Below are 115,343 nucleotides of genomic sequence, written 5' to 3'. Positions count from 1 at the left end.
AGGAAGTGGCCTTTTCGCTGCGAGAAGACGGATGGGAGGCCGATGGGATTGACGAACGGGTAGCGGAGGTTCTGCGGCGATTTGGCCTAACCGGCTTGGAATCGCGCCATCCCTACCAGCTGTCGCTGGGACAGAAACGCCGCCTCAGCGTGGCCTCGGCGGTGGTGCGCGAGCAACGGCTGCTGCTGCTTGACGAGCCGACCTTCGGCCAGGATGCGGCGAACACGTTCGCCATCCTGCAGTTATGCGAGTCGTTGCGCCGGATGGGGACGGCCATCCTCATGGTGACGCACGAGGAACGGATCGCCGAGCAAATCGCTACCCAGCACTGGGAGGTACGGGACGGGCGGCTGACGTCCCAGCGGCTGACCCGGCGGACAGGGAACTTCAAGACGGATACGAATAAGGGTTCTCCGTCCGGATCTCCCCTGCCGTCTGAGTCGGAAGCCGCGTTCTCCGCGGAGAAGGAACGGCAGGGACAACCTGGCGCAGAGGCGGTGATGACGAAATGAGGAAGTTCTTAACGCCAAAACGGCAGACCTGGCTGCACCGGGCGAACCCGGCCGCCAAGCTGGGGTTGATGATCCTGCTGTTTTTGCTGACGTTATTTACGCATCGGCTGGACTTTATTTTTTATCAAGCGGTTTTGTTTACGGTGCTGCTCTTCCTGATGAGCGGTTACGAGCCGTGGAAAATCGCCCTGCTGGTCGTCCCTTTCGCGCTGATTTTCGCTTCTTCGGCAGCGACGATGATTCTGTTTGGTAAAGGCGAGGAGATTTGGTGGTCCTGGGGATTGTTCCGCATTTCCGAGGAGAGCTTCTTCCGGGGGATTCATATCGGGTTTAAGGCCGTGGCGTTTGCCGCAGAAGGGTTATTGTTCGTGTTAACTACGCCTTCGGTCGCCTTGTTTTACGCGCTGATGCAGCAGGCGAAGCTGCCGCCAAAATATGCTTACAGCTTTATGGCTTCGGTTCGGCTGCTCCCGATGGTCTGGGAGGAGCTGCTTGTCCGCCGCAATGCGCTGCTGATTCGCGGTGTCCGCCGTCCGCGCGGGCTGCCCGGGCTCGTCGCCCAAGCCAAGCTGTACGCCGTACCGATGCTGTCCCAGAGCATCCGCCGAGCGCATCGCGTCGCCGTCGCCATGGAGGCCAAGGCCTTTGACGGCAACCGCTCGCGTACTTATTATTACCGCACCACCTTTTCACGGTATGATGGTTTGGTGATGCTGATCTTAGGATTGGTTGCAGCAGCAGCTTATACGCTGGCGTTTATATACCCGCTGTTTGGCATCGCGGATGTCCGTTATCATTAACGGCGATCACATTCCCAGATCAGCATACGAAAGAGCATGATTCCCTCCAGGGTACGATTTTTACTCGTACCGAAGCTAAAGGGATCATGCCCTTTTTTTTGCTGCCCACGGCCCGTTTATTCAGCAGCCGGCTTCGGCGAATTACGCCGCCAGGCCGTCTGCTCATGCAAATAACGGGCGTAAGCCATCGGCTGGCGATACGAATCCTTCCAAGCTTCGGACATTCCGGCCTTCCGAAATCCGTAACGCTGGTCTCGCCCGTTGGATTCGATAAAGTAAGGCCGCCCACTGGCCGTTAGACCGATATCCAGCCCCAGGTCAGCGAGATGCGGCAGCCGGTTACCGAGATGGCGAGAGATCTCCAGGGCCAGGTTCTCGACATGAGCCAGCGCCGAAGGGACGATCTCCGCCGGTAGCGCTTTGGCCAGCAGCTCCTCGGCAGGTTGCGCTTCTCCGCCTTTGGCGATATTGCAGACGAAGCTGCCCGCGGCGGCGACTTTGGCAAACCGCCCCGTTACCCCCCACTGACCTCCGCTTCCTCGCTGGACGGTAATCCGCAGATCGATGGGACGTTGTTCGAACTCCGCCAGCGGGATGCGCTCCTGCACCAGATAAGGGGTGCTCCGGAGCATACGCCGAGTCCACGGCGGCAGTTCTCCCCGCTGCAGTCGCACCGTATGCCATGGTTGCTTACCTCTGGCTGAAGCATAGGTTAATTCCCACCCGGACGGCGGCGTGTACCGCAAACGCATCACGCCGTGGCCCACGGAGCCGCGAATCGGCTTTAAGATAAGGTCGGGATGGCGGGACATCATCCTCCGCAAGCTCTCGGAGTTCAGAGGCATCGCAGCGGGAAGGTACGCCCGCAGATGGGGAGTGTTCCAGAGGAGACGGTGGATATAGTCTTTCCCGTAACGGTTGTTGGCGTTAAAGATCGTAAACCCTCGGTCGTTCAGGGATTGGAGTTTTTTCTGGGCCGCCAGTTGGGGATACAGCGCACGGTTATGGATGACCGCCGGCAAGGGGAGCCGCTGCTCCACGTATTCGATGCCGTTATAGACATACGCGATGCAGCGGTCCCCCGCTGGACTGATGCCGCCGAGACGCAGGAAAACGGGGGATAATCCGTATTCCTGGGCCGCTTCTTCATATCCTGCGATCCACTCTTGGCCCGTTCTGCGCGTGGGGATCCCTCGGTACATGCTGGAGTTCAGCAAGATTCCGACAGTGTCCTGACTCAAGTGGGTTTCCTCCTTCCCGTGCTTCTTCCTCCAATGTATGTTGTCCCGGGTAAAAAGAGTGGACGACTGTGCTGCGACAGCCGCCTGTTTTCGGGCGATCACCGGGGAGCTTCACACCTATGAATGAATTGGGCTTATCTTCTCAGAAGCAGTCACATTTAGCGGGAAGGTTTCGTATATTTAGGATAACGAATACAAGCGAAACGGTAAGGAGGGAGACTTCCACATGGATCGGGAAAAAGTCGCGGTCATCGCCCCCGGCGCCCTTGCGGCGTCTTCAGGAAAACATCGGCCAGCGGAGAAGGTGTTAGAGCGGATGATCCCCCACGCGGCGGAGCGTCTGCAGATTCGCATCTTCGGCATCGCGGACGGACCTATGCCGTCGCAGGGATGGATCGGCAGCGTTCCCTTCTACCGCCTGCCCGGAGGACGACTCTACTTGGAGACGCTGCTGCGGCATTTGCGCAAATGGCGGCCGGATACGGTGGATGTTCATGGCCGACCGCTGCTGGCTTGCCAGCTGAAGGGGCGGCTCCCGTTATCCCGCGTACTGTTGACGCTGCCCTCCGCTCCGGTCTTCTCCCCTTCCTGTCATCCCAAGGCCTGCACACCGCATGTCCTGGAAAGCGTGGATGGCCTGATCGTCGCCAGCGAACGAGCCAAAGCCGAATTGCTGGAGCGGTTCCCTGCCCTGCTCACCCCGGTTTGGGTGAATCCGCCGGGATCCAGCCTGGAGGATGGCGTGCCGCGCTGGACGCTGGAAGGAGAACAGCAACGACGACGTCGACTGGCGGATCTCGGATGGGCCGACCGTAAAATCGTTCTGCTGTCCGGCCGCCTCCCGACGGCAGGAGAAACGAGCGGAATCGTCACCGCGCTCTCCGACGTTTTGGGCCGGGTGCCAGAGGCGCTGCTGTTGTTCCTGGCCGCCGACCTCCCCGGTTCGTTACGTGAATCGCCGGAGCACCGGGCGACGGATGGGCCCGCCGCCTTGGATCCCAAACGGATTGTCCGCCTGCCGGCCACCCCGAATGCTCCCCTATCGGACGGATATGCTTTGGCCGACTGTTTGGTTCTCCTGCCGGGTAATGACGCGGCTTCGATGCTAACCCGTATTGAAGCGATGGCCATGGGGGTGCCCATTCTGGACGCCAGTGATCCCCGCATCATCGAATTTGCTGTGGATGGCCTGCTTGCCGGAGGGAAGGAAGCGAGCTTGGCGGACCAAATCGTTCTGCTGCTGCAGGATGAAGAGCTTCGCCGGGTCTTTGGCAGCGCCGGCCGGGAAATCATCCGCCGTCATTACCGGTGGGAACACGCCGCGGACCGTTGGGTCGACATCGTACGTGCCGGCTGTGTCCTAACCGCCAGCCGCCGGAGCGCCAAAACCTAAACCGGTCTGAAGGGCCGCAATTCTATGGAAACGCCGAAAGGCGTTTTTTCTTTTTTTCGAGACTGGGCCGGGCTTCGGGGCCCTTGCCGCATTCGTGTGGACAGCTGTACGTTTGCCGTTACCACGCCCTCCGCATGACATACACTGTGGTATATGCTCCGGTATTATCACGTTTTGGGAGGAAATGAATGTGGTCAAAAAACGCAAGCCGCGCCCCCGACTGAACCGCAAACCGATTCAGCGCAAGCCGACGCTGCCGCGTTTGGTCAATCATCCGGACCCCCTGGTCTCCATCATCATCCCCGCGATGAATGAAAGAGCGACGCTGGCCGGTGTATTACGCGAAGCGGGCCGGGTACATCCGCTTAGCGAGACGATCGTCGTCGCGAACGGATCCACCGACGGGACCGCCGAGCTGGCGGAAGCGTGCGGCGCCCGCGTGATCCGTACACCGGAGCCGCTGGGGCATGATGTCGGCAGACGTGTTGGAGCGGAGGCGGCCCGCGGGCAAGCGCTGCTGTTCGTCGACGCGGATATGGTGATCCCGGCTCGGGAACTGCGTCCTTATGTCGAGGCGGTGTTATCCGGCGTAGACCTTGCGTTAAACGGCTACTCGGGTCCGGCGGGGCGGAAGGAAGCCCATCCGGTAGTTTTGGCTAAACATGTCCTAAACGGCTTGCTGCAGCGGTCCGACCTGCGGGGCGCTTCCTTGACGGCGGTCCCGCATGCGATAAGCCGGAAGGGGGCAGAGACCGTTGGACTGGAAGCCCTGGAGGTTCCGCCGTTGGCTTTGGCCCGGGCGGTGCTGCTTGGGCTAAACGTACAGGCGGTTCATACCGTGCCGGTCGGCAAGCTGAATCCTGCCCGGGGACGGGTGCGGGACAAGGGGAAACGCGTGGATCCGCTGACCGCCTTGGTGGCGGGGGACCACTTGGAGGCCATTCATTGGCTGCTCCGCCAGCAGGGTCCTCGCGGTGGGTATAGCGATCTGGGCCGGCAGCGCGGCAAGGTGAGGTGAAACTTTGATCATGGAAACAAAGCATTCAATTAAACCGCGGCGGAAACGGAACCGCAGACCCCCGGTCCGCTCGCGCGGAAGAACCGGCCGGATGAACAACGGCTTGGCTCGCAAAGGGCATCGTTTGGCAAGACCCATCGGGAGAAAAGGGACCGCCGGCAGCAGCTCGCTCCAGCGCCTGAAATCCAAGGCGTTGGCTGCAGGGGTCCGGGCAGCGGCGGAGAGTAAAGGGGCGGGCCAGGGTTCGCCTCACCTGCAGGAGTGCTTTCGGGAATGGGCGCAGGCGGAGCGCATCGACGGTATGCCATATGCGGCCATTCTCACGGCCGCCTTGGCTTATCGCCGTGGATACGCCGAAGCCGCGGGCCTGAGCTCAACTTGGATTCCGCTGCCGCTGAAGGGCAGCGCCTCGGCGATTGTAACGGCCAGCAATGAGGAGAAGACCTTGCCTGCGGTCATCGCGGAGCTGCGCAAGCTGCCGCTGAAGGAAATCATCGTGGTCCTGAACGGCTGCAACGACGGCAGCTTTACCGCGGTGGATCGGGATCCGCGTATCACGCGGCTGAGCTTCCCTGAACGCTTGGGCCACGATGTGGGCCGGGCGATTGGGGCAGCGACGGCCACCGGGGATATTCTGTTGTTCCTGGACGGCGATTTGAGTGTTGCCGCGGAGGATTTAGCGGCCTTCCTTCTCGCCGTGGACCGGGGAGAGGATTTGGCGCTAAACGATTTGTCGCCGTATCTCCCGCCGTTTTCGCAGCAGGATGAGGTGACGCGTTGCAAAGCCTTCCTTAATCTGGCGCTGGGGCGTGCGGATTTGAAGGCGAACTCGCTGACCGCTGTGCCCAACGCTATGTCCCGCCGCGCCCTGCGAACGATGGGAACCGCTGCACTGATCGTTCCTCCCAAGGCTCAGGCTCTCGCCTTGGCCCGTGGTCTGAAAGCAAGCGCCCCGATCTCCGTCGATGTCATTCGCAAGAACCGCATCCGCAACAGTAACAGCGGCGCGGGTAATGCGGTTGCAAAGATGATCATTGGCGATCATCTGGAAGCGCTCGGTGAGGTCATGAAAACGGAGGGCGTTCGGCTGCGATTCACAACCCTGGGGCGCAGCCAAATCGCAAAAATGAGGAATGCGCGATGAACGGAAACGGCGTAACGAGTATCATTATTCCGACCTATAACGGGCTGCACCTGCTTGCCCCTTGCGTAGCGGCGATCCGCCAATACACGGAAACTCCATACGAGATCATTGTGGTGGATAATGGCTCTGAGGACGATACCGCCGCGTTCTGCCTGAGGGAGCATCTGATCCTGGCGGCATTGCCGCGCAATGAGGGGTTTCCGATCGCGGTGAACCGAGGGTTATCCGTTGCTTCGGGGGATCAACTGCTCATCCTGAACAACGATGTTACGGTTTCCCCGCGATGGCTTTCTAACCTGCTGCTGGCGCTGAACAGCGCCCCCGATGTGGGGCTTGTTGGTCCGGTGACCAATTATGCCAGCGGACGGCAGCAGGTGGTTATAGACTGGGCCGAAGGTGAGGATTTCAGTCAAGCGGCGGACCGCCATAATCATGCGGACTCTGCGAAATGGCAGGAAGTTCAGCGGCTGGTTGGCATGTGCCTGCTGTTTAAGCGGGAAGTGCTGGAGCGAGCGGGAGGGTTCGACGAGCGGTTTTCGCCCGGCCATTACGAGGATGACGATTACTGCTACCGCGCGCGGCAGTTGGGCTACCGTCTGCTCATTTGCGGGGATACGCTGGTGTACCACGAAGGCAGCTCCAGCTTTCGAGCCCAGCATCCGGAGGGGTGGAACGAACTCCTGGAGCGGAATCGCCAGCGGTTTATCGAAAAGTGGGGAGAGGATCCCTGGAAATTCATCTGAGGAGCAAATCAAAGCTTTGGCACAAGGGAGGAGCGTTCATGAAAGGCGTGATTTTGGCGGGGGGCAGCGGCACGCGTCTATACCCGCTGACCCGATTGATCAACAAGCATCTGCTTCCGGTCGGGAATTATCCGATGGTCTGTTACGGCATAGAACGGCTGCGTCAAGCTGGAATCACCGACATACTCATCATAATCAGTAAGCAATCGGCAGGCTTGTATGCCGATTTCCTCGGCAGCGGGGAGAACTTTGGGGTGAACCTCACGTATCGCGTTCAGGAGTCGGCCGGGGGAATCGCCGAGGCGCTGGAGCTGGCCGAAGGGTTTATTCCACCGGGCGGCAAGTTCGTAGTTCTGCTGGGCGACAACTTGTTCTTGGACGATTTGACGCCTTATGTGGAGCGATTTAAACAGCAGCCGGCGGGCTGCGCCCGGGTGATGCTGAAGCCGGTGGAGGATCCGCGGCGCTACGGCGTACCGGTATTTGCTCCGGACGACCCGGACCATATTGCCTATATCGAGGAAAAGCCGAAAAAGCCGAAATCGACATATTCGGTCACCGGCATTTACATGTACGATGACGCCGTGTTTGGCATCATTCGCAGCATCGAACGGTCCGCCCGCGGCGAGCTGGAGATTACGGACGTAAACAACCGTTACGCGCGGGACGGCAGGCTGGAATTCGACGTGCTCCAGCTGTGGTGGGGAGACGCCGGCACGCTGGAATCGCTGCAGGAAGCCGGCATCCATATGAAAGGCGTACTCCCCTAAGCGATTGGGGGGGCGGAAAGGAGGGACGGGATGGCTTCACGCGACAATCCATCCGGCCGCGGCCGCACCGAGCGCCAACGGCGAGGTGCGATGGCGGATCTTGATTCAGAGGGGGGGTCGGCTCGTCCACCTGTTACCGCGGGCGGCGAATCCAAACAAGGTCGGGCCGGTTCGGGCACGCCCGTGAAACCAGAGCATGTGTCACTTCGACACATCAAGAGGTGAATAGGGGAGGACGGCTACCGCGAAGGCTTGTTTGAAGGCGGGGAAGCCAAGCTAGGCCGCTTGATTCCCCGCCATACGCTGCTGCCCGAGCTGCGGGTGGACGATGTCATCGCCGCGGGATTCCCCGCCGTTGCCGGCCGGCTCCATCCGCTGCTCCCCCCATCCGGCGTGTTTGCCGCCGCGGACGGGGCATTGCGGGAGGGCCGACCGCTGTCCGTCGTCCGCCTTGGCGACGGGGAGCTGATCACCTTGGCGCACGGTACGGTGATCTCCACCGAGGAAGCGCTCCGCTGGGGGGCTTTTTTGCCCTATGCGGGCGTGCAACTGCCAGACCCGGCCGCGCGCGAGGCGTTGGCGGCGGCTGTACGGGCCGCCGATATCATCGGAGTGCCGGAATCCCGGCATCCGTCCTACCAAGGTCTGTTGTTCCCCGTGCTGCGCCACTATGGGATCGATTACCGCGCGCTGCGAATGACCACGTCGACCGTGAACTACGAACTCAATGCCAGCGGTTTATTGACGAGGCTGATGTACGGCCGGCGCGTCCTGTTGATCGGCAACCAGGCGGAGGCCTTGGCTGGGTTTCTTGGGCAGCGCGGCGTCCACGTTGTCGGTTGGCTCGCTCCGGTGCAGGGCGTAGCCGATGCGCCGGCGGTCGCCATGCGCGTGCGGGAATGTCCCGACTTTGACCTGGCTCTGGTTTCGGCCGGTGTAGCGGCGGTGATGATCTGTGCATGGCTGTCCTTGGAGCTCGGCAAGGTGGCGCTGGATATGGGACATCTGGCCGACAAACTGATAAAAGGCGAGGCGGCATGGCCGCAACTCGGGGAGGTGCACACCGGTGCCAACGGAAATTGACGGAACTACCAATTCTCAGGCGAAGCGTCCTTCGGGAACCTACGGGCAAGGGTACGCCGCCGGATATGCGTACGGGGTCCGCGAAGGACTCCGTACGTTTGGTGTAAATGAGGCGATCACGAGCATCATCATTCCGACTTACGATCGCGTAGACCTGCTGTTGCAATGCTTGGATCATATTGAACAACATACGTCTTCCCCGCATGAGGTGATCGTTGTTGATAACGGCTCGACCGACGGTACGGCCGCGGCGGTCCGGCGGCGGCGCGGCCAGGTACGGCTTGCGGTGCATCCGCAAAATTTGGGATTCGCCCGCGCCGTAAATACCGGCCTGATGATGGCCAAGGGAAATACCATCGTGCTGCTGAACAACGACGTGCTGGTGACAGAGCGCTGGCTGGATCAACTGCAGGCATGCCTGCGGCAGTTTCCGGAAGCGGCCGCGGCAGGGCCTGTCACCAATTACATCAGCGGCGAACAGCAAATCGACGTTCCCTATGAAGATGTAGCGGATATGCCGGCTTTCGCCGCCCAGTACAACCGCCCCGATCCTTTGAAGTGGCGCGTGACCGACCGGCTGGTGGGCTTTTGCGTTGCATTTCCGCGTACGACCCTGGAGCAAATCGGTTATTTTGACGAGGGGTATGAGATCGGGAACTTCGAGGACGACGATTGGGTCGCCCGTCTGCGCCTGCAGGGGAAACGGATGGTGATCGCCGGGGACACCTTTGTTCATCATTATGGAAGCATGACGATGAAAGGCTTGGGTTCCCAAGGCTTTCAGGAAGTTAATACCCGCAATCATCATTTTTTCAACGAAAAATGGGGGGACCTGCACGCCTTGTATACACGGCTTCCGGCGTGGCGCGGCGACCGAGTGCTGCGGGCGGCGGATTTCTATCCGACCCACGTGCGGGTCCGGGACGTCAACGGGGGCGTCCATTGGCTGGAGCATGGCGTTCGCTATCGCTTGCCGCAGGCTGGCGCCCTCGAGCCGGAGCCGGCGCGGCTGTCCGTGCTGGAGCTGCTCCAGCTGCCGGCCGGGCCCGTCCGTTCGCCGGAGCAATTGCCTTGGCTTACCGGCGGCCCGCCGCCTGAAGCAGGCTTGGCGGACGGCGTTGTTGTCGTGGTCAGCGGTGGACGGTGCTATCAAATCGATCGCGGACAGCGGAGGGAGATTATCTCCGAATACACGCTGCGCGCCTGGGGGCTTGAACCCTTGGGGGCCGCCGTATCGGAAGAAATGCTGGCCGCTTATCCCGAGGGGGTCCCCATTCTGCCTCCGCCGCGAATCATCAGCGATGATTTATAGGCTGGAACGGGCCGTTTCCCCAGGAACACGCGTATTCGTAGCGGCATATGTTATTGCAGGGCACCTGAGGGGCCGCTGTCCGCTGTCCGCTTTCCCATGCGACAGCCGGCCTTAGGCGAGGAGGAATCAGGGTGGAGCAAAAAATAACCGAGATCATCTTGCACATGGCCCACTCTCATCAGCAGATGGCGCGGGTGATCGATGCCGATCGGCAGGTTGCCGTACGGATGGCGCAAATTGTGCACGCGATTCCCGATGCCGAGCCGGCGTTCGAAGGAGCGCCCGGCATTTTGGAGAATTCGGGCCGGATTAACAAAAGCGTGATCTCCTATTTAAATGCCATTGCCGATTTGCAGGAGGCGATGGCGGAGAATTTGGGTGTGGTGATGAAACAATTGAAAGGCCATGAGGAAGAGTGAGGTCAGAGAAGCGGGGTATGATGCCATGAGCAGGGAACAGGCCTATCTGAACATCCTGGATGCAGCCGCGAAAATCCAGTGGAACGTAGCGATGATTCTAGAAGCCAAAGCGGTCGAATCCGAAAAGGTACGCAACTGGATCTTGAATCATGTGCTGGATAGCAGTTTTGAGGACCACGAAAAGCAGCTGTCCGATCCGCTGGACGTCCACGATCAGCTCGTCGAGGTGATCGAGGGCTTAACCAAGCTGCAAAACGGGCTGTGCAGTAACTTGAAGACGGTATTGCCGCCTGAGGATGAGGATGGCGGCGGTGACGGCGGCCTAGACGGCAGCTTTAGCGGGATGTTCGGCGGTGACTTTGATCTGGAGGATTCCAGCAAATGACGATGCCCCCCCTTCAAGCCGGGGAGGAGGCCAAACTCCGGTTGATCGATGCGATCAGCCAGAGCCAGCTGGCGATGGCGCGGATTCTCGGCAGCCTCGCCGATGTGACCGAATTATCCCCGGATGCCGCCAGGCATATCGCCGGAAATATCGATAGATTGACGAAATATCAGGAAGCGATGGCCCGCACGGTCTGCGGGTTAACTTTTCATCGCGTCAAATACGGAACTCCTTCGTCGCCATGGATGATCGAAGCTTGTTATGCCGCATACGACGTTACCCGAGGAGAACAGGAGGAAGAATGATGGCAAAAACCAAACTCCGGCGCACCCGCCGTGTGAAACCGCGCGCGCTGAGAAAAGCTCGGCCCCGTAAAAAACGGAAGCTATCCCTGCGCCGGGGGAGCAAGCTGACCCATGCCCGCCGCAAGCGGCGCAAGCTGGTGCCTAAACTGCGTTCACGCCGCGGCAGAAGAAGATTAAGACGCCGGCGGCGTGCCGCATTGCCGGTACCGGCAGCTGTACTTCCGGTCGCCGAGCCGGAACCCGTAGCCGTTGCACCGGGTACGCCGGAGGATGCCGCGGTGTACGACCAGGCCTATAACGAGGCCTATCAAGAAGGATTCAACAGCGGGTTCGCCCAGGGATATGAGGATGGGCACAAGATGGCTTACAAAAATCAAATCTAGCAAAAACCGCTGCCGGTGCCGGCAGCGGTTTTTTTGTGTTTACGCCTCGAGAGGCGGCATTCGCCAATTTATCAGGCAGGCGGGTAGTCGTCCATGATGCACGTGTCCCCTCAGCATATATTTATTAAGACCCAGGAAACGCAAGAATGAATTCCACGAAGATAGGATGAAGAACCTTGGAAAACGTCAAGGAAAACCGGTACGGCGAAGCTCGTCAAGCCGGTTACCAGGAAGGGATCCGGTATGGCGGATGCCAGGCCGTGCTCGAACGAATTCCGCCGGTCATCCGGCCCAAAGTGGACCTGCGGGTGCTGTACGTGCCTCAGGGGTTCGATGCGATCGACGAAGGGGTGGAAGCCGCACTCAGAGAGCTGACGCGGGAGTGTGTCGTGGCCTCTGCGGAAATGATGCTGCAGGAGACGGAGCGCCTTCGTCCCGATCTGGTGCTGGTGATGAATTCGCTGCATGTGTTTCCTCCCGACCACGCCGCGCAAATGGAACGAATTCGGGAGATGGGGATTCGAACCGCCGTCTGGTTCGTCGACGACCCCTATTTTACCGATGATACGATCGCGTTGGCTTTAAGCTACGACTTGGTGTTTACACACGAGGTCGAATGCGTGCCGCTCTATCGTTCGCTGGGGGTTCGAAGCGTTCACCATCTTCCGCTGGCCGCCAATCCGCACCAATTCCGGCCGGTTCCGGCTCGCCCGGAATACCGCTACGACATCTGTTTCATCGGCAATGCTTTTTGGAACCGAGTCGCTTTGTTCGACCGTCTAAGTTCGTTCCTGCAGGACAAACGGGTGCTGATCGCCGGATTTCATTGGGATCGTCTGCCCCGTTACGAACTGTTGTCACGGTTTATCCGTCCCGGTTGGGTTCCTGTCGAGGAGACGGTTCGTTATTACAACGCCTCCAAAATCGTGCTGAACATCCACCGCCCAACGCAAGCGGGCCAGGATAACCGAAACGGTCGAGACACCCCGGGGGGATCGATCAACCCGCGAACCTATGAAATCGCCGGCTGCGGCGCTTTTCAAATCACGGACATCCGCAGTGATCTGGCCTCCTACTACCAACCCGGCTACGACATCGAGACGTTCCGAGATGAGGTGGAGCTGGAGGCGAAAATCCGTTACTACCTCGAGCATGAGGAGGAACGACGCCAGATCGCTTGGCGCTCGCTGTGGACGACAACGGCGGTCCATACGTATTCGGACCGAATTAGTCGTCTGTTAGCCGCAGTCGCTGAGAGCTAACTTTGAAAGAACCCATCCAAAAAGGAGTGACATTATGTTCACAGAGGAAGCGGCTGGTCCTATGATTCAGCCCGTGCTGAGCCCGGCCGAGAGCGGAAGAACCAATGGGCTTCGCGACGGCTATGCTGAGGGGTATTTGAGAGGGAGAGCCAGCTATATCATGAGTCAGCCACGGCCGGTTTTTCCGGTCCGTAAATTAAAAGTCCTATATGTCAGTTCGGGAAAAGGGTTCCCGTATTCTCCGCTCGACGAGGCCGTAACTTCAACGCTGCGCACCTTAACCACCGAGATGATCGCCGCCGTACCAGGGGACCCGATTCCGGATTTGGTTGCGCAGCATAAGCCCGACCTGCTGCTCGCGCTCGACGGGCTGGAGCTTCCCGTGGAGCATGTGAGCGCCGTACGGGCGATGGGCGTTCCGACGGCGGTTTGGTTTACGGATGATCCTTATTATACCGACTTGACGATCCCGTTGAGCGCTCACTACGACTATGTTTTTACCCTGGAGCGGAACTGTGTCGACTCCTATCGGGCGGCCGGTTGCAGCCAGGTCCACTATCTTCCGTTCGCCGCGTATCCCGAGCACTATCGGCCGACGCTGATCCCCTCCCCGCACCGCCGCAATCTCAGCTTTATCGGCTCGGCGTACTGGAACCGGGTGATCTATCTGCAACCGGTCCTTCCTGCTCTGATGGAGCAAGGCTTATTGATCAACGGCATCTGGTGGGACCGCCTGCCTGAGTTTCCGGCCTATGCAGACCGTATCGAGCTAGGGAAATGGATGGGGCCGGTGGAGACCTCCGAGGTCTACAGCGGATCAAAAATCGTCTTAAATCTGCACCGTTCCCCATTTGAGGAGGACGTCAACAACAACAAAGCCGGGATTCCGGCCGCCTCGCCCAATCCGCGGACCTTCGAAATCTCGGCCTGCGCTACGCTTCAATTGGTGGATGCACGCGATGATTTAGCTTCGTTTTACACTCCCGGCGTGGAGATCGAAACCTTTTCCACGCCGGAGGAATTGGTTGATAAAGTGCGTTTTTACCTGACTCATGAGGAAGAAAGACGGGAAATCGCGCTGCGCGCACTGGATCGGACCCTGCGGGATCATACGTATGCCAATCGGTTAGATCAGCTGCTGTCTGTGATTTTCGGGTGATATCTACGCATAAGGAGGGGCAATCGTGCCGGAAAAGAAGAAGCTGCTGCTGTTTTCGCATGTGTGCAATTCAAGAAACGTAACCGGTGCCGAGAAGCTGTTGTTGTTTAATGCGAGGCAGCTATCGGCTTCCTACGACTGTACGATTGTGGTTCCCCGGCAGGGCAGCTTGTCGGTATTGGCCAATCGTTACGGGATCCGGACCCTGCTGTGCGAAAACGGACTGCTTTACGGGATGTGTTCTCCGCATGCCAGCCTAAGCGGCGAGTTTCATGCGATCGCCTGGAGCGAACCCGTGCGGCGCACGATAGAGCTGCTGGAGGAAGAGCGTCCGGATGCCGTGCTTGTGAATACCAGCGTCAACGTGACGCCGGCCATCGCCGCCAAACAGCTGGGGATTCCCGTCATTTGGCAGATCACGGAGGTGATTGCGCCCAATGAGTTCACCGCGGAGGCAGTCCATCTGATCGACCGTTACAGCGACCTGATCATCGGGATATCCGACTCCGTGCTGGCTCCCTTCCAGGGAACCCTGGCGGCGGACAAAACCGCGCTGCTGTATCCCTCCTGGAATGCCGAGGATATTCACTCCGACCTCTGGCCAGCGCAGCGCTGGCACAAAAGAGCGATGTGGAAGGTCAAACCGTCGGAGGTGCTGGTGGGTTATATTTCGTCCTACCTGATCCCGGAGAAAGGGGCCGATCATTTTATCGCGGCGGCGCTGATTCTGGCCGAACGATTCGCCGAGGCGAAGTTCGTGGTGGTTGGCGCGGAGATCCATCAAGAGTATTTCCGGAATTTAAAACGGGCGGTTCAGGGTTCGCCGCATGCGAACCGCTTTGTGTTCATTAACTTTGAGGATCATGTGGAATCCGCTTTTAGCGCGATGGATATCGTGGTTGTTCCGGGGATTCTGCCTGAAGGGTTTGGGTTAACCGCGCTGGAAGCCATGGTCTTCGGCAAACCGGTGGTAGCCTATGCCTCGGGTGGGCTGCGCGAAATTTTGGAGGCGGCCGGCAGCGGGGCTTACCTGGTACCAACGCGGGAGATTGGCGGACTTGCGGACAAATGCGCAGAGCTGCTGTCCTCCATGGAACTGGCCCGCAGTGTCGGAGAGAGAAACCGGGCTCAAGCGGAGGCGGTGTTTGGTCCGGCAGCCTTTGCCTTACGGCTTCAAGGGCTGGTTCAGCGCATGCAGGAGCTATCGGGTGTGGTGGTGCCTCTGCCCGAACCGGCACCGGTGAATCCCCCGGCCGCCGGGGATTTTCGCTCCGGCTCAGAGGCTGTCGGGGAACCGGCGGCTAAGGGGCGCACCAAACCCGCCGTTCGCCGCAGAAGGGTGAAGCTGAAGCGCGCCAAGCGACTGCGCAGGAGAAGAGCCGGTGCCGGAAGAAGCTTGTCTGCTCGGCGCGGCGGGAAGGGGCGCGTCCGCAAGCCGGTCCGACGCCGGCGCAAATCCGGCCGAGGAGCGGCAAGAGCCCGTACGAAACGGATACGTAAACGCCATAAGTCTGCAAGGAGATGAGACCGTGAAGATCATGACCATATTGGGGACTCGGCCGGAGATCATCCGGCTTAGCCGGATCATCCCGCTGTTGGACCGGTGGGCCGACAAGCATGTGCTGGTGCATACGGGACAGAATTTTACGGCTAGTCTCAGTGATGTCTTTTTTCAGGAGCTGGGGTTGAGACAACCGGATTATATCTTTCAAGATCAGCAAACGACGCTGGGCAGCCAGCTGTCGGCAATGTTCGGCCAGATGGAGCGGATCCTCGATGCGGAGCGGCCCGATCGCGTGCTGCTGCTGGGAGATACGAACAGCGCCCTTTGTGCCCTATTGGCCGAGCGGCTGGGTTACCCGGCGATACACATGGAAGCGGGCAACCGCTGCTTTGACCTGGAGGTTCCCGAAGAGAAGAACCGGAAGGTCATCGATGCGGTATCGACCATCAATATGCCCTATACCCCTCAGAGCAAAGCCCATTTGCTCGCAGAGGGCGTTCCAAGCAAACGCATCGTGCTGACCGGCAATCCGATTTATGAAGTGATGAAGCACTACGAGCCGCAGATCGAAGCGAGCGACATCCTGCAGCGGCTGGGATTGAAAGAAGGAGAGTATTATCTCGTGACGGCCCATCGTGCCGAGAACGTCGACCGGCCGGCTTCCCTGCACGCCATTATGGAGGGGCTGAACCGGGTAGCGGAAGCCTCGTCCAAACGGTTGATTTGCAGCATCCACCCCCGTACAAAATCGCGGATCGAACGGGATTTGAAGCTCGAAATGCACCCTTTGGTTGAATTTCACGAGCCGTTTGGATTCTTCGATTTCGTGAAGCTGGAGAAGCATGCGTTATGCGCATTAACGGACAGCGGCACGGTCCAAGAGGAATGCTGCATCATGCAGGTGCCGACGGTCACGATTCGCCGAACAACGGAACGGCCGGAGACCGTCGATTGCGGCAGCAATGTCGTCTCCGGGGTGGATGCCCGCAGAATCGCCGAAGCGGCGGAGATGATGGCGGGGATGGAGCGTTCGTGGCCTTGTCCCGAGGGGTATCTGGAGGAGAAGGTTTCGCAAAAGGTGGTCAAATTCGTGCTTGGAGGGAAGTTGAATGTTTAAAGATCAAGTCATTCTCGTCACCGGGGGGACGGGTTCCTGGGGATATGAGCTCATCCGCCAGCTCCTCCCGCAGGAGCCGAAGGAGATCATTATCTACTCCCGGGGAGAGGCGGCCCAGGTTGCGATGAGCCGCGCCTTCGACGACAAGCGCCTGACGTTCCGTATCGGGGATATCCGCGATAAGGAGGCGCTGACGGCAGCCTGCCGGAATGTGGATATCGTCTATCACCTCGCCGCCCTGAAGCATGTGCCAATTTGCGAGGAGCAGCCCAGCGAAGCGCTGAAAACAAATGTGGTGGGTACGCAAAACGTCATCGAAGCCGCCATCGAAAACAAAGTCAAGAAAGTCCTCTATATCTCGACCGATAAAGCCTCCAACCCGTCCAATTTCTATGGCATGACCAAAGCGATCGGTGAGAAACTGGTTGTCTATGCCAACCTGCTCCAGGAGGAAACCCGGTTTGTGTGCATCCGGGGCGGGAACGTGCTAGGCACCAACGGCAGCGTCATCCATTTATTCAAACAGCAAATCCGCGAGAAAAGGGAGGTCCGAATCACCGATTTGGAAATGACCCGGTTCTTCCTGACGATGCCGGAAGCAATTCAGCTTCTGTTTAAGGCATCCCGGGAAAGCGTGGGCGGCGAAATCTTTGTGATGCTGATGCCGACCTGCCGGATCGTGGATCTGGCGGAGGTGCTGATCGAGGATTCGGGAGTATCGGATGTCACGATCGTAGAATCGGGGATTCGGCCCGGGGAACGGATTCATGAGCTACTGCTCAGCGAATACGAAAGCCGGACGACCGTGGTGTATGACAAGGAGTATCTGGTGATTATGCCCGCGCTGGAAATCGCAGGGTTGCAGGATCGGTACGGTCATCTGCCGCTTGTCACCTTCGGCGAACTGAGCTCGGAGCAGGAGCTGATGAATAAGGAAGACATCCGCAGCATGTTGACTAAAGGAGGATTTCTTTCATGAAAATACTGATCCTCGGCGGGCACGGCATGGCCGGTCATGTGCTGGTGCGGCATTTTCGCGAACGGGGAGAACACCAGGTGTTTTATACCTCGCGCGATCTCAAAGATCCGGGCTCGCTGATTTTGGATGCCGGCGATATCGTCGCCGTTGATCAGGCGGTGCAGCTGGTTCGTCCGGATGTGGTGATTAACGCGGTGGGGGTGCTGAACCAGTTCGCCGACCGCGATAAAATCATGGCCTACCATATCAATGGATTTCTGCCTCACCGGCTGCGGCATTTAGCGGATAAAGTGAACGCGCGATTGATTCACATCAGTACGGATTGCGTCTTTCGCGGCGACCGCGGCGGTTACCGGGAGGATGATCAGCCCGATGGGGTCTCCACTTACGCCTTAACCAAGGCGCTTGGAGAGGTGCATGACGAAGGGCATCTGACGATCCGCACCTCGATTATCGGACCGGAAATCCGCCAACAGGGCATCGGGTTGTTTCAGTGGTTTATGAGCCAAAAAGGTAAGGTATCCGGCTATCGGCGGGTCCCATGGAATGGCGTAACGACGGTGCAGCTCGCCAAAACCATCGAGCTGCTGCTGGATCGCCCGGTGTCCGGCTTGATTCATCTGGCTCATCCGGAAGTCGTCAGTAAATACGAAATGCTGCAGATGTTTCAAGAAATCTGGGGGAAAACCGACGTGGAGATCGAACCGGACGACGGTCCGGAGCTCGACCGGACGCTGGTGAGCACCCGCCCGGAAGCGGCGGTTCCCCTTCCCCCTTTCCGGCAAATGCTGGAGGAAATGGCGGAATGGATGAGACGGTATGGCTGATGGGGCGGCGGTCCTGATCACGGGGGCCGGTGGTTTTACCGGCCGCCACGCCAGCCGGCGATTTGCTGCCAGGGGCTACAAGGTGTTTGCCTTAGTCCGAAGCAAGGCCGGACTGCCCGCCATCGAAGGGGGAGAATACGTCTTCTGCGATTTGACCGATCAAGCAGGGATTCGGCGGCTGATCGACCGAATCCGGCCGCAGTTCGTGCTGCACTTAGGCGGCAAAAACTCGGTGCCGGATTCGTGGTCGAATCCGCTTCTTTATATCGAAAGCAACGTCATGACGACCCTGTACTTGCTGGATGCTCTGCAACGCTGCGGTCTGCGGGATACCCGTATCCTCGTTGCAGGCTCGCGGCTCAAATTCGGGCTGAAGAGGCCGCTTCTCCCCACTCATCCTTACGGATTAAGCAAATCGCTGCAAGAGGCCGCCGCCTTGTCTTGGGGGAAATTGTTTGACCTCGGCGTCATGATTGCCGAACCGGGCAACCTGGTCGGATCAGGTCCGTCTACAGGGATTTGCTCCCTGCTCGCCCGGCATATCGTCCGCTTGGAGCGAGGGGAGTCCCCTTCCCCCTTTCGGTTATCCTCCGCGGATGCCCGGCGCGATTTCCTCGACGTGCGTGACGCGGTCGACGCCTATGAAATGCTGCTGCGCCAAGGGGAAGTGGGGGAGGTGTATCCGGTTTGCTCGGGGCAGGAGCGGAGCTTGGCTGAACTGGTTCGAGATTTCTCCCACCTGACGGCGACTAAGGATTTGAACATCCAAATCGGCGCTTCGTCTGGAGCCGAAGTGCTCCCTCAAACCGATCCCCCCCTTCCCCAAGCGCTCTGGTCGATGGGTTGGCAGGCCGGCATGGCCTGGGAACAAACGCTACAGGATGTACTGGACTATTTTCGCAAGGAGGGGGCCGCATCGTCATGAATCCACGCGTCAGTATCATCATTCCGTTTTACAACTGCCCGTATATCGAACAGGCGGTGCAAAGCGCGCTGAATCAAACGTATCCGCATACGGAGATCATCGTTGTCGATGACGGTTCGACCGCTCATGCCGAGCGGCTCGCGCCTTACCGCGGTCATATTTATTATCTGGGCAAGGCCAACGGGGGAACGGCCTCCGCCCTTAACCACGGAATCCGTCACGCCTCCGGAGAGTATATCGCTTGGCTGAGCTCGGACGATCTGTTTGCACCGGAGAAAATCGCCATTCAATTGAATTTTATGCGCGAGTTAGGTGCGGAGATTTCCCATACCAACTTCCATTATATCGATGAATACGGCCGGATCACTCAATACAATGCCGGCATGCAGCCTCTGGGGATGCGCGAACTGGCGAACACGTTATACAGCGGCAATCCGATAAATGGTTGTACCGTCATGATGAGACGCAGTTTGATCGAACGCGTTGGCGTGTTTGATGAAGCCTTGCCGTACACCCACGACTACGATTTGTGGCATCGGGTCATGTTGTCTCGCGCTCCTTTTCCTTATTTAAATGTGCCGCTTCTATCCTACCGGCGTCATTCGGGGATGGGGACGCTGCGCCATCAGGCGGCGATTTCGGCGGAGATTGGTTTTCTCCAAAACCGTTACCGGGACGCCCTGACGCATCTCATTGCTACTTCCTAAAACGCAGCCGGCGACTTTGCCGGGAGAAGACAAAATAAGCGGGTATCTTGATCAAGTTGTCTATACCAAAATCGTTCTCTGATCATAACCTGTACTAGATTACAAGAAGGTGGTGATAAGAGATGGGTGTCTTTCTTGATGCCAGAAGCTCCGTGAACTCCAACCAACCCGGCTTCCCTGGAACTCCGCTCACCGATACTCCCGCATTGTTTGGGGTTATCGGTCTGCAAACGCAAAACGTTCCGAATCCAATCGTCATTCTGCAAGGGGTCGTCGGGATTCTGGGAGACGTTGGCGATACGTTTACGATCGAAATCGTTCGCGGTGCGACGTACGCTCCAGCCAATGTCATCTACACGCTTGACGGCGTTGTCAGCAACGCCGTATCGACAGAAGTCACGTCTTTCGTAGCCGCCGACCTCCTGGCTCCGGCCGCTCCGGAAACCGTCTATACGTCCTTTATTTCCGGGGCTACAACGGCAGTCCGTAACGGTCCTGAAGCTTTCACAGGCATTGCCCAACAGGGCTAGGTTATGCCCAGAAGACCTGCCTCGGGGTGACCCGGGCAGGTTTTCTGCTAAACGAATGATTCAACCTCGACAGTAAAGGATTTGAAGGAATGAAGCGGCTAAAAATCTTGTTCGTAACGAAGGACTTCAGTCAATATTTGGAACGGAATTTTCACTACATGCAGCTGGAACTGCGAAAATATGCCGATTTGGCCTTGGATCACAGGGGCGGAGAGGTACGGGCAATTCTCCGGCGAGCTCCCTTTCAGCCCGATTTTGTTCTGTTTAACGACATGTTTCATGCCTCTTACTGCCCTCCGGTTTCCGGACTTCACCATCTGAAATTACCTTGGGGCATGATCATGCATGATCTTCATGCCAAACCCGAGCAGCGTCGGGAGTTCCTGCGGCGTTTTCCGTCCGCAACCATCTTCGTGATGTATCAGCAAGCGTTCCGGGAGCGGTATCCCGAGTTCAAGGGCCGTCTGCTATGGCTCCCCCATTTTGTGGAGCCCACCGTGTTCAGGGATTATCGGCGCCGAAAGAACCTCAATGTGCTGCTCATGGGAGCAACCAACCCGAAGGTTTACCCGCTGCGCCATAAGATGAAATCGGCTTTGACCGGGCATCCCGGCTTTGTACTCCACCATCATCCCGGTTACGTGAACTTCCAATCCGATGCCCAGGCGCTCGTGGCTCGAGGTTTTGCGCTGGAAGTAAACCGAGCCAAGATCTTCCTGACTTGCGATTCCATATTCCATTACCCACTGCGCAAGTATTTTGAGGTGCTCGCCTGCAACACGCTGCTGCTCGCTCCCGAGAACACCGATTTACGCGCACTTGGGTTTAAGTCCGGCGTGCATTATGCGGCCGTTACGGAGCGGGATTTTCTAGCCAAAATTCATTTCTATCTGCACCCGAACAACGAAACGCTGCGGGCGAAAATCAGCCGTCAAGGCTATGAGTTCGTCCGGGAGAAACATACGACCTCCGTCCGAACCCTGCAGCTCCTCCAAATGATCAATTCCATCGTTGGTTAATTTTCCACGAAAGCGAAAGCGAAAGCGAGAGCGAGAGGCTCGTCCTGACGGGTCAAACTTCAAGCGAAAGGGGAGATGGATTTTGTCACGGATTATCGCCATCGTCGGTATGGGATATGTCGGTCTGCCATTGGCCGAAACGTACCTAGACCAGGGCTTTCGCGTCATCGGCATCGACAAGGACGAAGAGAAATTACGGCTGCTGCAATCGGGACATAGCTACATCGCTGACGTTCCCGAAGAGAAGATCAAACGATATGCCGAAGCGCAGCAACTGACGGTAACGACGGACTTCGCCGGAATTCAAAGCGCAGAAGCGGTCATTATTTGCGTGCCGACCCCGTTGACGGAACAACATGTGCCAGACATGACCTACCTCATCGATGCCGCGGATAACATCGGGGAGCATCTTCAGCCCGGGCAGCTGGTCGCATTGGAAAGCTCTACTTACCCCGGAACCACCCGGGAGGTGATTTTGCCGCTCCTGCAAAAAGGCGGGCTGCAGCCGGGAACGGATTTTTTTGTAGGGTTTTCCCCGGAACGAGTTAATCCCGGAAGCCGCCGTTACCCGCTTCGGGATATTCCTAAGATCGTCAGCGGGATCACCGCGGTCTGCGCGGATCGGATGGAGGAGCTTTATGGTGCGGCTTTCCGAACCGTGGTGCGAGTTACCTCGACCGAAACGGCGGAAATGGCCAAACTGCTGGAAAACACCTTCCGGTTCGTTAATATCTCTTTCATTAATGAATTTGCTTTGCTCTGTGATCAAATGGGAATCAATGTTTGGGAAGTGGTGGAGGCGGCTTCCTCTAAGCCGTTTGGCTTCAAAGCGTTTTACCCCGGTCCCGGCGTTGGCGGACATTGCATCCCGGTCGATCCGATCTACCTGCAATGGAAAGCCCAGCAGTTGGGGGCGGCCAGCTCGTTTATTGAGATCAGCACGCGGATTAACCGCGAAATGCCGGCTTACATCGTTTCCCGGCTGCAGGAGGAGATCAACGGCTCTTCTCTAGCCGGCAAGCGGATTTTGGTGATTGGAATTACGTTTAAAGAGGATGTTGCCGATATCCGCGAATCGAGCGTACTTGAGTTGATGCGGCTGCTCTTGGCGGCAGGTGCGAAGGTTGATTACCACGACCCGCTGATTCCGGAAGTGGAGGTCGGCGGTGTGAAGCTGCAATCAGTGGAGTTGAAGGAGGGAAGCTTGGCTTCCTCGGATGGCGTGGTGTTGGCCGTTCATCACCGCGGATTGCCGCTGGAGTTTGTCGTAGAGCATGCACCTTTTGTGTTCGACACGCGAAACGCCGCCGCCGGTATTCAAGGCAAAGCGCGGATCGTTACGCTGGGGGGCGGAAAATCAGGATCCGCACAAAACGGAATTTCGCGATGAATCTAGTTACGAAAGGAAGGTAGACAGATGTTCAAAGACAAGACCGTTTTAATTACCGGGGGGACCGGATCCTGGGGGAAAATGTTAACGCGGAGGTTGTTGCAAGAGGGCCCGCGAGAAATCCGCATCTTCTCGAGAAACGAGTACGCTCAGGTTTTGATGCAGCGGGAGTTTAACGGGCATGCCTCCTTGCGGTACTTGATCGGCGATGTCCGTGACTACACTGCGGTGGAGGCGGCTTGTAAGGGAGCCGACTACGTGTTTCATCTGGCTGCGCTAAAACATGTGCCGGTTTGCGAATTTCAGCCGGAAGAAGCGCTCAAGACGAACGTGCTCGGAACGGAAAACATCATTCGGGCGAGCATTGCGCAAAAGGTCATCAAGGTGATCGATGTGTCCACCGACAAAGCTGTGGATCCGACGAATACGTATGGGATGACCAAAGCGATCGGCGAGAAGCTGATGATTCGCGCCAATGATTTAAGCGAGCATACCCGGTTTACTTGTATTCGCGGAGGGAACGTCCTCGGGACGAACGGCAGCGTCGTACCCTTATTCATCAACCAGCTGCGGGACGGGAAGCCCCTGACCCTGACGGTTCGGGAGATGACGCGGTTCTTCCTAACCTTGTCTCAGGCGATCGATTTGCTTCTTAAAGCCGCTACAACCGCGATTGGCGGGGAAACGTTCGTGATGAAAATGAAAGCCTGCCGGATCATAGATGTCGCGGAGGTGCTTGCAGAGCATTACCTCGGTCATCAAGTGCCTGTGCAGGAAATCGGTATTCGGCCCGGAGAGAAGCTGCACGAGGTACTGGTTTCCCGGTACGAAGCGCCTTATACGTTAAAATACAGCGAGCAATATTACGTCATCCTTCCTCCCGGATCTAAGGAGCTGGCTGCCCATTATGCCAGCCTCGCTCGCGATCTATTCGGCGAATACCATTCCAACGCGTCGCTGCTCGATAAAGCAGAGGTTGCGGAGCTGTTGCGGGAGGGAGGGTTTCTGAACTGATCACCATCAGCTTATGCATGATCGTCAAAGACGAAGAAACCCGGTTACCGATATGCTTAGGTTCCGTCGCCGAGGTGGTTGACGAGATCGTGATCGTCGATACGGGATCGGCCGACCGGACCAAGGAGACGGCAGCGGAATTTGGGGCTAAGGTGTTTGATTTTGCCTGGCGGGAGGACTTTGCGGCGGCACGGAATTTCTCCTTTTCCAAGGCCACCTGCGATTATATCCTCTGGATGGATGCCGACGACGTTTTCACGGAATCCAACCGCGCCAAGCTGCTTCGATTAAAGCGAGAATTAACTTCCGATATCGACGCGGTCTTGATGAATTATGTGCTTCGCGAGCAGGAGCAGACGGGCGAACCCTTGGCCTTCACGCGGCGGAACCGGTTGGTTAAACGGAGCCGAAATTATCGTTGGATCGGTATCGTACACGAATATCTTGAAGTCGCGGACGGAAAACAGCTCCTGACGGATATCGCCGTGACCCATCGCGGAGCTGAGAGCCACTCGGGACGGAATCTGCGGATTATCGAGCAGCATTTGGCTTCCGGCGGCGAACTGGAAGGACGCTTGCGATTCCATTTCGCTTGCGAACTGGCGGATGCCGGGCGGTATGAGGAGGCGGTGCCGCAGTTTGCGGACTTCCTCCGCGATCCCCAGGCGAACCGGGATGACCTCGTGCTGGCTTCCGCCCGTTTAGCTGATTGCTTCGGGCATTTAGGCCGCGAACGAGAGAAGCTGGACGCCCTGCTGCAATCCTTCCGATACGATCTTCCGCAGCCGGAGATTTGCTGTGCCATCGGGAAATGGATGGAAGACCGTCAGGAGTGGGCCATGGCCGTTTATTGGTATGTTCAGGCGCTGCAGAACGCCGGTGGCGGCAGCTGGACGGCCATCGTTCATGCAGCCTCCCGGACCTGGCTCCCGCATAGCCGGTTATGTCTCTGTTATGCCCGGCTTGGCCATTTGCGCAAGGCCTATGAGCATAACCGCGAAGCGCTTCGCTTTATGCCAAACGATCCGGGTCTTCTTGAGAATGAGAAGAAACTAAAGTTAGCCTTGGAGACGGCGCCTCCCCAATAGTATATGTACTTTTCCTTGAAAATTGCCGAACAAAGAACCTCCAGCTCGCTGGAGGTTCTTTGATGTTTTCTTCACTTCACTCCTAATTGGTTCAGCATTTGGCGAAATGAATCCGCGTATTGCTGCGGCGACAACCACTGATGAATATGACGTTGTCCTGAACTGCGAATCTTCTCCCGCTGCGCATGATGGTCCATCAGCTCTATCGCGCCGGCAACCGCTTGGCCCACTTGCGGATAAGCGAAAAATTTTCCCGTTTCATTATGTTTAATAAACAGACGAACCCCATCGGAATCGGTGGTAAGGACGGGACAACGGCAAGCCAACGCCTCGGCCACCGCATAGCCAAAGCCCTCCAAGGTGGAGGTGGAGATCATCAGCCCCCCGGAATCACCTACACGCGACAGATAGTAGGGCATCTCCCAGTTAGGCGTATTCGGGTACAGCTTGAGGCTGGATTGAAGTCCTAAGCGATTGACGTACTGCCAAAAGGCGTTTTTGGTGTCTTCGGACGGCAGTTGATAATCGAGGAACATCCAGATTTCCATCTGCGGACGCTGATGGTGTAAGGCGGCGGCAATTTCCAGAAATAACTCCCAATTTTTGTTGGGCTCTAATCGTCCGACCCATGCGAGAATCGGCACCGGGTATTTTGGCTGAACCTTGTAATGGAAGTGCTGCGTATCCAGGGGATTCGGGTATACGAATTTGGGGAGTGTCGGGTAATAGGAGGAAGCCAGCTCGATGAGATGGGGGGTGGGCGGCATTAGCGAAGCTTGGCAATAACGAAGAATTTCTTCCTTTCCTTCCCGAAGTGTTTGCTCGGCTTGATCCCGCGTTCCCAATCCTTGGATCTCAAAAACAATCGGTTTCGTAAAACCAAGTCGGCGCAACCGTCCCGGCATCCAGTAATCCGAGGTCGCGACAACCGCATCATACTGCGGCAGACGATGAACCAATTCGGCATCCCCCGGCTCCACCATCACGGGAATGTTTGCCGACTGCGTATTCACGAGCCCGGACCCGTGACGTAAATACAGAATATGGCCCTCGATATCCCGGCTCTTCAAGGCAGCGCAACGTAAGCGATTTAAGGTCTCCACGCCTCCGCTCGGAACGTAAAACGTAAACAGCACTTTCATGGGCTAGCACCCCTTGGAGTTAATGAGCGTCTTTGCATTAGTTTACGCGTGGGAAGAATCGGACGTGTGGGTGGATTCCCCTCGGTTCTTCGGGTTCAGCGTTTATCCGACAGGCGTTAGGTGGGTCGTTCGGTTATGTTTACCTGTATGACGACAACGGGAAATGGCGCATGATAAGTCCTGTTTCATCATCACTTATTACGGATGGAGGATGAGTACATGCGAGGAGCGAAAGTCGTTAACTTATCGTTGTCCGCTGCGTTGCTTGCCGGGGTTGCTTTGGTGGCGGGTTGTGGTGACGCAAGCGACAACAATAATGTGCGTACGCAAAGCTTGCGGGGCAATAACCGCAATTATGACGTTAATTCTCTAAACGAAGGCAATCGCCTGTTCTCCCGCAGCGCTGGTAACGGACAGGATCAACGGATCCGTTCCCTGCGCTACAGCCCTGCACTGAGCAATAAAGTCGCACAGCTTCGCGACGTTCAAACGGCGCATGTCGTTGTTACCGACCGTGATGCTTATGTGGGGGTTACGCTCCACGGCAACAATACGACAGGCCGCACCACCGCATACGGGATGCAGCGTCCGAACGGCATCGGCCTGGGGACAACTAATGTTGGCGGGCCTTACGGCGCGGACTACGGGACTCGCGGTAACGGTGACAACGGATTGGCTCGCGGCACGGGCCGTACGGGCGGGCTTTTTGATCTTGGAGGCGGCGGGTTGTTTGGGGCGGATCGCGATGCGAACCGCACCGGCACCGGCACCGGCTCTATGCTGGGTACCGGTACAACCGGCAACCGCTTTGGGTCGATGTATCCCGGAGGCAATATGGGGATGTCCAGCGTGAATCGCGGTGCAGGAACGATGAATGGAGCCGGTACGAATAACGGGACGATGAACACCCCGTCGGGAGTCACGGCCGGGAACGGGGCCTTGGGAGCGGGCACTGACAACGTATCCCAAGATCTCAAAAACCGGATCGAGGCTGCCGTGAAGCAAACGGCGCCGCATATCCGCAACGTCTATGTATCCGGCGATTCGGACTTTGTCTCCCGCATCGGTGATTACGGGACGCAATCCCGGGGCGGCGGAACGCTGAACAATTTCATCAGTGATTTCGAAACGATGATTAATCGCGTGTTCCCAGGACGTGCGGGAACGATGACCGGTCCTAACGGTTATGCGCCTACCCGTCCGAATGCGGGTATGGGCAACGGAACGGGGACCATGGATACAAACGGTACCGGTGCTCGTGGTTCGAATGCCGGCTTCACTGGAGGGACGACCCGCTAACAGCAGCGGTTCATAGCGATAAACAAGAAGCGCGAGAAGCGGGAGCATATTGTCCCCGCGACTCGCGCTTTATTTTGTGAAGGCCTTGTTCCAATTATTCGCTTTCGTGAAATAAACGTCCTTTGACCCACACTTGTTGCAGCTCCAATTCGCGGTCGATCATCAGCAGGTCCGCCTGCTTGCCGGTTTCCACAGAGCCAGTCAGATGATCGATGCGGATCAGCTTAGCCGGATTGCCGCTGGCAGCTTCCGACGCGCGTTCCACTGATAAACCGACCTCGCGTACGAGATGGCGGAACCCGCGGATCATTGTCAGCGTGCTGCCGGCCAGCGTGCCTTCGCTGTCGCGCAGGGTGCAGACGTTATCCTTCACGACGACAGGCAGGTCCCCAAGCATGTAGTCCCCGTTGCCAAGTCCTGCAGCCGACATGGCGTCGGTAATCAGGATCAGGTTGCTGCCGGTCTTCACGCTGGCAAGCAGCCGGATCGCCGCATGATGCACATGGATGCCGTCGGCGATGATTTCCGCGCTGATGCCCGGCGTGCTCAGAATGGCCCCGGCGGTGCCCGGTTTGCGATGATGCAGCGGCGTCATGGCGTTAAACATGTGCACGGAGTGGTTTAATCCAACCTCGTAGGCGGCCATGATCTCTTCGTAAGTGGCGTCGGTATGGCCCGCGGCGGCAACGATTCCCCGCTCCCGCAGATAGCGAATGAGCTCATGCGCTCCTTCCCGTTCAGGCGCGAACGTCACCTGCTTGATCAATCCCGGATACTGACGTTCCCAAGCTTCGACCCATTCGCGATTCGGCGGGACGATGTGGTCGGGATTTTGCGCGCCCGGCCATTTCGGGCTGATGAACGGCCCCTCCAAATGGACGCCAACCAATTGGGCGTAAGGCATTTCGCCGTCCATATATCGATGGACTTCCGCCAGCACGTTTTCGATCATCGCTTTAGGAAGCGTCATCGTCGTAGCCAGCATCGAAGTGGTGCCTTGGCTGCAATGCAGCTTCGTAATGGCATCCAGACCTTGCTTGCTTGGCTGCGAGAAATCCTCCAGCATGCCTCCGTGCACGTGTACGTCAATAAATCCAGGTAGAACGTAACTGCCTCCTGCATCAATCGTCTCGACGTCCGCAGCTTGAGCAGGCAATCCGGCGGTCGTGCCAACGTAAGTGATAACGCCGTCTTGAACCGCAACCGCACCATCGCGGAACGTTCCGCGCGGCGTAACGACTTCGGCATGAACGACGCGGAAAGTTCGTCCGTTTCCGTTCATTACAGAAATCTCCCTGCGTCTTGATCCACGACAACAACCACGTTGGAATGGGTTTGTAGCAGCGAAGCTGGACATTGGGTCGTAATGGGGCCTTTTAATGCTTTGGCGATAATCTCCGCTTTGTCTTCCCCTCTGGCCATCAGCAGGATTTGCTTGGCCTGCAGGATCGAGCCGATCCCCATGGTCAGCGCATGTGTCGGCACTTCGTCAATGGAGTTAAAGAAGCGTGCATTGGCCAGCCGGGTTCGTTCTTCCAGCTTCACGACATGCGGCGGCCCCGTCAGTTCTTCGGCGGGCTCGTTAAAGCCGATGTGACCGTTATGGCCAAGGCCCAGTAACTGCAGATCGATTTGACCTGCATCGTCCAAGAGCTTCGCGTAATCCTTGGCGGCTTGCTCCGGATCCTCGGCGTTTCCGGATGGCACATGCGTATTTTCGGGCAAAATATCGATATGGTTAAACAGCTTCTCATCCATAAAGCGGCGATAGCTCTCCGGATGGTCTGCCGGCAGTCCAATATATTCGTCCAGGTTATAGCTGCTCGCTTGTTTAAAGCTGACGCTGCCTTCTTTATAGAGCTCGATCAGCTTCCCGTATACTCCAACCGGCGTGCTGCCCGTAGCCAGGCCCAAGATCGCCCGCGGATTGGATTGGAGGAGACTGGCGATAATGCCTGCCCCGGTTTCGTTGAACTGCTGCTCACTGCTAGTTTTGATAATATTCAGCATTCGTGTTGACCTCCTTGAATTTTTCGGTAAATTTGTACGTTCTGATACGAGCTTTCCAGCTTCGGAATGAAGTCCTGGAATTCCAGGCTGACCATGCCCGTAAATAAGATATCGATGACGTGCAGCTGCGCGATCCGCGAGGCCATATCCCCCCGGCGCATGCCTTCCTCGAGCGAGGACGAGAATAAAGAAATCTCCGCGAGCGAAGCGAGGGAGTTGCTGCTGAACTGTGTGAGCGACAGCGTGGTCGCGCCGCTGTCCTTGGCACATCGCAAGGCGTCGATCGTCTCCGGCGTTTCACCCGAATAGGAGATGGCCAGCGCCATGTCGCCTTCGCCTAACGAGGAAGCCGAAGTGATCTGCATATGCGAATCGGCGAAGGCGGTGCAATTCTTGCCGATGCGGACCAGCTTCTGGTAGAAGTCCTGGGCCACGATTGAGGAGGTAGCCACGCCGTACAGATCGATGCGCTTGGCGCGGCATAACGCCTCGACGGCGCGGGACAGTTGATTCATGTCCAGCAGCCGGGTGGTATCGGTAATGGAGGCCACATGGTTGGCTTCCATCGCTTCGACGATTTTTTGCAGGTCGTTGCCGGCGATAATGTCCTGGTAGTGGTTCTCCGCAGGCTTATGCGCGAGCTCGGAAGCCAGCTTCATCTTGAAATCGGGGAAACCTTTAAAGTGAAAGGTCTTGCAGAACCTCGTTACCGTCGAAGGGCTGATGCCGCACGCGTTCGCCAGCTCCGTAATTCCTTGATGGACGACGGAAGTTGGCGCCTCCAAAATGTATTCGCCCAGCTTGCGCTCCTGCGGCGGCAGGGTCTCCAGATGGCTGGAGACAGCATGCAGTATGGGTGTCATAGGTAGGATCCTCCCTTGGGAAGTACAGCCTTTTTGAAAGCTAATGAAAATTATTTTTATTAAACAACTGTTAAATGTGAAAATATTTTTGATTTACGGTTTCATCATAAAGGATTTGCAGGCCTTTTTCAAGTAGGTTAACCCGCCAAATGGCGACAGATTCCTTGAATTTTCGGGATGCGCATAATAAACTAAACAGTAGGTTATTTATCGGAGAGAGGAATGGTTTGGTTGTCCTTTGATCTCGACAATTACATAGATCGGTTTGAGCTGGTCTGGTCCCATACGTTTCGCAAAATGAAAAGTGAAATCATGCACCATCACGAGCTGGGCCTGACCGGCCCGCAGTTTCATATGCTGACGCTGATCGCCAGGAAGACCACCTGCAACGTCAGCTATTTGGCTGAGAAGCTGGAGGTTAAACCTAGCGCGATTACGGTAATGATCGACCGCCTTGTCCAAAGCGGGTACGTGGAACGTCGCCATGACGAGAAGGACCGGAGGGCCGTGTTGCTGTCGGTCACCGAGCGGGGGGCCGAGGTGCTGGCGGAAGCTCGAAAGAAATCGCGGGAAGTGCTGAAAAATCATTTCTCCGTGTTAAGCGAGCAGGAGCTGGAGATGATGATTACGATTTTGGAGAAGCTGTCCAAGAATCATAAGTCGTATCATAAGTCGTGAGGATGCGGTCAACCCGCACAGCAAGGAACCTCGGGGAATCCCTGGGGTTCCTTATTTATTTCACCGCCTCTTTTAGCGGAGCGGATAGCGTGCATGCGGCTTGCCGGGTTATGATAGGTATAAGATTGTAAGCGTTATTTCAACTACCGGAACGGGGGAATTCCATGGAAAAGTATATCTTGGCCTTGGATCAAGGCACGACGAGCTCGCGGGCGATCTTGTTTAATCGGCAGGGGGACATCGTTCACTCGGCGCAGCGGGAGTTTCCGCAATATTTTCCCGAACCCGGCTGGGTAGAGCAAAATCCGAACGAAATCTGGGGTTCGATCCTGTCGGTTATCGCTTCCTGCCTGTCGGAATCCGGTATCAAGCCAAGACAGATCGCCGGCATCGGCATTACGAATCAGCGGGAAACCACCATCGTATGGGAGAAGGAGAGCGGCACCCCGATTTATCCGGCGATCGTCTGGCAATCCCGGCAAACGGCTTCGATCTGCGAGGAGCTGCGCGAAGCGGGGCATGACGCCTTGTTTCGGGCCAAGACCGGCCTGTTGCTCGATCCTTATTTCTCCGGAACCAAGGTCAAGTGGATCCTCGATCATGTCGAAGGCTCGCGGGAGCGGGCGGCGAGCGGGGAACTGCTGTTTGGCACCGTTGATACGTGGCTCATCTGGAAGCTCTCCGGCGGTCGTCTGCATGTAACGGATTACTCCAACGCCTCGCGGACTCTGATGTACAACATCCACGAGCTGGCTTGGGATGAGGAGTTGCTGGCGCTGCTGGACATTCCGAAGGCGATGCTGCCTGAGGTAAAATCCTCCTCCGAGGTGTATGGGACAACGATACCGTACCATTTCTTCGGGGAGGAGGTACCGATCGCGGGGGCAGCCGGAGACCAGCAAGCGGCTTTGTTCGGGCAAGCCTGCTTTCAGCCGGGGATGGTCAAAACCACGTACGGAACCGGCTGTTTTATGCTGATGAACACCGGCAGCACCCCCGTCGTATCCGAGCATGGGTTGATCACCTCTTTGGCTTGGGGGTTAAACGGGAAGGTGGAGTATGCGCTGGAGGGCAGCATTTTCGTATCCGGTTCGGCGATCCAATGGCTGCGCGACGGACTGCGCATGTTCCGGGACGCGAAGGACAGCGAAGTCTACGCCTCCCGCGTCGACTCGACGGACGGCGTCTACGTCGTTCCGGCCTTTGTTGGACTCGGCAGTCCGTATTGGGACAGCGAGGTGCGCGGGGCCGTATTCGGCCTGACGCGGGGGACGACGAAGGAGCATTTCATCCGGGCGACGCTGGAGGCGCTCGCTTACCAGACCAAAGACGTTCTCGGTGCGATGGAGCAGGATTCCGGGTATGCCGTACGTTCTATGCAGGTCGACGGTGGAGCCGTCGCGAACGGATTCCTGATGCAGTTCCAAAGCGACATTCTTGGGGTTCCCGTAGAACGTCCAGCGATCGGCGAAACAACGGCGCTAGGCGCGGCCTTTTTGGCGGGGCTGGCGGTCGGCTACTGGAGCCATCTCGATGAAGTCGCAGGGTGTAAACGCCTGGAGCGCCGCTATTTACCGGCCATGCCGCAGACTCGGCGGGATACGCTCTACCAAGGCTGGCTGAAAGCGGTTCATGCCGCGATGGCCTTCAAATAACGGACCGCCCATTTCTTTCTGACACCGCACCATTAACCCTGTTCTTTCATAAGATGTGTTGACTGTATCCCTGAACCTTGTTAAACCACAAAACCCGAGCAAGGAGGGGTGACGCATTTTGAAGAGCAGCGATCGTAACAGCAAATTTCTGTTAACTCATCGTGAACGGGAGGTCTTCGAGCTTCTCGTGCAGGATAAAACGACGCGCGACATTGCCGGGCAACTATTTATTAGCGAGAAAACCGTCCGAAATCACATTTCTAACGTCATGCAAAAGTTGAATGTCAAAGGTCGCGCGCAGGCGGTTGTCGAGCTGATCAAGCTTGGGGAGCTGAAAATCTGACGGTCATCTACGCGTGCGTAGAAAGCCGCAAGCCTTCTTTTTCACCCCGTAAGGGGGAGAGAGGAGGTTTTTTTGTGTTAGGTGGGGCGGTGAATATTCGCTCGTTCACTTTTGCTTATCTCCTCCAGACAAGCAACAAAAAAACCGTCCCATGGAGGACGGTTTTATATAGATATGCCTTATAGCGACTTCAAATAATGGACGATCGTCAGCAGTCCTTTATCGAAGTTCTCCAGGTTGAAGTGTTCATTTGGTGCGTGCAGGTTCTCGTCCGGCAGCCCAAAGCCCATCATCACGGCCGGAGCCGACAGGACGCGGGACAAGGTTTCGACGATCGGGATCGAGCCGCCGTCCTTGGTGAACAGCGCCCGGGTGCCATATACGGCTTCGTAGGCATCGGCCGCTTTTTGCAGCATCGGATCTTCCGGGTTGCAGGTAAAGGCCCGAGCTTTCTCGGTCGCTCTAACCTTCAGGGTTGCCCCCGGCTGCAGATACTTGTGCAAGTGACGCTCGATGCGGTCGATCGTAGCCTGCGGATCCTGGTCGCCGACAAGGCGGCAGGTGATTTTGGCGTGGGCTTCCTTCGGAAGTACCGTTTTGGTTCCCTCCCCTTGGAATCCGCCGTAAACCCCGTTCAGCTCCAGCGTCGGACGGGCGCCGGTCCGCTCCACGAAGGAGTAACCTGCTTCGCCGTAAAGCTCGTTTAAGCCAAGATCACGCTTGAGCTTGTCCTCGTCGAATTGCTGCTTGACGAATTCCTCGCGCTCCAGCGCGGACAGCTCGTGAACGCCTTCGTAGAAGCCTTCAACTGTAACCCGGCCCTGTTCATCGTGCAGAGAAGCGAGCAGTGACACGAGTGCGTGCAGCGCGTTGGGTACACCGCCGCCAAATGTTCCGGAGTGCAAATCGGTGTTGGCGGTAAAGACCGAGACCTCCATCGCGCACAAGCCGCGAAGACCGATGCAGATCGCCGGTTTGCCCGGTGCCATCAGCGCTGTATCGGAGATCAGGATCACGTCGGCGGCCAGCTTCTCCTGGTTTGCTTCCAGGAAGGAAGGCAGGTTTGGACTGGTCACCTCCTCTTCCCCTTCGATACAGAATTTAATGTTGATCGGAAGCTCTTTCTCCTGCTTCAGGATCGCCTCAATGGCTTTGATATGCATAAACACTTGGCCTTTATCGTCCGTCGCTCCACGGGCGTACAGCTTGCCATCGCGAATGGATGGCTCAAAAGGCGGCGTTTCCCATAGATTCAGCGGGTCCACCGGCTGGACATCGTAGTGGCCGTACACCAGCACCGTTGGTTTTCCCGGAGCATGCAAATGCTCGGCATAAACGACCGGGTGTCCGGCAGTTGGATGGACCTCTACGGCCTCCATGCCGGCGCTGCGGAGGGACTCAGCGATCCATTCGGCGGCTTGCAGCACGTCGCCTTTGTGCTCGGACAGAGCGGAGATGCTGGGAATCCGAAGCAGTTCGCCAAGTTCTTTCAAGTGTTGTTCGCGGTTTGTTGAAAAATAAGCTTGATAATCCATCGTCAATTCGTTCCTCCCGAACTAGGTTTACCCGTATATTCTACACCTTTTTTGTCGAGAACACGAATGACGGGGTCACTCATGTCACCGAGGGTTGTAGTGTTTCCTTAAAATCATCTTAAAACGGGCTGCGTTTTTTTTAAGAATATTTAAGGTAAGGACAAGCGATTTCTGGTAAAGTCAAGAAAGTACGAAGGGATATAATTTGAATGCTGTATGAAGAAGGGAGTCGCAAAGACAAATGGACGAAAAGGACAAAAAAGAGCTAGAGACCAACGGAGGCGAAACCGGAGCCGCTGAGGGGGAAACGCAGACGCCGGATGGACAAGCCGAGCCGGCGGATGTTGGCGCGGACGAGCCAAAGGAAGCGGAATATGATCCGGCGGACGACGCGGATTATCTCGCCGAAGAGATCAAAGCCGATGCGGATTCGTCGCCGGTGCCGGTGATGGTTTCCCAGAATGGGGAGTCCGAAGCCGAAGCAGTCCAAGCTTCGAAATCCGGCAGCAAAGTTTGGCCGATTGTATCGCTGGTGTTGGCCATCCTGCTGATCGTTGTGTTGATCAAACCTCCGTTTGCTTCAAATAAAGCGGAAGCCGTGGCTACGGTCAACGGCGTGGAAATTACGAAGGACCGGCTGTTTGATGAATTGGCCGCGAACGGCGGGGAGCAGGCGTTGACGAACCTTATCAACCAAGAGCTCGTGAACCAAGAGGCCGCTAAGAAAAATATTACGGTCACCGATGCCGATATCGATGCCGAAATCGAAAGCTATCAAACCCAGTTTGGTTCGGAAGAAGCCTTGAACCAGGCATTGGTGCAGTACGGCATGACGATGGATGATTTGCGGAAGCAGGTGGTGATGGAGCTCAAGCTCACCAAGCTGCTGGAGCCGCAAATTAAGGTCACCGACGATCAAATCAAGGAAACGTTTGAGTCCTATAAGGATTCTTTTAATACGCCGGAGCAGGTTCGGACTTCCGTCATCTTGGTGGCTACCGAGCAGGAAGCGAAGGATGTTGTAAAGCAGCTGGACGAAGGCGCGGATTTCGCTGAGCTGGCTAAGAGCAAGTCGCTGGACCCAGCTACGAAGGAGCAAGGCGGCGACACCGACTTCTTCGCCCGCGGCGAGAAGGAAGAGGCAGTGGAAGAAGCGGCCTTCAAGCTGGCAAAAGGCGAGGTCAGCGAGCCTGTAAAAACCAGCGAAGGTTACCAGGTCATCAAAGTGACCGACAAGAAGGAAGCCCATGAGGCTACGCTGGAGGAGAAGAAGGAAGAGATCCGCAAAGGGCTCATCTCCCAACAGGTCTCCAGCATGTCGGGCACGTGGCTGGAGGATGTACGAAGCAAAGCGAAGATCACCAATACGTTAACGGATGCGGCCGCTGCCGAATAAGAGGGGCGTAGAGGCAGCCGCAGAGTACCGCCGGAGCAGGAAGCTCCGGCGGTTTTGTATTTTCCTTGCGGGTACGATTGAATGAGGCTTTGTATTTCCGGAAGACTGGCGGTACAATGAGGGTAAAATCGATGGATTCGTCACATGTCCGATCGGAATGGATGGTTTGGAGGAAGGCGAAGATGGCGGAATGGTATGAGCGAAGTTTCGGGGAAGACTATTTGCTGGTCTATAAGCACCGCGACGCACAGGGGGCCAAACAGGAAGTGCACCGGATGATCGGCTGGCTGCAGTTGGTTGCCGGAGCCAAGGTGCTGGATTTATGCTGCGGCATGGGACGCCATTCGCTGGCGTTGGCCGAAGTTGGCTACAAGGTGACCGGTGTGGATCTGTCAGAGGTGTTGCTTCGCGAAGCGAAACGCCTCGATGCCGAGGATCAAATCACCTGGCATCAGGCGGATATGCGCCGATTGCCGCTGCAGAACGGAGAGTTTGATGCGGTGGTGAACCTGTTTACTTCGTTCGGATATTTTCGGGAGGACGAGGAGCAGATTAAGGTGCTGCGAGAAGCATCGCGCGTGCTGAAGCCGGGCGGCCGTTTTCTCCTCGATTTTCTGAATCCCGCTTATACGGCGGCCCATCTCGTCCCGAATTCGGAACGGGAAGATGAGGGGCAGCGGATTGTGGAGCGGCGGCGGATTGAAGATGGCTATGTCGTTAAGGATATCGCCATTTCCACCCCCGGCGGGCAGCCGCGGCATTACATGGAGCGGATTAAGCTGTACGGGTTGGAGGATTTTCGGCACATGCTGAAGGAGGCCGGATTGGAATTGCAGAACGTTCATGGAAATTATGACGAAGAAACCTACGATCCGGATAAGTCCCGGCGTATGATCCTGGTGGGGGTGCGCCCATGACGCTGTTGCCGGGAATTCCGCTATGGGAGCGGGAGCTCGTTGCCCGTGTTCCCATTTCCATGGCCCCTCCGCTCCGCCGGGTGAACAGTTACGTGCTTCGGGGCGACGAGGGGATTACGATCATCGACCCTGGGCCACGGACGGACGAGACGGAAGCGGAGTGGCGGGCCGCTTGGCAGGAGCTCGGCATCGTGCCCCGCGATATCCGCCAAATCGTCCTGACCCACCACCATCCCGATCATTACGGTTTGGCGGGATATCTGCAGGAGGTCACGGGTGCGGACGTGTCGATGTCCCCGCGAGCTTATGAGGAGACACAGCTCATGTGGGGGGAAGGCAGCCAAATGAATGAAAAGCTGCCCGAATTGTTCCGCCAGCACGGGATGCCGGAATCTTGGTACAGCCAGCTGCCGGAACATCTGGACGGCTTCGTGGCTCAGGTTCGCCCGGCTCCCGAGGTGACGTTCCTCCGCGAGGGGGAACCCGTCTGGATGGGGGGACGAGCCTGGTTGCCGATCGAAACGGCGGGACATGCCCCGGGACACCTGTCATTTTACAATGCAGAGCAGAAGCTGATGTTTTGCGGGGATGCGGTGCTTCCGCAAATCTCCCCCAACGTCAGCTACCTGCCGGGCAGTGACCCACAGCCGCTCCAATCGTTCCTGGATTCGCTCGTGAAGCTTAGTGCGTACGAGGTGGAGACCGCGTATCCGGGACACCGCAATCCGTTTGATTATTTCGGGGAGCGGATTCGGCTGTTGCTTCAGCATCATGAGGAGCGGCTTCAGCGCATTGAGGGGATGTTAAGGGAGCGGCCGCAGACGGCATTTGACGTTTGCGTTGCCTTGTTTGGCACGGAGCTGGGCATCCATCAAATGCGCTTTGCGATGGCGGAGACGTTGGCGCATCTAGTGGAGCTGGTCCGGCAAGAGCGAGCCGCAGAGCAGGCGAACGCAGAAGCTGCAGACGATATCATACGGTTTGCACCGGTTAAATGAATATAGAAGAAGGGCGGCATCCGATGCCGCCCTTCTTTTTTACTCGTGGTCATGTTCACCGCTCGGCGTCCAGTGTTTCCTCGCCGCTTTCTTTTTCCCGCTCCGCTTGTTTGCGGTGAGCAATCCGGCTGCTGGCCGAGGCGGCGATGGCGCCAACGATATCGTCCAGGAACGTGTTGCACGGACCCAGAGATTTATCATTTAGCTGCTCCAAGATCCCCGGCTTCAGCTTGTCGACATAACCGTAGTTGGTAAATCCGATACTGCCGTACACGTTGACGATCGAGAAGGCCAAAATTTCGTCTACCCCGTACAATCCTTCGTCATTGGCAATCATGTCCTGCAGCTCAGGAATTAACATCCCCTGCTCTGCCATAATATCAAGCTGAATGCCGGTCAGCACCGCATTTTGCACCTCGCGTTTGGTCAGCACCTGCTCCACGTTATGTATACACTCTTCCATCGTCAGGTTCGGGTAGTATTTTTGCTGCAAAAACAAAACGAGTTCGGCGATTTGCTCCGTGGTGACGCCGCGTTTATGCAGCCACTCCTTGGTGGCGTCGGCGACCTTCTTACTGTTCAGGCTGTAAGGTGTTTTGGCTTTTGGTTGTTCCATCCCCATACAATCTACTCCTTGTGATTTAATCGGATCGACAAGATATGAAGCAGTTTGTCCAGTTCCCGGAAAAATATAGTTATTTTTCGGGACAGGGCTCGTATATATAGTAATACAAACCTTAGCCAAATGAAAAACTCAGGGAGGCACGAACAAAAATGAAATGGAACCGCCGAATTCGAAATACGGCTGCTGCCGGGGCCATCTCGCTTCCGCTGCTGCTGTCGGGATGCGGTATGTTTGGGGGGAGCTCCGCGCAAATCGATCCTCCGCCCACGGATATGGAAACCCGGATGCTGGACGGGCTTGAGGCCGTAGAACAGACAAGCTATAGCCAGGAGAAAGATCTTTCAACCGTTTATTTGGTGAACGAGCATGGCAAGCTGGCTCCGGTCGCCTTGCACTTGCCGGAAGGCGAGGCTTCGTTGAAGCTAAACCGCATGCTGGAGATGCTGGTGAAGGACGGCAAGTATGCCGGCCTGCTCCCGACCGGGTTTAGCGGTGTACTTCCGGCGGGCAGCGAGGTTAAGGCGGTTACCGTCAAAAAGGACGAGAAGTTGGCCGTCGTTGAGTTCAACAAAGCGTTTGCGGGTTATGAAGCCGCGGATGAACGAAAAATCCTCGAGGCGTTAACCTGGACGCTAACTGGGACGCCGGATGTGGAGAAGGTTCAGCTTTGGGTTGAGGGGGAAAAGCTCAACGAGATGCCGGTGAACGGCACACCGCTGGATCGTCCGCTCAGCCGCAGCTTTGGTATCAATCTCGAATTAAAAGCGGAATCCGGATTGTCTCAATTAAGTCCGGTCATCGTGTACTTCTCGGCGGCAACGCCGGATGGAGTCCAGTATTTCGTGCCGGTGACCCGGTTCGTGCAGGCTGACGGCGATCGCGTGCAATCAGCGCTCGGCGAGCTGCTCAAGGGACCGCAGCAAGGCGACGGGCTGGAACGAGTCGTGACGGACAACACGAAGCTGGACAGCATTGAGGTTTCCAAAGACGGCGTCGTCACGGTCGCGCTGACGGACGACATGTTCGAAGCCGGCGAGAAGCTGCCGGCGCAAATGCTGCAGTCGCTGGTGCTGACGGTCACGGAGAACAAGGATGACAGCAAGGTGCGCATTTGGCTGAACGGACAAAAGGAAGTCGTTGGCTTGGACAACCAGACCTACAGCGAGCCGGTGATGCGGCCGGAGACCATCAACGAAATTCCGCTGTAAACCGCGCTTTTGGCGGTGCGCCAACCTGCAAAATAACGGAACCCTGCGAGGTGCAGGGTTCTTTTTTTCGCCGAATGGAAAGATGCTTTTATGACCACACTTTGGTAGAATAGGGAAAGCTAAAAAGACAGCAAGAAAACGTAGGAGGCAGTAATGATGAGAAGCAACGGACGTCAGGCGGACGAGCGCCGGCCGATGAATTTAACCGTCAATATCAATAAATATGCGGAGGGTTCCGTTTATATCGAGGTAGGCGATACGAAGGTGATGTGTACCGCAACCATCGAGGAGAAGGTCCCGATGTTTATGAAAGGTCAAGGCAAAGGCTGGGTGACGGCCGAATATGCAATGCTCCCTCGCGCAACCCAAACGCGCAATCAGCGGGAATCCGCCCGCGGGAAGCTAAGCGGCCGGACGATGGAAATTCAGCGTCTGATCGGTCGCGCGTTGCGTTCGGTTGTTGATCTCCAGGCGCTCGGGGAACGATCGATTACGATCGACTGCGATGTGCTGCAGGCGGATGGCGGGACGCGGACAACGTCGATTACCGGAGCATTTGTGGCAATGGCGCTGGCTATGCACAAGATCGCTCAAAAGCACGCCTTGCCAAAATTTCCGATCACCGATTTTCTGGCTTCGGTCAGCGTAGGGATCGTTGGCGAGGATACGCTGCTGGACCTCAACTATGAGGAGGATTCCAAAGCGAAGGTCGATATGAATGTAGTGATGACCGGGCAGGGCCAATTCGTTGAGGTGCAAGGAACCGGTGAGGAAAGTCCGTTCTCCCGTGCAGAATTGGACGGCTTGCTGGCGATCGCGGAGAAGGGGATCCGGGAGATGATCGATCAGCAGCGCGAGGCGCTGGGGCCGATTGCGCTGCTGATCGGAAGCAGGCAGTCCGGATCGGCGGTGTAAGCATGATCGAAGGACCCGTGATTATCGTGGCGACCCGCAATGCCGGGAAGGTGCGGGAATTTGCGCATGCCTTGGCACCGCTGGGCAAAGAGGTTCAGAGCTTGGCCGATTACCCGGACGCGCCGGAGGTTGTGGAAGACGGGACAACGTTTGCGGAGAACGCCCGCAAGAAGGCCAAAACCGTCGGCGATGCGTTGGGCCGCCCCGTGCTGGCCGACGATTCGGGCCTTTGCGTCGACCAGCTGGATGGTGCCCCGGGCGTCTATTCAGCGCGTTATGCCGGGGAAGCCGCCAGCGACGAGGATAACAACGAGAAGCTGCTCGCCGAGCTGGAGAAGCGGCGGCTGGGCGAAGACACGGAACAGCCGTTGCTGAGCACGGCCCGGTTTGTCTGCCATTTGGCCCTGTACAACCCGGCGAATGGGCAGTTTATCGAAGCCTCCGGCGAAGTCGAGGGCTGGATCACCTCCGAGCCGGCGGGCGGCGGCGGGTTTGGGTACGACCCGCTGTTTTACCTGCCGGCGTACGACAAGACCCCGGCTCTCATACACATCATGCAGCGGGTATGGGACAGGCGTTTAACAGACCCACCATATGCCGGAGGAAGATTCTTCAATCGTGTATTTGTTGAATGAGGACGGCCAGCAGGGCACGGTCGCCTGTGCCCAAAGTGGGATGAGTCTGCGAACAAAGACGACAGCAACTAAACTCAACGGACCCGCGGTTGTAAATGCGGCGGGTATCCGGGATGAAAGTTCCGCGTCTTACCGTGGGAGGTCTCATGGACGTGAGGCTGTCGCTTATACAAATCTAGAGGTTTATAAGAGACAGGCCGTGAAGCCCGTGGGCCCCATGCGACCGAGCAGCCTATGTGCCATGGGGCCTGGCGTTGCGGCACATCTCCGTTTGTGGCGAATTACGGTAAAACCTTAATCCCCGAAATTAACGTCAGGAAATACCGTTAATGTGCTTGAAGCGGCAAGAGCGATAAAATTAACAGCAGATTTTCCAGTTAATTCCGCATAGAAACAGCGGAAAAAGCAAGCCACGGATCCATCGGGATCCCGGCTTGCTTTTTTACGCTTGAGATTAGCGTATTTTCACGTTGTAGGTACTCAACCAAAAGTTCACCTGCGACAAATAAGCGAACAGCTGCGGACCACTCATCAACTGGCCGAACCACGGCAGATTGGAGGACGATTCCTTGGACGCGGCGATGGCGCGGATTTTGTCCGCATCGATCAACGGCAGGATCGGCGAGGTTGGATCGTCGAGAATCTTCAACATCTGATCCCGCACGGCGGTCAGGTAGTTCGGGTTATGTGTTTTGGGATAAGGGCTTTTTTTGCGGTAGAGCACGTCTTCGGGAAGGATGCCTTCCAGCGCTTTGCGCAAAATCCCTTTTTCCCGGTTGCCAGTCGTTTTGATCTCCCACGGAATGTTCCAGACGTATTGCACCAGGCGGTGGTCGCAATAGGGAACGCGGACTTCCAGTCCGGCCGCCATACTCATGCGGTCCTTGCGGTCCAGCAACGTTGGCATAAACCGCGTGATGTTCAGGTACGACATCACCCGCATCCGTGCGCGCTCGCCCGTCTCCCCTTCCAGTTTTGGCGTCTCTCCTACCGCTTCGCTGTAACGATCGGCGATGTATTGTTCCGGCTTGATCCATTCGCGGATTTCCGGGGACAGCAAATCGGCGCGCAGCCCGGTCGCCACCGACCAAGGGAACGTTCCTGAATTTAGCAGCTCCTCGCGATGGAACCACGGGTAACCGCCAAACACTTCGTCCGCGGCTTCGCCGGAGATGGCGACGGTGGCCCCTTTTTTGATCTCCCGGCAAAATAACAGCAACGAAGCGTCCACATCCGCCATCCCCGGCAGGTCGCGGGCGATCGTTGAATCGGGCAGCGCCGAAACCAGCTCGGGCGTGTCAAACTTGATTGCGTGATGGGCGGTTTGCAGCTCCTCGACCATCCGCTGGATCCATGGGCCGTCCGCGCCGGGCTGATAGCTGTGGGCTTGGAAGTGCTTGTCGTTGTCGACGTAATCGATCGAATACGTATGCACTTGGCCTTGCCCGGTCCGCTTGTAGTAATCGACGGCCAGCGCCGTTAGCGCGCTGGAGTCCAGCCCGCCGGACAGCAAGGTGCACACCGGCACGTCGGAAATGAGCTGGCGATCCATCGTATCCTGCAGCAGCTTGCGAATCGTGGCAGCGGTCTCTTCCACATTGTCCGTATGGGGCTCGGCTTCCAGCTTCCAGTAGGCGTATTTGCGCAACCCGCTGCGGTTGAAGATCATCACGTGACCCGGGCGCAGCTCTTTTAGATCCTTGTATACGCCATGACCGGGAGTACGCGCCGGACCGATGACGAAAATTTCGGCAAGTCCTTCGGGTCCGACGACCGGTTCAACCTTCGGATGGCGCAGAATCGCCTTTGGTTCGGAGCCAAAAATCAAAGTGCCCTCAATCTCACTGTAGAACAACGGTTTTACTCCCAACCGGTCTCTTGCAAAAAAGACATGCTCCCGAACGCTATCCCAAATCGCAAACGCAAAAATCCCGTTAAGCCGGTACACACAATCGGGTCCCCACTCGATATACGATTGCAGCAGCACCTCCGTATCGCAGTTGGTACGGAACGTACGTCCCCTCCGCTGCAGCTCGGCTTTCAGCTCGAATGCGTTGTAAATCTCCCCATTATATACAATCGTAAACACCGCATCTTCTTCATGGATAATCATCGGCTGAGCCCCATTCTCGGGGTCCATGACGCTTAGGCGCCGATGTCCGAAAGCACACGGGCCGGAAATCCAAGTTCCCTGGGCATCGGGTCCTCGTTTTTCCAGACAGGACGTCATGGATAACACCAGATCCGATTCTTTAGTCAAGTCCCGGTTCCATTCAATAAAGCCGGTTATTCCGCACATTTTTGCTATCTCCTCTCCGCATTGCTTTACAGTCCCCGCTTGCCGACCGGGTGAAAAGTATTAACAAATTATGCCGAACGAGGGCATAAAATGTCTGTCCATTATGGAAAACTATGGCTTGGAGGCGGTATTGCACGAGGTAAGGCAAGCCATAAGAAGGAGGGATAGTCGTGGAAAAACGGACTTATTACGTCTCGGTTCAAGGGCGGTCGCTCCTTGAAGATCCCGGCGCTGCGGCGTACGAATGGGAGGTTGAAGCAACCCGGCAGGAGGCAGATACTCTGAGCCATATGCTTGAGCACTTGAGTGAGAAGGAGGAGAGCGGCTTTCTGGCTTTTACGTACCCGTGGCCGGATACACCGGAAGGCGAGGTGAACCGCAGCTACGAGAGCCATCTGAATACGCTGTACCGTGAAATTTACCGACTGGGCACGGCGGAGACCCGGACGCAAATGGAGCGCTCCGGTTTGGCGGCGCAGCTGTAGCCGTCTTGATTTGTATCGAAAGGAGTGACGCCTGTGACGTATTATATCAAGGATGCTGAAGTTCGGCGGATGGATGAGCATCAAGGGCGCCCCTGCGCCGTAATTCAGGTGTATCCGGGCGCGGTGGGCGACCCCGATCTTTTTGTGTATGTGGCGCGTGCTGCAGACGGGGAAGGGTATGAGATTATACGGATGATCCGCAGTGAAGCCGACTTGGAGATCGACTGGTACGACAATAGTCAGCATCAGGCGTTTGCCGAGGTGGCGGAAGAGCGGTTTGGAGACCGGGGGTGGCCGAAGGCGGAGGTTCAACGCAAGGAGTTCCTGCAAAACCTGCTCGCCAACGAGCAAATCACGGCCAAGCTGGAGGAGCTACCGTCTTGAAAAATGCGCGAATTTTCCGCTAAAAGCGCTTTGAAAAAACAAAAAGGATGCGCTATAATAATTAACGCATCCTTTTTTCATACCAAGGTGTCCCAGTAGCTCAGCTGGATAGAGCAACGGCCTTCTAAGCCGTCGGTCGGGGGTTCGAATCCCTCCTGGGACGTGATAGAGAAAGCACCCATCGGGGTGCTTTTTTTAGTGCGCCACGCATGGCGCGTAGCTAGGCGGTGAAAGTCCGCTATGGGGGCTGGCAGTTGCCAACCATTAGCCAAGAGCAAGGGTGTCCATCGTGAGGTGGAATCTGAAGGAAGCTGGAGGCAAAGTCCCGGCCTGAGGAACACGAATCGCATCAGGCATCCAAAGTGGGATGAGTCTGCTAAACAAGACGAAATCCAATAAACTGCACGGACACGCGGATGTAAATGCGGCGGGTATACGGGATGAAAGTTACGCGTCTTACCGTGGGAGGTCTCATGGACGTGAGGAGATGAATTTCAAATCATGGTTGAAACAAGATTTATCATGAGAAGTCAGCAGACGCCATAGTACCTCGGTTAGTCGACAACTTGAGGGAAGGGCTGAACCTAAGGAGGTGTGGGTTAATGAATGGTACCGAAACAGGAGTCAAGTGCAGCCAACTTCGAAGAGAAGGCTCGACGCAAAACGTACATGCGGAACATGGAGAATATGCGGGAGCGCACAGTCCTGAGCGGATACCTGAAACCGACAGCACCGACGCAACCGAGTCGAAGGACGAGTTGCTTGAGAAAATCGTTAGCAGAGACAACATGAACGAAGCGTTCAAGCGGGTCAAAACTAACAAAGGATCTCACGGAATCGACGGGATGGGAGTAGATGAACTTCTACAATATCTCCGAGAGAACGGAGAAACCATCAAGGAATCCATTCTGGACGGAACCTACCGTCCGAATCCTGTTCGAAGGGTAGAAATCCCGAAAGAGAACGGAAAGAAGAGAAACCTGGGAATTCCTACGGTTGTTGACCGAGTTATCCAACAGGCGATCGCTCAAGTGCTTACCCCGATCTACGAAAAACAGTTTTCGGAGAACAGTTTCGGATTCCGACCCAAGAGAAGCGCACATAACGCTATTCAGAGAAGCCAATCAAACATCGAAGAAGGGTACAAATACGTGGTCGATATGGACTTGGAGAAATTCTTTGACACCGTTAACCAAAGCAAATTGGTGGAAGTCTTATCCCGAACCATTAAAGACGGGCGGGTCATCTCGCTCATCCACAAGTACCTGAAAGCCGGCGTTGTCGTGAAGCACCGCTTCGAGGATACGGAAATCGGCGTACCGCAAGGGGGCAATCTGAGTCCAATTCTCAGCAACATTATGCTGAACGAACTGGACAAGGAACTGGAAAGCCGCGGGCACCGCTTCGTGCGCTATGCGGACGATCTCCTGATCTTCAGCAAAAGCAAAAGGAGCGCGGAACGGACACTGGAGAACATTCTTCCCTTCATTGAAAAGAAGTTGTTTCTCAAAGTGAACCGGGATAAGACAGTGGTGGACGAGGCGTGGAAGGTTAAATTTCTTGGGTTCTCCTTCTACAAAAGGAAAGGAGAGACACGAGTCCGCATTCATCCGAAATCCGCTGCCAAGATGAAAGCCAAAGTAAAGGAGCTCACGTCCAGAAGCAACGGGATGGGAAATGAAGAACGAGCCGAAAAGCTTAGACGCTACATCATGGGGTGGATCAACTACTACAAAATAGCGGATATGAAAAGTATGCTCCAATCCACGGATGAATGGATGAGAAGGCGGATTCGCATGATCTTCTGGAAGCAGTGGAAACGAGTGAGGACGAAATTCGAGAAACTGCAATCGCTCGGAATCCAAGGACAAAAAGCATGGGAATACGCAAACACGAGAAAGGGCTACTGGAGAATCTCCAATAGCCCCGTCCTCTCGAAGTCCCTCGGAAATAACACCCTCAAGGGCTTAGGATTTCTCTTCTTCTCGGATTATTATCGACAAGTAACTGCGAAAACTTAGGAACCGCCGTATACCGAACGGTACGTACGGTGGTGTGGGAGGTCGGCTACTCAATTAATGGGTAGCCTCCTACCCGATTGTGTCCCAGGTTGGGCTGAGAACCCCCGGCGGGGGGTTCGTCGGAGCGAACTCGCCCGCGCCAGCGGGGCGGTGGAGCGGAGTCTCGAGCATTGCGAGAGTACCTGCCACCTGATGGATCATGATGACGTTCCAATGATCATATCTTCTAGTGCTTTACCTTGAGGCACCATTGGGTAGACCAACTCGTCCCGGTCAACGACGAAATCGATCAGGACCGGTCCCGGGTGTTCTAAGGCTTCCATCCAGGCCTTTCGGGCCTCCTGCTTTGTCTCCGCCCGAAGTCCTCTCACGCCGTAGGCCTGGGCCAGCTTGACGAAGTCGGGGCTTCCCGACAGATCGATGTGACTATGCCTTCCATCATATACGAGCTCCTGCCATTGCTTGATCATGCCCAGCGTGCGATTGTTAATAACGGCAATCTTTACCGGGATGCCGTGGAGCGCGCAGACGGCGAGTTCTTGGGAGCACATCTGCATCCCCCCGTCGCCGTTGACCGAGATAACTGTCCGTCCGGGGTTGCCGATTTGCGCTCCGATGGCGGAAGGAAAGCCAAAGCCCATGGTGCCGAGTCCGCCAGAGGTGATCAGCGTGCGAGGCTGGTTAAACCAACCAAATTGGGCCGTCCACATTTGGTGCTGTCCGACGTCGGTCGTGACAATGGCTTCACCGCCGGTTAATTCAGCCATCTGCTCAATGACATATTGCGGTTTGAGCCCGTCCTCGGGGTTGTGGTAGCGAAGCGGGTAAATGCTGCGGATTTGCTCCAATTCATTTAACCAATCGCCTGTTGGCTTGTCATGCCTAGCCCCCGCTTCGCCTTCTTCTTCCCCACCCGTCAGTTCGAGCTCATGCAGCAAAGCCGTCAAAACGGCACGGGCATCGCCGACAACCGGCAACGAGCTGGGGACCAGCTTGTCGATTTCCGCAGCATCGATATCGATGTGGGCGATAACGGCTTGCCGGGCGAATCTGTCCGGGCGCATCGTCAACCGGTCATCAAAACGGGAGCCAACCGATATCAACAAATCGCAGCCAAGGATCGCCCGATTGGCGGCGACCGTTCCGTGCATGCCTGCCATGCCGAGGGCAAGGGGATCCCGGGTTGGGAAGGCGCCGATGCCTAGCAGCGTCGTGGTCACGGGGATGCCCGCCCCACGCGCCAGCCGCGCCAGCTCTGCTTCGGCCCCGGAATGAATAACGCCGGCGCCTGCAATGAGAAGCGGACGTTTCGCGCGACGGATTGCCGCGCCCAATTCCCTAACGGCAGACGGGGATACCTCCGGCGCTGGAGTATAACCCCGGACGGATACTTCCTCCGGGTAAATAAACTCGGCTGTCGCCGCGGACACATCCTTCGGGATATCCACCAGCACCGGGCCTTTCCGCCCGGAGCTCGCCAAGTAAAAAGCTTCCCGTAGGATTCGCGGCAAATCCCCCGGCCTTCGCGCCATATAGCTATGTTTGGTTACCGGTTGGGTCATCCCGAGGATATCGGCCTCCTGAAACGCATCGGTGCCCAGTAAGGAAGTCGCGACATTCCCGGTGATGACGACAAGCGGAACGCTGTCCGCGTAAGCGGTGGCAATTCCGGTGATCAAGTTGGTCGCCCCGGGACCGGAAGTCGCCAGGCAAACCCCGGTTTTTCCCGTCGCTCTGGCATAACCGTCAGCTGCATGAATTGCTCCTTGCTCGTGTCGGGTTAGTAGGTGGTTAAAGTCCGGATTCCCGTGCATGGCGTCGTAGATGTAAAGCACCGATCCCCCCGGGTAACCAAATACGCATTCCACCCCTTCCAGCAACAGTGTCCGCAGCAGGATTTCCGATCCGCTGATCACCTCGCGCCGTAGCAGCCTCTCGCGATCCTGTTTTTTCATATCAATCTCTCCCATTTTTTCAATAACGGTACCATGGCTGCCATGGGGAGGGCACTACCCATATCGTTACATTGGTAGTATACTTTTGGCTAAACTTGCGTTGAAACGGAGGTATTACGGATGGAGACATTCCGCGATGCGGTCGGCCGGCTCGCTGAGGAGGAGTTTATCGGCCGGGAGAAGGAGCTGGCCTCTTTTCAGGAACGTTTACGGCAAAATCAGGGTTCCCCCGGCGGTATTCTTAATGTGTACGGCACGGCAGGGATCGGCAAAACGGAGCTGCTCACCCGCTTCCGGGTCGAAGCTTTACAAGCCGGGGCGTTATTCCTGCGGATTGATTTGCGAGAGGCGATGGGGCAGACGACCTGGTTTCTGCAAACCGTAAGCAGCTTGTTAGCTATGAACCGGGAAGAAGCGCAGGCAGAACCGGATCCTCGGCGGTTGGCGGAAGAGCTAAATGCCACAGCCGGCAACGGGAAGCTGGTATTAGCGCTCGATCAATATGAAGCGGCCGGGAGCGTGGATCAATGGCTGCGTGAAGAGTTTTTTCCCATGCTCCGGGCGGATGCGATCCTTGTTATTGCGGGACGTCATCCGCTGGGCGGTTCATGGATGCTGTCTTCTATTTGGCGAAAATGGATCCAACCGCTTCCGCTAGAGTGCTTTACTCGGGAGGAAGCGATGCTCTACTTGGAACGCCGCGGTATTGTGGACGAGCGGAGAAGGGTCCGGTTATGGCTGACGACAGCCGGGCACCCGCTTTCGCTGGCGCTATTGGCGGAGGAAGGGGCACATCAAGAGGAGGGAGTTGCCCGAGGAGATATCCAGAGCTCCTTCGAGGAGCTGCTTCAGTCCTGGCTTCAGGAAGTTCCGGGGGAAACGCTGCGAGCCCTGGTATATGCCGCAGCCGTGCCGCGTTATTTTGATCAGGATTTGTTGCAGGGTATGCTGGGGGCTCCTTTCCCCGGTGAAGCCTTCGACGGGTTGCTAAAGCTGTCTTTCGTCAGACTGGCCGGACGGGGATGGGAAATGCATGAGCTGGCCCGAAGTTTGATTTGCCGGTCGTTGCGAGAGCGCCAGCCAGATACGTATAGCGATTATCGGTCCCGTGCGGCAGAAGTCCTCTCCACGCGGATTCGGACGAGAACGTCTGGGGGGAAGGATGCCGCCAGGGAGGTGCACGAACTAATTAGCTTGGCGGGAAACCCGATCCTGCGGGCGCATTTTCGATTCAGTCGAAATTCGAGAAATTATTGGGAGGCCGTCCGACCGCAAACGGTAGAGGAGGTAAAACAGTATTTGGGGCAGAGGAGAGCGGATGACCGGACGTACCAAATTTCCTGTTCGGATTTAGAAACGGGCGGTCTTTTCCAGTACGAGCTATCCGCGAAGGAGAGCGTCTACCGCTTGGAAGGCTGGGAGCCGGAATCGTTGCTCGCGTTGGATCAGGACGCTTTACGGCTGCTTCGAAATCCTGAGGGGGATGTGGTCGGGCTGGCCGCGATGCTGCCGATTCGTGCGGATACGGCGGAATACTTGCTTCGCCATCCGGTGTCGGGTCCTTATTTTAAGGCCCGGCCTGAAGAGCTTAGGAGCGGGATTAGTTATGAAAAATCAGGCGCGAAGTTCGTGTTTGCCATCGACGTCCTCGACCCGGAGCAAATCGAGCTGCGTTCCGATACCGTAAATTTAATGATGGAATATATTCATGCGGGAATGCTGTTGATCGCCTCGCCTCCGGCCTTGCCTTTTTATCTGGATTCCCATCGAAGTCTGGGGTTTACGCGCGTGCCGGATTTACCTGAAATATACCGCTTTGGCGGAAGAACGGAAGCAGCGTACTTCCGGCTGGATACCCGTGGCCGAAGATGGGCGGCTTATTTGGAGCAGATCGCGGACTACCGGACTCCGGCCGATCGTGGAGGTTCCGATGACGCACCAGACGAGGAGCAGCCGGATCGGGCCCGCTTCGGCTTTACACCGAGGGAGTGGGAGGTAGCGGATGTTCTGGCTACGGGGGCATCGAATAAAGAAATCGCCGCCCGTCTGTTTATCAGCGAGGCGGCGGTGAAGAAGCATATCAACGCAATGCTGCAAAAAACGGGCTTCCGTAATCGGACCCAAATCGTCATGGCCGTGCTGAGGTCCACACCTTCCGGATAAATCAAAAAAACCCTTTGGCATCAAAGGGCTTGGAGGTTAAAAAAGGTTATGGAGCGGGTGAAGGGAATCGAACCCTCGCCTCAAGCTTGGGAAGCTGGCGTTCTACCATTGAACTACACCCGCAAAAGCTAAGCAAGGAATATTATAACGCCAACGAAGATAAGAATCAAGCCCCGCCATAAATTACCGGTCGGGGCCTTTTCAAATTACTTCACGATGATTCGTCGGAATGCAGCCATCTCTCTCAACTCGACGTTTAGACCCTCCTTCTCCTCGTCGGTAAGTTCCAGATGTAACCCATAATGGTGGTGTGGGGGTTCAAGCTCTTCCTGCCAGCGAATTTCTCCGGAATAGGTGCGGGGCTCATCGTTTAGGCGTACATGCAAAAGGATGCGCATGGCATGGGTGGACGCGTGCAGATTGAGTTCGGTACGAACCCGGCAACCGGATTTGCTGATATCAATGAGATCGATCTGTGCAGGTTTCAAGGGCAGCGATTGACCGTTGACGGACAGGATTTCGAGCGACGCTGCGATTGGTGGATTCAGGGTATAACGAAAGGGTTCAGCTCTTCTAGTAGTTGTCATAAATAAGATTATAGCGAAATTTGTCGAGTTGAACACTGGTTTTTGTGCAGAGGCAGCAATCCAAAAAAAGCCGCCGGAGCATGTTGCTCACAGCGGCTGTTGACGGATCTGGGCGTATAAGCGTACTCTCAGCGGTTTGCCGCCGAATTGGACAGCAACTCCCGAAGGTCCGGCTCGATCTCAGCCGGTTCGGTGCGAGCTCCATAACGCTTAACGACCTCGCCGTCTCGCCCAATAAGGAACTTCACGAAGTTCCATTCGATGTCGCCCGTGTCATAAGGTTCTGGCGTATGCTCCCGCAGATAACGGTATAACGGATGGGCCTGCTCCCCGTTCACGTCGATTTTAGCGAAGAGCGGGAAGGTGACCTGATAATTTGTTTCGCAAAACGCCTTAATCTCCGCTTCGGTCCCGGGCTCTTGCTCGGCGAACTGGTTGCACGGAAACCCAAGGACGGAGAAGCCTTGATCCTTATATTCGTTGTACAGTCGCTGCAGCCCTGCATAGTGCGGCGTCAATCCGCAGGCGCTGGCGGTATTGACGATCAGCAGCACTTGGCCGCGGTATGGCGCTAGTGTCGTTGGATCGCCCGTAATCGTACGGACTTCGATATCGTAAAGGTTATTCATCGTTTTATACCAAATCGCAGGCATCCGCTGGCATCCAGTGGGCGTCCTGCCCTTCCCATTTTACGTTACATCCGATCGGATTCGTCAGCGGGATCGATACGGTGTTCCCAGACGTGAGTTCCTCCAAAGCGCGATCCAGATCGTTAACCGTCATTTTACTCGTATCGCGCGGGTTATCGACGCCGCGTCCCGTATATACAAGCTTGCGATCGGCATCAAAGACAAAGAAATGCGGTGTGCGGAGCGCCCCGTAGTCCTTGGCTGCCATTTGTTCCTTATCGCGGAGATACACCCACGGGAACCGGTGCTGCTCCATCCGTGTAACCATGTGTTCAAAGGAATCATCCGGGTGCGTGCTTTCGCTGTTTGAGTTGATGCCTACGAAAACGACACCGCGATCCTTGAATTTCTCGGCCGTTTGCCGGGTGACTTCATCGGAGCCGATCACGTAAGGACAGTGGTTGCAGGTAAAAAACACGACGAGCACCTTGGCCGAAGCAAAGGATTCCAGAGAGTAAGTCAGGCCGTCCGTGGCCGGCAGGTTAAAGTTCGGAGCTGGATTTCCCAGGGTCAACGTAAAACTCATAACATCACCTCTCGCAAGAATTGATAACGTTTACCTCCATTCTACTCCAAAAGTTCCCAATATCTCAAATTTAAATAGATCGCCCCAAGAATAGCTGTCATCAACGTAACATTAAGAAATTTTCTATTGTCTATCCTGTGAAAATGCTGTAAAGTAACTTATCAAATAAACATTTTTCTCGCTTGTGTCAGTTAACTTAACACCTCAATTGACCATAGTTCGATTAAATGTCACTTTTAGTAGAAAAACGGCAATAAAATTGTGATTTATCGTATATTGCTTAAATCTACGTTGTCGTTTAGGTTGTTGCTTTAGCTAGTTGAAGTGAAGAAGCGGGAATATACAACCGTCCGCCATGAAAAGACAATTCGACCGTATTCGAGTTTCGGGAATCAGGGCTGGAAGGCTCAATTATACCTTGTTGCTTTAGTAAATCACAGCAAGATAGAACGATTGCACATTTGTCTTTTATTGATGGACATTGTCGAAATTGCGATATTCCATTTTTTCAGGAAAAGAGGCTGTAACATGATTCAACCCATTTTGCAGATCAAGGATTTGCACACCCACTTTTTTACCGATCGAGGCGAAATCCCTGCGGTGGACGGCGTGAACCTGTACGTGAATCCCGGTGAGGTGCTTGGCGTCGTTGGCGAGTCCGGCTGCGGCAAAAGCGTAACCTCCTTGTCCATCTTAAAGCTGATCCCGCAGCCACCCGGGAAAATTACCGGCGGGTCGATTGAGTTTAAGGGGCAGGACATCGTTCCGATGAAGGAGCGGGAAATGCGGGCGATTCGCGGCAACTCCATCTCCATGATTTTTCAGGAGCCGATGACGTCGCTGAATCCTTTGTTTACGGTAGGCCAGCAAATCGGGGAGACGGTCCGACTGCACCGGGGGCTGAGTAAGAAGGAAGCGCGCGAGCACACGATCGACATGTTGAAAAAGGTGGGCATCCCAAGGCCGGAAGCCATCATCGATGAATATCCGCATCAGCTGTCCGGCGGGATGAGACAGCGGGTCATGATCGCGATGGCGATTTCCTGCAACCCTGAGCTGCTGATCGCCGACGAACCTACCACGGCGCTCGACGTAACGATCCAGGCGCAGATCCTCGATCTGATCCGGCGTTTGAACGAAGAGAACGGCACCGCCGTCATGATGATTACGCACGACCTTGGGGTCGTTGCCGAAATGTGCCACCGGGTCGCGGTCATGTATGCCGGTAAAGTCGTGGAGGAAGGCAGTGTGCGGGATATTTTCAAAAATCCGCTGCACCCCTACACGCAAGGATTGATCAAATCGGTGCCGCGCATGGATGAAGAGCGCAAGCGCCTGTTCTCCATTCCGGGGAACGTACCGATTTTGAATACGCAGATGAAGGGCTGTCGGTTTGCCGAACGTTGTCAGCACGCGATGCCGATTTGCCTGGAGCAGCTACCGGAACTCAAGGAATACGAAACAGCGCACAGCTGCCGGTGCTGGCTCCATGAATCACCACAGGAGGAAGTCGTATGAGTGAACCCTTACTGCAAGTCGAGCACTTGAAAAAATACTACCCCATCGATAGCGGATGGTTCGGCAAATCACAGCAATTTGTTAAAGCAGTCGACGATATCTCGTTTACGGTGCAGAAGGGCGAAACGTTTGGATTAGTGGGAGAAAGCGGCTGTGGCAAATCAACAACCGGCCGTTCCTTGCTCCGGCTGATCGAGCCGACCGGCGGGAAGGTGATGTTCGAAGGAGAGAATATCACGGCCTTGTCACCGGAAGCCCTGCGTCGGAAACGCAAGGATATGCAGATCGTGTTCCAGGATCCGTTCTCCTCGTTGGATCCGCGTCATACCGTGCAACGAATCCTCGAGGAACCGCTGATCGTTCACGGCGTCGGCAATGCCAAGGAGCGTAAAGCGATGATCGACCGATTGATCGATGTCGTTGGGCTGACGCAAAGCCATCTCCAGCGGTATCCGCATCAGTTCTCCGGCGGTCAACGGCAGCGGATCGGCATCGCCCGCGCGTTGTCGCTGCAGCCGAAGCTGATCGTCGCTGACGAGCCTGTTTCTGCACTGGACGTGTCGATTCAGTCGCAGGTGGTGAACCTGCTTCAGGATCTGCAGGAGGAATTCGGATTGACGTACATTTTTATCGCCCACGATTTGAGTGTCGTGAAGCATATCTGCGACCGGGTGGCGGTCATGTACCTCGGCCGGATCGTCGAGATTGCCGATAAGCACAAGCTGTACTCGGCGCCGCAACATCCTTACACGCAGGCGCTCCTGTCCGCGGTGCCGGAGCCGGACCCGGACAAGAAGAACGAGCGGATCATCCTGCAGGGCGAAGTGCCTAGCCCGGCCAATGCGCCGGTTGGTTGCGCGTTCCATACGCGGTGTCCGATGGCGATGGACGTCTGCCGAACGCACCGTCCTGAGTTGGCCGAAACGGATGCCGGCCATCTGACGGCTTGCCACCTGTTCACGGAAGCGAAATCCGCGGGAAGCGCGAGCTTGGCATAATTGATATTTTTAGACTACCGCTATGGTTTATAGCTCGGGTTATGTGCCCGGCTTCTTATAAACAAGAAATTATATATCGTGATTCAGAAGGGAGCCACAATATGAAAGCAAAGAGATGGAGTAGTGTCGTTTTAGTGCTGATGCTTAGCGCAGCCGTTGCCCTAACGGGTTGCGGAGGCAACAAAAATGCCGGTGGCAGCAACGCCGGTGGAACGAATGCGGGAACAAATGCGGAAGCGAATGCTCCGACAGGTACAGCCCAAGATACCTTGATCGTGGGCCGCGGCGGGGATTCCGCTTCGCTGGATCCGGCGATCGTCACTGACGGTGAATCGCTGAAAATCGCGCACCAAGTGTTTGACTCCTTGTTGGAGTATAAGGAAGGAACCACGGAGGTTCAGGGCTCGCTCGCCGAGAGCTGGACGGTTTCGGACGACGGCTTGACTTACACCTTTAAGCTGCGTCAAGGCGTGAAGTTCCATGATGGTACGGATTTTAATGCCGACGCTGTCGTGTTTAACTTCAACCGCTGGACGGATCCGAAGAGTGAATTCAAATTCGAAGGCGATTCCTTCGACTACTATGATTCCATGTTTGGCCCGGACGGCAAACGCGTCATTAAAGAAGTGAAAGCCGTTGATGCGAATACGGTAGAATTCACGTTGAATCAACCACAAGCGCCGTTCCTGCAAAACCTGGCTATGACCTCCTTCGGCATTGCCAGCCCAACGGCCATTCAAGAGAAGAAGGAAAACTTCAAAAACGAGCCGGTTGGTACAGGTCCATTTGTATTCAAAGAGTGGAAACGCAACGACTCGATCACGCTGGAAAAGAATGCGAGCTACTGGAAGGAAGGCCTTCCGAAACTGAATAAAGTCATCGTTCGCTCGATCCCTGATAACTCCGCACGCTTTAATGCTTTGCAAAGCGGGGAGATTGATTTGATGGAAGACTTGAGCCCGGACGATCTGGCGACATTGGAAGCGAACCCGGATCTGCAAAAGATCGAGCGTCCTTCCAACAACGTAGGTTATGTTGGTTTTAACCTCAAGAAAGAACCGTTTAACAACGTGAAAGTTAGACAAGCGCTGAACTATGCCGTTGATAAGCAAGCGATCATCGATGCTTTCTTCGCAGGCCAAGCGGAACCGGCTAAGAACCCGATGCCGCCGTCCCTGTGGGGTTACAACGACAGCATTACCGATTACGAATATGATCCGGAGAAAGCAAAAGCGTTGCTGGCGGAAGCGGGTTATTCGAACGGCCTGCCAGGCGAGTATGTCTTCTATGCAATGCCGGTATCTCGTCCTTATATGCCTGACGGCAAGAAAGTTGCCGAAGTTATCCAACAGAATTTCGAAGCCGTTGGCGTGAAGGTGGTAATCCAATCTCCGGAATGGGCTACTTATCTGGACGATGCTCAAGCCGGCGAGAAAGACGATCTGTTCATGCTCGGCTGGACCGGCGACAACGGGGACCCGGACAACTTCTTGTACACCCTGCTGGACAAAGACGCAATTCCGTCTAACAACTACAGCTACTATGCGAACGACGAGCTGCATGAATTGTTGATTGCGGCGCAAAAAGAAACCGAGCAACCGAAACGCGAAGAGTTGTATAAACAAGCGCAAGAGATCATCAAAGCCGATGCACCATGGATTCCGCTCGTGCATACGACGCCGCTCCTGGCAGCAAAAGCGAACCTGAAAGGGTATGTACCGGCGCCGACGGGTACGGAGTACTACAGCAACATCTATTTCGAATAACAGGCGGTATCTTAACGCCTCTGGCAGGTGAACCTCATCTTGAAAGCTTATGTAATGAAACGAATACTCATCATGGTTCCTGTCCTGATCGGCATGACGATTATCGTGTTTTCCATTATTCATGCAATTCCCGGGGATCCCGCGGAAACGATTCTGGGGCAGAAGGCGACCGAGCAGTCTAAAGAGGCGCTTCGCGAGCAGCTTGGCCTGAATAATCCGTGGTATCAGCAGTACTTCACGTACATGGGGGATTTGCTGAAAGGGGATCTGGGGCAATCGATCCGCACGAGAGTGCCGATTGCCCAGGAGATCACTCCGTATCTGGCGGCAACGGCGGAATTAACCGTGGCGGCCATGGCGTTTGCGATTTTCTTTGGCGTCAACGCCGGCATTATCAGCGCCTGGAAGCAGAACTCTTGGTTTGATTATATCTGCATGCTGATCGCCCTGATTGGGGTATCGATGCCGATCTTCTGGCTAGGCCTCATGGAGCAGTGGATCTTCTCGCTTAAGTTACATTGGTTGCCCTCCATCGGGCGAATGAATCAGCGGGATCCGGTCGAAGCGGTCACCAATCTGTATCTGATCGACAGCCTTATCGCGGGTCGATGGGATCAGTTGTGGACGGTGTGCAAGCATTTGATCCTGCCAAGTGTGGCGCTGGGCACAATTCCGATGGCGGTTATCGCCCGGATGACGCGGTCCAGCATGCTGGAAGTCATGAACTCAGATTTCGTGCGGACGGCCAAAGCCAAAGGGCTGTCACAGTTCATCGTCGTGTATAAACACGCGCTGAAAAATGCGTTTATCCCGGTGCTGACGGTGATCGGCCTTCAGACGGGCGCGCTGCTTGGCGGCGCGGTCTTAACCGAAACGATTTTCGCATGGCCTGGCGTAGGACGTTACATTTACGAGGCGATCAGCTCGCGCGATTATCCGGTCATTCAATCCGGAATTCTGATCATTGCCTTTTTGTTCGTCGTCATCAATTTGATCGTGGATTTGCTGTACGCAGCAGTTGATCCGCGCATCCGTTACCGGTAAAGGAGGGAAACCATGGCGCAAGCATCTACGGCAACAACTACAAACGGAAGTACCTCCATCCCGGCCGAGAAGGTTTCCGGACCTTGGCGCGATGCGTGGAGAGCGTTCCGCAAAAATAAAATCGCGATGGTCGGCCTCATCATGATCGGGTTCTTCATTCTGATCGCGCTGTTGGCCCCGGTCATCGCGCCGTATGAATACGACACGCAGGTATTGCGTGACCGTTTGAAAGCCCCGTCCTCGACCCATTGGTTCGGGACGGACGATCTCGGACGCGACCTGTTCACCCGCGTATTGTACGGAGCCCGCATTTCCTTGTGGGTGGGTACTTTTTCCGTGGTGGGGTCGATTATTCTGGGGACGCTCTTCGGGATACTGGCGGGATTCTACGGCAAATGGATCGACATGATCATCTCGCGTCTATTTGATATCTTGCTGGCGTTCCCAAGCATTTTGCTGGCGATTGCGATCGTGGCCATCCTGGGTCCGTCTCTGCAAAATGCGCTGCTCGCCATCGCGATCGTCAATATTCCGACGTATGGCCGGTTGGTTCGGGCGAAGGTGCTCAGCTTGAAGAACGAAGAGTATATTACCGCTGCCCGGGCGATCGGGATGAAAAATAGTGCGATTTTGCTGCGGCATATTTTGCCAAACAGCTTAACGCCGATTATTGTGCAGGGTACGCTGGGGATCGCTACGGCGATCATCGAAGCCGCCGCACTGGGCTTCCTCGGTCTCGGTGCACAGCCGCCAACCCCGGAATGGGGCAAAATGCTGTCCGACTCGCGGCAGTTTATCGCAACCGCTCCGTGGACGGTGGTATTCCCAGGGATCTCGATTATGTTGACCGTTTTGGCCTTCAACTTGATGGGCGACGGTTTGCGTGACGCGCTGGACCCGCGGATGAAGAGCTAATCCAATACCCGCAAAAACAAGGTACCCACATGCTGAATCCTTTAACAGGTATTTCGCGTGTGGGTACCTTTTTGCGTTATTTGGGTTTGTTTTTATGTTTGCTTCGGACCTTTTTCGTGTGCTGTGCCTAATATACGGGGTTGCGGTTTGCGGGTATAATTTAGGCGTAAGCTAAAGAGGATGGCAGGATGAGGAGGCGGCGGGATGGCCAAGAAAGCAAGAAAGGTGACGATCGTCGGGTCTGGTCTGGTCGGCACGGCTTGCGCCTATTCCATGATTAACCAATCGATTTGCGATGAAATTATGATGATCGATCGAACGTATGACCGTGCGGTCGCGCATGCGCTGGATTTATCGCATTGCATGGATTTTACGCAAGCTCGTACGAAGGTTTCAGCCGGCCGGCTGGAGGATTGCCGCGACATGGACGTCGTTGTGCTGACGGCGGGAGCCAATCCGAAGCCGGGGCAAACGCGGCTGGACTTATTGGAAGAGGCGGAGAAAATCACGCGGGACATCGTCAGTCGTATCGTGGCGGGCGGATTTGACGGCGTGTTTGTCGTAGCCGCCAATCCGGTTGATATCGTGACGTATATCGTGCGAGAGGTATCGGGGTTTCCGCGGAACCGGGTGATCGGCACCGGGACATCAATCGATTCGGCGCGGCTCAAAACGCTCCTGTCGGAGGTGTTTTCGATCGACCCGCGTAGTGTGAACGGGTATGCGATGGGCGAGCACGGCGAATCGCAGTTTGTCGCCTGGTCCCATGTCACGATTGGCGGGAAGCCGTTGCTGCACATTTTGGAGCAGCATCAGGAGCGTTTCCGTCACGTGAATTTGGATGAGATCGCGCAAAAGACGAAAGACGCGGGTTGGGAGATTTTTACGCGCAAGGGCAATACGCAGTTCGGGATCGGTAACGCGCTGGCGTACATCGTTCGTTCGATCTTAAACGACGAGCACAAAATCATCGCCGTCTCCGCAGTATTGGAGGGCGAATACGGGCAGGCGGGCGTCTGTGCCGGCGTGCCCGCCATCATCGGCGATGGAGGAATCGAAGAGGTGCTGGAACTGAACTTGACCTGGGAGGAGCAAGGCAAATTTACACGCTCCTGTGAAATTCTGAAGACGGCAATCGCCAATCTGCGTACCTAATTACAGAGCCGCTGCGATTGCGGTCGCAAGAGCATCGATCCGATGGATCGGTGCTTTTTTAGTGGGAAAATACGTTTCGGGTAGGAGCCTCCATTCCTTCTCTAGGCGGTTCTGAGAGAAATCCACTTCATTATATAGTAGAAAAAAAACGCAGGAGGGCTCGAGGTTGATGGGAGACTTCATGATCTTGAAGTTAGCAGAGTTGGGGGATGCGGAAGTCCGGCAGGCGGCTGGTGTTTTTGTGGAGGGATTTTACGATTCGTTGCGCGTAATCGCTGCGGATGCCGGTAAGCTGGCTAGGGCATTGGAGCACGCGTTGGTAAAGGAACAGTTCTTCGTTGCTTTGGAAGAGGGGAGGGTGATGGGGATCTTCGGTTATTCCGTGGGACAAAATCGCCCTTTCCGGTTTGACCGGGCGGTGCTCCGGCGTGAGCTTGGCTGGCTCAGGGGGACTCTATTCTATCACCTGGTTCGGCACGAGTTGGAGAAGCCGCTGAATTTGGCGAAGCACCAGTGCTATTTCGAGGCCGTCGCAACCGCGAAGGAGGCCCGGGGACGTGGGGTGGCCAGCCAACTGAACAATGAGCTCGTCACCCGGTTGGGGTATGCAGATTATTTTCTCGAGGTTGTCGACACCAATGTGAATGCGATTCGGCTGTACGAGAAATTGGGATACGTCGAATTTCGGCGAAAGCCGCAACGTTGGTTTCGGAAGCAGGCCGGATTTAACGCCAGAATCTATATGAGATGGATGCCAGTGAAGGACAACTTAGGTGGATGAAGTTGGATCAATTAGGCCTATACAGGAACATACATTCGGTTTATGATGGGAGAAGTAGACGCAAAGGAGAGTGGAAGTATGCCTTTTTGTAAAGTGAAGCAAGCGGAGCTTTATTATGAAGAGGTCGGTACGGGGCGGCCTATCGTGTTGATTCACGGGTTCACGCCCGATCACCGGCTGATGAGCGGCTGTATGGAACCGATATTTCAGGAGCGGACGGGATGGCGCCGAATTTACCTGGATTTGCCGGGGATGGGCCGCTCTCGCGATTATGCGGATATTGAGAGTACGGACGGGATGCTGGAAGCGGTGCTAGAGCTAATCGACAAGTTGGTGCCTGAATCGCGGTTTGCAGTAGCCGGAGAGTCGTACGGCGGGTACTTGACGCGGGGGATCCTTGCCCGTCATCCTGAACGTGTTGAGGGGGCGGCGTTCATTTGCCCGATGATCGTGCCGGAGTACGACCAACGGGAACTGCCGGTTCAAACGGTAATCCATGAAGACCCCGCATTGAAGGCTGAACTGAGCTCCGAGGAATACGAGGATTTTCGCACGATGGGGGTTGTCCTGAACCAACGTACTTGGGAGAGATATTCGGAGGAGATCGTAACCGGATTACGGATGGCGGATGGCGCTTTTTTGGACAAGATTCGGACGCGGTACGGGTTTTCTTTTCCACTGGAACAGGAGAAGTTTGGAAACCCCTCGCTATTTCTGCTCGGCAGGCAGGATACGGCGGTTGGTTATGCGGATGCGCTCCGTCTATTGGAACAATATCCGCGCGGGACGTTTGCCGTCATGGATCGGGCGGGGCACAACTTGCAGATTGAACAAGAAGAGGCGTTTCACACGTTGATCAACGAATGGCTGGATCGGGTTGAGGAAGCCAGGGATAAGGAATAATGAAATGAGATAGGCGTTAGGCTTGTGGTGGAGTTTGCTTGATGGGCGAAGCTTTGTGAATATTGAGGGGTGTTCTGGAATGTATGAGCTGAAGACCAAAGAAAACGACAATAGCGTCATCGCGTTTATTGAAGGTGTGGCCGATGCCAAGAAGAGGGAAGATGCCTACCGGTTACTGGACATTTTTACTGAGACTACGGGGTATTCAGCCAAAATGTGGGGCCCCAGCATCATCGGCTTTGGCTCCTATCACTACAAATACGCCTCCGGCCACGAAGGGGATGCGCCGCTGGTTGGTTTTTCGCCTCGGAAGGCGAAGATCAGTCTTTATCTCGCCCCGGACGATCCCGCTCGAGGCGCTTTGCTCGAATCCTTTGGGAAGCACACCCAAGGAAAAGGCTGCGTCTACATTAATAAAGTCGCCGATATCGATGTAGAAGTGCTGCGTACGTTGATTCGACAGTCGGTTGAGCTCCTCCAGAGGTTGTACCCGAACGAGGGGTAGGGGAGTTGGTAAGTGGGTAAGTAAGTAAGTAAGTGAGTGAGTGAGTGAGTAAGTGAGTAAGTGAGTAAGTGAGTAAGTGGGTAAGTGAGTAAGTGAGTAAGTGAGTGAGTAAGTGAGTGGGTGAGTGAGTGAGTGGGTGAGTGAGTAAGTAAGTAAGTAAGTAAGTAAGTAAGTAAGTAAGTAAGTAAGTGGGTAAGTTTACCCGTACGTGCGTGCGATAGTATTTGCCCTTTCTACTGGTGTCGGGAATAGTACGGGGACGGGGTTGGGGCACAGGGTGGCGTGGGGAACGGGGAATGTGAGCAGAGTGGTACTGATGGCGTCGCTCTTTCCGAAATGTATGCGAAAAATCCAATAGAATCTGTCGGAGTACGGTGGCTTTGGCGGATTATAGCTGATTTTTCATATATATTTGGCCCGGTGGAGGCCAAAAGCCCGAAATCTATATGAAATTTCGAATACAATTCGCGAAATGAGGCGTTTCGGCCTGAATATAACTGAAATTTCGAATAGATTTCGGCGACGCCGCTCGAGACTTCGCTCCGCCGCTCCGCCGAACCCCCTGTGGGGGTTCTCATCCCAACCTAAGGACACAACAATAAAGAGCACCCCAAGGGTGCTCTTTATTTACGTCCCAGGAGGGATTCGAACCCCCGACCGACGGCTTAGAAGGCCGTTGCTCTATCCAGCTGAGCTACTGGGACATCTCAAATATGAAAAACACAAGCAAAAAATATTATATCATAGGAGAGCTTGGGGATCAATAACTTCCAAGATAAAATTGGCAGGAGCGCCACAAACGAATAATTTCGGTGCCAGGGTTAGCCTCCCAGATCTGAGTTTTTTGCCTTCGCCGGGGACTATGCTATAATCTCAATTAATTGCTACTCGGAGGAAAGGAGGTGCCCTTATTCGCAGTTCAGGACCCGATGAGAAAGACAACATTGTCTTGTTTCCCAAAACGCTTGACTATTACCAGATCGAGCTCACCCGTATGCTGGAGACGGAAAGATACGGGGAGGCCGTTGAGTTACTGCAGTTCCTGCTTCAGTGCCAGGGAGAGGATCCTCGGCATTACGAGGAATGGCAAGCTTTGCTGGACTGGCTGATCGGCGCATTTCCCGCGTTAAAGAGCGGCATGTCGGATCCGCAAGGCTTCGAGGAGGAAGAGGAGACCGAGGAAATGCTGGCTCGCCGGCTTGCCGAAGCCAAATTGGCCGAGGATGCGGGTTATGCGGATAAACTGTTACATACGGTGAAGGACAAACCGCTGTCGGAGCAGACGTTTCTGGCTCTGGAACAGCTGGCTTACCTGGATCGCCCGGAAGTCGATGATGCGCTGATCGGATGGATTACCCGGGAGGAGCTTCATCCGCTGCTCCAATACCGAATCCTGCAAACGCTGCGGCGCCGCGGGACGACGGGAACGCTGGTCTTTTTTCGCGGCGGGGAGCGGGTGGAAGTGGAGATTGAAGACGTCCCGCTGAAGCCTGAGGATTTTCCTCCGGCGGTACAGGCCGTTTTAGATCGCGTAGGGGATCAGACACAAGTTCATGATCCAACTCTTTTTTATTTTGCCCAAGAGTTATGGTCGCAGTTCGTGATGGGGTTATACGGAACGGTGGATTATCGCTCGCTCTTAGCCGAGGACGACGCGGTGATCGATATCTGGGCAGCGGCCCTGCATCAGATGGTAGCGGACAGCTTGTCCGGCACTCAAACGGATGAGGAAATTCGCGCCATGTACGGGATAACCGACGGACTGCGGCTGAGATATGAGCAGATCTGCCGGTCCTTGGGCAAATTCGTGGCAACCGGACGCATTCGCGGCATGTAGTGAACAGCATCCGGACGGAAGATGAGGTTCATTTCTATGAAGCTTGCAATAGGCAATCGCTATCGCCAATACCTGGCTATAGATCGGCTCTTGTAAAAAGGTGTTTTGTTGTTTATAATATAATGGTTATTCTGATCGTGTTCATAGAGACAGCTATACTGGAACCCAAGTGCAAGACACCTCGAAATAGCTGCTTTAGTCGCGATTCGGTTTCAGTATTTAAAGTATATGTGAAATTTGGAGGGGAAGGCATAAAATGAAAGCAACTTGGGAAAAAATAGAGAAGAACCTCGGCGTACTCGAGGTTGAAGTGGAGGCGGACCGTGTAGCCGCCGCACTGGATAAAGCTTTTCAAAAAGTAGCAAAAAGAGCTAACGTACCTGGTTTCCGTAAAGGTAAAGTGCCTCGGCCGATTTTTGAAGCGCGTTTTGGCGTGGAGAGCTTGTATCAAGATGCCATCGACATCTTGCTGCCTGAAGTGTACAGCGAAGCTGTAGACCAAACGGATATTTTCCCAGTAGATCGCCCGGAAGTTGACGTTGAGCAATTTGCTAAGGGACAACCTTTCAAGTTCAAAGCGAAAATCACGGTTAAACCTGAAGTGAAGCTTGGCGATTACAAAGGCGTAGAAGTTCCTGCCGTAAGCGTTGAAGTGAGCGAAGAAGAACTGAACAGCGAGCTGGAGCGTCTGCAACAACGCCATGCTGAGCTGGTTGTCATCGACGAAGAACCGGCCCAAAACGGGGATACGGTTGTTATCGACTTTGACGGTTCCGTAGACGGCGAGCCTTTCGAAGGCGGCAAAGCGGAGCGTTATTCGCTGGAACTGGGAAGCAACACGTTTATTCCTGGCTTCGAGGAGCAAGTCGTAGGTCTCGCAACCGGCGACTTCAAAGACGTTACGGTGACTTTCCCAGACACGTACCATGCTGAAGAACTGGCTGGCAAAGAAGCCGTGTTCAAAGTGAAAGTGCATGAAATCAAGCGCAAACAACTGCCTGAACTGGACGACGAGTTCGCGAAAGACGTTAGCGAATTCGATACACTGGCCGAGTTCAAGGAAGATCTGACGAAACAGCTGAGCTCCCGCAAAGAGCAAGAAGCGAAAGCAACCCGTGAAGGTGCGCTCGTTGATAAAATCGGCGAAAACGCAGAAGTGGAAATTCCGGAAGCCATGATCAATGGCGAAGTGGAAAACATGGTTCGCGACTTCGACAACCGTCTTCGTTCGCAAGGCATGAACCTGGACATGTTCCTGGGCTTCTCCGGTCAAACGGTGGACGACCTCAGAGGACAAATGCGTGGTGACGCGGAGAAACGCGTTCGCAACAACCTGGTGCTTGAAGCGATTGCCAAAGCCGAGAAGATCGAAGTCACTCAAGACGAAATCAACAAAGAACTGAACGATATGGCGGAAGCTTACAAGCGCACGCCGGAAGAAATCCGCAACATTTTGGCGGCGAACGGTTCCTTGGGCAGCTTGAACGAGGAAATCTTGATCCGTAAGACGGTCGAGTTCCTGTTGGAGAACAGCAAAGAAGTTCCAGCTGAGCAAGCGGAATCGAAAGCCAAAGAAGCGAAGCCGGCTGCAAAGAAAACGACGAAAAAGTCGACCAAAGCGGAAGCGAAAGCAGACGCTGACAAAACAGAAGCCGAAGAAGCCCAAGGCGAGGAGTAATTCGCTCCAGCCTTGAATCCCGCTTCTTTGTATACATCAAGATAAGAGTTAGGGCACGTATGATAAAATGCGTGCCTTAATTTTTCATCTCCAAACGATACATTTATTTCCATTACGCACGGGACAAGCCTTAGGTTATATAATGTGTAAAAACGAACATAAACTGTACGGGACGAAAAATGACATGGGGCTTCGAACATGATAGAATGTTTTACGTAAGCGCAAGGGAAATTGAAAAGGAAAAGAGGTTGGTCGCATGAGTCTGGTACCTATGGTCGTAGAACAAACGAATCGGGGAGAGCGGTCGTACGACATCTATTCGAGACTTCTTAAAGATCGCATTATTTTTCTCAGCAACGCTATTGATGATGAAGTTGCCAATCTCGTGATTGCCCAACTGTTGTTTTTAGCGGCTGAAGATCCTGAGAAAGATATTCACCTGTACATCAATTCTCCGGGTGGTTCCGTTACCGCGGGGATGGGTATATATGATACAATGCAGTTTATCAAGCCCGATGTGTCCACCATCTGCGTGGGCATGGCGGCCAGCATGGGATCGCTGCTACTGACGGCAGGGGCCCCGGGCAAACGTTTCGCGCTTCCAAACAGTGAAGTGATGATTCACCAGCCGCTGGGCGGTGTTCGCGGTCAGGCAACGGATATCAAGATCCATGCCGACTGGATCATCAAGACGAGACAAAAGCTGAACCAGATCTATGTTGATCGGACGGGTCAACCCCTTGAAAAAATCGAGCGCGATACGGACCGCGACTTCTTTATGAGCGCGGAAGAGGCTAAGGCCTACGGGATTATCGACCAGGTTATCTCCAAGCCCACTAATCTATAAAGGGGTGTTTACATGTTTAAGTTTAACGATGAAAAAGGACAACTGAAATGTTCCTTCTGCGGCAAATCGCAAGAGCAGGTACGCAAGCTTGTTGCCGGACCCGGCGTTTATATATGCGACGAATGCATTGAACTGTGCACGGAAATCGTGGAAGAGGAGCTTGGCCACGAGGAAGAGCTGGATCTGAAGGAAATTCCGAAGCCAAAGGAAATCCGCGATATTTTGGACCAGTACGTCATCGGTCAAGAACAAGCGAAGAAATCGCTGTCCGTTGCGGTTTACAACCACTACAAGCGGGTGAATACGCAAAGCAAGATCGAGGATGTCGAGCTGCAGAAGAGTAATATCCTGCTGTTGGGTCCTACGGGCTCGGGTAAAACCCTCTTGGCGCAAACGATGGCTAAAATCTTGAACGTACCGTTTGCAATCGCTGATGCGACTTCCTTGACAGAAGCCGGCTACGTTGGTGAAGACGTGGAGAACATCCTGTTGAAGCTGATTCAAGCCGCTGATTATGACGTGGAAAAAGCGGAACGCGGCATCATTTACATCGACGAGATCGATAAAGTGGCGCGCAAATCGGAGAACCCTTCGATTACCCGTGACGTCTCTGGCGAAGGTGTGCAGCAAGCCTTGCTGAAAATTTTGGAGGGCACGGTCGCTTCCGTTCCTCCGCAAGGCGGACGCAAACATCCGCATCAGGAATTTATCCAAATCGATACGACGAACATTTTGTTCATCTGCGGCGGGGCATTTGACGGCCTGGAGCAAATGATCAAACGCCGGATCGGCAAGAAAGTTATCGGCTTTAACGCGGGCAGCGACGGGCAAAAAGAACTCAAACCGGGGGAATACCTGTCGATGGTATTGCCGGAAGACCTGCTGAAGTTCGGGTTGATCCCGGAATTCGTCGGCCGTTTGCCGGTGATCTCGACCCTCGAGCCGCTGGATGAGAAAACGTTGGTGCGCATTTTGTCCGAACCGAAGAACGCTTTGGTGAAGCAATACCAGAAGCTGCTCGAACTGGACAATGTCAACCTGCAGTTCGAACCAAAGGCGCTGGAAGCCATCGCTCAGGAAGCGATCAAACGCAATACCGGCGCTCGCGGTCTTCGCGCGATCATCGAGGGCATCATGCTCGACGTGATGTATGAAGTACCGTCCCGCGACGATATTTCGGACTGCGTGATTACCGAGAAGGTCGTTCAGGAAAAGACGGTTCCTGAATTGGCCGCCAAGCCGAACAAAAAACAAGAAGAAAGCGCGTAAGGCGGGAAGCCGCTTTTTCGCGGTAAAATAAAGGTCAAGGTTCTCCACCTTTGCGTTGTCGTGCCTCCCAAAAGGCGCATGCCTGCGGGGGTGGAGCTTTGATCGTTATGGGAGAGACCAGACATGACATTCTTGAGACAAGATACGCGGCCGGTCAAAGTCGGGAATCTGACGATCGGCGGCAGCAACGAAGTCATCATCCAAAGTATGTGTACGACGAAAACGGCAGATGTCGAGGCGACGGTCGCCGAGATCCTCCGGTTGGAGGAAGCGGGCTGCCAATTGGTACGCGTGACGGTGAACAACGAGGAAGCGGCTGCGGCGATCAAGGAAATCAAGAAACGGATTCACATCCCGCTGGTCGCGGACATTCACTTCAACTACAAGCTGGCGCTGATGGCGATCGAAAACGGCATCGATAAGGTCCGGATTAACCCGGGCAATATCGGCCGCCGGGAGAAGGTTGAGGCGGTTGTCAAAGCGTGCAAGGAACGCGGTATCCCGATTCGGATCGGCGTCAACGCTGGCTCGTTGGAGAACCATTTGCTGGAGAAATACGGGTATCCCACACCTGAAGCCATGGTGGAGAGCGCCTTGTACCATATCGGTATTCTGGAGGAGCTCGACTTTCATGACATTATCGTGTCGCTGAAAGCCTCGGACGTCCCGATGGCGATTGCGGCATACAGCAAAGCGGCGGAGGTGATTCCTTATCCGCTGCATTTGGGGATTACGGAAGCGGGTACGTTGTTCTCCGGTACGGTCAAGAGTGCAGCGGGCATCGGCGCCCTCCTGTCGATGGGGATCGGTTCAACGGTGCGGATTTCGCTAAGCGCCGACCCGGTGGAGGAAGTGAAGGTGGCGCGCGAGCTGCTGAAGACGTTTGGCTTGATCACCAATGCAGCAACACTGGTTTCCTGTCCGACCTGCGGTCGGCTGGATATCGACCTGTTTTCCATCGCTAACGAGGTAGAAGCTTACATCTCCAATCTGAAGGTGCCGATCAAGGTATCCGTGCTGGGTTGTGCTGTAAACGGCCCAGGGGAAGCGCGCGAAGCTGACATCGGGATCGCCGGGGCGCGCGGGGAAGGTTTGCTGTTCCGCTACGGGGAAATGATCCGTAAGGTTCCAGAAGCCGAGCTGCTGAACGAACTGAAGAAAGAAATCGATCATATCGTGGAGGTGTACGAAGCGACCGGAGAAATTCCGGGACGCAAGGAACACCGGGCCCACGCTCAGTCGTAATAAGTTAGAGCCGCAATCTGCTCCATGCAGATTGTGGCTTTTTTTGTATGGCGGTAAGGTGGAATACGGGGAGGACAGGACTTTAGATTCTCTTCACTCGAAAATCCTTGTTTTACCTTGGAGCGAAAAGGCTATACTACCAAGTATCAATCAATGAGTAGTCTAAGTGTGGGAGGCGTAACGCGTATGGATTTGAATGTGATCCTGATGGCGGTCCAAATGTTCTTTGCCGTAGTCATCGGGCTTTATTTCTGGAATCAGCTGCGCAGTCAAAAAGGGAATCGACTGGCGGTAGACCGGGAATCCCGCAAGGAAATGGAGAAATTGCGCAAGCTGAGGGCCGTCTCGCTGACCAAGCCGCTCGCGGAGCGTACCCGTCCGGCCTCGATGAACGACATCGTGGGGCAGAAGGACGGATTGCGTGCGCTTAAGGCGGCGTTATGCAGCGCCAACCCGCAGCATGTGATCATTTACGGCCCGCCGGGCGTAGGGAAAACGGCGGCAGCGCGTGTCGTCATGGAGGAAGCCAAGAAAAACCCGGTTTCCCCGTTTAAAACCGACGCCAAATTTATTGAGATCGATGCGACCATCGCCCGTTTTGATGAGCGGGGTATCGCCGATCCGCTGATCGGTTCGGTACACGATCCGATTTACCAGGGGGCGGGGGCCATGGGCGTTGCCGGCATTCCGCAACCGAAGCCCGGCGCCGTGACGAAGGCCCATGGCGGCATTTTGTTTATCGATGAAATCGGTGAATTGCATTCGATTCAAATGAATAAACTGTTGAAGGTCTTGGAGGATCGCAAGGTGTTTCTGGAGAGTGCCTATTATAACTCCGAAGACGCGAATACGCCGGCGTATATCCACGACATTTTCCAAAACGGCTTGCCTGCCGATTTCCGGTTAGTGGGCGCGACCACCCGCTCGCCGCAAGAGATCCCGGCCGCCTTGCGCTCACGGTGTATGGAGATTTATTTCCGGCCGCTGCTGCCGGAGGAAATCGCCCAAATCGCGGAGGATGCGGTGAAGCGGATTGGCTTCCAGCCTTGTCCGGAAGCGGTAGAGGTAATCATGAAATACGCAACGAACGGCCGCGAAGCCGTTAATATGGTACAATTGGCCGCCGGTCTGGCCCTTACCGAGAAACGCGACCACCTGCTGGCATCGGACCTGGAATGGGTGGCGACGAGCAGCCAGCTGGCCCCGCGCCCGGACCGCAAAATTCCGGCTCAGCCCGCAGTTGGCGTCGTCAATGGCCTGGCCGTATACGGCGCAAATATGGGGACGTTGCTGGAGATTGAGGCTACGGCTGTACCGGCCGAAAAAGGCAAAGGCAGCTACAACATCACCGGTGTCGTTGACGAAGAGGAAATCGGCGGGGGCAGTCGTACGTTGCGGCGCAAGAGCATGGCCAAAGGGTCGGTGGAGAACGTCCTGACCGTCCTGCAACGGATTGGTCTGAATCCGTCGAACTACCACCTGCACATCAACTTCCCGGGTGGAACTCCGATCGACGGTCCGTCCGCCGGGTTAGCCATCGCCACGGCGATTGCGTCGGCGATCAAGCAGGTGCCGGTGAACCATCAAATCGCCATGACCGGCGAGCTGGGGATTCACGGCAAGGTCAAACCGGTTGGCGGCGTCGTGGCTAAGGTCGAGGCTGCCTTTCAGGCCGGCGCAACAACGGTGCTGATTCCGAAGGATAACTGGCAAACGTTGTTCGAAGGTTTAGAGGGGCTGCGCGTGATTGCGGTCGAGACGTTAGGGGATGTCTTCCGCCACGTCTTTGGTCCCGAAGCCGAGAAGAACCTGGAGCTTCCGGTTGGCGGCGAACTGTTTGCTCCGGCAACCGCACCTGCGCCTTTCCTGCACGCGGAGTCTCCTTCGCAAGGCGGGGCCATGTAGCCGGGCAAGGAACGATTCACCAAACGTCCAGCTCGTTTGCTTTGCGGGGGGCGGCTGCCTGAAGCGGCCGCTCCTCGTTGGTGTTTTTATGTAACATTTGCTAAAATAGCAATGATATCAACAGAGAACGTTTGGAGGTGCATAAGCGATGGGACCCCATAAATCCAAAGGCCGGCGTTTTCCGCTGCTGCCGCTGCGCGGTCTGCTCGTCTATCCAAGCATGGTGCTTCACTTGGACGTAGGGCGGGAGAAATCCGTGAAGGCACTGGAAAAAGCCATGGTCGAAGATAATCTGATTCTCCTCTGTTCTCAATCGGAAGTGAACATTGAAGAACCAAGCCAGGAAGATATCTTTCGTATCGGCACCGTCGCAAAGGTGCGCCAGATGCTGAAACTGCCCAACGGCACCATTCGCGTGCTGGTAGAGGGCATGGAGCGCGCAGAAATTATCGAATATTTGGATAATGACGAATATTATGAGGTTATGGCCAAAGAACGCCCGGAGGAAGAGTCGGTGGATCCGGAAGTCGACGCGCTGATGCGCACGGTGTTAACCCAATTCGAACATTATATCAATTTATCCAAGAAGGTCACGCCGGAGACGCTGGCAGCGGTATCGGACATTGAAGAGGCCGGGCGCCTGGCGGACGTGATCACCAGCCATTTGTCTTTGAAAATCAAGGATAAGCAGGAAATTCTCGAAACCATCGATGTCCGGAAACGGCTGGAGAAGCTGCTCGACATCTTGAATAACGAGCGCGAAGTGCTTGAGCTCGAACGCAAAATCAACCAGCGCGTCAAGAAACAGATGGAGAAGACGCAGAAGGAATATTATTTGCGCGAGCAAATGAAAGCGATCCAGAAGGAGCTCGGCGAGAAGGAAGGGCGCGCCGGCGAAGCGGAAGAGCTGCGGACCCAGCTCGAAGAGAAGGGGCTCCCGGAGAACGTTCGGGAGAAAATCGAGAAGGAAATCGACCGCCTGGAGAAAATGCCGGCCAGCTCCGCGGAAGGTGGCGTCATCCGCAATTACGTGGATTGGCTGCTGAGCTTGCCATGGAGCAACAAAACCGAGGACGACCTCGATCTGGCCAAGGCCGAGCAGGTGCTGAACGAGGACCACTACGGCTTGGATAAACCGAAGGAACGGGTTCTGGAATATTTGGCCGTGCAGAAGCTGGTCAAAAAGCTGAAGGGACCGATTCTGTGTCTGGTTGGACCGCCAGGGGTCGGGAAAACCTCGCTGGCTCGCTCGATTGCCCGTTCGCTCGGGCGTCAATTCGTCCGCATCTCGCTGGGCGGCGTACGAGACGAAGCGGAGATCCGGGGACATCGCCGCACGTATGTCGGCGCTATGCCGGGACGGGTGATTCAAGGCATGAAAACGGCAGGTACCCTTAATCCGGTGTTCCTGCTGGACGAAATCGACAAGATGGCTTCGGATTTCCGCGGCGATCCTTCCTCGGCTTTGCTTGAGGTGCTGGATCCGGAGCAGAACAATACGTTCTCCGATCATTTTATCGAGGTGCCGTTCGATCTTTCGAACGTCATGTTTATCACGACCGCCAACGCGGTGCACAACATCCCGCGGCCGCTGCTTGACCGGATGGAGACGTTGTTTATCCCCGGATACACGGAGCTGGAGAAGCTGCAGATTGCGAACCGTTACTTGCTGCCGAAGCAAAAACGCGAGCACGGGCTGGAACCGGAGCAGTTGGAGATCGGCGAAGACGTGCTGCTGAAAGTGATCCGCGAGTATACCCGCGAATCCGGGGTTCGGAATCTTGAGCAGCAGGTGGCGGCATTATGCCGTAAAGCCGCGAAGCAAATTGTGTCCGAAAACAAGGAGCAGATCCTCATCACGCCGGACACGCTGAAGGATTACCTCGGCGCAGCAAAGTTCCGTTATGGTATGGTCGAGCTGGAGGATCAGATCGGCACGGTGACCGGGCTCGCCTGGACGGAGGTTGGCGGAGAGACGCTGGTGATCGAGGTGACGGTAGTGCCGGGAGCCGGGAAGCTCACGCTAACGGGGAAACTGGGCGACGTCATGAAGGAATCGGCGCAGGCCGCCTTCAGCTACACCCGCTCCAAAGCAGCGGAGCTGGGGATACCGCTCGATTTTCACGAGAAGAACGATATTCATATCCATATCCCCGAAGGAGCGATTCCAAAGGACGGCCCGTCGGCGGGGATTACGATCGCTACCGCGTTGATCTCGGCGCTGACGAATCGCCACGTGTCCAAGGACGTTGCCATGACCGGCGAGATTACGCTGCGCGGACGTGTGCTGCCGATCGGCGGGCTGAAGGAGAAATCGTTGGCCGCGCATCGGGCGGGGTATCGCAAAGTCCTGATGCCGAAGGACAACGAGCGGGATCTGCGCGACATTCCAGACAGCGTCAAGGAAGACTTGGAATTCGTACCGGTATCGCATATGGACCAGGTGCTTGAGCATGCGCTCGTGGAGCATCCCGAAGTGCATTAGCATGAAAGGCACGGCTTACCTCAAGCTGCTGCCAAGAGAGGAATTGAATGATGAAGGTAACCAAGGCTGAATTTATCATCAGCGCCGTCGGCCCCAATCAATATCCTGAGGACGCCTTGCCAGAGATCGCTCTGGCAGGGCGTTCCAATGTGGGCAAATCGTCGCTGATCAACCGAATGATCAATCGCAAAAACTTAGCGCGCACCAGCTCGACCCCCGGAAAAACCCAACATCTCAACTACTACCGGATCGATGACCGGGTCTATTTCGTGGACGTGCCAGGTTATGGATACGCCAAAGTATCCAAAACGCAACGCGAGGTCTGGGGGAAAATGATCGAGAAATACCTGCAGGAGCGGGAGACGCTTAAGCTGGTTCTGCAGATTATTGATCTCCGGCATCCGCCGACCAAGGACGACGAGCTGATGTACGATTGGCTGAAGGCGTACGACCTCCCCGTTTGCGTCGTTGCCACCAAAGCGGACAAGATTCCGAAATCGCGGTGGCAAAAGCACTTGAAGATCATCAAGGAAGGGCTGGTGCTGCGGGCGGGCGATCCCTTGATCCTCTTTTCTGCGGAAGAGGGGATTGGCAAGGACGAGCTGTGGGCACAGATTGCGCAGTACGCCGAGCTGGCGGAGGAAACCAAGGGCATCAGCCCGGACACCTCTGAGGGAGAAAATGGAATAAATTAAGAAATCGATGGATGCGGAAGGGATTTGGAGAAGTTTCAGCAGGAAAGTGAGCATGCAGCGGGATTGTTCAGGTTAAAAACGGCTTAATGCCGTTTTTTCTGGAAAATGGCAAGAATTCACGTTTTGGCGGCTGAGCGTACGGCTGGAATCGTAGTGTATAATTATGATAAAGCGATTTAAGAATTGAGGAGATTTGTATGGCTCAGCGGTTAGCCACAGAGTATGTCAATGCCAGTATGCGTTTAACGGAAGTCCAGATGTCCCAGTTTGTTCACAAAGTATACGACCCTCACGTTCGCCAACGGGTCAAGGTGCTGGATAATGGCGGGCAGGAGGTTGTGCTGGAGGATGACAGCGGAGAAGAAGTGCATCTGCCATTTGAACGTGTCGACGGATATTATGTCTGCGAAATGTCTTTCCGCTTGGAGAAACCCCATTTAACGAACGTGATGAGACTGTTGTTCGCGGCGTTTAAAGGCTCCGGCATGGTTACCCGAATTTATAACGGATTCATGATGATGTATTATTATCAGGAAGGCCGGGTCCGCAAAATCGTCGAATATTCCCGGGAATCCTATAAGCTCGTGTTTGAATACAAGGATCAGGTGGCAGAGCTGCAGCAGATTTACCGGAATAACGATGTTGAGTTGGAAATCGAGCGCATCCGCAAGGACATTAATGGCCTGCTGGATCAACGGTTTATCGCCAACGAAACGGATGTAGACCGGATCGATGATGAGCTGCGGAATTGCTCGCGCCGATTGTTTGTTTTGGAAGCTTGATCAATCATAAAAGCACCCCTGACTGGTGTCACCAGAGAGAGGGAGCCAACATAATGTACTAGTGATAAACTACCCTGATATCAGGGTAGTTTTTTATTAAGGGCATCTAAGGGCAGGAGCGGCCTTTACGCCAGAAAAAAGAGGTTGCATTTGTCCTCAAGAGATGTTATTTTTAATCTCGTTGAAAAGAATATAGGAACCAGGATTCACTCAGGACATGGAGATGTTGCGAGAGATTTTTCCCTCGGGAAGTGAATGACGTAGGTCCTAGCGGATGAAATTTTTTCAAACATTTTATTCCTAGGAAGGGGGAGCCGGAAGATGGAGTATTCAACTTTCGGAAGACACGTTGCGGTTGATGCTTGGGGAGTCGACTATGAGGTGCTGAACAACGCAGGGTTGTTGGAAGCCCACTTGGTGGAAGCGGCGGAAGCCTGCGGCGCCACGATTTTGTCGATTCAGTCCAGACAGTTCGAACCGCAAGGAGCCACCGTGCTTGTGATGTTGTCGGAAAGCCACCTCTCGATTCACACGTATCCTGAGAGAGGGTTTGCTGCAATTGATTGCTACACCTGCGGGGAAATGGTAGATCCGCAGCTGGCGATCGATTACCTGGTGTCCGTCTTGAATCCGGAGAAAACGTACGCGAAGAAGCTGATTCGGGGGTTGGGCGAGATGGAAGTCGCTGAGCCGGATTCGAATCGAGCTGAATTCGTCTAAACTTAGAGGTAGTTTTTTTGAAATATTGGGCAAAATAGGATAACCATGGAGCTTCCATGGTTATTTGTTTTGGCGATAGGAATTTCATAAATAATTCATAAAAAACTCATATAAATCGCCGGGGAGCCTAGGACTACTGTGATATAATTAACATAGTTTGTTTTCGAGAAATGCTATTGACATCTATCTCAAGGCAGGTGAACTTGCAATGCACATCGTCGTAGTTGGGTTAAACTATCGGACGGCGCCTGTGGAAGTTAGGGAACGTTTTTCTTTTGCCGACAAGGACATGCCGCAAGCGCTGCAGGAGCTCTTACGCACCAAGAGTGTATTGGAAGGCGTGATTATCGCCACCTGCAATCGTACGGAAATTTACGTCGTAGTCGATCGTCTGCACATGTGCGGGTACTTCATCCGCAGCTTCATGGAACGCTGGTTTGGGGTTCCGCGCGAAGAATTTACCCGCCATTTATATATGTATGAAGATGACCAAGCCATTCGCCATCTGTACCGGGTCGCTTGCGGTCTGGATTCCATGGTGCTGGGGGAAACGCAAATCCTTGGCCAAGTCAAAAATGCATTCTTGCTGTCGCAAAGCGAGAAGGGCACAGGCAAGTGGTTTAATATGTTGTTCAAGCAAGCGGTAACGCTGGGCAAACGGGCCCACTCCGAGACGGCGATCGGCGAGAGCGCCGTTTCGGTCAGCTACGCCGCCGTTGAGCTGGGCAAGCGGATCTTCGGCAGCTTTGAAGGCAAACGCGTTTTAATTCTTGGCGCCGGGAAAATGAGCGAGCTGACGGCGAAGCATCTGAGCGGCGCCGGCGCGGAAGAGGTGCTGGTAGCCAACCGGACGTACGCTCGTGCCCAGGAGCTCGCCGCGAAATGCGATGGCGTGCCTTGCACGATGCAGGAAGCGATGGAGCGGCTGGAAGAGGTGGATATTCTGATCAGCTCGACCGGCGCAGAAGGGTATGTCATCACTTCGGCTCAGGTTTCGCGAAGCATGAAGGGGCGCCAGGATCGTCCGTTGTTTATGATTGATATCGCCGTGCCGCGGGACATCGAGCCGGCCATCGGCGAACTGGAGCAAGTCTTCCTGTACGATATCGACGATCTCGAAGGCATCGTCGAGAGCAATATGGAGATGCGCCGCGCGGAAGCGGTCAAGATCGAAACGATGATTGAAGAGGAAATGGCGGTTTTCGCCACTTGGTTGCAAACACAAGGGGTGAAGCCGGTCATTCGCGCGCTGCAGGAGAAGGCTTCCGATATTCATGAGAGCACGCTGGACAGTCTCTTTAATAAGCTACCGGAGCTGGATGAACGGCAACGCAAGGTGATCCGGCGTCTAACCAAAAGCATCCTCAACCAAATGATGCATGATCCAATCAACCGGATCAAAGAGCTGGCCGGAGAAGGTCAAGGCACGGAAGCGTTGGAGCTGTTTACGCAAATCTTTGCGCTCGAGGATCGCCTGGAGTCACAAAACGATACGCCTTCCGGCAAGGAACTTTCCGTTTCCCAGGAATCCCAAGGGATGGTGTCATCCCGGGGGTCCGAAGAGTTGCCGGAACTCCAGGATGTGGTCCCGGACCGGGTCCCTTTTGAGCTCGAGCCTTCGCTTCCGCTGGCGAAGGTATCTGTATAACATGATAGGCTAGGCCGCGAGTACGCCCTGACTCCTCTGCCGGATGCGCCCGAATCGATGGCTGATTCGGGCGCTGACGCGGAGGGGGAAGGGCTTTTTTTGAAGGGATGGAATATGGAAAAATGCGGCAGGGTAGGGTATGCTATTAACGAGTTAAAGCGAAGGGTCGGGAGGGATGCGCCATGCCTTATTATGTGCCCGTCCTGTTGAATTTGGCCGGCCGCCGTTGTGTCGTGATCGGCGGAGGAACCGTGGCCGAGCGGAAGGCGACGATGCTGGCGGAAGCGGGAGCGGTAACGGTGGTGGTGAGCCCGGCCATTACGGAGGGCTTGCTACGGCTTCATCATGAGCGGGAACAGGTCGTTTGGATCGAACGGGAATACCGGCAAGGGGATTTGGCCGGCGCGTTTCTCGCTTTTGCTGCAACGGATCGCCCGGAAGTGAACGCGGCCGTTACTACCGAAGCGGAGGCGGAAGGCATTCCGTTGAACGACGCTGGTGAGGGCGCGCGAGGCAGCATGATTACGCCCGGCGTGTTACGCCGCGGCGATCTGGTGGTTGCGGTCTCCACCTCAGGAGCGGGACCTACGGCCGCACGTCAGTTGATTCGGGAGATTGACGAGCATTTTGGCGAAGATTACGAACAATATATTAATTATTTGAGCTCCGCGCGAGCTTTTATCAAAGAACGAATCACCGATCCCGGCAAACGAAAAAATCTGTTTCGGAGATTGGCCGAGACCGACATATTGACCTTGATCCGGGAAGGGAGCTTCCGCCCGTGGAGCGAAGCGGCGATGATCGCCTGGGTCGAGGAACAGACGGAGGAATAAGCATGACGAAGCGAACGATTGTGGTGGGTACGAGACAAAGCCAGCTGGCGCTAACGCAGACGGGACAGGTGATCGACGATTTGAAGGCGCTCTGCCTGAAGCATGACCTGCCGTTAGATTTTGAAATTCGCAAGATCGTGACCAAGGGAGACCGAATCCTGGACGTTACGTTATCTAAGGTTGGCGGCAAAGGGTTGTTCGTGAAGGAAATCGAGCAGGCGATGCTGGATAAGGAAATCGACTTGGCGGTACACAGTATGAAGGACATGCCGTCCGTGCTGCCGGACGGACTGATGAACGGCGCGGTCCCGCGGCGGGTTGACCCGCGGGATGCCTTGATATCCAGGAACGGGCTGAGCTTAGACGAGTTGCCGCAGGGCGCCAAGGTGGGGACCAGCAGCTTACGCCGCGCCAGCCAATTGCGCGCTTATCGCCCGGATTTGGTGCTGGAGCCGATTCGCGGCAACATCGATTCCCGCTTGCGCAAGCTGGAGGAGGAGGGCTTTGATGCGATTATTTTAGCAGCGGCCGGGTTGTACCGGATGGGCTGGGAACATCGGATTACGGCTTATCTGCCGGCGGAGGTTTGTCTTCCGGCGGTTGGCCAAGGCGCGCTTGGAATCGAATGCCGTGAAGACGATGCCGAGGTTCGCCATCTCTTATCCTTATACAATGATCCGGAGACCGCGGTGACGGTAGCTGCAGAACGCCGGTTCCTCGGCGTGCTGAATGGCGGCTGCCAGGTGCCGATTGGAGCTTACGCAACACTGCTGCCAGAAGAGGGAGCTTCCGATGCGAGCGGCGGCCCGCGTTTGCACTTAACCGGTATGGTCGGCTCGGCGGACGGAGCGACGATTTTGAAGGAAAGCGCGGAAGGGACGGATCCGGTCGAACTGGGCGAGCAGGTTGCCGGTCGGCTGATCTCCTTGGGAGCGGCTGCATTATTACAAGAAACCGGGGAGTGATCGAGGATGGCCGGTAAGGTTTATCTGGTTGGCGCGGGGCCTGGAGACGCGCGATTAATTACGCTGAAAGGGCTCGATTGCCTGGAGAAAGGCGATGTCATCGTGTATGATCGCCTGGCTAACCCCAGCCTGTTGAAGCGGACGAAACCCGGAGCGGAGAAGATCTACGTCGGTAAAAGAACCGACCGCCACACGATGAAGCAGGAGCATATCAACCAGTTGCTGGTCGATTTGGCGCTAGAGGGTAAGACGGTGGTTCGCCTCAAAGGCGGAGATCCTACCATCTTTGGCCGGGTCGGGGAAGAGGCTGAGCTGCTGCGGCAGCATGGCATTCCTTATGAAATCGTGCCGGGGATCACGGCGGCGATCTCGGTGCCGGCTTATGCTGGTATTCCCGTGACCCACCGGGACATGGCTTCGTCCGTTTCGATCATTACGGGGCATGAGAGCCCGGATAAGCTCGACTTATCGATTAATTGGGAAAAAGTGACCAACGCGACCGGCACCCTGGTGTTTATGATGGGTGTGGCGAATATCGGGCATATCAGCAAGCAGCTGATGCATTACGGACGTCCGCCTGAAACGCCGGTCGCCCTGATTCGCTGGGGGACGAGGGCGGAGCAGGAAACGCTGATCGGCACGTTGGCCGATATCGAGCAGAAGGTGCGCGAAGCCGACTTCAAGCCGCCGGCCGTTACGGTCGTTGGCGAGGTGGTGGCTCAGCGCGAGTTGCTCAAGTGGGCGGAATCGCTGCCGCTGTTCGGCAAGCGAATTCTCGTCACGCGCACGCGCTCGCAGGCGAGCGAGCTGGTGCACGGGATCGAGGAGCTCGGCGGCGAGCCGTATGAATTCCCGGTCATCGATATCGTGATGCCGGAGGGGCGTGAGCTGGAAAGCACCGATGAGGCGCTGATGCGGCTGGAGCAGTATGATTGGGTGTTTTTCACCAGCGTAAACGGGGTGGAGTATTTCTTCTCGCACCTGGAGAGACTGGGGACAGATGTGCGGAAGCTGCACAAGGCGAGAATCGCCGCCGTGGGGCCGGCGACGCAAGCAGCGCTGCGCCAGCGGGGGATCGCGGCGGAAGGTTTGCCGGGCAAGTTCCAGGCCGAGGGCCTGATGGAAACCTACGGCAGCGAACTGCAGCCGGGACAACACGTGCTGCTGCCGCGCGGTGATCTGGCCCGCGCTTGGCTGCCCGCAGCCTTGCGGGACCAAGGGCTGACCGTCACCGAGGCGGTCATGTACCGGACGGTCCCGGCTGGGGAGGCGGACGACGAGCTGCTGAAGATGCTCCAGAAAGGCCGCATCCATGCCGTGACCTTTACCAGCTCGTCCACGGTAACGAATCTATTGGCCGCGCTCACCGGCATGGGGGTGGCTGATCCGGTCGCGGCGCTGCAAGGCGTGGACATCGCCTGCATCGGCCCAGTCACGGCCAAAACAGCGGAGGACGCCGGCCTGAACGTATCGATCCTAGCGGAAGAAGCGACGATCGACAGCCTGATTCAAGCGCTATGCGCCTGGAAGGCGCGGACGTCGCCGGTGGAGTGAACTTTTTTAACGCGGTGGTTTGACCCCGTGCTGCATATTTAGGAGGGAATCAATCATGAATTTTCCGATTGTAAGACATCGCCGGCTACGTCAGTCGGCTGCCATTCGCGGGATGGTGCGCGAAACCGTGCTGACGGTGGACGACTTTATTCAACCGATCTTTGTGACTTATGGAAGCGGCGTAAAGAACGAGATTTCATCGATGCCGGGCGTATTTCATTTCTCGCTCGACACGCTGGAAGAGGAAGTCAAGGAGATCGTGGATCTGGGTATTCCGGCTGTGCTGCTGTTTGGAATTCCGGAAACCAAGGACAGCGTAGGGACTTCGGCATTTGCGGAGCACGGGATCGTGCAGGAAGCAACGCGGGTTATTAAATCGCGGTATCCGGATTTGCTGGTTGTTGCCGATACCTGCTTGTGTGAGTTCACCGATCACGGGCATTGCGGTAGGGTACATACGTTTGAACGCGACGGTCATGTCTGCGGTGACGTAATGAACGACGAGTCGCTGGAATTGCTGGTGAAAACCGCGGTTTCTCAAGCGCGTGCAGGCGCCGACATCATCGCGCCGTCCAACATGATGGACGGATTCGTGCAAGCGATCCGTTCCGGGCTGGACGCGGCAGGCTTCAGTCATGTGCCGATTATGTCTTATTCGGTGAAGTACGCTTCCGCTTTTTACGGACCGTTCCGCGAAGCGGCGGATTCGGCGCCGCAGTTCGGCGACCGGAAGACGTACCAGATGGACCCGGCCAACGCCCGCGAGGCGCTGCGGGAAGCGGAATCCGATGTGCTGGAAGGCGCGGATATGCTGATGGTGAAACCGGCGCTGGCCTTTATGGACATCCTGCGGATGCTGCGCGATCAATTTGATCTTCCATTGGTGGCTTACAACGTCAGCGGAGAGTATTCGATGGTGAAGGCGGCCGCTCAGCAAGGCTGGATCAACGAGCGGGCCATCGTCACCGAAATGCTGCTTGGCATGAAGCGGGCGGGGGCGGATATCATTATCACGTATTTCGCCAAGGATATGGCTCGCTGGCTGCGCGAGAAGTAATAAGCCTGTAGCTGAGGATCGGATCGGGGTTTGAACAGTTAAGGAGGGGTATCGATGAGCAAGGACACGATAGGCCGGCGGGGCGACGAGCGCTCGCGGCTGGCTTTCGAAGAAGCGAAGCAGGTCTTGCCCGGCGGCGTAAATAGCCCGGTGCGGGCGTTTAAATCCGTCGGGTTGACACCGATGTATATCGAACACGGGAGCGGCTCCCGGATTTATGATATCGACGGTAACAGCTTTATCGATTATGTGGGTTCCTGGGGCCCGCTGATTATGGGCCATGCTCATCCGGAGGTGGTTCGTGCGCTTCAGGAAACGGCGGCAAAAGGGACAAGCTTTGGTGCGCCCACACTGCTGGAAACCCAGATGGCTAAGCTGGTCGCCGAGCGGGTACCGTCGATCGACGTGGTGCGGATGGTGAATTCGGGGACGGAAGCAACGATGAGCGCGATCCGCCTGGCGCGGGGGTATACCGGCCGCAGCAAAATCATGAAATTCGAAGGCTCTTATCATGGTCATGCCGACAGTCTGCTGATTAAAGCCGGCTCCGGCGTGGCTACGCTGGGATTGCCGGACAGCCCCGGCGTGCCGGAGGGCGTTGCCGCGAATACGATTGCGGTGCCGTATAATGACTTGGCCTCCGTGGAGTTGGCATTCGAACGCTTTGGCGATGAGATCGCCGGCGTGATTGTCGAACCGGTGGCCGGAAATATGGGCGTTGTGCCGCCGCTGCCGGGATTCCTGGAAGGCCTGCGCCGGATCACCGAGCAGTACGGCAGCTTGTTGATTTTCGACGAAGTGATGACAGGCTTCCGGGTAGGTCTGAACTGTGCGCAGGGACGCTATGGCATTACACCGGATTTGACCTGCCTTGGCAAGGTCATTGGCGGCGGGCTGCCTGTTGGAGCGTACGGCGGAAAACGCGAGATCATGGAGCAAATCGCGCCAAGCGGGCCGATTTATCAAGCCGGGACGCTGAGCGGCAATCCGCTGGCGATGGTTGCAGGGTATACGACGCTGTCACTGCTGACTCCGGAGGTGTACGATCGCTTGGAGCGCTTGTCGGCCAAGCTCGAGGAAGGCTTTATGCGCAACGCCAAGGAACGAGGTATTCCGTGTACGATCAACCGCGTGGGCTCGATGGTGTGTCCGTTTTTTACCGAGGAGAAGGTCATCAACTACGACACGGCCAAAACGAGCGACCTCGACCTGTTCCGCCGTTATTTCGCCGCGCTGCTTGAGCAAGGGATCAACGTGGCCCCTTCGCAATTCGAGGGGATGTTCGTCTCGGGCATACATACCGACGAAGACATTGAGCTGACAATCGAAGCGCATCGTTTAGCGCTGCAAAAGCTGTGAGTGGCAAGCTAACCTGGGCGCGGCGCGGGGAGTGGCTTGAGCTGATGCCCGGCAAGCTAACTCTGCGCGAAGGGCAGGATCGTCTGGACGCGGTGGTGGCTTGGCTGGAGCAGGGGCTGCAGGCCCCTCCCAAGCTGCTTCGCCATTTGCGGGCCGAAGGCGGCATCAAGCTCGCCGGAGATCGCCTAAGGCTGCTGGTGTTTCCGCCGAGGGTATCGCAATATGCTCCGCTTGAGGCGGAGCTTCAGCTTTTATATGAGGACGATTTTTGCCTTGTCGTGCACAAGCCGGCAGGGCTTAAAGTCCATCCGGACGGCGCCGAGGGGCGAGTCTCCCAAGCGAGCCCGACTCCGCCGGACACGCTTGCCAACCGTGTCGCCGGATGGTTTGCTGGACGCGGCGAGCCGATGGCAGCAGCGCATATTCACCGGCTTGACGAATTCACGTCGGGGCCGGTATTGTTCGCCAAAAATGAATACGCCCATTTGAAACTGGATGAAGCGATGAGCCGCAAGGAAATCGGGCGGACGTACATCGCGTTTGTGCAAGGGGTCGTCAGCCCTGCGCTGAAGGTCATCGACCAGCCGATCGGCCGCGACCGCCATCATAACCAGCGGCGTAGAGTCTCGCCCGGGGGAAAACCGGCGGTAACGCATGTGGAGCGGGTGGAGGTTTTTCCGAAACACGACATCAGTCTCGTTCGGCTGACCCTGGAGACCGGGCGGACGCATCAAATCCGCGTCCACCTAAGTGCAGCGGGCCATCCGCTCGTAGGCGATGCGCTGTATGGCGGCAGCACGAAATGGATGTCCTACCAAGCACTGCATGGAGAGCGGCTGATGTTCCCGCATCCGCTCTCCGGAGAATGGGTGGAGGTCGACGATCCTTGGCCTCCGGCCTTGACTCGCTTACGCGATCGTTACAGTTAGGCAAAAAGCTGGCATGCACTCCTTTTTAAAGCATATAGATTAAACGAGGATGATTTGGATCATGATTCATCGATTTTAAATCAGGTTTGGATATGCTGAAAGGAGGTATCATGTTGGCTGATCAATCCTATGGTCTCAGGTTTGATATTTACGAGCGCATACATCTTTCTGAAGATGTGATCGGCATTGAAGAGTTGGAGGAGATTGAGCTTTATCCGAAAATTCAGGTAATTCCCGGGGAGGAGTATGCCGCATTGCGCGGCCATTTGCTGTTGTCGGGGTTATACCGGGGCGATGGGGAGACGCGGGAGCTGGAGCATTACATTCCCGTTGAAATCACGATACCGCTAAGCCGGGTGAACCGGTTGGAGGATATCACGGTCGAAATCGAAAATTTCGACGTCGATCTGCTCAGCTCACGCAGCTTAAACATTACAGGGGTATTATCGCTTCAAGGGGTGGAGACCTCCTCTTTGCTCTCCGAGCAGGATACCTGGAAGGATCGCGAGTTTACGACGGCTCATGTCGTACCGGCGATCCGTGTCGACGAAGCGGAATCCGATTCGGAAACCGACGCGCAGGGGCTGGTTACCTTTGATTCGGAAGAGGAGCTAGAGCCGGCAATCGCAGCGCCATTACTTGCGGACGAGGTGCGTCAAGAGCTGGCGTTCTCCTGGAATTCGCTAACCCGAGAAGAGTCGGACGCAGAGCTTGAGGCGAATCCCGAATCGGAACTGGAACTGGAGCTCCAAGATGCGGATGCGGAGGTCCCCCAGGTTCCGCAATTCGCTTCGTGGCAGGCGTTTCCGGATGATGTGCTGAACGCCCAAAAACGAGGTGCGGACGAGCCGCAGGAGGTCCTCACCTGGACCGAGGATGTTTCGGCATTCCAGGAGTCCAACCCTTGGGCGGACAAGGAATCCGGTGCGGATTTTGGTGCTGTGGTGGAAACCTTCGCGGATCACACGGAGTCGGACGCCAACGTTTGGTTTAAGGATGAGATTCGCCCGACAGCCGATATTCAGTCGACGGAACGGGCGAGTGAAGGCGGCGTGGCGTCGGAAGTTGCCGGTTCCGAGTCATCCCCGCATGAAGCAGGCGATATTAGCGCAGTTGAACCCAATGAATCGGTGAACGAAGCGGCCATCGAGCCGGAAGCTGCTGCCGAAGCCGAGCCTGAAGCGAATGCCCAGCCGGAAGAGAAGAAGGAAATGAAGATCGCCCTCGGCGCCAAGAAAGGCAATGACGAGGGGGGCAGAGAAAGCTTCGGATTAACGAAGCTGATCTCTTCTTCATCCCGAGTGGCTCAGGAAGCGTCAGAGGTTGATGCGGAGTTTTCAGGCGTGAACGATCGTGAGGAACAAGGAGAAGGCGAGGAGCTGCGGTGGAAAAACCTGTTCATCAGCAGTGAGGATCAAACGCCTTTCCGCAAAGTGCGGCTGGTTATCGTACAGCGCGAGGAGACGCTGGATGACATTGCCCAGCGCTACCACTTGAGCTCTCGGGAATTGCAGCTGTATAACCGGCTATCCGAGCACCAAGTTAATGAAGGGCAAATTTTGTACATTCCTTAATTAAGGTGATCGCGAAAAAAGGCGAATGATTGACTCCCGTTCCTTTCCAAGTTATGATAATATAGATTAAAGCTTTACGATCTATGGCAAAGACTTGGAACGGGAAGAGTAGGCAGCATACCCTTCAGAGAGTGGAATCCATGGCTGAGAGATTCCGCAGGACATGTAGCTCGCCGAAGTCGCCCGGGAGTTGTCCGTTTGAGCAGCTTAAACGTTGGGGTAGAACGGACCGGTAGCAGCCGTTATCTGCAGGAGTGTCGCATGTTGGTGCCGGTGGTTGTATGAACCGGAGGCGGATATGCGAAACAAAGGTGGTACCGCGAAAGTAAAGCCTTTCGTCCTTTGAGACGAAAGGCTTTTTTTGTTTTTCTCTGGCAGCATGAAAACGGCGTCCCGTACAAAAGAAGGGGCATTCAAGCCGGACGACTATCTTGGGTTTGCCAAGGCTATGCTTATTTGTAACGGAGGTTGAGTTAGGATGACAGAAAATCAAGGTCAACAAGCTTCGTCGGCGGAGATGCCGACGACATACGATCCGAAAGCAGCGGAGCAGAAATGGTACCGCTATTGGCTGGAGAGCGGCTTCTTTAAAGCGGGACAACGCCCGGACGCCAAACCATATACGATCGTGATTCCGCCGCCCAACGTAACTGGGATGCTGCACATCGGCCATGCGCTCGACTTTACGTTGCAGGATATATTGTCGCGCACGAAACGGATGCAGGGTTATGACGCCTTGTGGCTCCCGGGATCGGACCATGCGGGGATCGCTACCCAAACCAAAGTAGAGCAAAGACTGCGCGAGCAAGGCGTAACGCGGTATGACCTCGGTCGGGAGAAGTTCCTGGAGAAGGTGTGGGAATGGAAAGACCAATACGCCGCCACGATTCACGATCAATGGGCCAAAATGGGCTTCGCTCTCGATTATTCCCGGGAACGGTTTACCTTGGATGAGGGATTGTCTAAGGCGGTTCGCGAAGTGTTTGTGAAGCTGTATGAGAAAGGCTTGATTTACCGCGGTAAATACATCATCAACTGGGACCCGGTGGCGCGTACCGCACTCTCTGACATTGAGGTGGAATACAAAGAGGTTAACGGTCATCTGTATCATCTGCAGTATCCGTTGAGCGACGGAAGCGGCCATATTACCGTGGCAACAACACGTCCGGAAACGATGCTGGGAGATACGGCCGTGGCTGTACATCCGGAAGACGAGCGTTACCGCCAATTGGTCGGTAAGACTTTGCGGCTGCCGATCGTTGACCGTGAAATTCCGATCATTGCTGATGAATACGTTGAAAAGGAGTTTGGCAGCGGTGCGGTAAAAATCACCCCAGCGCATGACCCAAATGACTTTGAGGTGGGGTTACGTCATAACCTGCCGCAAATCAACGTCATGGACGAAACCGGCACGATGAACGGCGAAGCCGGCAAATATCAAGGTCTAGACCGCAGCGAGTGTCGCAAGCAGATCGTCAAGGATTTGCAAGAGATGGGCGTTCTGATCAAAATTGAAGATCATGTACATCAAGTGGGTCACAGCGAGCGGACCGGCGCGGTTGTTGAACCGTATTTGTCGACGCAGTGGTTCGTAAAGATGAAACCGTTGGCTGATGCAGCGATCGAAGCGCAGCAAGCGGGGAAAGGCGTCAATTTCGTACCGGAACGTTTTGAGAAAACTTATTTGCATTGGATTGAAAATGTACGTGATTGGTGTATTTCTCGTCAGCTCTGGTGGGGCCACCGGATTCCGGCTTGGTACTGCGAAGCGACGGGCGAGATGGTTGTTGCTCGCAGTGAAGAAGAAGCCCGCGCTAAGCTGGGACGCGACGACTTGAAACAAGATGAGGATGTACTGGATACCTGGTTTAGCTCCGCTTTGTGGCCGTTTTCCACGTTGGGTTGGCCGGATGAGAATAACGAAGACTTCCAACGTTATTTCCCAACGGACGTGCTTGTGACCGGATACGATATTATCTATTTCTGGGTCGCGCGGATGATCTTCCAATCGTTGGAGTTCACCGGCGAAATGCCGTTTAAGGATGTATTGATGCATGGTCTAGTCCGTGACAGCGAAGGGCGCAAAATGTCTAAGTCGCTTGGAAACGGTGTGGATCCGCTGGAGGTCATTGAGAAATACGGTACCGACGCGATGCGCTTTATGTTGTCTACCAGCAATACGCCGGGTCAGGACTTGCGCTTCCGCTGGGAACGCGTTGAACAAGCGCGCAACTTCGCCAATAAAATTTGGAACGCCTCTCGCTTTGCATTGATGAATCTGGAAGGCGTGACTTTCGAGGACATCGACATCAGCGGTGAACTGTCGACGGCAGATCGCTGGATTTTGCATCGGATGAACGAAACGGCGAAGGAAATTACCCGCCTGATCGATGCTTACGAATTCGGAGAAACCGGTCGGCTACTGTATAACTTCATTTGGGACGATCTGTGCGACTGGTATATCGAATTCGCCAAGCTGTCGCTGTACGGGGAAGATGCTGCGGCCAAGAAGAAAACCCAGTCCGTCCTGGCCTACGTGCTCGATCGCACGCTGCGTATGATCCATCCGTTTATGCCGTTTATTTCCGAGGAAATATGGCAGCATTTGCCGCATCATGGCGAAACGATTATGCTTGCCGCTTGGCCGGAATACGATGCTTCGCTGGAAGCGCCGGACGTCGTTCAGGAAATGAACCTGCTGATCGACGTCATTCGCGCGGTGCGGAACATCCGGGCCGAAGTGAACGTGCCGATGAGCAAAAAGATCGAACTAGTCATCAAACCGGGCAGCGCGGAAGTGCTGGAAGTGCTGGCCCGCAACGAACATTACGTTCGCCGGTTCTGCAACACTTCCGAGTACGAAGCCTCGCTGAATGCGGGCGTACCGGATAAAGCGATGACCGCCGTTGTGACGGGGGCAGAGCTGTACCTGCCGCTCTCGGGGTTGATTGATATCAGCCAAGAAATCGAGCGTCTTACCAAAGAGCTCGACAACCTGAACAAGGAAGTCGAACGCGTTGAGAAGAAGCTGGCTAACGAGGGCTTTGTGTCCAAAGCACCGGCCAAAGTGATCGAAGAAGAACGCGCCAAGATGGCCGATTATTCCGAGAAACGCGACAAGGTGCTGGCCCGGATTGCGGAGCTGAAAGGCTAAGTCAACTTGAGCATCGTGATCCGAAGATGACTTTTTGAACAACCAATTCAATAGAAGTTCAAAAGGCAGGTTTGGAGCACCGAGAAGGTTGGATGAAGCTAGGGAGTGAGTAGCGGAGCGTACGTATTGGGTAAGTGAGCAACGGAGTGACCGGGTGAATCCAAGATTCGATGCCGACTCTGCATCATTGACCTGCTTCGTGATCTGAAGATGACTTTTTGAACAACCACTAATTAATGAAGGTGAATGACATGGGGGATCGTACAGAGGAAGAAACACAGCTGCAACCGCTGAACAGCTATGCTGAAGCGGTCGACTGGATCAACGGGTTGCTGCCGTTTGGCATCCGGCCTGGCTTGGAACGGATCGAGCTGATGATGGATAAGTTGGGCCATCCCGAGCGGCGGCTGAAGTTTATTCATGTTGCGGGGACGAACGGCAAGGGCTCCTCCTGCGCTTTTCTAACCCGGACGCTGCGGGAATGCGGGTACCACGTGGGGACGTATACGTCCCCATACATCACGAAGTTCACCAACCGCTTCCAGTATGATGAGGAGGATATTCCCGAAACGGCGCTGCTGGAGCTGGCAAATCGCGTAGCTCCATTGGTTGATGAAATCGCCGGTACTGACCTGGGATCTCCAACCATGTTCGAAGTGAGCACGGCGATCGCAATTTTGTATTTTGCCGAAATGTGTTACCCCGACGTGGTGGTATGGGAGACCGGGCTTGGGGGAAGGATGGATGTGACCAATATCGTGACGCCGATCGTTTCTTTAATTACGAACATCGGCTACGATCATATGGACGTCCTTGGCGATACGATCGAACAAATCGCTCGGGAGAAGGCCGGCATCATCAAAGCGGGTGTACCCGTGGTCAGCTGCGTTGAGCAGCCCGAAGCGGTAACCGTGTTAAAGGAAACGGCCGCTTCCAAGCATGCTACCCTCTATTTGATGGGCGAGCAGTTCCGGTACGAGCGGCTTTCGGTAAATGCGAAGGAGCAGCAATTGCATTTCGTAGGTCCATTCCGGGAGATGGATTTTACGATCCGCATGCTTGGGGAGCATCAATGCAAAAATGCCTCCGGCGTCATGATGGTGCTGGAAGTGCTCCGGCAGTACATGGCTTTCCTTCTCGAAGATGAGCAGGTGCAGGACGGTTTTCGCACCGCCTTTTGGGCCGGTCGGCTGGAGGTGGTCCGGGAAGAACCACGTCTAGTGCTGGATGGCGCACATAATCCGGAAGGTGCCGCTTCGCTGGCGCAAAGCTTGCCCGAAGCCTTCCGCTACCGGAAACTGCATTTGATGATGGGGATGCTGGCCAATAAGCATCATCATGGCTACTTGAAGCATATATTACCAATAGTGGATACGCTTATTCTGACCGAGCCCGATTTTCGCCGAAAAATGGACGCCGATGCGTTATATGAACTCGTGGCCGAACTACAGGGGACGGAAGCGAAAGCGGATTTGGAAATCATCGTGGAACGTGACTGGAGAAAAGCCCTTTCGCTTTTGGAGTCACGGACGGAACGGGAAGATCTTGGGGTGGTGACCGGCACGTTGTATATGATCTCGGACGTGCGGGCGGCCCTTTTGCATCAAACCGATTCTGAAAAAGGCTGGTGACCATTTTGTTGAATACGACCGAACAACATGTACATTTTATCGGCATCGGCGGCTATGGTATGAGCGCCATCGCCCGCGTGATGCTGGAAATGGGCTATACCGTCACGGGATCGGACGTCGCCTCCCAAGAATTGACGGAGAAGCTCGCTGCAAAGGGAGCAAAAATTTACATCGGCCATACCGCGGAGCACGTGCATGGGGCAGACCTGGTCGTCTACTCGACGGCGCTGCCTCAGGACAACGTGGAACGGCTGGAAGCTCAGGAGCAAGGGATACCGGTGCTGCATCGTTCCCAGATGCTGGCGCGGCTGCTGAATGAACGGACCGGCGTCGCGGTGGCCGGAGCTCATGGGAAAACGACAACCTCGTCGATGATCGCGCTTGTGATGGAGCATTGCGGGACAGACCCGACCTATATTATCGGCGGGGAAATTATGGACATGGGCACCAATGCCAAAGCCGGACAAGGAAAATGCGTGGTTGCGGAGGCCGACGAAAGCGACGGCTCCTTCCTGCAATATCATCCTTCACTTGGCGTGGTGACCAACATCGAGGCCGACCATCTGGAGAACTACGGCGGCGATTTTGGCCGATTGAAGGAAGCCTATGTCCAATTCCTGAATCAGGTCAAGCCGGACGGTAAAGCGGTGGTTTGCGGCGACGATCGCAACGTACTGGAACTGTTGCCTCAGGTTCAGAGCAAGATCATAACGTATGGCATCGAAACCAACTGCGACTATACAGCCCATGAGATTGACCTTGGGGACCGTTGCGTGACCTTTAAAATGTACCAGGGCGATCGCGAGCTTGGTTCGGTGGAGTTGTCCGTACCCGGGCGACATAATGTTTATAATGCGATGGCGACCATCATCGTCTGCATGGAAGCGGGAATTCCTTTTCGCGAGGCTGCCGCGGCTTTGCGCCATTTCCATGGTGCCAAACGCCGCTTTCAAGTGCTGGGTGAGCTTAACGGCATCTTGATCATTGACGATTACGCTCACCATCCTACGGAGATTCAAGCGACGATCGCAGCTGCGAAAGCAACCGGCAAGCGGATTATTGCTGTATTCCAGCCGCAGCGCTATACGCGGACCTTCTTCCTGCTCGATGCATTCAGCCGGGCGTTTGGAGAAGCGGATGAGGTAATCATCACGGATATTTACTCCCCAGCCGGAGAAAAAGCGATTGAAGGGGTACATTCCTCCAAACTGGTCGAACTGATCAAGGAGAATAGCAATGGCGGTGCCCGGTACTTGCCGACAAAGCAGGATGTGCTTGCCGACTTGCAAAACCGGCTTAAGCCTGGAGATCTCGTGCTGACGATGGGTGCGGGAGACATCTATAAAGTGGGCTACGAGTTAGTAAAAGGTTTGTCCAACTAAAAACCCATAAATGACATACAAAACGGTCTCCGCCGGGTCCTGTGTACCCGGGGAGGCCTTTTTGTGTAGCGCTCAGGTGAACTTTGTTTGCTCGGTTGCAGGCTTGTCATATCAGGAGGTTCACACTCATATGGATAGGGTAGAAGAATGGACAAGGAGCGTGCGGACCGTGAACAAAGCCAAAATGACATTCCGGTTTGACGGGGATGGCCGGGAAATTCGGCCCGAGCAGCCGTTGGAAATCGCAGAGACGCCAAAAAGGGAGGCGGCCCCCCGTTATCGAGCGGTCGAGACGGCGGAGGAATGGGGGGATCCGTTTACAGACCATACTGGGATGGGATTAACTGTATTCCCGGGCGGAAGGGATCGCAATCCGCGCCAAGAAACGGGAGAGTTTTCCTGGGACGATCGCAGGGTGGAGCATACGGAGTTTACTGCCCCCATCGCTGATGATTGGGAAGAAATTTACGGCAATGACCCTTGGCAGTCTGAGTGGCAGGAGGATGCTCCTCCTTCCTATTCTCGACCTCACCGAACCTCATGGTGGAAGGTCGCCGGTTCTTTAACCGGGGCGATCGTTACGGGCGCGCTGTTTGGGTTTGTCGTGTTATCCTTATTTAACCAGGATATCGAGTTCCCGTTCCCGGGAATCGGCACGGCTCAACAAGACGATGCGGGAGAGGTGGCAAGTTTGCCGGCCTTGGGGGATCTTGAAGAAGAGCCCGCGGCTCCGGAAGAGAACGTCCCGCTCGTCAGCTTCGCATTGCCGGAGCAAACGTATTACTTCTTACAATACGGCGTGTTCAGCACGGCGCAGGGCGTGCAGCTAGCCCAGGAGGAGCTGCAGGCTTCGGGTATCGCCGCCGCGCGGGATACCGTCGACGAGAAACGGGTATATGCCGGGGTGTCGACAGACCGCGAGCAATCGAAGCTGCTCACCGGCCAACTGAAGGCGGCCGGCGTGAACTTGATTTTACATGAGATTTCGTTTCCGGCAGCAGCCAATGTCCCATTTGCCGGAGAACGCGAAGCCTTGGAAGGATTTATGGCGCAAAGCGCGGAGTTGGTTGAGCTGCTCGGCACCTCGTCCGCCGCGCTGTTAACCGAGGCGGATCCACAGCCGCAGCAGCATGCGGAGCTGGAGCAACTGGGCGCCAAACACCAAGCCTGGACGGAAAGCGCCTCGGCGATCCGCGGGAAATGGTCGATGTCAGCGGCACCCTTAGCCGGCGAAATGGAGAAAGCGATCAACGGGGCGGTTGAGGCGATGGGCGAATACCAAAAAAGCGGCGCCAAAACCCTGCTCTGGGAAGTTCAAAATGAGATGATGCGTTTCATCATGGCCGAGCAGTCGCTGGTTCATGCCGGAACCTAAATGTAAGCCGCTGAAGCATGCCCAAGACAGGGAACTGGAAAAAGTTGCCCCTGTCTTTTTTGTGTTTGCGCCCGGGGCTAAAATAATCTTATAATAGGTTAGTGTCAAAAAATGGCGGGGATGACAGCAATCCGCTGTCGAATTCTTGCCCATTTTTTACTAACTGATGCTTGTAACCATTTAGGACCTCAAATCGTTATTTCAAAGGAGAGTTTCCGCATTGGATACCGCAAATTTGCGCCGGATCATACTTGCCTCCACTTCACCTCGCAGGCGTGAATTAATCGCATCACTGGCGATCCCCTTTGAGGTTGTGCCCAGTCATACGGACGAATCTTATGAAGCGACGTTATCACCGAATCAAATCGTGATGGAACTGGCCGTACGTAAGGCGGATGCTGTCTACCAAGGGTTGGATCCGGCTGCGGACCGAAATGCGGTGATCGTTGGCAGCGACACGATCGTGGTTCGGGACGGCGACGTCTTGGGCAAACCGCAGGATGTGCAAGAGGCTGCAGACATGCTGCGAAGCCTGCAGGGGCGAGAGCATGTGGTGTATACCGGCGTAGCTTGTGTGGATGCCTTAACCGGTACACGGAAGGTTGATTACCGGGCAACAACCGTAACGATGAAGGCGTTGACCGAAGCGCAAATCCAGGCCTACGCCCGCAGCGGGGAAGGGCTGGATAAAGCGGGGGCATATGCCATCCAGGGCTTGGGTGCTACGATCGTGACCGGAATCGAAGGGTGTTATTTTAATGTCGTGGGCTTGCCCTTATCGCTGCTTGTCGACATGTTGAAGGATTTCGATATTCAGGTGTTGTAAAGAAGGCTAGACCTGCCGCGTGACGGCGGATTATCGGGAAGTGATAAAGCATATCCTTCCGAACTTAGGACGGGCATTCCGGCATTGCCGGGAGCGCTCGATACCATTCGGAAGCGGGGGATAACGATGGAACAAACTCCCTATATGCTGCGTGATCTACCTACCGAAGAGCGGCCAAGGGAACGAATGATCAAATACGGAGCCAGCGCGCTCAGTCAGGCCGAACTGTTGGCTATTCTGCTGCGTACGGGTACGCGCCAGGAATCGGCGGTCCATGTGGCACAGCGGCTGCTGACCGACGTTGGCGGACTCCGCGGCCTGGTGGATGTCAGTCTGGAGGAAATGACCCGGCTAAAGGGCATCGGTCCAGCCAAAGCGATTCAACTAAAGGCGGGGATCGAATTGGGTCAGCGTTTAGCCAAGACGCGGCTGCCGGAGCAAGGCACGATCCGCAGTCCGCAGGATGCAGCCGACTTGCTGATGGAGCAGATGCGCTATTTGCAGAAAGAGCATTTTGTTTGTCTTTTTTTGAATACGAAAAATCATATCATTGCTCAGGAGACGCTTTCCATCGGAAGCCTGAACGCTTCGATCGTACATCCGCGCGAGGTGTTCCGCGCCGCGATCAAATGCAGCAGCGCTTCCGTCGTATGCGCCCACAATCATCCCAGCGGCGATCCCAGCCCCAGTCCGGAGGATATCCGGATGACGCGGCGGCTGTGCGAGGCGGGGGAAATCGTAGGCATCGACGTGCTTGATCACATCGTGATCGGCGATGGGAAATTCGTCAGTTTGAAGGAGCGGGGTTTGATGTAACCGCGCGTGTTCTAATAGATGAAACGGCTTGGGTTGGATGAAGCCAGGGGCTGAGTAGCGGAGCGTAGACAGATCTACGTGAGCAACGGAAGACCCGGCTGAATGCAAGATTCGCCGTTGCGAATGCTTCACTGATTAAACTTCGTGATCGGAAGATGACTTTTTGAACAACCTCTAATATAATGGGTTAGATACAGAAGGAAAGGAAGAAGCAGCATGTTGGGTGGCTTTACGAAAGACTTGGGTATTGATTTAGGGACGGCAAATACGCTGGTATATACAAGAGGCAAGGGCATTATCGTCCGCGAGCCTTCGGTAGTAGCGATTCATACCGATACAAAGAACATTGTGGCCGTCGGTGAATCTGCCAAGAAGATGATTGGCAGAACCCCCGGCAACATTCGGGCGATCCGTCCAATGAAGGACGGCGTAATCGCCGATTTCGATACAACAGCAACGATGATTAAATATTTTATCAGCCAGGCACAGAAGCAGCGTTCGCTGTTCCAACGCCATCCGAACGTGATGGTTTGTGTTCCGTCCGGCATCACAGCTGTTGAGCAGCGGGCTGTAGAAGACGCGACGAAGCAAGCCGGTGCGCGTGAAGCTTATACGATCGAGGAGCCTTTCGCTGCGGCGATCGGTGCGGATTTGCCGGTATGGGAACCAACCGGCAGCATGGTCGTGGATATCGGCGGCGGGACGACGGAAGTTGCGGTGATCTCCCTTGGCGGGATCGTCACCAGCAAATCCGTCCGCGTCGCGGGCGATGAAATGGATGAAGCGATCATCCAATACATCAAACGCCAATACAATCTAATGATCGGCGAAAGAACCTCCGAGCAGCTCAAAATGGATATCGGTTCGGCGCTTGCGCTCGAGAAGGTCGAAACGATGGAAATTCGCGGACGTGATCTCGTGACGGGGCTGCCAAAGACGATTACGATCACCTCCGACGAAATTTCCGATGCGTTGAGCGATACGGTAGGTGCAATTGTTGACGCCGTGAAGGTCACCTTGGAGAAATGTCCGCCGGAATTGGCCGCGGACATTATGGACCGGGGCATCGTGTTGACCGGCGGCGGCGCACTGCTGCGCAACTTGGATAAATTGCTGGCCAGCGAAACCGGCATGCCGGTCATCGTAGCGGAGAACCCGCTGGATTGCGTGGCGATCGGCACGGGCCGCGCCTTGGATAATATCCATTTATTCAAATCGAAAAGTAGTTCAGCCCTTCGTTCCAAACGATAAATTCGCGTGGAAGAAGGCACCCCTGATATTAAAGCGGCGCCGTCCTGAAATGGACGGCCTATGCCGTTTTTCCAAGAAATTATGTATGGTTGGAGGGTGCGAAAACTGTTTAAGCTGCTTGGCAACAAAAGATTATTTATTTTGTTGATGGGACTTATTTTGTTTATTGCGGTGATGGGGTTTACGCTAGGACCAAGAACGAACTTGTCCTGGCCGGAGAAATTCGTCAAGGACACGGTTGGCTTCGTGCAATACGTGTTTTACAAGCCCGCTAGCTATGTAGCGGGCTTGTTTGAAGATATTTCGAACTTGCGTGCGTTGCAGGAGGAGAACGAACAACTCAAGATTGCTTTGGCTCACTATACACGCGACAAAGCAACGTATAACTGGATCGAGCAGGAAAATAAGCGATTGAAGGATGAACTTGACTTTACTGAGGCCCAGAAGAGAATGTATGACTACACCTGGAAGATTGCCCAGGTGATCAGTATCAACGACGATCCCGTCAATCGTACGATCGTTCTCAACCTTGGGGCCAGGGAAGGCGTTAAGGAGGGAATGGCCGTCTCGTCCGAGAAAGGATTGGTTGGCGTAATCAGTCATGTGAGTAACTTTACATCCACGGTTCGTCTCGCCACTTCGATGGATGCGAAAGACCCGAACTCCAACGGCATTGCCGTTACGGCGCAGGGGAAAGAGAACGATGTCTTCGGCATGATCGAAACGTTTGATCGGGAGCAGGACAAGTTCCTCATGACGCGCATCGAAGACGCCACTCCGCTGAAGGAAGGAGATGTCATCGTTTCCTCCGGGATCGGCGGCGTATTTCCGCGCGGGATGGTGATCGGGACTGTGAAGGACATTCAGGTAGGGGAATATGGACTGACGTATACCGCTACGGTGGAACCCGCCGCAAATTTCACAGACTGGAAGGAACTGTTTATCGTGTTTACGCCGGAAGGTGATGGCGAGTGAACAAGCGGAAGCTGATAATATACTTGCTGCTGTTCCTTTTGTTTATCCTGGAGGGCACTCTGGTCCCTTGGCTGGTCCCGTCGGCCTGGCAGTCACGGATAGCCCCGCACCTGGTTTACGTAGTGATCCTTTATTTTTCCGTTTATGAGAACCGGCATACGGGACTGATCCTTGGCCTGGTATTTGGGATGCTGCATGATATCGTTTTTTACGGCGCGCTGATCGGGGCATACTCCTTCGCCATGGGGCTGTCCGGCTATCTGCTGGGACTCTTGTCTCGCAACCAGCGGGCTCCTCTGCCTCTGATGATGATTGTCGTGTTGTTGGGCGGATTGTTGCTGGATTCAATCCTGTTCGGCACGTATTCGCTGTTTGAACTGATTCACCAGCCGTATACGTGGGCGCTGAAAAACCACATCATCCCGAACGTATTTGTGCAATTCGTGTTCGCTTTAGCGATTTACGTACCGCTCCGGCGGCAGCTCGAAATCATCACCCGCAGACGCTCTCCTGAGGAGAACGCTTGACTTCCCGCTTATTTTGCTTGCCGGAAGCAGGAACTTTTCCGCTTCGGCGCGAATTGATTAGGGGGGAGGGACAGGCTAATGACAGTAAAATCCAACCACGTGACGATTAAAGGCGTAAAAGATGGCCTGGTTTTCCTGCTGGACGACAAATGCGATTTTTCGAGTCTTCTGGAGGAACTGAAATATAAATTAGAGTTTAGCCATCAACATATTCTGACCGGGCCGATCATCCACGTCGATGTGAAGCTGGGGATGCGACTCGTCACCGAAGATCAGAAGGAAATGATTCTTGATATATTGAAGCAAAAAGGCAATCTGCTTGTCCGCTCCTTCGAGATGCCGGAAATCGTCCGTGCGGATGCACCGGATGCTTTAACGACGATGGCGGGTATCGTCCGCTCCGGACAGGTACTGCATCATGAGGGGAACCTGTTGTTTATCGGTGACGTGAACCCCGGGGGTACGATTCGCTGTACCGGTGACATTCTGATACTTGGTGCGCTGCGGGGCATGGCCCATGCAGGGTTCGAGGGCAATGAGGAATCGATTATCGCGGCTTCGTACCTGTCCCCGACGCAGCTTCGGATCGCGGAGACGATCAGCCGGCCTCCGGATGAGTGGGAGAACCGGGAGACAAGCATGGAGTTCGCCTTTCTGCGGGAAGGAAAGATGCAGATTGACAAAATTATCAATATGACCCGGGTGAGACCGGACCTTAACGTGTTTAAAGGGGTGTGAATCATGGGACAAGCTATCGTAATTACGTCCGGTAAAGGTGGGGTTGGCAAAACGACTACCTCGGCCAATATCGGAACGGCGCTTGCGCTGCTGGGGAAAAAAGTCTGCTTGGTGGATACGGATATCGGTTTGCGGAATTTGGACGTGGTTATGGGACTCGAGAATCGGATCATTTATGATTTGATCGACGTGGCCGAAGGTCGCTGCCGCTTGAATCAAGCGCTGGTGAAGGATAAGCGGTTCGATGAGCTTTATATGCTGCCGGCTGCGCAAACGAAAGACAAAAACGCCATTTCACCGGAACAGGTCAAGGATATCATTTTGGAGCTGAAGAAGGAGTTCGAATTTGTGATTATCGACTGCCCGGCCGGGATCGAGCAAGGCTTCAAGAACGCGATTGCCGGTGCGGACCAAGCGATTGTCGTCACCACACCGGAGCATGCCGCGGTGCGTGACGCGGATCGCATCATCGGTCTCTTGGAGAACTCGCATATCGCTTCGCCAAAGCTGGTCGTCAACCGGATCAAGATCAATATGATGAAAGCCGGGGACATGCTGGATATCGAAGGGATTTTGCAAGTCTTGAATATTGACTTGATCGGGATCGTCCCGGACGATGAGTTGGTCATTAAAGCCGCCAACAGCGGCGAACCGACGGTCATGAATCCGGAATCCTCGGCAGCTATCGCTTACCGCAACATCGCGCGGCGGATCCTGGGTGACACCGTGCCGCTGATGCTGCTGGATCAGAAGAAGGGCGTATTTACGCGCTTCAAGAAGTTTTTTGGAATGGGTGGATAACCGTTGTTTTTCAAATTAAGAAAAGTGGACTGGCTGATGGTAGGGATACTCGCTTTGTTTATGGTGTTTAGTACCCTCCTGGTGCGCAGTGCCATCGCGCCTTACGAAACGGAGTTTCACAACTACGATCTCAAGACGATCATTTTTTATATATTGGGATTTGTGGTCGTGTTCAGTATGGCCTTGGTGGATTACCGTACGCTGCTTCGATATAGCTGGTATGTCTACGGGGCGGGCTGTGTGCTGCTGGTGCTCGTCTATCTGTTTGCTCCAGAGATTAACGGGGCGCGCAGTTGGTTCAAGATCGCGGGGCTGCAATTTCAGCCGGCCGAACTGGTTAAGGTCATTCTCATCCTGACGACGGGGTATTTATTAGGCAAAAGAATGGGGCAACCGCTTCAATTCCGGCGCGACATTATTCCGATCACATTGGTGACGCTGCTGCCGTTTGTTTTGGTGCTGATTCAGCCGGACTTGGGAAATGCCATCATTTATCTGGTGGTGCTGGTGGGCATGCTGTGGATCGGCAATGCCAGATACAGCCACGTCTTGATCGCGTTGACCGCCGCTGTGGCGGCATTGATCCTGTTTGTTACGCTCTTTAACGCTTATAATACGCAGATTCAGGACTATTTGGAGAAGCACCAGAAGCTTCACTGGTATCAACGGATCAATACATTTATAAACCCGGATCAAGCGTCAAGCGACGATCGCCACCAATCGAACTACGCCAAGATCGCTATCGGCTCCGGGGGACTGCTCGGCGACGGTTACATGAAAGGCGACTTAAAGAACAAGAAATTCGTTCCGTATCCGTATTCGGACTCCATCTTTGTTGTCGTTGGCGAGGAGTTTGGGTTCATCGGGGCTTCGGTGCTATTGCTACTCTACTTCTTGTTTATTTATCGAATGATCCTAATTGCCCTGCATTGCATCGATAAACGGGGGGCCTACATCATCGTTGGAATCGTGGCGATGTTCCTGTTCCAGATCTTCGAGAACGTGGGGATGATGATCGGCCTGATGCCGATCACCGGGATTACACTGCCGTTTATCAGCTACGGGGGAACCTCGCTTTTGATCAATATGTTATGTATCGGACTGGTGTTCAGCATTATGCTGCATCAGGAGAAATATAAGGTGGAATAGCACAAACCGGTGCCGGAGGCATCGGTTTTTTTGTTTGTTGGGCCCGCGATCCACGCAATAGAGGTAAAAAATCACCTTATTCTCGCGATATCAAAGGATTGAGATGAAATAAGGTGATTTTTTACTCTTATTCGCGAGAGAACCAGGCCGTTTGGGGAGAAATCGCACAGATAAGACCAATAATTACCGCTATTTTGTAGGCTTGTAGGTGAACGGGCGCAAATAAGAACATAAAATACCTCTATTTACTTCTCAGCTCTTTAGCGGTTAGAGGGAATAGCCCGTGACGGAGCAAGGCTTGTTCATAATCCCTCCCCTCGGCTCATAAGTATAATGTACGAGCCCTGCCTAAAGGATAAGCAGCGGCAGAAACGGATGACGGATGTAACCGACACGAACCGTGGAACGGAGCGGAGGGATGAGAACATGGACGTGAAAACAAATGTCAAGAAACGGAGAGCAGAGCGGATACGCCAGTTGACGATGGAAGACGCTGTGGGGCCGCTGCCGCCCGAGCAGAGCTGGGGGTCCGCGCCGGGACGGGTAGCTGCGCCTCCAAGAGAGAAGCCTTGGCCCGTCAAGGCAGAGCATGAAGACGTGACCGACCCGGATCCCGAATTGTTATGGAAACGCGGGCAAGGCCGTTGGCAGGATCCCTACGGGAGTGCTTACGGAAGCCGCACCGAGGATCCCATTGTTCCCGGTTCGGGGAAACGGTCGACCTTTTGGACTGCAATGTTCATGCGGTTGGTAATCAGCGCCCTTGTGTTTGCAGCGGTCTGGGGCATGAATCGGGTGGAACCGTCCTGGGCGACGCCGGTCCGTGCGTTTATCGCCAAATCGCTTACCGTGGAAATGGATTATCAAGCGGTTCAAGCCTGGTACGAGCGTTATTTCGGCGGGGCGCCGTCGTTTATTCCGATATTCAAAACCAATGAGGATCGCGGGTTGCGGGTAGGTGCCGCCGCCGGATTCACGCCGCCGATCTCCGGCAGTCTGGCCAGCCCTTTCGCCTTGAGCTTGAAAGGCGTCGAAATGATCCCCGACACCGGCAGTGCACAGGTGAAAGCTATCGAGACCGGTCGGGTGCTTCGCGTTGCCCGGGATGCCGTGACCGGACAGACGGTAACGGTGCAGCACGCCGGAGGTTACGTTTCGGTGTATGGTCATTTGGAGCAGATCTCCGTTGAAAAAGGGGACTGGCTGGAAGGAGGCGATGTTCTGGGCAGCCTTCCGCCGCGTACGCAGTCGCCATTGCCGACGCTCTATTTTGCGATCCAAAAAGATGACCGGTATATCGATCCGGCGGATGTGATTCCATTTGATTAAATGGCGCGGCATCGCGATCTCTTTTCACCCTTTATTCGTCATGGTCATGCTGATGTCGGTGCTAACTGGTCACTTTCTGGAGCTGCTTGCTTTATTTGCGATCGTGTTTGTGCATGAGATGGGCCATGTGGTTGCCGCCCGCATGTACGGCATTAAGGTATTGTCCGTCCAAATGCTGCCCTTTGGAGGCGTGGCGGTTATGGAGGATGCAGGGGATATCACGGCCGGCCGGGAGATGGCCATCGCTTTGGCGGGGCCGCTGCAAAATCTGTTATTGATCGGCGCCTCCTTGCTGCTTCATGCCGCCGGATTGTGGGACGGGCCGTTTTTAAACTATTTTATCCAAAGCAATCTGCTGATCGCCTTGTTTAACCTGCTGCCCATCCTGCCTTTGGACGGAGGGAAAATCTCGCAGGCCATCTGCAGCCTGGCCCTGCCATACTACGCTACGCTGATCTGGTCCTACCGCATCAGCCTGCTGTTCAGCGCCTTGCTGCTGGCGTACTCCTTCCTTCCATTGCTGCTCGGTTTGGGAGGGATGCAGCTGAATCTATTGATGATCGGCCTTTTTTTGCTCTATTCCAATCTGACGGATTATCGTAATATCCCGTATCGATTTTTGCGTTTCCTGGTGAACCGGGATCGCAGCTTCTCCAGGCATCTGATGACCGGGACGTTGGCCCAGCCGATCGTAGCCGAGAAAACGAAACCTTTGGATCACATTTTGCGTCTATTTAAGAGAGAAAAATACCATTTCGTTTATGTGATGAACCACCAAGGGAACATCGTGGCGGTCGTGCCGGAACAGCGAGTGATTTCCTCATTCTTACAGGGGAGTTCCGGGGCTTGATGCGCAGAAGTCGTGATATAATGGTACGGGCATGTTACTTGATAATGCGAGTTCATGATCAATGGATGACGAACGTATGAAGGGTGAGATCATGAAAAGGATGATTGTTCACTGCGGACCCGGCTCTACAGAGATCGCGCTTTTGGAAAACGGCAAACTGGTGGAGTATGCGGCAGAGCGTTCTCAACATCGAGGACTGGTTGGCAGTTTCATTAAAGGTAAAGTGGTCAATGTCGTTCCGGGCATGCAGGCCGCTTTTGTGGATATCGGTCAAAAAAAGAATGCGTTTCTTTATATCGATGACGTGCTGCACCCTCATTTGGAAAAGCAGCCGAAGCAGAAGCCGTCGATCACGGAGCTTCTGAAGCATGGCCAAGAGCTGGTTGTGCAGGTTGTAAAGGAAGCGATCGGCAATAAAGGCGCACGGGTGACCACCCACTACTCCTTGCCGGGACGCTGGATCGTTTATATGCCGACGGCCGGTTATGTTGCCGTTTCCAAGAAGATCGGGCGCGAAGAGGAGAAAAACCGTCTCAAACAGCTGGGCGAGGAGCTGCGCAGTGAAGAGGAAGGGTTGATTCTGCGTACGGTTGCCGAGGAAGAAGACGGAGAGGCGATCGGTGAAGACCTCGCGCAGCTGCGGAAGCAGTGGAACGCTATTCTGGAGAAAGCCAAACATGCAGCGGCCCCGGTCTTGCTGCACCAGGATTTAAGCATGATCCAGCGCTTGATGCGCGACGTGTACAGCCCGGAAACGGACGAGCTGATTATGGATTGTCCGGAGCAAGCCGAGGAGGCGCTTGCCTTCCTGCAGGCGATGCTGCCGGGGGAGAAGCCGCGCATCATTGTATATGACGGCGCTGCGCCATTATTCGATTATTATGAGGTGAAGCCGCAGCTGGAGAAGGATTTTCAGCGGAAAATCTGGTTGCCGGGGGGCGGTTATCTGGTGTGGGACACCACCGAGGCATTGACCGTCATCGATGTGAATACCGGCAAGTTTACCGGGGGAGACAGCCTGGAGGACACGGTGTTCCGCACCAATCTGGAGGCTGCGCAGGAGATGGCTCGGCTGATCCGGCTGCGGGACACCGGCGGCATCATCATCGTGGATTTTATCGATATGGACCGGGACGAGCATCGGTCGGCCGTTTGCGAACGGCTGGAGCAGGCGCTTTCCGGCGACCGCACGCAGCATCATATTTTAGGCTGGACGAAGCTTGGTTTACTGGAAATGACGCGAAAAAGAATGCGGGAAGAGAATACGGTAATTAGTTGATTTTTTTAGGGGCACATGATAGTATATTAGGGTATGTGTCATGAGTGAGCTTGTGCACATGCTGCAACCGCTCCGATCGGGTTGACAAGTCCGCTGGATTTTACCGTCTAACGGCACCTGAATCAGGCGAGTCTGAGACATGAGGAGGTGCAAGCAAATGTACGCAATTATCGAAACCGGTGGTAAACAATACCGTGTTCAAGAAGGCGATGTGCTTTACATCGAGAAATTGAACGCAGAAGACGGTGCAAGCGTAACGTTCGACCGTGTATTGGCAGTATCCAAAGGTGAAGGATTGGTAACGGGAGCTCCATTGGTATCCGGCGCTAGTGTAACGGCGAAAGTCGAAAAACACGGCAAAGGCCAAAAAGTGATCGTTTACAAATACAAACCGAAAAAGAACTACCACAAGAAGCAAGGTCATCGTCAACCTTACACGAAAGTAACGATCGAGAAAATCCAAGCGTAAGAAGGTGCGGTAATTTGATTATCGTGTCCATATTGCGCCGGAAGGATAACGGCATCGCAGGCTTTGAAGTGGAAGGCCATGCCGGCTACGCTAAAGCCGGAGAGGACATCGTTTGTGCAGGCGTATCGGCCGTGACCGTAGGAACGGTGAATTCGATCGAGACGTTGACAGGCATTGTGATGGACTCCAGGATGAAGAACGGCTTTCTCAGCGCGAATCTTCCTGCAACGGTCCAGACGGAAGCTGGAGAACAAGCGCAATTGCTGCTTGCCTCGCTAGTCGTTATGCTAAAGAGTATCGAAGAATCATACGGGAAGTATATTCAGATACAGGACGTCATTATTTGAAGAAGGAGGTAGACTACAATGTTGAAATTGGATCTCCAGTTATTCGCTTCCAAGAAGGGCGTAGGCTCTACGAAGAACGGACGCGACAGCATCGCGAAACGCCTTGGCGTGAAACGTGCTGACGGTCAAGTGGTAACGGGCGGAAGCATTCTCGTTCGTCAACGCGGAACGAAAATCCACCCAGGCACGAACGTAGGCATCGGTTCGGACGATACGCTGTTCGCGAAAGTTGACGGCGTTGTGAAATTCGAACGTTGGGGTCGCGATCGCAAAAAAGTGAGCGTCTACCCTGTGGAAACCGCTCCTGTAGCGGCTACAGTCGAAGCTTAAGGACATAGAAGCAGAAGCCCTGGCACGTTGGTGTCGGGGCTTTACTTTTTTTACATACATAACGAGAGCGAACTTGGTTGAGGTATGTTATACTGGGTAGTGATGCCAGGGTGGGAATTTAGTTCCGCCCAATTTGTTAGAGGAACGGGGAAAATATGAAACATCGGTTCATGGTGAGGGCGATGTTCGTGCTGCTGACGGCCGTTAGCCTGACACTTGCTTATTTCCTGAAATCGCCGATCGGACAGGTTCTTCTGTGCGGGGCTCTTTTCGTGTTGTTTTGGCTTTATGTTCGGCATCTACGGAAAACGGCCGAAATCGAGCGGAAACATTTGCTGGAGTCGGTCCAACGAACGGCCTCAGCCACATTAGGTCATCATCGCCACGATTGGATGAACGACCTGCAGATTTTATACGGGTATATCCAGCTTCGGAAAATTGATAAACTAGCCGATTGCGTGGAAAGAATAAAAGGACGAATGGCCGTGGAGAGCAAAATCGCTAGGCTTGGCATTCCGGCTTTGGTCTTCTATTTGCAATCGTTTCGTGAGATGAACGGTTCGGTACAGCTCGAGGTTGATATTGAGGACGAACTGCAGCTGGACAGTTTGCTGACCGTGGATGAAGCGGAAGAGTTAACGGATGCCATCGTGGAAACGGTGCGCATATTTCAGTTTAGCGGCCGCTCTTCTTGGGGAGAGACGCTGCAGCTGAAAATGTCCATCTACCGCGAAGGCGGCGAGGTGATGGTTCGATTCGATCAGGTTGGCACAGCAGGGAATCCGGAAGCCCTGGCCCGTCATATCGGTGAGGGAATGACTGGAATACGGGTAAAGGCTGACCGAAGCGGTGCGGAGAATGGTTCGTTACGACTTCGGGTCCCTTGCGGAAAATTAAATGAGGTGAACGCATGTTTGTAGATAAAGCGAAAATTTATGTCAAAGGGGGCGACGGCGGCGACGGGCTCGTGGCTTTTCGCCGGGAGAAATACGTGCCCGAGGGCGGACCAGCCGGCGGTGACGGCGGCAAAGGCGGCGACGTGATCTTTCGCGTCGACGAAGGCCTAAGAACGCTGATGGATTTTCGTTATCAGCGGCATTTCAAAGCGCAGCGCGGGGAGAAAGGGCGGAACAAGAGCCAGCATGGGGCAAATGCGGAGAACATGATCGTACGGGTTCCCCCGGGAACGGTCGTCATCGACGATGATAGCCAAGAGGTGCTAGCCGATTTGACGCGCCATGGGCAGCAGGTTGTTGTAGCCCGCGGCGGACGGGGCGGACGCGGGAATATTCGATTCGCCACGCCGAATAACCCGGCTCCCGAACTGGCGGAGCATGGCGAAGAGGGCGAAGAGCGCTGGGTTGTGCTCGAGCTGAAGGTGATGGCCGATGTCGGACTGGTTGGGTTCCCGAGCGTTGGAAAATCAACGTTGCTGTCGGTTGTATCGGCAGCGAAGCCGAAAATCGGTGCCTATCATTTCACTACGATTACCCCCAATCTCGGGGTTGTTGAAGTGGGCGACGGACGCAGCTTCGTCATGGCGGATTTGCCAGGTCTGATCGAAGGTGCCCATGAAGGCGTTGGCCTGGGGCATGAGTTCCTGCGCCACGTAGAGCGGACGCGGTTAATTGTCCATGTCGTGGACATGGCTGGTTCGGAGGGACGCGACCCGTTTGAGGATTGGCAGAAGATTAATGACGAGCTGCGCCAATACAACGCGGATTTGGAGAAACGTCCGCAAATCGTAGCAGCCAACAAGATGGATATGCCCGAAGCGGCGGAGCATCTGACGAAATTCCGCGAAGAAGTCACCAAGGTGCGCGGGGATCTAGAAATACTGCCGATCTCCTCGCTGACCCGCCAGGGCATTCAGGAGCTGTTGTACCGCGTGTCCGACTTGCTGGAACAAATTCCGGAGGCGCCGGCCATTGAGGAAGTCACTGAGCTGGCGGAACGCAAAATATATAAATTGGACAAAACGGAAGACGAGGGCTTTACGATCCGCCGCGAGAACGAAACGTTTGTGGTGGAGAGCGTGAAGATCGAACGGATGATGAAACGGATGCAGCTGAATTCCCATGACGCGATCCTCAAGCTAGCCCGCACCCTGCGGCATATGGGGGTTGACGATGAATTGCGCAAACGCGGAGCGAAGGACGGGACCCCGGTTCGCATCGGCGACTTTGAGTTTGAATTCGTCGAGGGAAGCAGTTATTACTATTAATGGAAAAGAGCACCTTCGAGGTGCTTTTTTTACTATCGGACGGGACAAAAAAGCATTGCCACTCCCTCGGATTTCCGTTATAATGTCCACTATACGAAAACAATAGTCTCTAAGGAGAGGACGTTCGTGAAAGAGCACTATTACTTGGTACGTGAGGATATTTTGCCTGAGGCGGTGGTCAAGACTTTGCAGGTGAAGCAATTGCTGGCCTCCGGCGACGCAAAAACGGTGCATGAGGCTGTAGCTCAGGTGGGATTAAGCCGCAGCGCTTTTTATAAATATAAAGATGGCATTCATCAATTAAATCAAATCGAACGGGAGAGCATCGTCACCATCTCCTTTGACCTGGAGCACCGGTCGGGGATCTTGTCGAAGGTGCTTGCACTGATCGCAGGTTCCGGCGGCAACGTATTGACGATAAACCAAAGTATCCCGCTTCAAGGCAAAGCCAATGTTGTGATTTCCGTGGAAACCTCGCGGTTAACCGAGGAGCTGGATGAGATGCTGAATTCGCTGCAAAGCATCCCGGGGGTACGAAGAACACAGATTGTTGGGCAAGGATAAAAGAAGAGCCAAACGGGAACACCCGGATTTGGATAACGGGAGGGGACGGCTGTGAAGCCTGTGAAAGTAGGACTGCTTGGACTCGGCACGGTGGGAACCGGCGTTGTCCGCATCTTGGAAGGACATCAGGAGGATCTCAGCAGTCAGGTGGGTTCGCCAATCATCATTGAGAAAATCGCCGTTAAAAGCTTGGAGAAAACGCGAAATATCGAAGTGGATCCGCGAAAGCTGACGGAGGACCCTTGGTCAGTCATCCGCGACCCGGAGATCGATGTTATCGTGGAAGTGATGGGCGGCGTTGATCAGACCAAAGCTTATGTTCTGGAGGCGTTGGAACGCGGCAAGCATATTGTGACCGCAAACAAGGATTTGATGGCCCTGTGCGGCTCGGAGATTCTGGCCAAAGCGCTGGAGCATCAATGCGACGTATTTTACGAGGCCAGCGTAGCCGGCGGTATTCCGATCATCCGCACGTTAATTGAAGGTTTCTCTTCGGATCGGATCATGAAGATTATGGGGATCGTCAACGGGACGACCAATTATATCTTGAGCAAAATGAGTCAGGAAGGCGCCTCTTACGAGGATGTGCTGAAGGAAGCGCAGCAGCTTGGATACGCGGAGTCGGATCCGACCTCCGATGTGGAGGGGCTGGACGCGGCCCGGAAGATGGCCATTCTCGGCACGTTGGGCTTCCGTACGAATGTAGAGCTTGGAGATGTACATGTTCGAGGGATATCTTCGGTGTCGAAGGAGGATATTTTATATGCTAAGCGCCTGGGTTACGAGATGAAGCTGCTTGGCATCGCCGAACGGCAAGACGATGAGTTCAGCATTACGGTACAGCCAACGATGGTGAAGAAAACCCATCCGATCGCCGCCGTTAACGGCGTATACAATGCGGTTTACGTTTACGGAGAAGCGGTGGGCGAAACGATGTTTTATGGCGCGGGTGCGGGCGAAATGCCGACAGCGACCTCCGTGGTCGCCGACCTCGTTGCCGTCGTTAAGAACCTGAAGCTTGGCGTTAACGGCTTGAAGGCGATTGTCCCGTATAAACCGAAGAAGCTGAAAACGGACGATCAAATTGCCTACAAAAACTTCCTGCTGCTCCACGTCGACGATAAAGCCGGTGTCCTGGCGCAGATCACCCAGGTGTTCGCCGAATACGAGGTGAGTCTGGAGTCGGTCGTCCAATCGCCGAATACGAATTTGGACGGCGCGGAGATCATGATCGTGACGCATAACGCCAGCAAGGCGAGTATGAATAAGGTTCTGGCTCATTTTGAATCGCTGGATGTCATTCATCGCATCAAAAGCGTGTATCGCGTAGAGGGATAACCATACTAATCAGATAAAGGAGTTCTTTTTACATGAGATATCTCGGATTGCTGGAAACGTACAAGGAATATTTGCCGGTGAACGACAAGACGCCAAAGCTAACTTTACAGGAAGGGAATACCCCGCTGGTACGCGCAGAGAATCTGTCGAAGGAGCTGGGGCTTGACCTTTATTTTAAATATGAAGGGTTAAATCCTACCGGCTCGTTTAAGGACCGGGGGATGGTCATGGCTGTGGCCAAAGCGGTGGAGGAAGGCAGCCGGACGATTATGTGCGCTTCCACGGGGAATACCTCGGCAGCGGCAGCGGCATATGCCGCCCGGTTGGGAATCGACTGCATCGTACTGATCCCAAACAATAACATCGCCCTTGGCAAGCTGGCTCAAGCGATGATCTACGGCGCGAAAGTGATCGCAATCGAAGGGAACTTTGACCGGGCGCTTGAAATCGTCCGCGACATTACCGCCAAGCATCCGATTACGCTGGTGAATTCCGTAAATCCATATCGGATCGAAGGGCAGAAGACCGCGGCATTCGAGGTATGCGACCAACTGGGCAAAGCGCCGGACGTGCTGGCGATTCCGGTTGGCAATGCGGGGAATATCTCGGCCTATTGGAAAGGCTTTAAGGAATATCATGAGCGCGGGAAATCGTCTTCCCTGCCGCGGATGGTTGGTTTTGAAGCGGAAGGTGCGATGGCGATTGTTAAAGGCGAGCCGATTCGGGAGCCGGAGACGATTGCGACCGCGATCCGAATCGGGAATCCGGCCAGCTGGAAGACGGCCGTCGCCGCAGCGGAGGAATCCGGCGGTCAGATCAACTACGTTACGGACGATGAAATCCTTGATGCGTACCGTACGATCGCCGCCAAGGAAGGGATCTTCGCGGAGCCGGCTTCAGCGGCTTCCATCGCCGGCGTCTATAAATTACATCGGGAAGGTTATTTCAAGGGCGGCGAGACGGTGGTCTGCGTGCTGACCGGGCATGGTTTGAAGGACCCGAACATCGCGATCAAGAGCATTGGCGCCGAACCGCTGGTCGTACAGGACACGGAGGAAGCGGTGCTGGAAGCGATCGCCAAGCTGCAAGGAGCGCGGGCATGATTCGCCGGGAAGGCGTCCGGGTCAAGGTACCGGCAAGCACGGCGAATTTGGGTCCTGGCTTCGATACGCTGGGCATGGCGCTAAATCTTTATTCCTGGATTGAAATGAAACCGGCTGATTCCACGGTTTTCCGCCTGCATGGCGGGAACCTGGAAGGGCTGCCGACCGATAAAAGCAATCTGGTGTATCAAGTCGCGCAATCGGTGTTCGCGGAAGCCGGCGTGACCTTGCCGGAACTGGACATCTCGATGAAATCGGACATCCCGCTCACCCGCGGGCTTGGCAGCAGCGCTTCGGCGATCGTCGGGGCGCTGTTTGCCGCCAACCTGCTGATCGGCGAGCCTTTGAGCCAAGCCAAGCTGTTCGACATGGCCACCGCCTTGGAGAAGCATCCCGACAACGTGGGCGCTTCTCTGTTCGGCGGGATTATCACTGCCACCTGGGACGGGGCGCACGCCGACGTTCTACGCATCGAGCCTCCGGCTGAATTGGAGGTGCTCGTGGCTATCCCTGATTTTCAGCTGTCCACGTCCAAAGCGCGGGAGGCGCTGCCGAAGCAGATCAGCCTGCAGGACGCGGTGTATAACGTCAGCCGTACTTCGCTGCTCATCGCGGCGTTATCCGCCGGTCGGCTAGACTTGATCCCGAACGCCATGCGCGATCGGCTGCATCAGCCCTACCGGGCTTCGCTCGTGCCGGGCATGGCTCGGATCCTCGAGGAAGCAACGGCCCATGGCGCGTTGGGCGCCGCCTTGAGCGGGGCCGGCCCGACGCTGCTCTGCCTGACGGATCGCCGCCAGGGAATGGACGATCAGTTGGAAGCGTTCCTGTTGGAGGTGCTTGGCGAACAAGGCATCACCGCGCGAACGATGCGGCTGAAACCTTGCACATTAGGGGCCGTGGAGCTTACTATGGAGAGTGAAGGTTCATTTTTGGATTATATTCAGGCTTAAGGCTCACGGGCCGTGTAGTCCTTATTCACCACCTATATGAGGGGAAGTCAGGAGATGAAACGAATAGCATTGCTGCCGGAAGGTTCCGTATCTCATGAAGCGGCGCTGCATCTGTTTGGTGAGGAGCCGGTGGAGATGCTCCACTTCAAACAGATTTCCGACGTATTCTTGGCCACGGCCAGCGGCCACAGCGATTACAGCGTCATCCCGATGGAGAATACGATTGAAGGCTCCGTCAGCCTCCATATGGATTGGTTGATCCATGAGGTGGATATTCCGATGCAGATCGAATGGGTGTACCCTTCCGTGCAGAATTTGATCGGCAAGCGGGAGGAGTTTCTATCGGCGGAACAACCCGGCGAAATCGATTACGCCAAAGTAACGAAGGTGTTGTCCCATCCGGTTGCGATGGCCCAATGCCTGCAATTTATCCGCGAGCGGATGCCTAAGGCGGAACTGGAGCATGCCGGAAGCACCTCGGAAGCGGTGGAATTAGTGAAGAAAAATCCGGGACAAGGCTGGACCGCAATCGGTACGGCGCTGGGAGCCCAACGCCATGGACTGGATGTCTTGGCCCGACAAGTGACGGACCACGACAACAACTATACCCGGTTCGTTCTGATTGGCCCCCAGCCGTTGAAACCGGCGATCCCTGCCGTCCAGAATAAAACCAGCCTGCTGGTGACGTTGCCGGAGGATTTTCCTGGGGCCTTGCATCAGGTATTGTCCGCATTTGCGTGGCGTAAACTGAATTTGTCGCGTATTGAGTCGCGCCCAACCAAGAAGCGGCTTGGCAGTTACTATTTTATTATGGATGTGCTTGAATCGTTTGACGCCGTACTGCTTACCTCGGCAATTGGAGAAATTGAAGCGTTAGGCTGTCAAGTACGCGTGCTGGGCAGTTATCCCAGCTTATCGTTTGGAGAACAAAAAGCGGAGGTGCCAAAATAATGGCAGAACAATGGATTTATTTAGATGGACAATTCGTAACCAAGGATCAAGCAAAGGTTTCCGTATATGACCACGGTTTTTTGTACGGGGACGGCATTTTTGAGGGCATCCGCATCTATAACGGGAATATTTTCAAATGTAAAGAGCATCTAGACCGACTATATGATTCGGCTAAATCGATTATGCTGGAAATTCCGCTGTCGTATCAGGAAATGGAAGACGCGCTAGTTGAGACGCTACGCCGCAATGAGTTGCGCAACGGTTATATCCGTCTGGTGGTTTCTCGCGGCCCCGGTAACCTCGGCCTTGATCCGAACCGCTGCCCGAAAGCCTCGGTCATCATTATCGTAGAGCAGCTCGCGATCTATTCGGAAGAAGCCTACAAAACCGGGCTGAAAACCGTTTCCGTTTCGACGCGCCGCAATATTCCGGACGCCTTGAATCCGAAAATCAAATCACTGAACTATTTGAACAACATTTTGGTGAAAATTCAGTCGAACTTGTCCGGTGCGGGGGAAGCGATCATGCTGAACGCCCAAGGGTATGTGACCGAGGGTTCGGGCGACAATATTTTCATCGTTAAAAACGGGATGATCACCACTCCGCCATGTTACTTGGGGGCGCTGGACGGCATTACCCGCCAAGCGATCATTGAAATTTGCCGCAAAAAAGGCTACAGCATCCAAGAGCAGCCGTTTACGCTGCATGATGTTTACGTTGCGGATGAAGTGTTCCTGACGGGGACGGCTGCCGAGGTTATCGCTGTGCGCGAGGTCGACGGCCGGATAATCGGTGAGGGGCATGCCGGCCCGATTACGTTGAAGCTGCTGGAGGAATTCCGCGCGATCGTCGATCAGGACGGATTAAAGGTTTGGTAAACTTCGGCGGGGCCGACAAGAATCCTATTTTCCTTGACTTACGAGGGAGATAGGATTTTTTCTTTTCCAGGATGTCAAAAACCGGGCTCCTGCATAGGATGTAATAAATGGGCCCCGGGCGATCATCACGTACCGGAGAAGAAACCTAGGAGGTCTTTATCGCGTGAAAATCCATATTGTGAAAAAAGGCGATACTTTGTTTGAGCTCTCAAAAAAGTATAACGTGCCTCTGGAGAAATTGAAGGAGGCCAACCCGCAGATCACGAACCCGGATCAGTTAAACATCGGCGACAAGGTGAAGATTCCGGCCGTAGCCGTGCCGATCGGCGGTGAATCGGGCAATGTTTACAAGCACGTTGTGAAGCAGGGGGACACGTTGTGGAAACTGTCCAAAGCATGGGGGTTACCTTTGCAAACCCTGATCGCCGCGAACCCCCAACTGAGCGATCCGAACCAGTTAAAAGTAGGGGATATTGTGAATATTCCTACGGGTTCGGCAGCGCCGATGCCTTCCGGCGGGGCTAACAACCCGTCAGGGGCGAACACGGGATTGATGCCTGCGCAAACCGGCAAGAAAAACACAGCTCCCATTGCAGGGGCGGGAACGAAAGCTCCAACCGGTGTCAAACCGGAAATGGCGGCACCTAAGCCAGCGAAGGTGGAGCCGCCGAAGGTAGAGCCGATCAAAACGGAGAAACCGAAGGAAGAACCTGCGAAGGTAGAGCCGGTTAAGGTAGAGCCGCCGAAGCAACAACCGGTGAACGTGATGCCGCCAAAACAACAACCGGTGCATGTAGAGCCGCCTAAGGCGGTACCGATGGAAATTAAAGTGGAAGTGGAACAAATTCAGTATGAAACCACCAAGCTCCAACCGATTCACTACGAACCGCAAAAGCATCATGAACCAGTCAAGACTCAACCTTATCCATATGAACCGATGAATATCGCACCCGTAAATTACGGTCCGTTGAATGTTAGCCCGTATAACCAGGTACCGATGAAAGGCGAACCTATGGGAGTCAGCCCCTATAGCTATGAGCCGATGAAAGGTGAACCTGCGGGAGTTAGCCCCTATAGCTATGAGCCGATGAAGGGGGAACCTACGGGAGTTAGCCCCTATAGCTATGAGCCGATGAAAGGCGAACCTATGGGAGTCAGCCCCTATAGCTATGAACCGATGAAAGGTGAACCTGCGGGAGTCAGCCCCTATGGCTATGAACAGATGAAAGGTGAACCTGCGGGAGTCAGCCCCTATGGCTATGAGCCGATGAAAGGTGAACCTACGGGAGTTAGCCCCTATAGCTATGAGCCGATGAAAGGTGAACCTACGGGAGTCAGCCCCTATAGCTATGAGCCGATGAAAGGTGAACCTACGGGAGTTAGCCCTTATAGCTATGAGCCGATGAAAGGTGAACCTACGGGAGTCAGCCCTTACGCTTCTATGCCCAATATACAGCCAAACCAGTACATGCATCCTTCCTATCCTAGCCATCTTATGCCGCAGGCTTTTCCGGTTCAACCGTCTCCAAGTATCCTTCCAGCCATGGGTTACGCCCCGTCGCCTTGCGGATGCTCGGGAACGTCCCCATACCCTTATGCGGCCCCAGAAGCTTATCCTCCTTTCTATCAATATCCGATTGCGGCTGAACCCGTATCTGCTTATAATTACGACAATTCTTCAATGCCAACCCAGCCAACGGCGTTGTCGCCGACGGAAGGGGGATATCCGGGGATATCAAATGCTAACGCTCCTGCCTCTCTTATGCCTGACTTGGCTGGGATAAGTCCGTATGGAAATCAGGCTCCAAATTCAGGGATTGCGCCATATGGGGCATTTCCGCAAGCCGTATCCCCCGAATCGTACGGCAACGCTTTTAATCCTCAAGCGATGGACTGGGGACATCATCCTGGATATATGCCTTGCTACGGCCCGCCGGTTCCAGGCTATCCTGCATCGGTATTGCCTGCCGCCTATGCCGTTCCGCCGATGCATGGATACCCCATGGCTTACCCTGAAGCCAACAACATGGCCCCGCTTGCTAATGAACCATTAAAAGGCGAAGTCGGAGGCATCGAGAATATGAAGGGGCATTTCGGCCGGGAGTCGCAGGCTTCCTTATCCGGTGATGGAGCCGAAGATCTAGGGCAAAAAAAAACGGAATCCAAATCTAAAACCCAAGCTTCCTCCAAAAAGAACGTAAAAATATCGGGCAGCCCAGATTCGCAAGCAAACTCGAAAAAGCAAAGCAAATCCGGCGTCGGGACGGACGCCAAAAAAACGCGCCCACGTACCGGCAATTCAAGTGGGCGACGGAATCCATGGATCAACGCGTAACCGTTATGCGGAGCGGGGGGAGGTAGATCCCCCTGCTCTGATTTTTTGATAGCCTCCAAACATTTTTCTTGTGGAATGACTTGAGCCTATTCACTGAATGTGGTATATTAAATGTCCCCGAAAATTACTAGGTCATCTAACATAGGGGAGGCAATTGAGAGAAACGAGTGGACAAACACTTGGAACAAAATGTTTAATAAAAAAGTGCTTGCTATTCAGATCTCAATATGTTATATTATTTAAGTCGCCGCTGAAACGCAGCGATGAACGAAAGAACGAAGTTGATCTTTGAAAACTGAACAACGAGTGAGTAATAAATGAGATTTTAAATCTCGTCAGTTTTGAAATGAGCAAGTCAAACACTTTATTGGAGAGTTTGATCCTGGCTCAGGACGAACGCTGGCGGCGTGCCTAATACATGCAAGTCGAGCGGAGTTAATCGGG

General features: G+C 55.1%; 107 protein-coding genes, 3 tRNA genes, 1 rRNA gene and 2 other annotated features (1 of these 113 running past the window's edge). Of the genes, 96 read left to right on the top strand and 15 right to left on the bottom strand.

Features of this window, described 5'->3' with window-relative positions:
* Together BN3277_RS03905 and BN3277_RS03900 are read left to right on the top strand one after the other, a co-directional pair.
* Positions 1-512, top strand: partial view of an ABC transporter ATP-binding protein gene (locus tag BN3277_RS03905; RefSeq protein WP_059040989.1) — the 3' portion only. It extends 1,117 nt beyond the left edge of the window; the window shows 512 of its 1,629 coding nt (coding positions 1,118-1,629); its start codon lies off the left edge, out of view; the stop codon is at positions 510-512.
* Positions 509-1,312, top strand: a complete 804-nt coding sequence (locus BN3277_RS03900) for an energy-coupling factor transporter transmembrane component T family protein (protein WP_059040988.1) — start codon at positions 509-511, stop codon at positions 1,310-1,312. Before BN3277_RS03905 ends, BN3277_RS03900 begins: the two co-directional genes overlap by 4 nt.
* 116 nt (positions 1,313-1,428) lie before the next feature.
* Here BN3277_RS03900 and BN3277_RS03895 read toward each other — a convergent pair whose 3' ends face one another.
* Positions 1,429-2,553, bottom strand: a complete 1,125-nt coding sequence (locus BN3277_RS03895) for a YheC/YheD family endospore coat-associated protein (RefSeq protein WP_059040987.1) — start codon at positions 2,551-2,553, stop codon at positions 1,429-1,431.
* Positions 2,554-2,779: 226 nt separating this feature from the next.
* Between BN3277_RS03895 and BN3277_RS03890 the strand changes: the two genes are divergently transcribed.
* From BN3277_RS03890 to BN3277_RS03870, 5 genes are all read left to right on the top strand, one after another.
* Positions 2,780-3,946, top strand: a complete 1,167-nt coding sequence (locus BN3277_RS03890) for a glycosyltransferase family 4 protein (protein WP_059040986.1) — start codon at positions 2,780-2,782, stop codon at positions 3,944-3,946.
* 184 nt (positions 3,947-4,130) lie between these two features.
* Entirely contained in the window at positions 4,131-4,964 is an 834-nt protein-coding gene (locus tag BN3277_RS03885) for a glycosyltransferase family 2 protein (RefSeq protein ID WP_082691301.1), read from the top strand.
* 10 nt (positions 4,965-4,974) lie between these two features.
* The gene (locus BN3277_RS03880; protein ID WP_232436320.1) at positions 4,975-6,108 is read left to right on the top strand and encodes a glycosyltransferase family 2 protein; all 1,134 of its coding nucleotides are present in this window, start codon (positions 4,975-4,977) and stop codon (positions 6,106-6,108) included.
* The gene (locus BN3277_RS03875; RefSeq protein WP_059040985.1) at positions 6,105-6,851 is read left to right on the top strand and encodes a glycosyltransferase family 2 protein; all 747 of its coding nucleotides are present in this window, start codon (positions 6,105-6,107) and stop codon (positions 6,849-6,851) included. The genes BN3277_RS03880 and BN3277_RS03875 overlap by 4 nt, the downstream gene beginning before the upstream one ends.
* Before the next feature lie 38 nt (positions 6,852-6,889).
* Positions 6,890-7,621, top strand: a complete 732-nt coding sequence (locus BN3277_RS03870) for a sugar phosphate nucleotidyltransferase (RefSeq protein ID WP_059040984.1) — start codon at positions 6,890-6,892, stop codon at positions 7,619-7,621.
* Positions 7,622-7,897: 276 nt separating this feature from the next.
* On the opposite strand, the gene BN3277_RS25925 is transcribed toward BN3277_RS03870, so the two are convergent.
* Positions 7,898-8,104 (bottom strand): hypothetical protein, encoded by a 207-nt coding sequence (locus BN3277_RS25925; RefSeq protein WP_232436334.1) that lies wholly within the window; start codon positions 8,102-8,104, stop codon positions 7,898-7,900.
* On the opposite strand from BN3277_RS25925, the gene BN3277_RS03865 reads away from it, so the two are divergent.
* The 19 genes from BN3277_RS03865 (at position 8,015) to BN3277_RS03775 (ending at position 25,029) form a co-directional block, all read left to right on the top strand.
* A complete protein-coding gene (locus BN3277_RS03865; RefSeq protein WP_232436330.1) occupies positions 8,015-8,704 on the top strand; it encodes a GT-D fold domain-containing protein in 690 nt (229 codons plus the stop codon). The genes BN3277_RS25925 and BN3277_RS03865 overlap by 90 nt on opposite strands.
* Positions 8,688-10,016: a glycosyltransferase family 2 protein gene (locus tag BN3277_RS03860; protein ID WP_059040982.1), complete on the top strand. Its 1,329-nt coding sequence runs from the start codon at positions 8,688-8,690 to the stop codon at positions 10,014-10,016. Before BN3277_RS03865 ends, BN3277_RS03860 begins: the two co-directional genes overlap by 17 nt.
* Before the next feature lie 131 nt (positions 10,017-10,147).
* The gene (locus tag BN3277_RS03855) at positions 10,148-10,435 is read left to right on the top strand and encodes a protein kinase family protein (protein WP_082691300.1); all 288 of its coding nucleotides are present in this window, start codon (positions 10,148-10,150) and stop codon (positions 10,433-10,435) included.
* A 25-nt stretch (positions 10,436-10,460) separates the two neighbouring features.
* The gene (locus BN3277_RS03850) at positions 10,461-10,820 is read left to right on the top strand and encodes an alpha-helical endospore appendage domain-containing protein (RefSeq protein ID WP_059040981.1); all 360 of its coding nucleotides are present in this window, start codon (positions 10,461-10,463) and stop codon (positions 10,818-10,820) included.
* The gene (locus BN3277_RS03845) at positions 10,817-11,125 is read left to right on the top strand and encodes a hypothetical protein (RefSeq protein ID WP_059040980.1); all 309 of its coding nucleotides are present in this window, start codon (positions 10,817-10,819) and stop codon (positions 11,123-11,125) included. The genes BN3277_RS03850 and BN3277_RS03845 overlap by 4 nt, the downstream gene beginning before the upstream one ends.
* A complete protein-coding gene (locus BN3277_RS25275; protein WP_059040979.1) occupies positions 11,125-11,508 on the top strand; it encodes a FliH/SctL family protein in 384 nt (127 codons plus the stop codon). The genes BN3277_RS03845 and BN3277_RS25275 overlap by 1 nt, the downstream gene beginning before the upstream one ends.
* 176 nt (positions 11,509-11,684) lie before the next feature.
* Positions 11,685-12,770 carry a CgeB family protein gene (locus BN3277_RS03835; RefSeq protein ID WP_059040978.1) on the top strand — a complete coding sequence of 362 codons (1,086 nt, stop codon included), beginning with the start codon at positions 11,685-11,687 and terminating at the stop codon, positions 12,768-12,770.
* Positions 12,771-12,804: 34 nt separating this feature from the next.
* The gene (locus tag BN3277_RS03830; protein ID WP_059040977.1) at positions 12,805-13,929 is read left to right on the top strand and encodes a CgeB family protein; all 1,125 of its coding nucleotides are present in this window, start codon (positions 12,805-12,807) and stop codon (positions 13,927-13,929) included.
* A 25-nt stretch (positions 13,930-13,954) separates the two neighbouring features.
* Entirely contained in the window at positions 13,955-15,454 is a 1,500-nt protein-coding gene (locus tag BN3277_RS03825; RefSeq protein WP_232436319.1) for a glycosyltransferase family 4 protein, read from the top strand.
* Between the two features lie 4 nt (positions 15,455-15,458).
* Positions 15,459-16,550 carry a non-hydrolyzing UDP-N-acetylglucosamine 2-epimerase gene (gene wecB / locus BN3277_RS03820; protein WP_059040975.1) on the top strand — a complete coding sequence of 364 codons (1,092 nt, stop codon included), beginning with the start codon at positions 15,459-15,461 and terminating at the stop codon, positions 16,548-16,550.
* Complete coding sequence (locus BN3277_RS03815; RefSeq protein ID WP_059040974.1) at positions 16,543-17,529, top strand: polysaccharide biosynthesis protein; 987 nt, start codon at positions 16,543-16,545, stop codon at positions 17,527-17,529. Before wecB ends, BN3277_RS03815 begins: the two co-directional genes overlap by 8 nt.
* On the top strand, positions 17,526-18,356 hold the full coding sequence (locus BN3277_RS03810) for an SDR family oxidoreductase (RefSeq protein ID WP_059040973.1): 831 nt from the start codon (positions 17,526-17,528) through the stop codon (positions 18,354-18,356). Before BN3277_RS03815 ends, BN3277_RS03810 begins: the two co-directional genes overlap by 4 nt.
* Entirely contained in the window at positions 18,349-19,281 is a 933-nt protein-coding gene (locus BN3277_RS03805) for an NAD-dependent epimerase/dehydratase family protein (RefSeq protein ID WP_059040972.1), read from the top strand. Before BN3277_RS03810 ends, BN3277_RS03805 begins: the two co-directional genes overlap by 8 nt.
* Positions 19,278-19,988 carry a glycosyltransferase gene (locus BN3277_RS03800; RefSeq protein ID WP_059040971.1) on the top strand — a complete coding sequence of 237 codons (711 nt, stop codon included), beginning with the start codon at positions 19,278-19,280 and terminating at the stop codon, positions 19,986-19,988. Before BN3277_RS03805 ends, BN3277_RS03800 begins: the two co-directional genes overlap by 4 nt.
* 122 nt (positions 19,989-20,110) lie before the next feature.
* The gene (locus tag BN3277_RS03795; protein ID WP_059040970.1) at positions 20,111-20,518 is read left to right on the top strand and encodes a hypothetical protein; all 408 of its coding nucleotides are present in this window, start codon (positions 20,111-20,113) and stop codon (positions 20,516-20,518) included.
* A gap of 89 nt (positions 20,519-20,607) precedes the next feature.
* The gene (locus BN3277_RS03790) at positions 20,608-21,537 is read left to right on the top strand and encodes a glycosyltransferase (protein WP_059040969.1); all 930 of its coding nucleotides are present in this window, start codon (positions 20,608-20,610) and stop codon (positions 21,535-21,537) included.
* Between the two features lie 82 nt (positions 21,538-21,619).
* Positions 21,620-22,927 (top strand): nucleotide sugar dehydrogenase, encoded by a 1,308-nt coding sequence (locus BN3277_RS03785; RefSeq protein WP_059040968.1) that lies wholly within the window; start codon positions 21,620-21,622, stop codon positions 22,925-22,927.
* Positions 22,928-22,954: 27 nt separating this feature from the next.
* The gene (locus tag BN3277_RS03780; RefSeq protein ID WP_059040967.1) at positions 22,955-23,941 is read left to right on the top strand and encodes a polysaccharide biosynthesis protein; all 987 of its coding nucleotides are present in this window, start codon (positions 22,955-22,957) and stop codon (positions 23,939-23,941) included.
* A 17-nt stretch (positions 23,942-23,958) separates the two neighbouring features.
* Positions 23,959-25,029 (top strand): glycosyltransferase family 2 protein, encoded by a 1,071-nt coding sequence (locus BN3277_RS03775; protein ID WP_232436318.1) that lies wholly within the window; start codon positions 23,959-23,961, stop codon positions 25,027-25,029.
* Between the two features lie 71 nt (positions 25,030-25,100).
* Here BN3277_RS03775 and BN3277_RS03770 read toward each other — a convergent pair whose 3' ends face one another.
* Positions 25,101-26,171 (bottom strand): glycosyltransferase family 4 protein, encoded by a 1,071-nt coding sequence (locus BN3277_RS03770; RefSeq protein WP_059040965.1) that lies wholly within the window; start codon positions 26,169-26,171, stop codon positions 25,101-25,103.
* A gap of 219 nt (positions 26,172-26,390) precedes the next feature.
* Here BN3277_RS03770 and BN3277_RS03765 point away from each other — a divergent pair, with 219 nt between their 5' ends.
* Positions 26,391-27,470: a YhcN/YlaJ family sporulation lipoprotein gene (locus BN3277_RS03765; RefSeq protein WP_059040964.1), complete on the top strand. Its 1,080-nt coding sequence runs from the start codon at positions 26,391-26,393 to the stop codon at positions 27,468-27,470.
* Positions 27,471-27,564: 94 nt separating this feature from the next.
* Here BN3277_RS03765 and nagA read toward each other — a convergent pair whose 3' ends face one another.
* The 3 genes from nagA to BN3277_RS03750 are packed head-to-tail and all read right to left on the bottom strand — an operon-like array spanning position 27,565 to position 30,343.
* Positions 27,565-28,752, bottom strand: a complete 1,188-nt coding sequence (gene nagA, locus BN3277_RS03760; RefSeq protein ID WP_059040963.1) for an N-acetylglucosamine-6-phosphate deacetylase — start codon at positions 28,750-28,752, stop codon at positions 27,565-27,567.
* Positions 28,752-29,480, bottom strand: a complete 729-nt coding sequence (nagB, locus tag BN3277_RS03755; protein WP_059040962.1) for a glucosamine-6-phosphate deaminase — start codon at positions 29,478-29,480, stop codon at positions 28,752-28,754. The genes nagA and nagB overlap by 1 nt, the downstream gene beginning before the upstream one ends.
* Positions 29,474-30,343 carry a MurR/RpiR family transcriptional regulator gene (locus BN3277_RS03750; RefSeq protein WP_059040961.1) on the bottom strand — a complete coding sequence of 290 codons (870 nt, stop codon included), beginning with the start codon at positions 30,341-30,343 and terminating at the stop codon, positions 29,474-29,476. The genes nagB and BN3277_RS03750 overlap by 7 nt, the downstream gene beginning before the upstream one ends.
* Before the next feature lie 222 nt (positions 30,344-30,565).
* On the opposite strand from BN3277_RS03750, the gene BN3277_RS03745 reads away from it, so the two are divergent.
* The 3 genes from BN3277_RS03745 to BN3277_RS03735 all read left to right on the top strand — a co-directional run bounded on the left by BN3277_RS03745 (position 30,566) and on the right by BN3277_RS03735 (position 33,019).
* A complete protein-coding gene (locus BN3277_RS03745; protein ID WP_082691298.1) occupies positions 30,566-31,021 on the top strand; it encodes a MarR family winged helix-turn-helix transcriptional regulator in 456 nt (151 codons plus the stop codon).
* Positions 31,022-31,185: 164 nt separating this feature from the next.
* Positions 31,186-32,676, top strand: coding sequence for a glycerol kinase GlpK (glpK, locus tag BN3277_RS03740; RefSeq protein WP_059040960.1), 1,491 nt, complete (start codon positions 31,186-31,188; stop codon positions 32,674-32,676).
* Between the two features lie 118 nt (positions 32,677-32,794).
* On the top strand, positions 32,795-33,019 hold the full coding sequence (locus tag BN3277_RS03735) for a helix-turn-helix domain-containing protein (RefSeq protein ID WP_009225122.1): 225 nt from the start codon (positions 32,795-32,797) through the stop codon (positions 33,017-33,019).
* Positions 33,020-33,198: 179 nt separating this feature from the next.
* Here BN3277_RS03735 and BN3277_RS03730 read toward each other — a convergent pair whose 3' ends face one another.
* Complete coding sequence (locus tag BN3277_RS03730; RefSeq protein ID WP_059040959.1) at positions 33,199-34,554, bottom strand: dipeptidase; 1,356 nt, start codon at positions 34,552-34,554, stop codon at positions 33,199-33,201.
* Between the two features lie 241 nt (positions 34,555-34,795).
* On the opposite strand from BN3277_RS03730, the gene BN3277_RS03725 reads away from it, so the two are divergent.
* The 3 genes from BN3277_RS03725 (at position 34,796) to BN3277_RS03715 (ending at position 37,865) form a co-directional block, all read left to right on the top strand.
* Positions 34,796-35,950 (top strand): peptidylprolyl isomerase, encoded by a 1,155-nt coding sequence (locus tag BN3277_RS03725; protein ID WP_059040958.1) that lies wholly within the window; start codon positions 34,796-34,798, stop codon positions 35,948-35,950.
* A 182-nt stretch (positions 35,951-36,132) separates the two neighbouring features.
* Positions 36,133-36,867: a class I SAM-dependent methyltransferase gene (locus tag BN3277_RS03720; RefSeq protein WP_059040957.1), complete on the top strand. Its 735-nt coding sequence runs from the start codon at positions 36,133-36,135 to the stop codon at positions 36,865-36,867.
* Complete coding sequence (locus tag BN3277_RS03715) at positions 36,864-37,865, top strand: MBL fold metallo-hydrolase (RefSeq protein WP_059040956.1); 1,002 nt, start codon at positions 36,864-36,866, stop codon at positions 37,863-37,865. The genes BN3277_RS03720 and BN3277_RS03715 overlap by 4 nt, the downstream gene beginning before the upstream one ends.
* A gap of 55 nt (positions 37,866-37,920) precedes the next feature.
* On the opposite strand, the gene BN3277_RS03710 is transcribed toward BN3277_RS03715, so the two are convergent.
* On the bottom strand, positions 37,921-38,487 hold the full coding sequence (locus tag BN3277_RS03710; RefSeq protein ID WP_187380028.1) for a phosphatidylglycerophosphatase A family protein: 567 nt from the start codon (positions 38,485-38,487) through the stop codon (positions 37,921-37,923).
* Between the two features lie 152 nt (positions 38,488-38,639).
* Here BN3277_RS03710 and BN3277_RS03705 point away from each other — a divergent pair, with 152 nt between their 5' ends.
* From BN3277_RS03705 to BN3277_RS03695, 3 genes are all read left to right on the top strand, one after another.
* Complete coding sequence (locus BN3277_RS03705; protein WP_059040955.1) at positions 38,640-39,698, top strand: GerMN domain-containing protein; 1,059 nt, start codon at positions 38,640-38,642, stop codon at positions 39,696-39,698.
* 153 nt (positions 39,699-39,851) lie between these two features.
* Positions 39,852-40,613 (top strand): ribonuclease PH, encoded by a 762-nt coding sequence (gene rph / locus BN3277_RS03700; protein WP_082691297.1) that lies wholly within the window; start codon positions 39,852-39,854, stop codon positions 40,611-40,613.
* 2 nt (positions 40,614-40,615) lie between these two features.
* On the top strand, positions 40,616-41,248 hold the full coding sequence (locus BN3277_RS03695; RefSeq protein ID WP_059040953.1) for a non-canonical purine NTP pyrophosphatase: 633 nt from the start codon (positions 40,616-40,618) through the stop codon (positions 41,246-41,248).
* A gap of 454 nt (positions 41,249-41,702) precedes the next feature.
* On the opposite strand, the gene asnB is transcribed toward BN3277_RS03695, so the two are convergent.
* Positions 41,703-43,547 (bottom strand): asparagine synthase (glutamine-hydrolyzing), encoded by a 1,845-nt coding sequence (asnB, locus tag BN3277_RS03690; protein ID WP_059040952.1) that lies wholly within the window; start codon positions 43,545-43,547, stop codon positions 41,703-41,705.
* Between the two features lie 170 nt (positions 43,548-43,717).
* Between asnB and BN3277_RS03685 the strand changes: the two genes are divergently transcribed.
* From BN3277_RS03685 to ltrA, 4 genes are all read left to right on the top strand, one after another.
* Entirely contained in the window at positions 43,718-44,032 is a 315-nt protein-coding gene (locus BN3277_RS03685) for a hypothetical protein (RefSeq protein ID WP_059040951.1), read from the top strand.
* A 33-nt stretch (positions 44,033-44,065) separates the two neighbouring features.
* Positions 44,066-44,416, top strand: a complete 351-nt coding sequence (locus tag BN3277_RS03680; protein ID WP_232436317.1) for a hypothetical protein — start codon at positions 44,066-44,068, stop codon at positions 44,414-44,416.
* A gap of 89 nt (positions 44,417-44,505) precedes the next feature.
* A tRNA-Arg gene (locus BN3277_RS03675) sits at positions 44,506-44,579 on the top strand.
* A 439-nt stretch (positions 44,580-45,018) separates the two neighbouring features.
* Positions 45,019-46,437 (top strand): group II intron reverse transcriptase/maturase, encoded by a 1,419-nt coding sequence (gene ltrA, locus BN3277_RS03670; protein WP_059040950.1) that lies wholly within the window; start codon positions 45,019-45,021, stop codon positions 46,435-46,437.
* A gap of 197 nt (positions 46,438-46,634) precedes the next feature.
* Here the strand turns inward: ltrA and ilvB are convergent, their stop codons facing one another.
* Positions 46,635-48,392: a biosynthetic-type acetolactate synthase large subunit gene (gene ilvB / locus BN3277_RS03665; protein ID WP_232436316.1), complete on the bottom strand. Its 1,758-nt coding sequence runs from the start codon at positions 48,390-48,392 to the stop codon at positions 46,635-46,637.
* A gap of 120 nt (positions 48,393-48,512) precedes the next feature.
* Between ilvB and BN3277_RS03660 the strand changes: the two genes are divergently transcribed.
* Entirely contained in the window at positions 48,513-50,555 is a 2,043-nt protein-coding gene (locus BN3277_RS03660) for a LuxR C-terminal-related transcriptional regulator (protein WP_059040948.1), read from the top strand.
* A 49-nt stretch (positions 50,556-50,604) separates the two neighbouring features.
* On the opposite strand, the gene BN3277_RS03655 is transcribed toward BN3277_RS03660, so the two are convergent.
* From BN3277_RS03655 to BN3277_RS03640, 4 genes are all read right to left on the bottom strand, one after another.
* Positions 50,605-50,678 (bottom strand) — tRNA-Gly (locus BN3277_RS03655).
* An 83-nt stretch (positions 50,679-50,761) separates the two neighbouring features.
* On the bottom strand, positions 50,762-51,043 hold the full coding sequence (locus BN3277_RS03650) for a PilZ domain-containing protein (protein WP_157688679.1): 282 nt from the start codon (positions 51,041-51,043) through the stop codon (positions 50,762-50,764).
* Between the two features lie 227 nt (positions 51,044-51,270).
* On the bottom strand, positions 51,271-51,771 hold the full coding sequence (locus tag BN3277_RS03645) for a glutathione peroxidase (RefSeq protein WP_059041180.1): 501 nt from the start codon (positions 51,769-51,771) through the stop codon (positions 51,271-51,273).
* Between the two features lie 4 nt (positions 51,772-51,775).
* Positions 51,776-52,357 carry a thioredoxin family protein gene (locus BN3277_RS03640; RefSeq protein WP_059040946.1) on the bottom strand — a complete coding sequence of 194 codons (582 nt, stop codon included), beginning with the start codon at positions 52,355-52,357 and terminating at the stop codon, positions 51,776-51,778.
* Positions 52,358-52,885: 528 nt separating this feature from the next.
* On the opposite strand from BN3277_RS03640, the gene BN3277_RS03635 reads away from it, so the two are divergent.
* The 9 genes from BN3277_RS03635 to BN3277_RS03595 all read left to right on the top strand — a co-directional run bounded on the left by BN3277_RS03635 (position 52,886) and on the right by BN3277_RS03595 (position 61,942).
* On the top strand, positions 52,886-53,875 hold the full coding sequence (locus tag BN3277_RS03635) for an ABC transporter ATP-binding protein (RefSeq protein WP_059040945.1): 990 nt from the start codon (positions 52,886-52,888) through the stop codon (positions 53,873-53,875).
* Complete coding sequence (locus BN3277_RS03630) at positions 53,872-54,873, top strand: ABC transporter ATP-binding protein (protein ID WP_059040944.1); 1,002 nt, start codon at positions 53,872-53,874, stop codon at positions 54,871-54,873. The genes BN3277_RS03635 and BN3277_RS03630 overlap by 4 nt, the downstream gene beginning before the upstream one ends.
* Before the next feature lie 101 nt (positions 54,874-54,974).
* A complete protein-coding gene (locus tag BN3277_RS03625; protein ID WP_059040943.1) occupies positions 54,975-56,639 on the top strand; it encodes an ABC transporter substrate-binding protein in 1,665 nt (554 codons plus the stop codon).
* A gap of 54 nt (positions 56,640-56,693) precedes the next feature.
* Positions 56,694-57,683: an ABC transporter permease gene (locus BN3277_RS03620; protein ID WP_392396616.1), complete on the top strand. Its 990-nt coding sequence runs from the start codon at positions 56,694-56,696 to the stop codon at positions 57,681-57,683.
* Between the two features lie 12 nt (positions 57,684-57,695).
* Positions 57,696-58,598 carry a nickel transporter permease gene (gene nikC, locus BN3277_RS03615; RefSeq protein WP_059040941.1) on the top strand — a complete coding sequence of 301 codons (903 nt, stop codon included), beginning with the start codon at positions 57,696-57,698 and terminating at the stop codon, positions 58,596-58,598.
* A 204-nt stretch (positions 58,599-58,802) separates the two neighbouring features.
* Positions 58,803-59,753 (top strand): L-lactate dehydrogenase, encoded by a 951-nt coding sequence (locus BN3277_RS03610; RefSeq protein ID WP_059040940.1) that lies wholly within the window; start codon positions 58,803-58,805, stop codon positions 59,751-59,753.
* A gap of 169 nt (positions 59,754-59,922) precedes the next feature.
* On the top strand, positions 59,923-60,534 hold the full coding sequence (locus tag BN3277_RS03605; protein WP_059040939.1) for a GNAT family N-acetyltransferase: 612 nt from the start codon (positions 59,923-59,925) through the stop codon (positions 60,532-60,534).
* A gap of 78 nt (positions 60,535-60,612) precedes the next feature.
* The gene (locus BN3277_RS03600; protein ID WP_059040938.1) at positions 60,613-61,437 is read left to right on the top strand and encodes an alpha/beta fold hydrolase; all 825 of its coding nucleotides are present in this window, start codon (positions 60,613-60,615) and stop codon (positions 61,435-61,437) included.
* 79 nt (positions 61,438-61,516) lie between these two features.
* Positions 61,517-61,942, top strand: a complete 426-nt coding sequence (locus BN3277_RS03595; protein ID WP_059040937.1) for a DUF1801 domain-containing protein — start codon at positions 61,517-61,519, stop codon at positions 61,940-61,942.
* A gap of 630 nt (positions 61,943-62,572) precedes the next feature.
* Here the strand turns inward: BN3277_RS03595 and BN3277_RS03590 are convergent.
* A tRNA-Arg gene (locus BN3277_RS03590) sits at positions 62,573-62,646 on the bottom strand.
* 245 nt (positions 62,647-62,891) lie between these two features.
* On the opposite strand from BN3277_RS03590, the gene BN3277_RS03585 reads away from it, so the two are divergent.
* From BN3277_RS03585 to BN3277_RS03360, 46 genes are all read left to right on the top strand, one after another.
* Complete coding sequence (locus BN3277_RS03585) at positions 62,892-63,779, top strand: hypothetical protein (RefSeq protein WP_082691295.1); 888 nt, start codon at positions 62,892-62,894, stop codon at positions 63,777-63,779.
* A gap of 256 nt (positions 63,780-64,035) precedes the next feature.
* Positions 64,036-65,457 carry a trigger factor gene (tig, locus tag BN3277_RS03580; protein ID WP_059040935.1) on the top strand — a complete coding sequence of 474 codons (1,422 nt, stop codon included), beginning with the start codon at positions 64,036-64,038 and terminating at the stop codon, positions 65,455-65,457.
* A gap of 256 nt (positions 65,458-65,713) precedes the next feature.
* On the top strand, positions 65,714-66,304 hold the full coding sequence (gene clpP, locus BN3277_RS03575) for an ATP-dependent Clp endopeptidase proteolytic subunit ClpP (protein WP_059040934.1): 591 nt from the start codon (positions 65,714-65,716) through the stop codon (positions 66,302-66,304).
* A gap of 12 nt (positions 66,305-66,316) precedes the next feature.
* The gene (gene clpX / locus BN3277_RS03570) at positions 66,317-67,573 is read left to right on the top strand and encodes an ATP-dependent protease ATP-binding subunit ClpX (RefSeq protein WP_059040933.1); all 1,257 of its coding nucleotides are present in this window, start codon (positions 66,317-66,319) and stop codon (positions 67,571-67,573) included.
* A gap of 123 nt (positions 67,574-67,696) precedes the next feature.
* Positions 67,697-68,818, top strand: coding sequence for a flavodoxin-dependent (E)-4-hydroxy-3-methylbut-2-enyl-diphosphate synthase (gene ispG / locus BN3277_RS03565; RefSeq protein ID WP_059040932.1), 1,122 nt, complete (start codon positions 67,697-67,699; stop codon positions 68,816-68,818).
* Positions 68,819-69,004: 186 nt separating this feature from the next.
* Positions 69,005-70,723, top strand: coding sequence for an ATP-dependent protease LonB (gene lonB / locus BN3277_RS03560; protein WP_059040931.1), 1,719 nt, complete (start codon positions 69,005-69,007; stop codon positions 70,721-70,723).
* Positions 70,724-70,871: 148 nt separating this feature from the next.
* Entirely contained in the window at positions 70,872-73,208 is a 2,337-nt protein-coding gene (gene lon, locus BN3277_RS03555) for an endopeptidase La (protein WP_059040930.1), read from the top strand.
* Positions 73,209-73,258: 50 nt separating this feature from the next.
* Positions 73,259-73,903: a ribosome biogenesis GTP-binding protein YihA/YsxC gene (gene yihA, locus BN3277_RS03550; protein WP_059041179.1), complete on the top strand. Its 645-nt coding sequence runs from the start codon at positions 73,259-73,261 to the stop codon at positions 73,901-73,903.
* A gap of 197 nt (positions 73,904-74,100) precedes the next feature.
* Entirely contained in the window at positions 74,101-74,685 is a 585-nt protein-coding gene (locus BN3277_RS03545) for a hypothetical protein (RefSeq protein WP_059040929.1), read from the top strand.
* A 321-nt stretch (positions 74,686-75,006) separates the two neighbouring features.
* Positions 75,007-75,405: an adenosylmethionine decarboxylase gene (gene speD, locus BN3277_RS03540; protein ID WP_059040928.1), complete on the top strand. Its 399-nt coding sequence runs from the start codon at positions 75,007-75,009 to the stop codon at positions 75,403-75,405.
* Positions 75,406-75,613: 208 nt separating this feature from the next.
* Positions 75,614-77,053 carry a glutamyl-tRNA reductase gene (gene hemA, locus BN3277_RS03535; RefSeq protein ID WP_059040927.1) on the top strand — a complete coding sequence of 480 codons (1,440 nt, stop codon included), beginning with the start codon at positions 75,614-75,616 and terminating at the stop codon, positions 77,051-77,053.
* A 182-nt stretch (positions 77,054-77,235) separates the two neighbouring features.
* Positions 77,236-77,886 carry a precorrin-2 dehydrogenase/sirohydrochlorin ferrochelatase family protein gene (locus tag BN3277_RS03530; protein ID WP_059040926.1) on the top strand — a complete coding sequence of 217 codons (651 nt, stop codon included), beginning with the start codon at positions 77,236-77,238 and terminating at the stop codon, positions 77,884-77,886.
* Between the two features lie 2 nt (positions 77,887-77,888).
* Positions 77,889-78,851, top strand: coding sequence for a hydroxymethylbilane synthase (hemC, locus tag BN3277_RS03525; protein ID WP_059040925.1), 963 nt, complete (start codon positions 77,889-77,891; stop codon positions 78,849-78,851).
* 6 nt (positions 78,852-78,857) lie between these two features.
* Positions 78,858-80,405, top strand: a complete 1,548-nt coding sequence (gene cobA / locus BN3277_RS03520) for a uroporphyrinogen-III C-methyltransferase (RefSeq protein ID WP_059040924.1) — start codon at positions 78,858-78,860, stop codon at positions 80,403-80,405.
* A 55-nt stretch (positions 80,406-80,460) separates the two neighbouring features.
* Positions 80,461-81,462, top strand: a complete 1,002-nt coding sequence (gene hemB, locus BN3277_RS03515) for a porphobilinogen synthase (RefSeq protein WP_059040923.1) — start codon at positions 80,461-80,463, stop codon at positions 81,460-81,462.
* A 54-nt stretch (positions 81,463-81,516) separates the two neighbouring features.
* Complete coding sequence (gene hemL / locus BN3277_RS03510) at positions 81,517-82,821, top strand: glutamate-1-semialdehyde 2,1-aminomutase (protein WP_059040922.1); 1,305 nt, start codon at positions 81,517-81,519, stop codon at positions 82,819-82,821.
* A 44-nt stretch (positions 82,822-82,865) separates the two neighbouring features.
* Positions 82,866-83,750 (top strand): RluA family pseudouridine synthase, encoded by an 885-nt coding sequence (locus tag BN3277_RS03505; RefSeq protein WP_392396611.1) that lies wholly within the window; start codon positions 82,866-82,868, stop codon positions 83,748-83,750.
* Between the two features lie 110 nt (positions 83,751-83,860).
* Entirely contained in the window at positions 83,861-85,324 is a 1,464-nt protein-coding gene (locus BN3277_RS03500) for a LysM peptidoglycan-binding domain-containing protein (protein WP_232436315.1), read from the top strand.
* 86 nt (positions 85,325-85,410) lie between these two features.
* Positions 85,411-85,670: a binding site (T-box leader), on the top strand.
* 132 nt (positions 85,671-85,802) lie between these two features.
* Complete coding sequence (locus tag BN3277_RS03495; protein ID WP_059040920.1) at positions 85,803-88,478, top strand: valine--tRNA ligase; 2,676 nt, start codon at positions 85,803-85,805, stop codon at positions 88,476-88,478.
* A gap of 251 nt (positions 88,479-88,729) precedes the next feature.
* Positions 88,730-90,109, top strand: a complete 1,380-nt coding sequence (locus BN3277_RS03490; RefSeq protein WP_059040919.1) for a bifunctional folylpolyglutamate synthase/dihydrofolate synthase — start codon at positions 88,730-88,732, stop codon at positions 90,107-90,109.
* Between the two features lie 59 nt (positions 90,110-90,168).
* Positions 90,169-91,491 carry a UDP-N-acetylmuramate--L-alanine ligase gene (gene murC / locus BN3277_RS03485; protein WP_059041177.1) on the top strand — a complete coding sequence of 441 codons (1,323 nt, stop codon included), beginning with the start codon at positions 90,169-90,171 and terminating at the stop codon, positions 91,489-91,491.
* Positions 91,492-91,621: 130 nt separating this feature from the next.
* Complete coding sequence (locus BN3277_RS03480) at positions 91,622-92,866, top strand: SPOR domain-containing protein (protein WP_059040918.1); 1,245 nt, start codon at positions 91,622-91,624, stop codon at positions 92,864-92,866.
* A 220-nt stretch (positions 92,867-93,086) separates the two neighbouring features.
* Positions 93,087-93,692 carry a Maf family protein gene (locus tag BN3277_RS03475; RefSeq protein WP_059040917.1) on the top strand — a complete coding sequence of 202 codons (606 nt, stop codon included), beginning with the start codon at positions 93,087-93,089 and terminating at the stop codon, positions 93,690-93,692.
* A gap of 126 nt (positions 93,693-93,818) precedes the next feature.
* Entirely contained in the window at positions 93,819-94,508 is a 690-nt protein-coding gene (gene radC / locus BN3277_RS03470) for a RadC family protein (RefSeq protein WP_059040916.1), read from the top strand.
* A gap of 216 nt (positions 94,509-94,724) precedes the next feature.
* The gene (locus BN3277_RS03465) at positions 94,725-95,759 is read left to right on the top strand and encodes a rod shape-determining protein (RefSeq protein WP_059040915.1); all 1,035 of its coding nucleotides are present in this window, start codon (positions 94,725-94,727) and stop codon (positions 95,757-95,759) included.
* A 96-nt stretch (positions 95,760-95,855) separates the two neighbouring features.
* Positions 95,856-96,734: a rod shape-determining protein MreC gene (gene mreC / locus BN3277_RS03460; RefSeq protein WP_059040914.1), complete on the top strand. Its 879-nt coding sequence runs from the start codon at positions 95,856-95,858 to the stop codon at positions 96,732-96,734.
* On the top strand, positions 96,731-97,261 hold the full coding sequence (gene mreD / locus BN3277_RS03455; protein WP_059040913.1) for a rod shape-determining protein MreD: 531 nt from the start codon (positions 96,731-96,733) through the stop codon (positions 97,259-97,261). The genes mreC and mreD overlap by 4 nt, the downstream gene beginning before the upstream one ends.
* 78 nt (positions 97,262-97,339) lie before the next feature.
* Positions 97,340-97,999 (top strand): septum site-determining protein MinC, encoded by a 660-nt coding sequence (gene minC / locus BN3277_RS03450; RefSeq protein WP_059040912.1) that lies wholly within the window; start codon positions 97,340-97,342, stop codon positions 97,997-97,999.
* Positions 98,000-98,002: 3 nt separating this feature from the next.
* On the top strand, positions 98,003-98,800 hold the full coding sequence (minD, locus tag BN3277_RS03445; RefSeq protein ID WP_059040911.1) for a septum site-determining protein MinD: 798 nt from the start codon (positions 98,003-98,005) through the stop codon (positions 98,798-98,800).
* A gap of 3 nt (positions 98,801-98,803) precedes the next feature.
* Positions 98,804-99,949: an FtsW/RodA/SpoVE family cell cycle protein gene (locus tag BN3277_RS03440; RefSeq protein WP_082691294.1), complete on the top strand. Its 1,146-nt coding sequence runs from the start codon at positions 98,804-98,806 to the stop codon at positions 99,947-99,949.
* 426 nt (positions 99,950-100,375) lie between these two features.
* Positions 100,376-101,278 carry a M23 family metallopeptidase gene (locus BN3277_RS03435; RefSeq protein ID WP_232436314.1) on the top strand — a complete coding sequence of 301 codons (903 nt, stop codon included), beginning with the start codon at positions 100,376-100,378 and terminating at the stop codon, positions 101,276-101,278.
* A complete protein-coding gene (locus BN3277_RS03430; RefSeq protein ID WP_059040909.1) occupies positions 101,271-102,128 on the top strand; it encodes a site-2 protease family protein in 858 nt (285 codons plus the stop codon). The genes BN3277_RS03435 and BN3277_RS03430 overlap by 8 nt, the downstream gene beginning before the upstream one ends.
* 91 nt (positions 102,129-102,219) lie before the next feature.
* On the top strand, positions 102,220-103,407 hold the full coding sequence (locus BN3277_RS03425; RefSeq protein ID WP_059041175.1) for an Rne/Rng family ribonuclease: 1,188 nt from the start codon (positions 102,220-102,222) through the stop codon (positions 103,405-103,407).
* A gap of 55 nt (positions 103,408-103,462) precedes the next feature.
* Positions 103,463-103,551 (top strand) — a sequence feature (ribosomal protein L21 leader region).
* 13 nt (positions 103,552-103,564) lie between these two features.
* On the top strand, positions 103,565-103,876 hold the full coding sequence (rplU, locus tag BN3277_RS03420) for a 50S ribosomal protein L21 (RefSeq protein WP_059040908.1): 312 nt from the start codon (positions 103,565-103,567) through the stop codon (positions 103,874-103,876).
* A 14-nt stretch (positions 103,877-103,890) separates the two neighbouring features.
* Positions 103,891-104,223, top strand: a complete 333-nt coding sequence (locus BN3277_RS03415) for a ribosomal-processing cysteine protease Prp (protein WP_059040907.1) — start codon at positions 103,891-103,893, stop codon at positions 104,221-104,223.
* Between the two features lie 18 nt (positions 104,224-104,241).
* On the top strand, positions 104,242-104,553 hold the full coding sequence (gene rpmA / locus BN3277_RS03410; protein ID WP_036620517.1) for a 50S ribosomal protein L27: 312 nt from the start codon (positions 104,242-104,244) through the stop codon (positions 104,551-104,553).
* A 155-nt stretch (positions 104,554-104,708) separates the two neighbouring features.
* Positions 104,709-105,473 carry a Spo0B domain-containing protein gene (locus tag BN3277_RS03405; RefSeq protein WP_059040906.1) on the top strand — a complete coding sequence of 255 codons (765 nt, stop codon included), beginning with the start codon at positions 104,709-104,711 and terminating at the stop codon, positions 105,471-105,473.
* A complete protein-coding gene (gene obgE / locus BN3277_RS03400) occupies positions 105,464-106,777 on the top strand; it encodes a GTPase ObgE (protein ID WP_059040905.1) in 1,314 nt (437 codons plus the stop codon). The genes BN3277_RS03405 and obgE overlap by 10 nt, the downstream gene beginning before the upstream one ends.
* Before the next feature lie 126 nt (positions 106,778-106,903).
* Entirely contained in the window at positions 106,904-107,341 is a 438-nt protein-coding gene (locus BN3277_RS03395; protein WP_059040904.1) for an ACT domain-containing protein, read from the top strand.
* 51 nt (positions 107,342-107,392) lie between these two features.
* The gene (locus BN3277_RS03390) at positions 107,393-108,679 is read left to right on the top strand and encodes a homoserine dehydrogenase (RefSeq protein WP_059040903.1); all 1,287 of its coding nucleotides are present in this window, start codon (positions 107,393-107,395) and stop codon (positions 108,677-108,679) included.
* Between the two features lie 32 nt (positions 108,680-108,711).
* The gene (thrC, locus tag BN3277_RS03385) at positions 108,712-109,782 is read left to right on the top strand and encodes a threonine synthase (protein WP_059040902.1); all 1,071 of its coding nucleotides are present in this window, start codon (positions 108,712-108,714) and stop codon (positions 109,780-109,782) included.
* Entirely contained in the window at positions 109,779-110,735 is a 957-nt protein-coding gene (thrB, locus tag BN3277_RS03380) for a homoserine kinase (protein WP_059040901.1), read from the top strand. Before thrC ends, thrB begins: the two co-directional genes overlap by 4 nt.
* 54 nt (positions 110,736-110,789) lie before the next feature.
* Entirely contained in the window at positions 110,790-111,686 is an 897-nt protein-coding gene (gene pheA / locus BN3277_RS03375; RefSeq protein WP_059040900.1) for a prephenate dehydratase, read from the top strand.
* A complete protein-coding gene (gene ilvE / locus BN3277_RS03370) occupies positions 111,686-112,564 on the top strand; it encodes a branched-chain-amino-acid transaminase (protein ID WP_059040899.1) in 879 nt (292 codons plus the stop codon). Before pheA ends, ilvE begins: the two co-directional genes overlap by 1 nt.
* Before the next feature lie 163 nt (positions 112,565-112,727).
* Positions 112,728-114,899: a LysM peptidoglycan-binding domain-containing protein gene (locus BN3277_RS03365; RefSeq protein ID WP_059040898.1), complete on the top strand. Its 2,172-nt coding sequence runs from the start codon at positions 112,728-112,730 to the stop codon at positions 114,897-114,899.
* A gap of 364 nt (positions 114,900-115,263) precedes the next feature.
* Positions 115,264-115,343: ribosomal RNA gene (locus BN3277_RS03360) — 16S ribosomal RNA — on the top strand; the annotation flags it as partial.

The sequence above is a fragment of the Paenibacillus rubinfantis genome (genome assembly GCF_001486505.1).
In the GTDB taxonomy this organism is placed as follows: Bacteria; Bacillota; Bacilli; order Paenibacillales; family Paenibacillaceae; genus Fontibacillus; species Fontibacillus rubinfantis.
This window is presented reverse-complemented; position numbering and strand designations above follow the sequence as displayed.

Bases quoted from the DNA above. Each gene is read 5' to 3' on its own strand.
- ltrA (WP_059040950.1), top strand. From the start codon at position 45,019: ATGAATGGTACCGAAACAGGAGTCAAGTGCAGCCAACTTCGAAGAGAA.
- BN3277_RS03715 (WP_059040956.1), top strand. From the start codon at position 36,864: ATGACGCTGTTGCCGGGAATTCCGCTATGGGAGCGGGAGCTCGTTGCC.
- tig (WP_059040935.1), top strand. From the start codon at position 64,036: ATGAAAGCAACTTGGGAAAAAATAGAGAAGAACCTCGGCGTACTCGAG.
- BN3277_RS03405 (WP_059040906.1), top strand. From the start codon at position 104,709: ATGAAACATCGGTTCATGGTGAGGGCGATGTTCGTGCTGCTGACGGCC.
- BN3277_RS03635 (WP_059040945.1), top strand. From the start codon at position 52,886: ATGATTCAACCCATTTTGCAGATCAAGGATTTGCACACCCACTTTTTT.
- rpmA (WP_036620517.1), top strand. From the start codon at position 104,242: ATGTTGAAATTGGATCTCCAGTTATTCGCTTCCAAGAAGGGCGTAGGC.
- BN3277_RS03610 (WP_059040940.1), top strand. From the start codon at position 58,803: ATGGCCAAGAAAGCAAGAAAGGTGACGATCGTCGGGTCTGGTCTGGTC.
- cobA (WP_059040924.1), top strand. From the start codon at position 78,858: ATGGCCGGTAAGGTTTATCTGGTTGGCGCGGGGCCTGGAGACGCGCGA.
- asnB (WP_059040952.1), bottom strand. From the start codon at position 43,547: ATGTGCGGAATAACCGGCTTTATTGAATGGAACCGGGACTTGACTAAA.
- obgE (WP_059040905.1), top strand. From the start codon at position 105,464: ATGTTTGTAGATAAAGCGAAAATTTATGTCAAAGGGGGCGACGGCGGC.
- BN3277_RS03810 (WP_059040973.1), top strand. From the start codon at position 17,526: ATGAAAATACTGATCCTCGGCGGGCACGGCATGGCCGGTCATGTGCTG.
- nagA (WP_059040963.1), bottom strand. From the start codon at position 28,752: ATGAACGGAAACGGACGAACTTTCCGCGTCGTTCATGCCGAAGTCGTT.
- rph (WP_082691297.1), top strand. From the start codon at position 39,852: ATGATGAGAAGCAACGGACGTCAGGCGGACGAGCGCCGGCCGATGAAT.
- rplU (WP_059040908.1), top strand. From the start codon at position 103,565: ATGTACGCAATTATCGAAACCGGTGGTAAACAATACCGTGTTCAAGAA.
- BN3277_RS03660 (WP_059040948.1), top strand. From the start codon at position 48,513: ATGGAGACATTCCGCGATGCGGTCGGCCGGCTCGCTGAGGAGGAGTTT.
- BN3277_RS03425 (WP_059041175.1), top strand. From the start codon at position 102,220: ATGAAAAGGATGATTGTTCACTGCGGACCCGGCTCTACAGAGATCGCG.
- nikC (WP_059040941.1), top strand. From the start codon at position 57,696: ATGGCGCAAGCATCTACGGCAACAACTACAAACGGAAGTACCTCCATC.
- BN3277_RS03710 (WP_187380028.1), bottom strand. From the start codon at position 38,487: ATGGGGATGGAACAACCAAAAGCCAAAACACCTTACAGCCTGAACAGT.
- BN3277_RS03805 (WP_059040972.1), top strand. From the start codon at position 18,349: ATGGCTGATGGGGCGGCGGTCCTGATCACGGGGGCCGGTGGTTTTACC.
- BN3277_RS03775 (WP_232436318.1), top strand. From the start codon at position 23,959: ATGATCGTCAAAGACGAAGAAACCCGGTTACCGATATGCTTAGGTTCC.
- glpK (WP_059040960.1), top strand. From the start codon at position 31,186: ATGGAAAAGTATATCTTGGCCTTGGATCAAGGCACGACGAGCTCGCGG.
- radC (WP_059040916.1), top strand. From the start codon at position 93,819: ATGGAACAAACTCCCTATATGCTGCGTGATCTACCTACCGAAGAGCGG.
- BN3277_RS03480 (WP_059040918.1), top strand. From the start codon at position 91,622: ATGGATAGGGTAGAAGAATGGACAAGGAGCGTGCGGACCGTGAACAAA.
- BN3277_RS03770 (WP_059040965.1), bottom strand. From the start codon at position 26,171: ATGAAAGTGCTGTTTACGTTTTACGTTCCGAGCGGAGGCGTGGAGACC.
- BN3277_RS03530 (WP_059040926.1), top strand. From the start codon at position 77,236: ATGCCTTATTATGTGCCCGTCCTGTTGAATTTGGCCGGCCGCCGTTGT.
- hemL (WP_059040922.1), top strand. From the start codon at position 81,517: ATGAGCAAGGACACGATAGGCCGGCGGGGCGACGAGCGCTCGCGGCTG.
- yihA (WP_059041179.1), top strand. From the start codon at position 73,259: ATGAAGGTAACCAAGGCTGAATTTATCATCAGCGCCGTCGGCCCCAAT.
- BN3277_RS03730 (WP_059040959.1), bottom strand. From the start codon at position 34,554: ATGGATTATCAAGCTTATTTTTCAACAAACCGCGAACAACACTTGAAA.
- pheA (WP_059040900.1), top strand. From the start codon at position 110,790: ATGAAACGAATAGCATTGCTGCCGGAAGGTTCCGTATCTCATGAAGCG.
- BN3277_RS03645 (WP_059041180.1), bottom strand. From the start codon at position 51,771: ATGAATAACCTTTACGATATCGAAGTCCGTACGATTACGGGCGATCCA.
- BN3277_RS03780 (WP_059040967.1), top strand. From the start codon at position 22,955: ATGTTCAAAGACAAGACCGTTTTAATTACCGGGGGGACCGGATCCTGG.
- BN3277_RS03845 (WP_059040980.1), top strand. From the start codon at position 10,817: ATGACGATGCCCCCCCTTCAAGCCGGGGAGGAGGCCAAACTCCGGTTG.
- BN3277_RS25275 (WP_059040979.1), top strand. From the start codon at position 11,125: ATGGCAAAAACCAAACTCCGGCGCACCCGCCGTGTGAAACCGCGCGCG.
- BN3277_RS03880 (WP_232436320.1), top strand. From the start codon at position 4,975: ATGGAAACAAAGCATTCAATTAAACCGCGGCGGAAACGGAACCGCAGA.
- BN3277_RS03465 (WP_059040915.1), top strand. From the start codon at position 94,725: ATGTTGGGTGGCTTTACGAAAGACTTGGGTATTGATTTAGGGACGGCA.
- BN3277_RS03695 (WP_059040953.1), top strand. From the start codon at position 40,616: ATGATCGAAGGACCCGTGATTATCGTGGCGACCCGCAATGCCGGGAAG.
- BN3277_RS03800 (WP_059040971.1), top strand. From the start codon at position 19,278: ATGAATCCACGCGTCAGTATCATCATTCCGTTTTACAACTGCCCGTAT.
- BN3277_RS03600 (WP_059040938.1), top strand. From the start codon at position 60,613: ATGCCTTTTTGTAAAGTGAAGCAAGCGGAGCTTTATTATGAAGAGGTC.
- minD (WP_059040911.1), top strand. From the start codon at position 98,003: ATGGGACAAGCTATCGTAATTACGTCCGGTAAAGGTGGGGTTGGCAAA.
- clpX (WP_059040933.1), top strand. From the start codon at position 66,317: ATGTTTAAGTTTAACGATGAAAAAGGACAACTGAAATGTTCCTTCTGC.
- BN3277_RS03790 (WP_059040969.1), top strand. From the start codon at position 20,608: ATGAAGCGGCTAAAAATCTTGTTCGTAACGAAGGACTTCAGTCAATAT.
- BN3277_RS03890 (WP_059040986.1), top strand. From the start codon at position 2,780: ATGGATCGGGAAAAAGTCGCGGTCATCGCCCCCGGCGCCCTTGCGGCG.
- BN3277_RS03630 (WP_059040944.1), top strand. From the start codon at position 53,872: ATGAGTGAACCCTTACTGCAAGTCGAGCACTTGAAAAAATACTACCCC.
- BN3277_RS03705 (WP_059040955.1), top strand. From the start codon at position 38,640: ATGAAATGGAACCGCCGAATTCGAAATACGGCTGCTGCCGGGGCCATC.
- ispG (WP_059040932.1), top strand. From the start codon at position 67,697: ATGACATTCTTGAGACAAGATACGCGGCCGGTCAAAGTCGGGAATCTG.
- BN3277_RS03490 (WP_059040919.1), top strand. From the start codon at position 88,730: ATGGGGGATCGTACAGAGGAAGAAACACAGCTGCAACCGCTGAACAGC.
- BN3277_RS03495 (WP_059040920.1), top strand. From the start codon at position 85,803: ATGACAGAAAATCAAGGTCAACAAGCTTCGTCGGCGGAGATGCCGACG.
- BN3277_RS03720 (WP_059040957.1), top strand. From the start codon at position 36,133: ATGGCGGAATGGTATGAGCGAAGTTTCGGGGAAGACTATTTGCTGGTC.
- BN3277_RS03625 (WP_059040943.1), top strand. From the start codon at position 54,975: ATGAAAGCAAAGAGATGGAGTAGTGTCGTTTTAGTGCTGATGCTTAGC.
- clpP (WP_059040934.1), top strand. From the start codon at position 65,714: ATGAGTCTGGTACCTATGGTCGTAGAACAAACGAATCGGGGAGAGCGG.
- murC (WP_059041177.1), top strand. From the start codon at position 90,169: ATGAGCGCCATCGCCCGCGTGATGCTGGAAATGGGCTATACCGTCACG.
- BN3277_RS03885 (WP_082691301.1), top strand. From the start codon at position 4,131: ATGAATGTGGTCAAAAAACGCAAGCCGCGCCCCCGACTGAACCGCAAA.
- hemC (WP_059040925.1), top strand. From the start codon at position 77,889: ATGACGAAGCGAACGATTGTGGTGGGTACGAGACAAAGCCAGCTGGCG.
- BN3277_RS03815 (WP_059040974.1), top strand. From the start codon at position 16,543: ATGTTTAAAGATCAAGTCATTCTCGTCACCGGGGGGACGGGTTCCTGG.
- BN3277_RS03620 (WP_392396616.1), top strand. From the start codon at position 56,694: ATGAAACGAATACTCATCATGGTTCCTGTCCTGATCGGCATGACGATT.
- BN3277_RS03765 (WP_059040964.1), top strand. From the start codon at position 26,391: ATGCGAGGAGCGAAAGTCGTTAACTTATCGTTGTCCGCTGCGTTGCTT.
- BN3277_RS03875 (WP_059040985.1), top strand. From the start codon at position 6,105: ATGAACGGAAACGGCGTAACGAGTATCATTATTCCGACCTATAACGGG.
- BN3277_RS03795 (WP_059040970.1), top strand. From the start codon at position 20,111: ATGGGTGTCTTTCTTGATGCCAGAAGCTCCGTGAACTCCAACCAACCC.
- BN3277_RS03830 (WP_059040977.1), top strand. From the start codon at position 12,805: ATGTTCACAGAGGAAGCGGCTGGTCCTATGATTCAGCCCGTGCTGAGC.
- lonB (WP_059040931.1), top strand. From the start codon at position 69,005: ATGGATTTGAATGTGATCCTGATGGCGGTCCAAATGTTCTTTGCCGTA.
- BN3277_RS03900 (WP_059040988.1), top strand. From the start codon at position 509: ATGAGGAAGTTCTTAACGCCAAAACGGCAGACCTGGCTGCACCGGGCG.
- BN3277_RS03545 (WP_059040929.1), top strand. From the start codon at position 74,101: ATGGCTCAGCGGTTAGCCACAGAGTATGTCAATGCCAGTATGCGTTTA.
- BN3277_RS03640 (WP_059040946.1), bottom strand. From the start codon at position 52,357: ATGAGTTTTACGTTGACCCTGGGAAATCCAGCTCCGAACTTTAACCTG.
- BN3277_RS03435 (WP_232436314.1), top strand. From the start codon at position 100,376: ATGGACGTGAAAACAAATGTCAAGAAACGGAGAGCAGAGCGGATACGC.
- hemA (WP_059040927.1), top strand. From the start codon at position 75,614: ATGCACATCGTCGTAGTTGGGTTAAACTATCGGACGGCGCCTGTGGAA.
- thrB (WP_059040901.1), top strand. From the start codon at position 109,779: ATGATTCGCCGGGAAGGCGTCCGGGTCAAGGTACCGGCAAGCACGGCG.
- BN3277_RS03750 (WP_059040961.1), bottom strand. From the start codon at position 30,343: ATGACACCCATACTGCATGCTGTCTCCAGCCATCTGGAGACCCTGCCG.
- BN3277_RS03745 (WP_082691298.1), top strand. From the start codon at position 30,566: ATGGTTTGGTTGTCCTTTGATCTCGACAATTACATAGATCGGTTTGAG.
- ilvB (WP_232436316.1), bottom strand. From the start codon at position 48,392: ATGAAAAAACAGGATCGCGAGAGGCTGCTACGGCGCGAGGTGATCAGC.
- speD (WP_059040928.1), top strand. From the start codon at position 75,007: ATGGAGTATTCAACTTTCGGAAGACACGTTGCGGTTGATGCTTGGGGA.
- thrC (WP_059040902.1), top strand. From the start codon at position 108,712: ATGAGATATCTCGGATTGCTGGAAACGTACAAGGAATATTTGCCGGTG.
- BN3277_RS03850 (WP_059040981.1), top strand. From the start codon at position 10,461: ATGAGCAGGGAACAGGCCTATCTGAACATCCTGGATGCAGCCGCGAAA.
- lon (WP_059040930.1), top strand. From the start codon at position 70,872: ATGGGACCCCATAAATCCAAAGGCCGGCGTTTTCCGCTGCTGCCGCTG.
- BN3277_RS03725 (WP_059040958.1), top strand. From the start codon at position 34,796: ATGGACGAAAAGGACAAAAAAGAGCTAGAGACCAACGGAGGCGAAACC.
- hemB (WP_059040923.1), top strand. From the start codon at position 80,461: ATGAATTTTCCGATTGTAAGACATCGCCGGCTACGTCAGTCGGCTGCC.
- BN3277_RS03500 (WP_232436315.1), top strand. From the start codon at position 83,861: ATGTTGGCTGATCAATCCTATGGTCTCAGGTTTGATATTTACGAGCGC.
- BN3277_RS03505 (WP_392396611.1), top strand. From the start codon at position 82,866: ATGCCCGGCAAGCTAACTCTGCGCGAAGGGCAGGATCGTCTGGACGCG.
- BN3277_RS03595 (WP_059040937.1), top strand. From the start codon at position 61,517: ATGTATGAGCTGAAGACCAAAGAAAACGACAATAGCGTCATCGCGTTT.
- BN3277_RS03605 (WP_059040939.1), top strand. From the start codon at position 59,923: ATGGGAGACTTCATGATCTTGAAGTTAGCAGAGTTGGGGGATGCGGAA.
- nagB (WP_059040962.1), bottom strand. From the start codon at position 29,480: ATGCTGAATATTATCAAAACTAGCAGTGAGCAGCAGTTCAACGAAACC.
- ilvE (WP_059040899.1), top strand. From the start codon at position 111,686: ATGGCAGAACAATGGATTTATTTAGATGGACAATTCGTAACCAAGGAT.
- minC (WP_059040912.1), top strand. From the start codon at position 97,340: ATGACAGTAAAATCCAACCACGTGACGATTAAAGGCGTAAAAGATGGC.
- BN3277_RS03870 (WP_059040984.1), top strand. From the start codon at position 6,890: ATGAAAGGCGTGATTTTGGCGGGGGGCAGCGGCACGCGTCTATACCCG.